At 34.6% G+C, this 115,343-nt stretch carries 115 protein-coding genes and 5 pseudogenes (2 of these 120 running past the window's edge); 24 read left to right on the forward strand and 96 right to left on the reverse strand.

Translation table 11 applies throughout. The features are described from left to right. Both PQF83_RS21455 and PQF83_RS21460 read left to right on the forward strand, forming a co-directional pair. Nucleotides 1-766: the 3' portion of an ATP-binding protein gene (locus PQF83_RS21455; RefSeq protein WP_000892977.1), read on the forward strand. The gene continues 128 nt to the left of window position 1, outside the view; 766 of the gene's 894 nt are visible here — the last part of the coding sequence; its start codon lies beyond the left edge, outside the window; its stop codon occupies nt 764-766. A gap of 3 nt (nt 767-769) precedes the next feature. Further along, the gene (locus tag PQF83_RS21460) at nt 770-2,653 is read left to right on the forward strand and encodes a vWA domain-containing protein (protein ID WP_001248871.1); all 1,884 of its coding nucleotides are present in this window, start codon (nt 770-772) and stop codon (nt 2,651-2,653) included. Nucleotides 2,654-2,691: 38 nt separating this feature from the next. Here PQF83_RS21460 and PQF83_RS21465 read toward each other — a convergent pair whose 3' ends face one another. The 4 genes from PQF83_RS21465 to PQF83_RS21480 all read right to left on the reverse strand — a co-directional run bounded on the left by PQF83_RS21465 (nt 2,692) and on the right by PQF83_RS21480 (nt 5,956). Further along, nucleotides 2,692-3,114: an NUDIX hydrolase gene (locus PQF83_RS21465; protein WP_001189954.1), complete on the reverse strand. Its 423-nt coding sequence runs from the start codon at nt 3,112-3,114 to the stop codon at nt 2,692-2,694. Further along, nucleotides 3,101-3,643: an orotate phosphoribosyltransferase gene (gene pyrE / locus PQF83_RS21470; RefSeq protein WP_000417029.1), complete on the reverse strand. Its 543-nt coding sequence runs from the start codon at nt 3,641-3,643 to the stop codon at nt 3,101-3,103. Before pyrE ends, PQF83_RS21465 begins: the two co-directional genes overlap by 14 nt. Before the next feature lie 112 nt (nt 3,644-3,755). Beyond that, complete coding sequence (locus PQF83_RS21475; protein WP_000723139.1) at nt 3,756-4,721, reverse strand: L-threonine 3-dehydrogenase; 966 nt, start codon at nt 4,719-4,721, stop codon at nt 3,756-3,758. A 44-nt stretch (nt 4,722-4,765) separates the two neighbouring features. Further along, nucleotides 4,766-5,956, reverse strand: coding sequence for a glycine C-acetyltransferase (locus PQF83_RS21480; RefSeq protein ID WP_000095906.1), 1,191 nt, complete (start codon nt 5,954-5,956; stop codon nt 4,766-4,768). A gap of 212 nt (nt 5,957-6,168) precedes the next feature. Between PQF83_RS21480 and PQF83_RS21485 the strand changes: the two genes are divergently transcribed. Beyond that, complete coding sequence (locus tag PQF83_RS21485; protein ID WP_000885943.1) at nt 6,169-6,900, forward strand: class I SAM-dependent DNA methyltransferase; 732 nt, start codon at nt 6,169-6,171, stop codon at nt 6,898-6,900. 32 nt (nt 6,901-6,932) lie between these two features. Here the strand turns inward: PQF83_RS21485 and PQF83_RS21490 are convergent, their stop codons facing one another. From PQF83_RS21490 to PQF83_RS21500, 3 genes are read right to left on the reverse strand one after another with little or no spacing between them, the layout of a single operon-like run. Beyond that, nucleotides 6,933-7,754 (reverse strand): ABC transporter ATP-binding protein, encoded by an 822-nt coding sequence (locus tag PQF83_RS21490; RefSeq protein ID WP_001167951.1) that lies wholly within the window; start codon nt 7,752-7,754, stop codon nt 6,933-6,935. A gap of 12 nt (nt 7,755-7,766) precedes the next feature. Continuing rightward, nucleotides 7,767-8,825, reverse strand: coding sequence for a FecCD family ABC transporter permease (locus PQF83_RS21495; RefSeq protein ID WP_000760066.1), 1,059 nt, complete (start codon nt 8,823-8,825; stop codon nt 7,767-7,769). Beyond that, nucleotides 8,822-9,826 carry a FecCD family ABC transporter permease gene (locus PQF83_RS21500; protein ID WP_000925236.1) on the reverse strand — a complete coding sequence of 335 codons (1,005 nt, stop codon included), beginning with the start codon at nt 9,824-9,826 and terminating at the stop codon, nt 8,822-8,824. The genes PQF83_RS21495 and PQF83_RS21500 overlap by 4 nt, the downstream gene beginning before the upstream one ends. Before the next feature lie 172 nt (nt 9,827-9,998). Between PQF83_RS21500 and PQF83_RS21505 the strand changes: the two genes are divergently transcribed. Together PQF83_RS21505 and PQF83_RS21510 are read left to right on the forward strand one after the other, a co-directional pair. Beyond that, nucleotides 9,999-10,964 carry an ABC transporter substrate-binding protein gene (locus PQF83_RS21505; RefSeq protein WP_001010263.1) on the forward strand — a complete coding sequence of 322 codons (966 nt, stop codon included), beginning with the start codon at nt 9,999-10,001 and terminating at the stop codon, nt 10,962-10,964. 381 nt (nt 10,965-11,345) lie between these two features. Next, on the forward strand, nt 11,346-12,731 hold the full coding sequence (locus tag PQF83_RS21510) for a peptide MFS transporter (protein WP_000338322.1): 1,386 nt from the start codon (nt 11,346-11,348) through the stop codon (nt 12,729-12,731). 41 nt (nt 12,732-12,772) lie between these two features. Here the strand turns inward: PQF83_RS21510 and PQF83_RS21515 are convergent, their stop codons facing one another. Both PQF83_RS21515 and PQF83_RS21520 read right to left on the reverse strand, forming a co-directional pair. Beyond that, nucleotides 12,773-12,952, reverse strand: coding sequence for an acid-soluble spore protein H (locus PQF83_RS21515; protein ID WP_000382683.1), 180 nt, complete (start codon nt 12,950-12,952; stop codon nt 12,773-12,775). A gap of 189 nt (nt 12,953-13,141) precedes the next feature. Then, nucleotides 13,142-13,429: an ArsR/SmtB family transcription factor gene (locus PQF83_RS21520; RefSeq protein ID WP_000081427.1), complete on the reverse strand. Its 288-nt coding sequence runs from the start codon at nt 13,427-13,429 to the stop codon at nt 13,142-13,144. Nucleotides 13,430-14,274: 845 nt separating this feature from the next. Here PQF83_RS21520 and PQF83_RS21525 point away from each other — a divergent pair. Beyond that, nucleotides 14,275-15,894 carry an L-lactate permease gene (locus tag PQF83_RS21525; RefSeq protein ID WP_000109110.1) on the forward strand — a complete coding sequence of 540 codons (1,620 nt, stop codon included), beginning with the start codon at nt 14,275-14,277 and terminating at the stop codon, nt 15,892-15,894. A 38-nt stretch (nt 15,895-15,932) separates the two neighbouring features. Here the strand turns inward: PQF83_RS21525 and aspA are convergent, their stop codons facing one another. The 3 genes from aspA to gloA2 form a co-directional block, all read right to left on the reverse strand. Continuing rightward, nucleotides 15,933-17,366, reverse strand: coding sequence for an aspartate ammonia-lyase (aspA, locus tag PQF83_RS21530; protein WP_000562151.1), 1,434 nt, complete (start codon nt 17,364-17,366; stop codon nt 15,933-15,935). 162 nt (nt 17,367-17,528) lie between these two features. Beyond that, nucleotides 17,529-18,827, reverse strand: a complete 1,299-nt coding sequence (locus tag PQF83_RS21535) for a hemolysin family protein (RefSeq protein WP_000353305.1) — start codon at nt 18,825-18,827, stop codon at nt 17,529-17,531. 107 nt (nt 18,828-18,934) lie between these two features. Next, complete coding sequence (gene gloA2 / locus PQF83_RS21540) at nt 18,935-19,321, reverse strand: SMU1112c/YaeR family gloxylase I-like metalloprotein (RefSeq protein WP_001017666.1); 387 nt, start codon at nt 19,319-19,321, stop codon at nt 18,935-18,937. Between the two features lie 91 nt (nt 19,322-19,412). On the opposite strand from gloA2, the gene PQF83_RS21545 reads away from it, so the two are divergent. From PQF83_RS21545 to PQF83_RS21555, 3 genes are all read left to right on the forward strand, one after another. After that, nucleotides 19,413-20,591 carry a NupC/NupG family nucleoside CNT transporter gene (locus tag PQF83_RS21545; RefSeq protein ID WP_000668836.1) on the forward strand — a complete coding sequence of 393 codons (1,179 nt, stop codon included), beginning with the start codon at nt 19,413-19,415 and terminating at the stop codon, nt 20,589-20,591. Between the two features lie 190 nt (nt 20,592-20,781). Beyond that, nucleotides 20,782-21,795 carry an LCP family protein gene (locus tag PQF83_RS21550; protein ID WP_000834033.1) on the forward strand — a complete coding sequence of 338 codons (1,014 nt, stop codon included), beginning with the start codon at nt 20,782-20,784 and terminating at the stop codon, nt 21,793-21,795. A 234-nt stretch (nt 21,796-22,029) separates the two neighbouring features. Then, nucleotides 22,030-23,292, forward strand: a complete 1,263-nt coding sequence (locus PQF83_RS21555; protein ID WP_272792340.1) for a VanW family protein — start codon at nt 22,030-22,032, stop codon at nt 23,290-23,292. 30 nt (nt 23,293-23,322) lie between these two features. Here the strand turns inward: PQF83_RS21555 and PQF83_RS21560 are convergent, their stop codons facing one another. Further along, complete coding sequence (locus tag PQF83_RS21560; RefSeq protein WP_000288788.1) at nt 23,323-23,595, reverse strand: hypothetical protein; 273 nt, start codon at nt 23,593-23,595, stop codon at nt 23,323-23,325. 15 nt (nt 23,596-23,610) lie between these two features. Then, nucleotides 23,611-24,129 (reverse strand): RNase A-like domain-containing lipoprotein, encoded by a 519-nt coding sequence (locus tag PQF83_RS21565; protein WP_000822717.1) that lies wholly within the window; start codon nt 24,127-24,129, stop codon nt 23,611-23,613. A 397-nt stretch (nt 24,130-24,526) separates the two neighbouring features. On the opposite strand from PQF83_RS21565, the gene PQF83_RS21570 reads away from it, so the two are divergent. After that, nucleotides 24,527-25,075 carry a TVP38/TMEM64 family protein gene (locus PQF83_RS21570; protein ID WP_000852211.1) on the forward strand — a complete coding sequence of 183 codons (549 nt, stop codon included), beginning with the start codon at nt 24,527-24,529 and terminating at the stop codon, nt 25,073-25,075. Between the two features lie 63 nt (nt 25,076-25,138). On the opposite strand, the gene PQF83_RS21575 is transcribed toward PQF83_RS21570, so the two are convergent. The 3 genes from PQF83_RS21575 to PQF83_RS21585 all read right to left on the reverse strand — a co-directional run bounded on the left by PQF83_RS21575 (nt 25,139) and on the right by PQF83_RS21585 (nt 28,410). Continuing rightward, complete coding sequence (locus PQF83_RS21575) at nt 25,139-26,839, reverse strand: M4 family metallopeptidase (RefSeq protein WP_000730398.1); 1,701 nt, start codon at nt 26,837-26,839, stop codon at nt 25,139-25,141. A 168-nt stretch (nt 26,840-27,007) separates the two neighbouring features. Continuing rightward, entirely contained in the window at nt 27,008-27,139 is a 132-nt protein-coding gene (gene nprX, locus PQF83_RS21580) for a quorum-signaling peptide NprX (protein ID WP_000738909.1), read from the reverse strand. A 2-nt stretch (nt 27,140-27,141) separates the two neighbouring features. Further along, nucleotides 27,142-28,410 carry a helix-turn-helix transcriptional regulator gene (locus tag PQF83_RS21585; RefSeq protein ID WP_001187929.1) on the reverse strand — a complete coding sequence of 423 codons (1,269 nt, stop codon included), beginning with the start codon at nt 28,408-28,410 and terminating at the stop codon, nt 27,142-27,144. 200 nt (nt 28,411-28,610) lie between these two features. On the opposite strand from PQF83_RS21585, the gene PQF83_RS21590 reads away from it, so the two are divergent. Next, the gene (locus PQF83_RS21590; protein ID WP_000222900.1) at nt 28,611-30,074 is read left to right on the forward strand and encodes a nicotinate phosphoribosyltransferase; all 1,464 of its coding nucleotides are present in this window, start codon (nt 28,611-28,613) and stop codon (nt 30,072-30,074) included. Between the two features lie 346 nt (nt 30,075-30,420). On the opposite strand, the gene PQF83_RS21595 is transcribed toward PQF83_RS21590, so the two are convergent. The 7 genes from PQF83_RS21595 to fdhF all read right to left on the reverse strand — a co-directional run bounded on the left by PQF83_RS21595 (nt 30,421) and on the right by fdhF (nt 41,934). Beyond that, nucleotides 30,421-32,787 carry a heavy metal translocating P-type ATPase gene (locus PQF83_RS21595; protein ID WP_000796551.1) on the reverse strand — a complete coding sequence of 789 codons (2,367 nt, stop codon included), beginning with the start codon at nt 32,785-32,787 and terminating at the stop codon, nt 30,421-30,423. A gap of 23 nt (nt 32,788-32,810) precedes the next feature. After that, nucleotides 32,811-33,188 (reverse strand): ArsR/SmtB family transcription factor, encoded by a 378-nt coding sequence (locus PQF83_RS21600; RefSeq protein WP_000918377.1) that lies wholly within the window; start codon nt 33,186-33,188, stop codon nt 32,811-32,813. Nucleotides 33,189-33,454: 266 nt separating this feature from the next. Next, nucleotides 33,455-34,870: an amino acid permease gene (locus PQF83_RS21605; RefSeq protein ID WP_001284877.1), complete on the reverse strand. Its 1,416-nt coding sequence runs from the start codon at nt 34,868-34,870 to the stop codon at nt 33,455-33,457. 103 nt (nt 34,871-34,973) lie between these two features. Beyond that, nucleotides 34,974-36,107 carry an alanine dehydrogenase gene (gene ald, locus PQF83_RS21610; protein WP_001219742.1) on the reverse strand — a complete coding sequence of 378 codons (1,134 nt, stop codon included), beginning with the start codon at nt 36,105-36,107 and terminating at the stop codon, nt 34,974-34,976. A 369-nt stretch (nt 36,108-36,476) separates the two neighbouring features. Further along, nucleotides 36,477-38,348 (reverse strand): glycerophosphoryl diester phosphodiesterase membrane domain-containing protein, encoded by a 1,872-nt coding sequence (locus PQF83_RS21615; RefSeq protein WP_001164743.1) that lies wholly within the window; start codon nt 38,346-38,348, stop codon nt 36,477-36,479. Between the two features lie 154 nt (nt 38,349-38,502). Further along, nucleotides 38,503-38,985: a DUF1641 domain-containing protein gene (locus tag PQF83_RS21620; protein ID WP_001040528.1), complete on the reverse strand. Its 483-nt coding sequence runs from the start codon at nt 38,983-38,985 to the stop codon at nt 38,503-38,505. 12 nt (nt 38,986-38,997) lie between these two features. Beyond that, on the reverse strand, nt 38,998-41,934 hold the full coding sequence (gene fdhF / locus PQF83_RS21625) for a formate dehydrogenase subunit alpha (protein ID WP_000840655.1): 2,937 nt from the start codon (nt 41,932-41,934) through the stop codon (nt 38,998-39,000). Nucleotides 41,935-42,234: 300 nt separating this feature from the next. On the opposite strand from fdhF, the gene fdhD reads away from it, so the two are divergent. Together fdhD and PQF83_RS21635 are read left to right on the forward strand one after the other, a co-directional pair. After that, complete coding sequence (fdhD, locus tag PQF83_RS21630) at nt 42,235-43,041, forward strand: formate dehydrogenase accessory sulfurtransferase FdhD (RefSeq protein ID WP_000529216.1); 807 nt, start codon at nt 42,235-42,237, stop codon at nt 43,039-43,041. A 225-nt stretch (nt 43,042-43,266) separates the two neighbouring features. Further along, a complete protein-coding gene (locus PQF83_RS21635) occupies nt 43,267-43,773 on the forward strand; it encodes a GNAT family N-acetyltransferase (protein WP_000405875.1) in 507 nt (168 codons plus the stop codon). Between the two features lie 357 nt (nt 43,774-44,130). Here the strand turns inward: PQF83_RS21635 and PQF83_RS21640 are convergent, their stop codons facing one another. Continuing rightward, the gene (locus tag PQF83_RS21640; RefSeq protein WP_001068393.1) at nt 44,131-44,253 is read right to left on the reverse strand and encodes a hypothetical protein; all 123 of its coding nucleotides are present in this window, start codon (nt 44,251-44,253) and stop codon (nt 44,131-44,133) included. 329 nt (nt 44,254-44,582) lie between these two features. On the opposite strand from PQF83_RS21640, the gene PQF83_RS21645 reads away from it, so the two are divergent. The 3 genes from PQF83_RS21645 to PQF83_RS21655 all read left to right on the forward strand — a co-directional run bounded on the left by PQF83_RS21645 (nt 44,583) and on the right by PQF83_RS21655 (nt 47,442). Next, nucleotides 44,583-45,254: a response regulator transcription factor gene (locus tag PQF83_RS21645; protein ID WP_000238954.1), complete on the forward strand. Its 672-nt coding sequence runs from the start codon at nt 44,583-44,585 to the stop codon at nt 45,252-45,254. A 65-nt stretch (nt 45,255-45,319) separates the two neighbouring features. Further along, on the forward strand, nt 45,320-46,783 hold the full coding sequence (locus PQF83_RS21650) for a sensor histidine kinase (RefSeq protein WP_000041002.1): 1,464 nt from the start codon (nt 45,320-45,322) through the stop codon (nt 46,781-46,783). A 146-nt stretch (nt 46,784-46,929) separates the two neighbouring features. After that, the gene (locus PQF83_RS21655) at nt 46,930-47,442 is read left to right on the forward strand and encodes a GNAT family N-acetyltransferase (RefSeq protein WP_000351212.1); all 513 of its coding nucleotides are present in this window, start codon (nt 46,930-46,932) and stop codon (nt 47,440-47,442) included. A gap of 34 nt (nt 47,443-47,476) precedes the next feature. Here the strand turns inward: PQF83_RS21655 and pdxR are convergent, their stop codons facing one another. Continuing rightward, nucleotides 47,477-48,877, reverse strand: coding sequence for a MocR-like pyridoxine biosynthesis transcription factor PdxR (pdxR, locus tag PQF83_RS21660; RefSeq protein ID WP_000891903.1), 1,401 nt, complete (start codon nt 48,875-48,877; stop codon nt 47,477-47,479). A 120-nt stretch (nt 48,878-48,997) separates the two neighbouring features. Here pdxR and PQF83_RS21665 point away from each other — a divergent pair, with 120 nt between their 5' ends. After that, the gene (locus PQF83_RS21665; RefSeq protein ID WP_001066056.1) at nt 48,998-49,924 is read left to right on the forward strand and encodes a DMT family transporter; all 927 of its coding nucleotides are present in this window, start codon (nt 48,998-49,000) and stop codon (nt 49,922-49,924) included. A gap of 115 nt (nt 49,925-50,039) precedes the next feature. Further along, entirely contained in the window at nt 50,040-50,573 is a 534-nt protein-coding gene (locus tag PQF83_RS21670; RefSeq protein ID WP_000719663.1) for a DUF4871 domain-containing protein, read from the forward strand. Between the two features lie 44 nt (nt 50,574-50,617). Here PQF83_RS21670 and PQF83_RS21675 read toward each other — a convergent pair whose 3' ends face one another. The 14 genes and pseudogenes from PQF83_RS21675 to PQF83_RS21740 all read right to left on the reverse strand — a co-directional run bounded on the left by PQF83_RS21675 (nt 50,618) and on the right by PQF83_RS21740 (nt 63,620). After that, nucleotides 50,618-51,352: a C39 family peptidase gene (locus PQF83_RS21675; protein ID WP_002163756.1), complete on the reverse strand. Its 735-nt coding sequence runs from the start codon at nt 51,350-51,352 to the stop codon at nt 50,618-50,620. 13 nt (nt 51,353-51,365) lie between these two features. After that, entirely contained in the window at nt 51,366-52,187 is an 822-nt protein-coding gene (locus PQF83_RS21680; RefSeq protein ID WP_000728570.1) for a hypothetical protein, read from the reverse strand. 209 nt (nt 52,188-52,396) lie between these two features. Continuing rightward, nucleotides 52,397-53,647 carry a sensor histidine kinase gene (locus PQF83_RS21685; RefSeq protein ID WP_001992492.1) on the reverse strand — a complete coding sequence of 417 codons (1,251 nt, stop codon included), beginning with the start codon at nt 53,645-53,647 and terminating at the stop codon, nt 52,397-52,399. Further along, nucleotides 53,644-54,315 (reverse strand): response regulator transcription factor, encoded by a 672-nt coding sequence (locus tag PQF83_RS21690; protein WP_001238613.1) that lies wholly within the window; start codon nt 54,313-54,315, stop codon nt 53,644-53,646. Before PQF83_RS21690 ends, PQF83_RS21685 begins: the two co-directional genes overlap by 4 nt. 212 nt (nt 54,316-54,527) lie before the next feature. Further along, nucleotides 54,528-55,232 (reverse strand): metallophosphoesterase family protein, encoded by a 705-nt coding sequence (locus PQF83_RS21695; protein WP_000821992.1) that lies wholly within the window; start codon nt 55,230-55,232, stop codon nt 54,528-54,530. Nucleotides 55,233-55,632: 400 nt separating this feature from the next. After that, nucleotides 55,633-57,009 (reverse strand): ABC transporter substrate-binding protein, encoded by a 1,377-nt coding sequence (locus PQF83_RS21700; RefSeq protein ID WP_000060603.1) that lies wholly within the window; start codon nt 57,007-57,009, stop codon nt 55,633-55,635. A 21-nt stretch (nt 57,010-57,030) separates the two neighbouring features. After that, a complete protein-coding gene (locus tag PQF83_RS21705; RefSeq protein WP_000635931.1) occupies nt 57,031-57,852 on the reverse strand; it encodes a carbohydrate ABC transporter permease in 822 nt (273 codons plus the stop codon). Further along, nucleotides 57,849-58,781, reverse strand: a complete 933-nt coding sequence (locus PQF83_RS21710; RefSeq protein WP_000573563.1) for a carbohydrate ABC transporter permease — start codon at nt 58,779-58,781, stop codon at nt 57,849-57,851. The genes PQF83_RS21705 and PQF83_RS21710 overlap by 4 nt, the downstream gene beginning before the upstream one ends. Then, nucleotides 58,781-59,878 carry an ABC transporter ATP-binding protein gene (locus PQF83_RS21715; RefSeq protein ID WP_000571386.1) on the reverse strand — a complete coding sequence of 366 codons (1,098 nt, stop codon included), beginning with the start codon at nt 59,876-59,878 and terminating at the stop codon, nt 58,781-58,783. The genes PQF83_RS21710 and PQF83_RS21715 overlap by 1 nt, the downstream gene beginning before the upstream one ends. After that, nucleotides 59,875-60,441, reverse strand: coding sequence for a glycerol-3-phosphate responsive antiterminator (locus tag PQF83_RS21720; protein WP_000472009.1), 567 nt, complete (start codon nt 60,439-60,441; stop codon nt 59,875-59,877). Before PQF83_RS21720 ends, PQF83_RS21715 begins: the two co-directional genes overlap by 4 nt. A 307-nt stretch (nt 60,442-60,748) precedes the next feature. Next, a pseudogene (locus PQF83_RS21725) lies at nt 60,749-61,421 on the reverse strand (GNAT family N-acetyltransferase). A gap of 147 nt (nt 61,422-61,568) precedes the next feature. Next, nucleotides 61,569-62,441, reverse strand: a complete 873-nt coding sequence (locus PQF83_RS21730) for an ankyrin repeat domain-containing protein (RefSeq protein WP_002163759.1) — start codon at nt 62,439-62,441, stop codon at nt 61,569-61,571. Nucleotides 62,442-62,730: 289 nt separating this feature from the next. Next, nucleotides 62,731-63,234 carry a nitrous oxide reductase accessory protein NosL gene (locus tag PQF83_RS21735; RefSeq protein ID WP_001259405.1) on the reverse strand — a complete coding sequence of 168 codons (504 nt, stop codon included), beginning with the start codon at nt 63,232-63,234 and terminating at the stop codon, nt 62,731-62,733. 131 nt (nt 63,235-63,365) lie between these two features. Beyond that, nucleotides 63,366-63,620, reverse strand: a complete 255-nt coding sequence (locus tag PQF83_RS21740) for a hypothetical protein (RefSeq protein WP_000857644.1) — start codon at nt 63,618-63,620, stop codon at nt 63,366-63,368. A gap of 252 nt (nt 63,621-63,872) precedes the next feature. Here PQF83_RS21740 and PQF83_RS21745 point away from each other — a divergent pair, with 252 nt between their 5' ends. Then, complete coding sequence (locus PQF83_RS21745; protein WP_000880454.1) at nt 63,873-65,177, forward strand: CitMHS family transporter; 1,305 nt, start codon at nt 63,873-63,875, stop codon at nt 65,175-65,177. 43 nt (nt 65,178-65,220) lie between these two features. On the opposite strand, the gene PQF83_RS21750 is transcribed toward PQF83_RS21745, so the two are convergent. The 7 genes and pseudogenes from PQF83_RS21750 to colA all read right to left on the reverse strand — a co-directional run bounded on the left by PQF83_RS21750 (nt 65,221) and on the right by colA (nt 75,166). Continuing rightward, nucleotides 65,221-65,913 carry a response regulator gene (locus PQF83_RS21750; RefSeq protein WP_000503450.1) on the reverse strand — a complete coding sequence of 231 codons (693 nt, stop codon included), beginning with the start codon at nt 65,911-65,913 and terminating at the stop codon, nt 65,221-65,223. After that, nucleotides 65,913-67,523 carry an ATP-binding protein gene (locus PQF83_RS21755; protein ID WP_073536204.1) on the reverse strand — a complete coding sequence of 537 codons (1,611 nt, stop codon included), beginning with the start codon at nt 67,521-67,523 and terminating at the stop codon, nt 65,913-65,915. The genes PQF83_RS21750 and PQF83_RS21755 overlap by 1 nt, the downstream gene beginning before the upstream one ends. A gap of 150 nt (nt 67,524-67,673) precedes the next feature. Next, complete coding sequence (locus PQF83_RS28610) at nt 67,674-68,621, reverse strand: methyl-accepting chemotaxis protein (RefSeq protein WP_370529990.1); 948 nt, start codon at nt 68,619-68,621, stop codon at nt 67,674-67,676. Beyond that, nucleotides 68,616-69,650, reverse strand: a pseudogene (locus PQF83_RS28615) (HAMP domain-containing protein); the annotation flags it as partial. The pseudogene PQF83_RS28615 and the gene PQF83_RS28610, both read right to left, overlap by 6 nt. A 236-nt stretch (nt 69,651-69,886) precedes the next feature. Beyond that, nucleotides 69,887-71,461, reverse strand: a complete 1,575-nt coding sequence (locus tag PQF83_RS21765) for a flotillin family protein (protein ID WP_000155027.1) — start codon at nt 71,459-71,461, stop codon at nt 69,887-69,889. A gap of 12 nt (nt 71,462-71,473) precedes the next feature. Beyond that, a complete protein-coding gene (locus tag PQF83_RS21770) occupies nt 71,474-72,022 on the reverse strand; it encodes an NfeD family protein (RefSeq protein WP_000242441.1) in 549 nt (182 codons plus the stop codon). A gap of 246 nt (nt 72,023-72,268) precedes the next feature. After that, the gene (gene colA, locus PQF83_RS21775; RefSeq protein WP_001036371.1) at nt 72,269-75,166 is read right to left on the reverse strand and encodes a collagenase ColA; all 2,898 of its coding nucleotides are present in this window, start codon (nt 75,164-75,166) and stop codon (nt 72,269-72,271) included. A gap of 268 nt (nt 75,167-75,434) precedes the next feature. Between colA and opuD the strand changes: the two genes are divergently transcribed. After that, on the forward strand, nt 75,435-76,985 hold the full coding sequence (opuD, locus tag PQF83_RS21780) for a glycine betaine transporter OpuD (protein WP_000591586.1): 1,551 nt from the start codon (nt 75,435-75,437) through the stop codon (nt 76,983-76,985). Nucleotides 76,986-77,089: 104 nt separating this feature from the next. Here the strand turns inward: opuD and PQF83_RS21785 are convergent. The 3 genes and pseudogenes from PQF83_RS21785 to PQF83_RS21795 form a co-directional block, all read right to left on the reverse strand. Next, nucleotides 77,090-77,260, reverse strand: a pseudogene (locus tag PQF83_RS21785) (GNAT family N-acetyltransferase); the annotation flags it as partial. A gap of 121 nt (nt 77,261-77,381) precedes the next feature. Next, nucleotides 77,382-80,405, reverse strand: a complete 3,024-nt coding sequence (locus PQF83_RS21790; protein WP_272792341.1) for an NEAT domain-containing protein — start codon at nt 80,403-80,405, stop codon at nt 77,382-77,384. A 109-nt stretch (nt 80,406-80,514) separates the two neighbouring features. After that, a pseudogene (locus tag PQF83_RS21795) lies at nt 80,515-80,670 on the reverse strand (sporulation protein YhbH); the annotation flags it as partial. Between the two features lie 112 nt (nt 80,671-80,782). Here PQF83_RS21795 and PQF83_RS21800 point away from each other — a divergent pair. The 3 genes and pseudogenes from PQF83_RS21800 to PQF83_RS21810 all read left to right on the forward strand — a co-directional run. Further along, a pseudogene (locus PQF83_RS21800) lies at nt 80,783-80,986 on the forward strand (winged helix-turn-helix transcriptional regulator); the annotation flags it as partial. A gap of 324 nt (nt 80,987-81,310) precedes the next feature. Further along, nucleotides 81,311-81,796, forward strand: coding sequence for an excalibur calcium-binding domain-containing protein (locus PQF83_RS21805; protein ID WP_000734520.1), 486 nt, complete (start codon nt 81,311-81,313; stop codon nt 81,794-81,796). Nucleotides 81,797-81,851: 55 nt separating this feature from the next. Continuing rightward, on the forward strand, nt 81,852-82,553 hold the full coding sequence (locus PQF83_RS21810; RefSeq protein ID WP_000717793.1) for a class D sortase: 702 nt from the start codon (nt 81,852-81,854) through the stop codon (nt 82,551-82,553). Nucleotides 82,554-82,872: 319 nt separating this feature from the next. Here the strand turns inward: PQF83_RS21810 and PQF83_RS21815 are convergent, their stop codons facing one another. The 35 genes from PQF83_RS21815 to PQF83_RS21985 all read right to left on the reverse strand — a co-directional run bounded on the left by PQF83_RS21815 (nt 82,873) and on the right by PQF83_RS21985 (nt 109,486). Next, nucleotides 82,873-83,658, reverse strand: coding sequence for an N-acetylmuramoyl-L-alanine amidase C-terminal domain-containing protein (locus PQF83_RS21815; RefSeq protein WP_000501726.1), 786 nt, complete (start codon nt 83,656-83,658; stop codon nt 82,873-82,875). A gap of 16 nt (nt 83,659-83,674) precedes the next feature. Further along, nucleotides 83,675-83,905: a phage holin gene (locus tag PQF83_RS21820; protein ID WP_000787571.1), complete on the reverse strand. Its 231-nt coding sequence runs from the start codon at nt 83,903-83,905 to the stop codon at nt 83,675-83,677. A 42-nt stretch (nt 83,906-83,947) separates the two neighbouring features. Then, nucleotides 83,948-84,187 (reverse strand): hemolysin XhlA family protein, encoded by a 240-nt coding sequence (locus PQF83_RS21825; protein WP_001115041.1) that lies wholly within the window; start codon nt 84,185-84,187, stop codon nt 83,948-83,950. 15 nt (nt 84,188-84,202) lie between these two features. After that, entirely contained in the window at nt 84,203-85,162 is a 960-nt protein-coding gene (locus PQF83_RS21830) for a tyrosine-type recombinase/integrase (protein ID WP_000822830.1), read from the reverse strand. A gap of 94 nt (nt 85,163-85,256) precedes the next feature. Next, entirely contained in the window at nt 85,257-87,134 is a 1,878-nt protein-coding gene (locus tag PQF83_RS21835; RefSeq protein ID WP_096001575.1) for a DUF2817 domain-containing protein, read from the reverse strand. A gap of 62 nt (nt 87,135-87,196) precedes the next feature. Further along, the gene (locus PQF83_RS21840; RefSeq protein WP_048520065.1) at nt 87,197-89,629 is read right to left on the reverse strand and encodes a phage tail spike protein; all 2,433 of its coding nucleotides are present in this window, start codon (nt 89,627-89,629) and stop codon (nt 87,197-87,199) included. Continuing rightward, on the reverse strand, nt 89,626-90,309 hold the full coding sequence (locus PQF83_RS21845; RefSeq protein WP_048520066.1) for a phage tail domain-containing protein: 684 nt from the start codon (nt 90,307-90,309) through the stop codon (nt 89,626-89,628). The genes PQF83_RS21840 and PQF83_RS21845 overlap by 4 nt, the downstream gene beginning before the upstream one ends. A 1-nt stretch (nt 90,310) precedes the next feature. Further along, nucleotides 90,311-94,282, reverse strand: coding sequence for a hypothetical protein (locus tag PQF83_RS21850; protein WP_096001576.1), 3,972 nt, complete (start codon nt 94,280-94,282; stop codon nt 90,311-90,313). A 182-nt stretch (nt 94,283-94,464) separates the two neighbouring features. Continuing rightward, entirely contained in the window at nt 94,465-94,917 is a 453-nt protein-coding gene (locus PQF83_RS21855) for a hypothetical protein (protein ID WP_000867938.1), read from the reverse strand. Between the two features lie 35 nt (nt 94,918-94,952). Beyond that, nucleotides 94,953-95,528 carry a hypothetical protein gene (locus PQF83_RS21860; RefSeq protein WP_048520067.1) on the reverse strand — a complete coding sequence of 192 codons (576 nt, stop codon included), beginning with the start codon at nt 95,526-95,528 and terminating at the stop codon, nt 94,953-94,955. 5 nt (nt 95,529-95,533) lie between these two features. Continuing rightward, a complete protein-coding gene (locus PQF83_RS21865; protein ID WP_073541472.1) occupies nt 95,534-95,956 on the reverse strand; it encodes a hypothetical protein in 423 nt (140 codons plus the stop codon). After that, nucleotides 95,946-96,332, reverse strand: coding sequence for a hypothetical protein (locus PQF83_RS21870; RefSeq protein WP_073541471.1), 387 nt, complete (start codon nt 96,330-96,332; stop codon nt 95,946-95,948). The genes PQF83_RS21865 and PQF83_RS21870 overlap by 11 nt, the downstream gene beginning before the upstream one ends. Continuing rightward, nucleotides 96,322-96,669 (reverse strand): hypothetical protein, encoded by a 348-nt coding sequence (locus PQF83_RS21875; RefSeq protein ID WP_000844456.1) that lies wholly within the window; start codon nt 96,667-96,669, stop codon nt 96,322-96,324. Before PQF83_RS21875 ends, PQF83_RS21870 begins: the two co-directional genes overlap by 11 nt. Beyond that, nucleotides 96,653-96,958, reverse strand: coding sequence for a head-tail connector protein (locus tag PQF83_RS21880; protein WP_073541470.1), 306 nt, complete (start codon nt 96,956-96,958; stop codon nt 96,653-96,655). The genes PQF83_RS21875 and PQF83_RS21880 overlap by 17 nt, the downstream gene beginning before the upstream one ends. A 1-nt stretch (nt 96,959) precedes the next feature. Further along, on the reverse strand, nt 96,960-97,091 hold the full coding sequence (locus PQF83_RS21885; protein ID WP_257147397.1) for a hypothetical protein: 132 nt from the start codon (nt 97,089-97,091) through the stop codon (nt 96,960-96,962). Nucleotides 97,092-97,119: 28 nt separating this feature from the next. Then, nucleotides 97,120-98,253 (reverse strand): phage major capsid protein, encoded by a 1,134-nt coding sequence (locus PQF83_RS21890; protein ID WP_073541469.1) that lies wholly within the window; start codon nt 98,251-98,253, stop codon nt 97,120-97,122. A 38-nt stretch (nt 98,254-98,291) separates the two neighbouring features. Continuing rightward, nucleotides 98,292-99,020 carry a head maturation protease, ClpP-related gene (locus PQF83_RS21895; protein WP_048520069.1) on the reverse strand — a complete coding sequence of 243 codons (729 nt, stop codon included), beginning with the start codon at nt 99,018-99,020 and terminating at the stop codon, nt 98,292-98,294. Beyond that, on the reverse strand, nt 98,992-100,179 hold the full coding sequence (locus tag PQF83_RS21900) for a phage portal protein (protein WP_048520070.1): 1,188 nt from the start codon (nt 100,177-100,179) through the stop codon (nt 98,992-98,994). The genes PQF83_RS21895 and PQF83_RS21900 overlap by 29 nt, the downstream gene beginning before the upstream one ends. 16 nt (nt 100,180-100,195) lie before the next feature. Further along, nucleotides 100,196-101,866, reverse strand: a complete 1,671-nt coding sequence (locus tag PQF83_RS21905; RefSeq protein ID WP_048520071.1) for a terminase TerL endonuclease subunit — start codon at nt 101,864-101,866, stop codon at nt 100,196-100,198. Then, nucleotides 101,850-102,170, reverse strand: a complete 321-nt coding sequence (locus PQF83_RS21910; RefSeq protein WP_048520072.1) for a P27 family phage terminase small subunit — start codon at nt 102,168-102,170, stop codon at nt 101,850-101,852. The genes PQF83_RS21905 and PQF83_RS21910 overlap by 17 nt, the downstream gene beginning before the upstream one ends. 107 nt (nt 102,171-102,277) lie before the next feature. Beyond that, entirely contained in the window at nt 102,278-102,577 is a 300-nt protein-coding gene (locus PQF83_RS21915; RefSeq protein WP_272792342.1) for a hypothetical protein, read from the reverse strand. A gap of 3 nt (nt 102,578-102,580) precedes the next feature. Continuing rightward, the gene (locus tag PQF83_RS21920) at nt 102,581-102,892 is read right to left on the reverse strand and encodes an HNH endonuclease (protein WP_000447507.1); all 312 of its coding nucleotides are present in this window, start codon (nt 102,890-102,892) and stop codon (nt 102,581-102,583) included. 3 nt (nt 102,893-102,895) lie between these two features. After that, nucleotides 102,896-103,099, reverse strand: coding sequence for a hypothetical protein (locus PQF83_RS21925; protein ID WP_001177578.1), 204 nt, complete (start codon nt 103,097-103,099; stop codon nt 102,896-102,898). After that, complete coding sequence (locus PQF83_RS21930) at nt 103,090-103,269, reverse strand: hypothetical protein (protein WP_000448701.1); 180 nt, start codon at nt 103,267-103,269, stop codon at nt 103,090-103,092. Before PQF83_RS21930 ends, PQF83_RS21925 begins: the two co-directional genes overlap by 10 nt. A gap of 613 nt (nt 103,270-103,882) precedes the next feature. Further along, the gene (locus tag PQF83_RS21935; RefSeq protein ID WP_001028530.1) at nt 103,883-104,425 is read right to left on the reverse strand and encodes a tyrosine-type recombinase/integrase; all 543 of its coding nucleotides are present in this window, start codon (nt 104,423-104,425) and stop codon (nt 103,883-103,885) included. Beyond that, entirely contained in the window at nt 104,422-104,892 is a 471-nt protein-coding gene (locus PQF83_RS21940) for an ArpU family phage packaging/lysis transcriptional regulator (RefSeq protein WP_001041414.1), read from the reverse strand. Before PQF83_RS21940 ends, PQF83_RS21935 begins: the two co-directional genes overlap by 4 nt. Before the next feature lie 18 nt (nt 104,893-104,910). Next, nucleotides 104,911-105,057, reverse strand: coding sequence for a hypothetical protein (locus PQF83_RS21945; protein WP_000723865.1), 147 nt, complete (start codon nt 105,055-105,057; stop codon nt 104,911-104,913). A 243-nt stretch (nt 105,058-105,300) separates the two neighbouring features. Further along, nucleotides 105,301-105,675, reverse strand: a complete 375-nt coding sequence (locus tag PQF83_RS21950; RefSeq protein WP_000658754.1) for a YopX family protein — start codon at nt 105,673-105,675, stop codon at nt 105,301-105,303. 245 nt (nt 105,676-105,920) lie between these two features. Continuing rightward, the gene (locus PQF83_RS21955; protein WP_000417046.1) at nt 105,921-106,145 is read right to left on the reverse strand and encodes a hypothetical protein; all 225 of its coding nucleotides are present in this window, start codon (nt 106,143-106,145) and stop codon (nt 105,921-105,923) included. A 36-nt stretch (nt 106,146-106,181) separates the two neighbouring features. Continuing rightward, nucleotides 106,182-106,769 carry a ribbon-helix-helix domain-containing protein gene (locus tag PQF83_RS21960; protein WP_272792343.1) on the reverse strand — a complete coding sequence of 196 codons (588 nt, stop codon included), beginning with the start codon at nt 106,767-106,769 and terminating at the stop codon, nt 106,182-106,184. Between the two features lie 992 nt (nt 106,770-107,761). After that, nucleotides 107,762-108,013: a hypothetical protein gene (locus tag PQF83_RS21965; protein ID WP_061129009.1), complete on the reverse strand. Its 252-nt coding sequence runs from the start codon at nt 108,011-108,013 to the stop codon at nt 107,762-107,764. 45 nt (nt 108,014-108,058) lie between these two features. Further along, entirely contained in the window at nt 108,059-108,265 is a 207-nt protein-coding gene (locus tag PQF83_RS21970; RefSeq protein ID WP_061129010.1) for a hypothetical protein, read from the reverse strand. A 61-nt stretch (nt 108,266-108,326) separates the two neighbouring features. After that, nucleotides 108,327-108,725 carry a hypothetical protein gene (locus PQF83_RS21975; RefSeq protein WP_000824917.1) on the reverse strand — a complete coding sequence of 133 codons (399 nt, stop codon included), beginning with the start codon at nt 108,723-108,725 and terminating at the stop codon, nt 108,327-108,329. Nucleotides 108,726-108,753: 28 nt separating this feature from the next. Continuing rightward, a complete protein-coding gene (locus tag PQF83_RS21980; protein ID WP_001099201.1) occupies nt 108,754-109,062 on the reverse strand; it encodes a hypothetical protein in 309 nt (102 codons plus the stop codon). Nucleotides 109,063-109,231: 169 nt separating this feature from the next. Then, complete coding sequence (locus PQF83_RS21985) at nt 109,232-109,486, reverse strand: hypothetical protein (protein WP_000963458.1); 255 nt, start codon at nt 109,484-109,486, stop codon at nt 109,232-109,234. Between the two features lie 118 nt (nt 109,487-109,604). Between PQF83_RS21985 and PQF83_RS21990 the strand changes: the two genes are divergently transcribed. Then, nucleotides 109,605-110,129: a hypothetical protein gene (locus PQF83_RS21990; RefSeq protein WP_000703029.1), complete on the forward strand. Its 525-nt coding sequence runs from the start codon at nt 109,605-109,607 to the stop codon at nt 110,127-110,129. Between the two features lies 1 nt (nt 110,130). Here the strand turns inward: PQF83_RS21990 and PQF83_RS21995 are convergent, their stop codons facing one another. The 11 genes from PQF83_RS21995 to PQF83_RS22045 all read right to left on the reverse strand — a co-directional run. Next, the gene (locus tag PQF83_RS21995) at nt 110,131-110,319 is read right to left on the reverse strand and encodes a hypothetical protein (RefSeq protein ID WP_000391590.1); all 189 of its coding nucleotides are present in this window, start codon (nt 110,317-110,319) and stop codon (nt 110,131-110,133) included. A gap of 41 nt (nt 110,320-110,360) precedes the next feature. Next, nucleotides 110,361-110,552, reverse strand: a complete 192-nt coding sequence (locus tag PQF83_RS22000) for a DUF3954 domain-containing protein (protein WP_000974685.1) — start codon at nt 110,550-110,552, stop codon at nt 110,361-110,363. Between the two features lie 73 nt (nt 110,553-110,625). Further along, entirely contained in the window at nt 110,626-110,988 is a 363-nt protein-coding gene (locus tag PQF83_RS22005) for a hypothetical protein (RefSeq protein ID WP_001126008.1), read from the reverse strand. Continuing rightward, nucleotides 110,963-111,151: a hypothetical protein gene (locus PQF83_RS22010; RefSeq protein WP_000926793.1), complete on the reverse strand. Its 189-nt coding sequence runs from the start codon at nt 111,149-111,151 to the stop codon at nt 110,963-110,965. The genes PQF83_RS22005 and PQF83_RS22010 overlap by 26 nt, the downstream gene beginning before the upstream one ends. A 2-nt stretch (nt 111,152-111,153) precedes the next feature. Next, nucleotides 111,154-112,476, reverse strand: coding sequence for a replicative DNA helicase (gene dnaB / locus PQF83_RS22015; RefSeq protein WP_000063899.1), 1,323 nt, complete (start codon nt 112,474-112,476; stop codon nt 111,154-111,156). Beyond that, the gene (locus PQF83_RS22020) at nt 112,473-113,411 is read right to left on the reverse strand and encodes a DnaD domain-containing protein (protein ID WP_000312162.1); all 939 of its coding nucleotides are present in this window, start codon (nt 113,409-113,411) and stop codon (nt 112,473-112,475) included. Before PQF83_RS22020 ends, dnaB begins: the two co-directional genes overlap by 4 nt. A 283-nt stretch (nt 113,412-113,694) precedes the next feature. Beyond that, complete coding sequence (locus PQF83_RS22025; protein WP_000857128.1) at nt 113,695-113,979, reverse strand: hypothetical protein; 285 nt, start codon at nt 113,977-113,979, stop codon at nt 113,695-113,697. 181 nt (nt 113,980-114,160) lie between these two features. Continuing rightward, nucleotides 114,161-114,382, reverse strand: a complete 222-nt coding sequence (locus tag PQF83_RS22030) for a hypothetical protein (RefSeq protein ID WP_000215307.1) — start codon at nt 114,380-114,382, stop codon at nt 114,161-114,163. Between the two features lie 12 nt (nt 114,383-114,394). Next, the gene (locus PQF83_RS22035) at nt 114,395-114,982 is read right to left on the reverse strand and encodes a hypothetical protein (protein WP_000537287.1); all 588 of its coding nucleotides are present in this window, start codon (nt 114,980-114,982) and stop codon (nt 114,395-114,397) included. A 41-nt stretch (nt 114,983-115,023) separates the two neighbouring features. Further along, entirely contained in the window at nt 115,024-115,233 is a 210-nt protein-coding gene (locus PQF83_RS22040; protein ID WP_000111277.1) for a hypothetical protein, read from the reverse strand. A gap of 44 nt (nt 115,234-115,277) precedes the next feature. Then, nucleotides 115,278-115,343, reverse strand: the final stretch of a protein-coding gene (locus PQF83_RS22045) for a helix-turn-helix transcriptional regulator (RefSeq protein ID WP_001071960.1). Its footprint extends 120 nt past the window's final position; 66 of the gene's 186 nt are visible here — the last part of the coding sequence; the start codon falls outside the window, past its right edge; the stop codon is at nt 115,278-115,280.

The raw sequence follows: 115,343 nt of genomic DNA on the forward strand, positions 1-115,343 counted from the left end.
TAGCATTATCGAAGATGCCATTACAGCACTTCTTCTTGGCAAAAATATTCTATTAAAAGGGCCGACTGGTAGTGGTAAAACAGTACTAGCTGAAACTCTTTCTTCTTTATTCCAAAAACCAATGCATAGCATTAACTGTTCTGTCGATTTAGATGTAGAAGGTATTTTAGGATACAACACACTACAAACGAAAGATGGCGCATCTGAAGTTACATTCGTTAACGGTCCTCTTATGAAAGCAATGAAGAACGGCCATTTCCTATATATTGATGAAATCAATATGGCAAAACCTGAAACGTTACCACTTCTTCACGGTGCATTAGATTACCGTAAAATGATTACAAATCCATTTACACAAGAAGTTGTATACGGTGATGATGAGTATCGTGTAATCGCAGCAATTAATGAAGGCTACGTTGGAACAAGTGAACTAAACGAAGCGTTAAAAAACCGTTTTGTTATTATTGAAGTTCCCTACATCCAAGGTGATACATTAAAAGAACTATTATTAGCAGAATCAAAACTAAAAGACACTGCAACAATTGAAAAGTTTGTTGCATTTGCAAGCGATCTTATGCCTTTAGCTCGTGATGGCCGCGTAAGTGAAGAAGCAGCAAGTATTCGTGGCATTATCGATGCATGTGATTTAGGTGTATATATTCCCGTTATGCGTGCAATTGAACGTAGTATTATCGCAAAATTAAACGATGAAACAGAACAAATGACTGTCCGTGAATTAGCAGAAAGTTATTTCTTTGAGGGATAATTCATGAGACAAATTTTTAGTGACAAAAAAATTGATGCGTCGCTGTTTCTACAAATGGAAAACTTAATGTATGCCCTTCTCAAAGAAGATGATGCCTACCTTGAGTATGGCTATAAAGCATACTACGACGAAATTGAAAAAAAGGTTGTCATTAGTCACTTTTGGGATGATCGAAAAGAAGAGGATACAGTAATCGGATTAAAAAGCGAAGTGTTTTTAAAAGCACTTGGTAATAAACATTACTCGGACATGACTTTAATTCGTTCTTATGCAATTGAATTGCAAGAATCACCCTTAAAAAAGTTTTTAACACAATTATTTGTTCTATTAGAAGATTTACGTGTTGAGGAAATCGTAAAAAACTTACGCCCTGGCACAAAGCATGTTTTTAAAAGAAGAAAAGAAATGTATCGCAATTACTTTAGCTCACAAAATGAAATCAATCGTGTTCGTAACTATCACGGTGATCGTCTATTTTGTCTATGCTATCTTTCATTAACGAGCGATAAATATGAAATGTTTAATAATGAATATTTCGAGCAAATTGAAGCTATTTTGCATGAAACATTCCAAGCTCGTAATACGGAAGATATTATGTATATCGTTGAGAAAATTCGCTATCGCTTAGAGGAGCTTCTTGAAAGTGATATGCTGAACAACTATTTCGGGCATGCACCGCTTTATTTATCTGTCATTGCAGATGAAAAAAACTGTCGCGTCGAAGATTTAGCAAACGATGATACACAGCTCATAGATGACGATGAAAATAAAAACAAAATGGATGAAAGCTTCTCAACATGGCACCGTGAAAATAAAAACAATGAAAACGAGAACTTTTTACGCTTTGAATTAGAAAGCGGAACAAAAACAAATATGATGGGTGACACTGCTCGCGAATCAGAAGATGGCGACCAAGCACTTGGCTCTGTACAAGGTACTTCTCAAAAAAGTACACAATCTAACTTTGATGGTGCTGACACAAAAGAAGCAAGAGCTTCTCACGCTTCTAGTCAAAATGATGGTGCATATGGTAAATATAACACTGGCGCTTCTCATACATTTAAAGAAGCACGTAAACCAAATCCTGATGAGAAAAAGGATTACCAAGCTATCAAATCAGTCGTTAATAAAGATGTAAAAGAATTAAAGAAAATTATCGAAAAAACGATTGAAAATAAAACGAATGCAAATAGTGATAAATATTACGGAAGACTTCGTAAGAAATTCCTTCGTATTTATACTGAAAAGCAGCCTCGCATGTTTTATAAAAAAGGGCAAGAATCACAAGAGCTCGACGTTGCATTCCAACTATTAGTAGACTGCTCTGGTTCTATGTATAACAAAATGGAAGAAACGAAAAAGAGTGTGGTCCTATTCCATGAAGCGTTAAAATCTTTAAAAATCCCGCACGCTATTAGCGGATTTTGGGAAGATGCTTCTAGTGCTAAACCTGAAGATAAGCCGAACGTTATCCATGAAGTTGTAACGTATAAAAACTCAACGTTACCAAACGTTGGTCCAGAAATTATGCAGCTTCGCGAAGAAGAAGATAACCGCGATGGATATATCATTCGTATCGTTTCTGAAAAGCTTGCAAAAAGACCAGAAAAACATAAATTCTTACTTGTCTTCACAGACGGTGAACCTTCTGCGCTAGACTACCAACAAGACGGTATTTTAGATACGCATGAAGCTGTCAAACTTGCTCGTAAAAGTGGTATGGAAGTAATCGGAATTTTCATCGAAGAAGGCGAAGCGAAAGAAGCAACTTATCAATTAATGAAGAACATTTATAACCATCACTTCTTAGTTGCAAATCACGCTGAAGATTTACGTCTGAAGATTAAACCACTATTGAAAAAGTTATTACTGAAGACGATTGAATAGAAAAACAGGAGCTTTGCGCTCCTGTTTTTTCTATTCAATCACTTTGTTTCTGGTTGAAACTTATATGGAATGGCTACTTCTAATAATGAATCGAATCCTCCATCGTAGAATGGGAATCGTTCATTTGCAATTGCTCTGTCCACCCACTCCATTGCGGAAATTTCTCCTTCATCTGCTGCAACAAGTTCACCTTTTACTACATGCGCTCGAAATGTAAATAATAGCGCATGATTCCCTGGCTCTTCAAAGAATTTTTCATTAATCGCAACAAGTCCACCTGCCACAGCAGTTAAACCTGTCTCTTCTTTTACTTCCCTTACTAAAGCTTCCTCTAACGTTTCACCCTTTTCAACAGCCCCACCCGGCAATGACCAAACATTTTGTTCTACATTATGTACCATTAATATTTTATCTGTTTCTTCGTCATGTATTAGTGCGTATACGACATCAACCCTTTGCATGTTCCTTTTCTCCTTCAATTAACTCATCCATTGTAAATAAAGAATGTAGCTGTAAGCCATCTTCTAATAAGTTTTCTCTTCCCTCTTTTGTTCGTTCAATTACGCCTAAAACATGATGTACCTTCGCACCTAGTTCTCTTAAATCTTTCGTGCTTAATAATATTTGACCACCTGTCGTAATAACATCTTCAACAACACAAACATTTTTCTCAGTAATATTAACGCCTTCTGCTAACTTACATGTACCGTACTTCTTCGCTTCTTTTCTTACAAATACAACTGGTATACCCGTTTGTAAAGATAATGCTGTTGCTACTGGAATTCCTCCCATCTCTAAGCCTGCGAGCACTTCTGTCTCAGGAGGAATGAGCTCTTTCAATTGCTTAGCAATTTCTACTAACAATGCTGGATTAGATTCAAATAAGTACTTATCAAAGTATTGATTTGATACTTGTCCTGATCGAAGCTTAAACGTTCCCGTTAAACGTGACGTATTATAAATTTCTTTTGCTAACTCCCATTTCTCCATTTCCTGTCTCCCCTTTACACACAAATTAACTCATTCTATCACACTTGTAATTATTTGTATATTCCTAAAATACAAACAAAAAGAGTCGATTCCTAAGAATCGACCCTTCCTATTAATTCATTACTAACTCAGCTGTGAGCTTTTTTTTTAACTTAGCCAACATGTCCGTTGTCATTTTGTCTAAATCGTATTCTGCTTTAAAGCCCCACTCTTTCATTGCTGCTGTTGCATCAATAGAGTTTGGCCAACTATCAGCGATTGTTTGACGAGCTGGATCTACAGCGTAGTCCATTGTAAACGTCGGAATGTGTTTACGAATTGATGCTGCGATTTGCTCTGGCTCAAAGCTCATTGCTGTAATATTAAATGCATTTCTATGCACTAACTTACTTGGATCAGCTTCCATTAATGAAATGATCGCTTGTAAAGCATCTGGCATGTACATCATATCCATGTATGTTCCTTCTGCAATGTATGAGGTGTATGTGCCTTTTTTAATCGCCTCATAATAAATTTCAACTGCATAATCAGTTGTTCCGCCTCCTGGAGGAGCTACGTAAGAAATTAAACCTGGGAAACGGACACCGCGCGTATCAACGCCAAATTTTTGATGATAATAATCACATAATAATTCCCCTGCTACTTTGTTTACCCCATACATCGTAGTAGGACGTTGAATTGTATCTTGTGGTGTATTATCTTTCGGTGTTGATGGACCGAATGCACCGATAGAACTTGGCGTGAAAAACTTACAGTTTAATTCACGAGCTGCTTCTAATGCATTTACAAGTCCGCCCATATTTAAATTCCATGCAAATAACGGATTTTTTTCTGCTGTTGCTGAAAGTAAAGCTGCTAAATGAATAATTGTATCTACTTCATTGCGCTTTGCGATATCATGTAGTTTTTGTCCATCTGTTACATCTAACGTTTCAAATGGACCAGACGTTACTACTTCACTATCTGTTTCACGAATATCTGTTGCAATAACATTTGATGCGCCGTATACATCACGAAGTTTCATTACTAGTTCAGAACCAATTTGCCCTAAAGAACCGGTTACTAGAATTTTTTTCATTTTCCCCACTCCTCATTTGCAAGCTATTCAAAAGATGTCGTTACTTAAATGATGCCCATTTCTTTCCCTACTTTTTCATACTTACGAATTGCTTCATCTAACATTTCTTTCGTATGAGCTGCTGTTGGCATATTACGAACACGTCCTGTTCCTTTAGCTACAGTTGGGAACACGATAGATTTTGCATATACGCCTTCTTCATTTAGACGTTTACTAAATTCTTGTGTTAATACTTCGTCACCAATAATACAAGGTGTAATTGGCGTTTCACTTTCTCCGATGTTAAAGCCAAGTTCTTTTAACCCTTGTTTTAAATAGCGACCATTTTCCCATAAACGATCGTGCAACTCTGTGCTTTCCATTAAGATTTCAATTGATCTCATGCAAGCTGCAGCATCAGCTGGTGTTAATGCTGTAGAGAATAAGAATGGACGTGAACGAACTTTTAACCAGTCAATTAAGTTTTGTTTCCCTGCTACATATCCACCAATTACCCCAATTGCTTTTGATAATGTACCAATTTGGAAATCAACTTTATCAGACAGACCAAAGTGCTTTACAGTTCCTGCCCCTTTACCAAGTACACCTGAACCGTGTGCATCATCTACGTATGTCATTAAATCTAATTCTTCCGCAATCTCAACAATTTCTGGTAGTTTTGCAACATCTCCATCCATTGAAAAGACACCGTCTGTAATTACCATTAATTTATTGTAAAGTCCTGATTCTTTCGCTGCGATTGCTTTTTGGCGTAAATCTTCCATATCAGAATGTTTATAAACAATAATTTTTGCTTTTGATAGACGACTACCATCAATAATAGAAGCATGGTTTAACTCGTCTGAAAGAATCGCATCATTTTTATCCATAACAGCTGAAATCGCTGCCATATTACAATTAAATCCTGATTGATAAGCAATTGCTGCTTCTGTATGTTTAAACTTTGCAATTGTTTCTTCTAATTTAATATGCAAATCTAAAGTACCGTTAATTGTACGAACCGCTCCTGCTCCAACGCCGTACTTATGAATTGCACCAATTGCAGCTTCTTGCAAACGGCTATCTGTTGCTAATCCAAGATAGTTGTTTGAAGATAAGTTAATATATTCTTTTCCGCCAATTGTAATGATCGGTCCATTTGAACTTTCGAGCGGATCAATTACGTTATAAAGCCCCTTTGATTTTAAATCCTCTAAATTTTCTTCTAAAAATTTCGCAAGTGTTTTACTAGACATCGTGAAGCCTCCCATCGTTCATGTAAGCGAATTATTGTCTTAATAGTTCTAATAATCCCTCTACTAGCTTAACACGTTTTCAGAATTTATTATAGAAAAATAGTTTAAAGTAACCGCTTACAATTCTAGATTATATATGATTCATTACAAGAAATCTATCATTTACTTTTCATATTTGGTAGAATAAAAAAATATGCAAGGGGGCTTCAATCATGGCATTTACTGAATCTGATGTATATAATAACGAAGCGTTTTTTGAACAATATATGAAACGAAGATACCGAGAAAATAGCCCAAATGAATCACTTGAAAAACCAGCCTTCTTTCAACTCATTGGTGATGTGAAAGGAAAGAAAATTCTCGATTTAGGCTGTGGGGACGCAAAATTTGGCAAGGAATTATTAGAAAAAGACTGCCACTCTTACACCGGTATTGAAGGCTCCGAACTTATGTATGAAAAAGCTAAAAAACAACTAGAAAACAAAAATGGCGCCGTTCATTTTTTAAACCTCAAAGACTACACATACCCTCCTTCTACTTTTGATTTAGTAACATCTAGACTCGCCTTACATTATATCGAACATCTTACTATCATTTTTCAAAATGTGTACGAAACTTTAAAGACAAATGGAACCTTTTCTTTTAGCGTTCAACACCCTATTATTACCTCTTCATTTGAAAGCTTGCAAACGAGCGGAAAAAGAACGAGTTGGCTTGTCGATGATTACTTTAAACTAGGCAAACGGGTTGAACCTTGGATTGATCAAGAAGTTATTAAATATCATCGTACAACGGAAGAATATTTTACACTATTACAACAAGCTGGATTTACAATTACAAATTTAAAAGAAGCTACACCAGATCAAACTTATTTTCAAAGCGCGGAAGAATATGAACGTCGTTTACGTATTCCCCTCTTTCTCTTATTCTCTTGCCGAAAATAAAAAAGACGATGATTTCCTCATCGTCTTTTTCTTTATCTCATTGCATGAGCAACTTCTTTACGTACACGTCTTCCTTTTCCATGCGGGATACAAAGTGGCGTCCCAAATAACGGATCCGTACTAATTTGACATTCCATTCGGAATACATCACGTACTAGCTTCTCATCTACTACTTCTTCTGGCTTACCTTGTGCATATATTTGTTTATCTTGAATGGCTACAATATTGTCTGCATAACGGCAGGCCAAATTTAAATCGTGTAGTACCATAACAATTGTTCTTTGTTCTGTTTCATTTAATTCGAATAATAAATCTAGCACTTCAATTTGGTGAGTCATATCTAAATAGGTAGTAGGCTCATCCAATAAAATAATATCTGTATCTTGCGCAAGCGTCATTGCAATCCAAGCACGTTGTCGTTGTCCACCTGAAAGAGCATGCACATCACGCTCAGCAAATTCTGTCATACCTGTTGCTGCAAGTGCTTTCTGTACCATTTCCTCATCTTTTTCTGACCATTGCTTCAGCCATGTTTGATACGGATAACGTCCTTGCTTTACAAGTTGCAATACTGTAAGCCCTTCTGGCGCTTGCGGTCCTTGCGGTAAAATTGCCATTTGACGAGCGATTTGCTTCGTTTGCATATTTTGAATGGCTTGACTATCTAACAAAATGTCACCAGCTGTTGGTTTTAATAATCTAGCTAGTGAACGTAATAAGGTCGATTTCCCGCAACCGTTAGAACCGATAAAGATGGTAATTTCACCTTTTGGAATTTCTAAATTCAACTCATCAATAATAATTGTTTCACCGTAAGACAACGTCAAACGTTTCGTCTCCAATGCTTTTTGCATATTCATCTTCCTTTATGAATTCCGACTTTTATAAAGTAAATAAATAAAATAAGGTGCACCAATTGCTGATGTAAATACCCCTGCTGGAATTTCAAGTGGGGTGAAAACTGTACGCCCAATTAAATCTGCAGCAAGTACTAAAATCGCACCGACAATAGCCGCAACCGGGAGTAATGCACCGTATAAAGAACCAACTAGTCTTCGTGAAATATGAGGTGCCATTAAACCGACAAATCCAATTCCTCCAGCAAAGGCAACTGCTCCACCAATTAAAGCTGTACTAAGTAATAACATAAATATGCGTGACTTCGTTAAAGGAACACCAAGTCCTACCGCAATATCATCCCCTAGCTCTTGCGCATTTAAATGTCTAGCAGCTATAAATGATATTACCGTTAAAATAAGAACCCACGGCGCAAGTACCATGACGTTTTGCCATGAAGACCCGTAAACAGTGCCTGTAATCCATACATTCGCTTGACTCGCTTGGTAAATTGGCGCTAACAACATAAACAAAGTCGTTGCCGCTTTCGTTAATGCCCAAAAACCAACACCAATTAAAACAAGACTAATCGGTGATAATCCGTCATTTCTCCATGCAAATAAATATACAAAAAGTGCTACAATCGTTGCCCCAATAAAAGCTGCTAACGGCATATAATGAATGCTTACAGTTAGCGCATTATTTTTATCACTAAATATAGCTAAAAATAATACAACTGCAACACTTGCACCACCTGTAATCCCGATGATATCCGGAGAAGCAAGTGGATTTCGAACGAGCCCTTGTAAAATACATCCTGCTACAGCAAGTGCGATTCCTACAAGGATAGCAATTAAAATACGCGGCATACGAAACTTATTTACAACCATATTGGACATCGCATCGCCATTTCCAGTGATTGCTTGCCATACATCATAAGGAGCAATTTTCATGTCTCCCATACCTGCACTCGCAAAAAATAATCCTATTAAAACAACTAGTAAACTGAATAAGACGAGACAAGCTCGTTTATACATTAAAAACGAGAGCCCGCCTTTTCCTATACGAAACGGAATATACTTCTTCATTTGCTAAGCCCTCTCTTACGTGCAATATAAATAAAGAACGGCGCACCAATAAATGCTGTCATAACCCCTACTGGTACTTCTTGTGGCATAATGACATATCTTGCTGCGATATCAGCTAAGATCAATAGTATTGCACCTAATAAGCCGCTATACGGTACTCTCCACCTATGATCTACTCCAACAAGAAATCTGGCAAAATGCGGGGTAACAATACCAATAAACCCAATAGGACCTGCGACCGCAACTGAACCACCGGATAACAGGACAATAATAAGTAGTACGAATGATTTCATTAAAATCGTTCTTTGACCAAGTCCTTTTGCAACGTCTTCCCCCATCATCAATGTATTTACTTTCCCTGCCATCATAATAGATGCAATCCAGCCTATTAATAAATACGGGAATACTGATTGTAAAATTTCTAACTTTCTTCCTTGCACAGATCCGGCAAGCCAAAATAATACTTCTTCAAGCGCCTTTTCATTTAACACAAGTAATCCTTGTGTTAATGATGAAAATAACGCACTAATTGCGACCCCTGCTAATGTTAATTTAAGAGGCGTTGTCCCCTCTTTTCCTAAAGAACTAGAAGCAAATACAAGTACAGCTGCAATTGCTGCCCCTAAGAAGGCAATCCACGTGAAAGCTGATAATGATGTCACGGAAAAAATAACAATTGCTACAACGATGAAGAAAGCAGCACCTGAATTTAATCCAATAAAATCTGGAGAAGCAAGTGGATTCTTCGTTAAAGTTTGCATAAGACAACCTGCAATGGCTAAACTAGCACCAACACTTGCTGCAATTAATGCCCTTGGTAGACGCACATTTTGAATAATAATATGTTCATTGGAACCATTAAAATGGAAAAAAGCATCTAACGCTAATTTCCAACTCGTATTTGTATATCCAAAAATGATACTTCCCCAAATACAAGTAATGACTGCAATGATCCCAACAAATAATCCAACCCATTTTGCTCGATTTGTTTTTAATAACATGCAGCGTTTCCCCTTCAATGTATAATGATACGTTGTAAGTGTATTTCAACTTAATTCTCATTGTCAACGGAAATGAGAATTATTTTCAACCGTATGTATTGACAATCTAAAGATAAAGGCTTAATATCATGCTTGCTATTGAAAAAAATTCTCACTATGTAGGGGGTACATAATGAATTTCATGCGAAAGAAATCGTTTACAGTATTTGTATTTTTATTAGCCTTTTCACTACTTTTAAGTGCTTGTGGAAAATCAAATACGAAAGAAGAATCAAAAGAAGATACGAAAAAAGAAATGATTCCTGTGGAACATGCAATGGGTAAAACAGAAGTTCCTGCTAATCCAAAACGTGTAGTCATTTTAACAAATGAAGGTACTGAAGCTTTACTTGAATTAGGTGTTAAACCAGTTGGGGCTGTAAAATCTTGGACTGGTGATCCATGGTATCCACATATTAAAGATAAAATGAAAGATGTAAAAGTTGTTGGTGATGAAGGACAAGTGAACGTAGAAACAATCGCTTCTTTAAAACCAGACTTAATTATCGGTAACAAAATGCGTCACGAAAAAGTGTACGAGCAACTAAAAGCAATTGCACCTACTGTGTTCTCTGAAACATTACGCGGTGAATGGAAAGATAACTTCAAGTTTTATGCGAAAGCATTAAATAAAGAAAAAGAAGGCCAAAAGGTTTTAGCTGATTACGATAAACGTATGAAAGATTTAAAAGCCAAACTAGGTGATAAAGTAAATCAAGAAATCTCTATGGTTCGCTTCATGCCTGGTGATGTTCGTATTTATCATGGTGATACATTCTCTGGTGTTATTTTAAAAGAACTTGGATTTAAACGTCCTGGCGATCAAAATAAAGATGACTTCGCAGAGCGTAACGTATCTAAAGAACGTATTTCTGCAATGGATGGCGATGTATTGTTCTACTTCACATTCGATAAAGGAAATGAGAAAAAAGGCTCTGAATTAGAAAAAGAATATATCAATGATCCACTATTTAAAAATTTAAATGCAGTGAAAAATAATAAAGCATACAAAGTTGACGATGTGATTTGGAATACTGCTGGCGGTGTAATGGCTGCTAACCTACTATTAGATGATATCGAAAAACGCTTTGTTAAATAGTATTTCCCTAACCAGCTCCCCTTCTATGGAGCTGGTTATTTTTCAATTCACTTAAATGTCACATTATTTCATTTTGTATTTTTATTCCCAATATGTTATATTATAAAAGTAAATAGAATATATTTTCTCTATATCAGAATAAATATTTTAATCTAAATTTTCTGATTAATCACTATTTTATTTTCTTTTAGAATTCAATTATTACATTTGAAAACGCTTATCATCTTGTTTTCAGGGCAAAATACAGTAACGGTCGAAGTAAAATAGAACTTTTTTAGAAATTTTCTTTCTATTTCCATATAATTCTATTGACTTCTAAATATTTTGTAAATTAAAATGATTACATAAATATCCGTTATACAGGATTAGGGGGAAACAAAAATGGATGCAGCTTTAAAATTAGACAAAGCTGGAGAGCAACAATCACCAAAAAAACATCCACCAGGATTGTACTTGTTGTTCTTAACAGAAATGTGGGAAAGATTTAGTTATTATGGAATGCGTGGCCTTTTAGTTCTTTACTTAACGACTGCTGCGGTTAGTGGCGGGTTAGGATTTGATAAGGCGTTTGCAGTGCAATTATATGGTACTTTTACAGCGGCAGTATATTTCATGCCAATTATAGGTGGATGGCTAACGGATCATTATATTACAAGACGTCATGCCATTACTCTCGGCGGAATTATTATGGCAATCGGCAACTTTGTACTATTCTCAATGAATACAAAAACAGGACTATTTCTAGGATTAATACTATTAGTTATTGGTAATGGGTTCTTCAAACCAAATATTTCTACACTGTTAGGTGAATTGTATAGTGAAAATGATTCACGTCGTGACAGTGCATTTACTATCTTCTATATGGGTATTAACGTAGGTGCTTTCTTCGCTCCACTTATTTGTGGATTTTTAGCAGAAGATTTCTTTAAAACAAGCGTTGATGGCGTTATGGTTATGGGATATAAATACGGATTCTTAGCAGCTTGTATCGGTATGATTATTGGACAAATTGTTTTCAACTTATTAGCTCCTCGCTATCTTGGTACAGCAGGAACAACAGTTGTTGGTAAAAAAACAAAAAATCAACCTGCAGTCGAAAAGAAACCTTTAACAAAACAAGAAAAAAACCGCACTTGGGCAATTGTAATTTTAACTTGTTTCGTAGTATTCTTCTGGGCAGGCTTTGAACAAGCTGGTAGTTCTTTAACACTTTATACAGATAAATTTGTTGATCGTACAATTTTTGGATGGGAAATCCCAACATCTTGGTTCCAATCCGTTAATCCAGCGTTCATCGTACTACTTGCACCATTCGTATCTATGCTATGGTTAAAACTTTCTAAATCAAAGCGTGGCGATTTAAAAATACCAACAAAAATGGCATTTGGTATGATTTTACTAGGTATAGGTTACCTTGTTTTAACATTAGCGGTTCTAAAAACTGGAAGTAGTGAAGCTGATATAACTGTTAAAGCAAACTTATTATTCATCGTTATCACTTATATGTTCCATACAATTGGAGAACTATTCTTATCACCAATCGGTCTATCAATGGTAAGTGCAATTGCACCTGTTAAATTAGCATCATTACTAATGGGTGTATGGTTAGCTGGTTCAGGTATGGCTAACTGGTTAGCTGGTAAACTTGCTTCCTTTACACAATCATTAGGATACCTTGAAGTATTTGCAAGTATTGGCATTATCGTTATCGTCTTAGGACTTGTACTCCTTCTCTTCTCTAAAAAAGTTGCGAGTATGATGGAATAATACAAAAACAGACGCTTCTAAAATCAGAAGCGTCTTTTCTATTACTTCTCCTCTAAAGCCGTCACGTTCACGTGGACGCTTTCTCCAGGATTAGATACATCATACACTTGAGCAACCCCACTCTGCTCGTCACAGCTCTCAATCCATACTGGTACACCTTCATATGTAACGTCGATTCTACTTGAAGAAGATAAAATTTGTTTCACACGTTTTACATCCATTCTACTATCCCTCCTTTGACTTATTACACTCCTTTCTATCTTTTCTTTTCCTTTTAGAATATATTCCATATAGCAACATTTTAATGGTTAGCCTTTTTTCCTTACATATTAACATTCTTTCTCATATCACCTTCTAACAAATAAAAAAAGACGTAGGTCCCACACGTCTTTTTCCATAATATTCAAATTTTAAGAAAATAATGTTTTTACAACTTCACTTACTTTATCATTATGAATTTGATAATACACTTCTAATCCTCGTCTTTCAAAGCGTACTACTTTATTTTGTTTTAATTTTGTTAAATGTTGCGAAACTGTTGATTGTGGAATTTCTAGCACTTCCTGTAATTGTGTTACATTACATGTTCCACGTTGCATTAGTTCCATTACTAGACGTAGACGTAACGGATGCGCTAACGCTCTTAACATTTGTACATCTTCTTCTGAAATATGACATTCGAATTGATTTTGGCTCATAAAGTTCCCCTCATTTTCGTTTTTATTTTCTTTTTATTTATTTATATATCTGTTCTTATATTTCCTGTTACGACATAACTTTATCAACCTATAAAGCTGAAAATTTTTTCCACCTTAACCAACAAAGAACTCAGGAAAAATTCCTTGCTGATTTTGAATATTATACTATATGATATAACGAAAAAGCAAAAGTAAGGACTATGAATACTTTGCTTACAAACGTTGTTTTATCAAGCTTTTTGTTATATTTTCACCTCATTGCAACGTACAGTAATTATATTGTAAAATACCGTCTATAATTGATAACCTATCGTAACGTTTTGGGGTTATATTTAACCTCTTTGTTATGCTAAAAGGAATTTTCAGTAAAAAGAGATATCATAACATTAAATTTTAACTTATTGCTTTTTAAATAGTATTCAATAGCTTAAACTGTGATGAAATCCTTCCTATTAAATGTATTTATTTCCCCTTTCTTACTTGATTGAATGAGGCAAGCTGTACCAACCTAACAAATATTACATACTTCAACATACTTCAACATACTTTCTCATATTCGATAAAAAGACGTTCTCTACTAGAGAACTGTAGGATCAATAATATATAAACAACTGAAAGAAAAGAATATGCAAATAATTTATCTCACCCCCTCAAATAGATTTGGGTGGGCTTTTTGTCTACTTTATGAACAAAGCATTTCTTTTAACACTATTATGGAATAATTATACTTTTTTACGTTGACAATAGTGTTGAAGGAGAATATACTAAGCATGTAAGTTGATTGTGAATAGTTTCACAAATAATGTGAATTTCTTCACATAAAATAGATAGGAGTTGTCATTATTATGAGTACTTGGACACAAATTTATGACCCATTAAACAATATTTGGTTATCTGCTCTAATCGCAGCACTTCCAATTTTTTGCTTCATCATTTGTTTAATGGGACTGAAAATGAAAAGTTATATCGCTGGTCTTTACAGTGTGATTGTCGCTATTATTCTTGCTATATTCGTTTATAAAATGCCAGCAACAGTAGCTGTAGCATCTGCCGGATTCGGTATTTTATCTGGATTTTATCCAATTTGTACTATTGTTATCGCAGCAATTTTCCTTTACAAATTAACTGTTAAAACAGAGCAATTCAACATCATTCGTGATAGCATTTCAAGCATTACAAATGATCAACGCTTACAAGTATTATTAATCGCTTATTCTTTCGGTGCTTTCTTAGAAGGCGCAGCTGGTCTAGGGGTTCCAGTTGCTATTACAGCTGCACTACTTGTAGGTATGGGCTTTAACCCATTAAAAGCAGCAGGTATTTGTTTAGTAGCAAACATCGCTGGTGGTGCTATGGGTGCTATGGGTATCCCAGTTACAGTACCAGCACAATTAACTGAACTTGATGCATTAACTATCGGTCGTCAAACTGTTCTTATTCTACCATTCATTAGTATTGTATTACCTTTCTTACTTGTTTCAATGGTCGATGGAATTAAAGGTATTAAAGAAACTTGGCAAGGTATTCTTGTAAGTGGTATTTCTTTCGCAATTACTCAGTTCGTTGTAACTTACTTCTTAGGTGCAGAACTTACTAATATTTTCGCAGCCGTTGTAAGTATGATCTCTCTTGCATTATTCTTACGTGTTTGGCAGCCAAAATCTTCTACTAAAGAAGAAAAACAAGAAGAAAAAGAATCTCATACATTCAATCAAATTTTATATGCTTGGTCTCCATTCGTATTCTTAACTGCATTCGTAACAATCTTTAATTTAAAACCAATTAAAGCGTTATTTGCTCCGGATGGTGCACTAGCAAACTTAGTATTTAACATTCAATTCCCTGGTCTTCATAATGCTGTTATGAAAACTACACCAATTACAAAAGCGGATACACCTTTCGCAGCTGTTTTCAAATTTGATGTATTCTCATCTACAACTACTGCAATTGTATTAGCAATTATCGTTTCACTTATCGTGTACCGCGTTAAAGGTAAAATGGTTAAAGAATTAATGGTTGAAACAATGAAAGAGCTAAAAGCTCCAGTATATACAATCTGTAGCGTTATCGCGTTAGCTTACGTAGAAAACTACTCTGGTATGTCATCTACACTTGGACTTGCATTCTCTTCTACTGGTAATGCATTCCCAATTCTTTCTCCAATCTTAGGATGGATCGGCGTATTCATTACAGGATCAGTAGTATCAAGTGGTTCATTATTCGCACCGCTTCAAGCAGTAACTGCAGATCAATTAAACATCGTTCCTTCTACTCTTGTTGCCTTAAACGTAGTAGGTGGTACAATGGCAAAAATGGTTTCACCTCAATCTGTAGCAGTTGCTTGTGCAGCAGTTGGACTAGTTGGTAAAGAATCTGCCTTATTTAAAACAGCAATGAAATACAGTCTAATCTTCTTAGCTATCATTAGCTTACTTCAATTAAACGCTGTATTTAATATCTTTTAAAATAAAACACCGATCCAAATGGATCGGTGTTTTTTACATTACATCTTCTTATTCTTTAGTAAAGAAGCTCCAGCAATTTCAGGATGCGTCATTTCGAATGGATCTAAAATAATATCCAATTCTTCTTCTGTCAGTACACCATGTTCTAAACATAACTCCCGAACAGATTTTCCTGTTTCAATTGCTTCACGTGCAATACGTGATGCTGCTTCATAACCAATATGAGGGTTAACTGCTGTAATAATTCCAACACTTTTCTCAACATATTGTTTCAGCAGTTCTTCATTTGCTGTAATTCCTTTAATACAATATTCACGGAATACACGGAATCCGTTATTCATAATACTAATAGATTGAATTAAATTAAATACAAGCACAGGCTCCATTACGTTGAGCTCCAGTTGTCCTGCTTCTGACGCTAAGCAAATTGTATGATCATTACCAATTACTTGGAAAGCGACTTGATTAATTACTTCTGCCATAACAGGATTTACTTTACCTGGCATAATAGATGAACCTGGCTGACGAGCTGGTAATTGAATTTCCGCCAATCCAACACGTGGACCAGATGCCATAATACGAAGGTCGTTCGCAATTTTAGACATATTCATCATACATACTTTTAACGCTGCAGATACTTCTGTGTATGCATCTGTATTTTGTGTTGCATCAACTAAATGCTCTGCACCAACAAGTGGGAATCCGCTAAATGTTCGTAAGTGTTTAACCACTTGTTCAATGTAGGTAGGGTTTGCATTTAATCCCGTACCAACAGCTGTCGCCCCCATATTCACTTCATATAAATGTTGGCGAGATTGTTTAATTCTTTTTATATCACGCGCAAGCACTCTGCTATACGCTTCAAATTCTTGTCCAAGACGAATCGGAACAGCATCTTGTAAATGCGTACGTCCCATTTTAATGACGTGATCGAACTCGTTTGCTTTTGCACGGAAAGCAGCATGAAGTTCTTCCATTGTAATAAGAAGTTCTTCTAACATCATAAGAGTTGCAATATGAATTCCCGTTGGGAACGCATCATTCGTTGACTGAGCCATGTTTACATGCGTATTTGGGCTAATTTTTGCATACTCGCCTTTTTCATATCCCATACGTTCTAACGCTCGATTAGCAATTACTTCGTTTGTATTCATATTAATAGAAGTTCCAGCACCGCCCTGAATTGGATCTACGATAAATTGATCATGGAATTTCCCATCAACAATTTCTTGCGCTGCCTCCGCAATTTCATGTCCAATGTCTTTCGCCAAGTAACCAGTATCGATATTTGCAAGTGCCGCCGCTTTTTTCACAATTGCCATTGCCGTAATGAGTGACGGATGGATGCGATATCCTGTAATCGGGAAGTTTTCTACCGCACGTAATGTTTGTACACCGTAATAAGCTCTACTTGGTACTTCCTTTTCACCTAAAAAATCTTTTTCTATACGTATATCCTTCGTTGCTATCATTTTCATCACCTATACTTTTCATTCTAAATCCCTATTTAAAAAATTCGCCCTCTAAAAATACGAGTATCATTCAGAAGAATTTTTCAGTGTCCACCTTCACTATATAGTACCTTTTTTGAAAGCGCAAACATTTAATTTTCTATATATACCTTTTATAGAAAATCATTCTTCTCCCTTCTTTATTTCCACTCGTTTAATTTGATGCATATCTTTTTCCAGAACTTTAAAAGAAAAGCCGTGTTTTTCAATAATATCTCCTTCAGCAACGATTTGCTTTTGTACCATAATCCATCCACCAATTGTATCTACATCATCAGCGATTAAGTGTATGCCAAATAAATCATTTACTTCACTAATAAGCACTTTCCCCTCTACAATTTTACACCCTTCACTTATATGCTCTATAGGCGGGTGTTCATCTTCATCGTATTCATCTCGAATTTCCCCAACAATTTCTTCTAAAATATCTTCTAATGTAACAATCCCAGCTGTACCACCATATTCATCATACAACACAGCTAATGGAATGTGTTTTCTTTGCATTTGTAATAGTAAATCATGAATTGGAATATTTTCTAGCACTTCAATGACCGGCCTTGTATATGGCATAATCGAGCACTCCTCGTCCCGATTACCATCCATATAACGAATAAATAAATCCTTTACATTAACCATTCCAATGATTTCATCTTTATCTTCACCAAATACAGGATACCTCGTATATTTTTCTTGTGCGATTATTTTAATATGTGTTTCAAATGGTTCGTCCTCATATAAACCTACAACTTCCGTACGAGGCACCATAATTTCCTTTGCCACTCTATTATCAAATTCAAAAATATTATTTACATATTTAAATTCCCTTTGATTAATCTCTCCGCTCTCATAACTCTCAGATAAGATTAATCGTAATTCTTCTTCCGAATGAGCAACTTCATGTTCAGAAGCCGGATGTAATCCGAATAACCCTGTTACAAGCCTTGCTGAACCATTTAAAGCCCAAATAAACGGATACATTACTCGGTAAAAATAAATAAGTGGTTTCGATAATAATAAGCTAACTTGCTCTGCTCTTTGTATGGCGAACGTCTTAGGAGCAAGTTCACCAATAACAACATGTAAAAACGTAATAACTGCAAAAGCAATAATAAATGAAACGGTACTTGCAATTGCAGAAGATAGGTGTAGTTTTAAAAACAACGGCTCTAGTAAATGTTTTATAGTCGGCTCGCCTAACCACCCAAGCCCTAAAGCGGTAATGGTAATACCTAACTGACATGCTGATAAATATTCATCTAAATTTGAAGTTACTTTTTTTGCTGCCAATGCTCCTCGTCGTTTCTCACTAACGAGTTGGTCAATACGACTGCTACGCACCTTAATAATTGCAAACTCAACAGCTACAAAAAAACCTGTTAATGCAATAAGAATGACTACCATCAGTAATTTTAAAATATCCACATATATCCTTTAGCTTTCTTAGCTAAAGTGACACCTCCTTTAAAAAAGAAGTTTCACTTTAGTTTCTTCATTTACTCAAAAGCAACCCTATATAAAATTCACCAATTTCAAACCTCATACAATTCTAAAGGTAAACCATCCGGATCTTGGAAAAAAACAAATTTTTTCCCGGTTATCTCATCAATACGTATCGCCTCAGTTTCAACACCACATTGACTTAAATGTTGCACGGCTTCTTCTATATTTGTAACAGCAAATGCTAAATGCCTAAGTCCAGACGCTTCTGGAAAACTCGGGCGCTCAGGCGGACTTGGGAATGAAAATAATTCAATTTGATACTCTCCCCCTACACATAAATCTAACTTATAAGAATCTCGTTCCTTTCTATATACCTCATTTACCTCTTCAAAACCTAATATCCTAGTATAAAAATCTTTTGACACATCATAATTTGAACAAATAATTGCAACGTGGTGTACTCTACATATATTCATACTCTCTCTATTCCTTTCTTTACCAAAGATGCATATTCTCCCTTGAAATGAAAAACATATATAGCAGAATATCTCTTTTAGGGGGCTTACTATGAAATTTATTACCTTTTTCTTAGGACTTATCGTCGTCTTCTTCCTTGCTTATATCGCTAGTAACAATAAGAAGCATATTAAATTTAAACCTATTTTCATCATGCTTCTTATACAGTTAATTTTAACCTATTTATTATTGAATACAGAAATCGGTCTCATACTTATTCGGTTCATCTCCAGTTTGTTTACAAAGCTACTCGAGTATGCTGCTGATGGTATAAACTTCGTATTTGGCGGCCTTGCCAATAAAGGTGAAATGCCCTTTTTCCTTACTGTCTTATTACCAATTGTCTTCATTTCCGTCTTGATCGGTATACTGCAACATTTCAAAATACTACCATTTTTCATTCGTTGGATCGGTTACTTCCTCAGTAAAATAAATGGTCTTGGGAAATTAGAATCTTACAATGCTATCGCATCTGCCATTGTCGGCCAATCAGAAGTTTTTATTACGGTCAAAAAACAATTAGCTCAAATTCCAAAACACCGTCTTTATACACTTTGCGCATCTGCTATGTCAACTGTATCTATGTCTATCGTAGGTGCCTATATGACAATGATCGAACCTAAATATGTAGTAACCGCACTCGTTCTCAATTTATTTAGCGGTTTTATTATCGTACTGATTATTAACCCCTACGACGTGAAAGATGATGAAGATATTTTAGAAATAAAAGGCGAAAAGCAAAGCTTTTTTGAAATGCTTGGAGAATACATTCTAGATGGCTTTCGAGTAGCTATCGTTGTCGGTGCTATGCTTATCGGATTCGTCGCATTAATGAGCTGCATTAATGATCTATTCCTCATTATATTCGGCATTACTTTCCAGCAATTAATCGGCTACGTCTTTGCACCAATTGCATTTCTTATTGGTGTACCAAGTTCTGAAATTGTCGCGGCTGGTAGCATTATGGCAACGAAGCTTGTAACGAATGAATTTGTAGCAATGATGGATCTTAGTAAAATTTCTAATAGCCTTTCTCCTCGTACAGTTGGTATTATTTCTGTCTTCCTCGTCTCTTTTGCCAACTTTTCTTCTATCGGCATTATTTCAGGTGCGGTAAAAGGATTAAACGAAGAACAAGGAAACGTCGTTGCCAGATTTGGCCTTAAATTACTATACGGAGCGACTCTCGTTAGCATTTTATCTGCAATTATCGTAAGCATTATGTTGTAATTAGGTAAAATTTTATCATTTTCTTATCCCTATCTTTTGTATACAATAACGAATAGATGTCTTTATAAATAATCAAGACATCTATTTTTTATACATGTACAATCGCTTTTATTTAGCGTACAATATTTTTTATGTGTTTAAATGCGCTTCTAGATGTATATACTTTGATAGTTTTAAAGGAGAAAAAATGATGAAATCCGATATGCACAAAGATACTCGAGCCAAAAAGGGACGCTCAAAGAAAAAACGTCTACTTTGGTTCCTTCTTATTCCATTACTGATTATAGCACTTGGAGCAGGAGGCTACTCCTTCCATATATACAGTAAAGCAAAATCAATTCTAAGTAATGCCTATTCTGAACTTGGTCGCGGAGACAAATCCAGCAAACGTGAAAAAGCCGTTAAACCTATGACTGACAACATTTCCGTACTTATTATGGGTGTTGATGAAAGTGATATTAGGGACAAAAATTATGGGAAAGCAACTCGTACAGATGCACTATTACTTGCAACCATTAATAAAAACGATAAATCTGTTAAGCTTGTCAGTATTCCACGTGATTCACGTGTCTATATTAAATCACGTGATAAATACGATAAAATTACACATGCGCACGTATTCGGTGGTGTAGACAGCACGATTGATACAGTTGAGAAATTTTTAGATGTTCCAGTTGATTACTATGTAAAATTCAACTTTAAATCCTTTATCAAAATTGTTGATTCCCTTGGTGGCATTACTGTAGATGTTCCAGTGGAGTTCACAGAACAAAATAGTAAAGATGAAGCAGATGCAGTTCACCTTAAAAAGGGACGTCAACATTTAAATGGAGAAGAAGCACTGGCACTAGCAAGAACTCGTCATATCGATAGTGATTATATGCGCGGTCAACGACAACAGCTTGTTTTAGAAGCTATTGCTGAAAAGGCATTATCTCTGAATTCCATTAATAAAATCGGTGGTTTATTAGACGCTGTTGATAAAGACTTAAAAACAAATTTAACTTTTGATGATATGATGACAATTGCGAAAAATTCAATGGGTTCAAACTTAAAAATGGACAAATTGCAAGTAGAAGGTACTGATAAATATATAGGTGGTATTTATTATTACGTTCCAAACGAAAAAAGCGTCGATAATATTTCGACAACACTACAAGAACATCTCGGTGTTACGAATAAAAATGAACATAAAAAATTATAATAAAAAGGCTGCTAGAACTTTCTAGACAGCCTTTTTATTATAATTTTCAACATATTTCTCGTACACATTGTGACAAAAAGAGACAATTATTACAACAGTGTAACATATTTTATAAAAACATTACACACAAAGTGAAAATAATAGTATACTAGTACGTACATAATGTTATTTTCATCATTTTTATACAAAAAATGTAATACATATATTTATACAAAAATTTCTGGGGGGAAATAAATGAAGCTAAGTAAAATACTGATCGGTTCTGCAATTGCTGGAGGCATATTACTTTGTGTTGGCGGTGTTGGCGGATATCAATATGTATCCAAACTAAATAATCAATTAGATACTACTGCATTACCCAATACTACATTTGAAGGTATTTCTCTCGATGGAAAAAATAAAAAAGATATTCAAGCTATTATTAATCAAAAAATCACTGAATTAGATCAAAAATCACTTACGTACATATTCCAAAACGATAAACAAACTTACACATGGAAAGATTTAGGGATAAATTATAAAGAAAAAGATATTATCGACAAAATCTTTAAAGAACAAGAAGGCAACGCAATAAATCGTTACAAAATGCGGAAACAAGCTGAGAACGGCGAATTAAAACGTGACTATAAATTAACACCTCAATTAAATACAACTGCTTATGAAAGCTTTATGAAGGATAAATATAATGAAACATTAAAAAATCCTGTTAATGCAGAATTAAGTATTGAAGGCACTACAGTAAATATTAGCCAGAGCCAAAATGGAGAAAAAATCGATAAAGAAAAGTTAACTGATTTAACGCGGCAAGCCATTACTTCTGGCACATCTGATGTTACATTACCCGTTACACTATTAAAGCCTGAACGTTCTACAGAAGATATACAGAAAATGGGGATTAAAGAAGTAATTGCTGAATATTCAACTCCAATGGCTGGCCGTAATGGGAATCAATCCTTTAACGTAAATAAGTCAGCTAATACTTTAAGTGGAGTGATTGTCGCACCTGATGAAACATTTAGTTTTAATGGCCGCGTTGGCGTAACGGATGCTGCTCATGGTTATAAATCCGCAGCTGTATATTCACAAGGGAAAGTTATACAAAGTGCAGGCGGAGGCGTTTGCCAAGTGAGTAGTACTTTATATAGCGCAGCTTTAAGAGCAGATTTAGGAATTGTTTCTCGAAGCAACCATTCTATGCCCGTAAATTATTTACCACTTGGGCAAGATGCAGCAGTAGCAGATTATAGTCCAGATTTAAAATTTAAAAATAATACAGGCAATCATATTTATATTCAAGCATTTTCAAATGGAGGTAGTATTACTACACGTATTTTCGGCACAAATACTGGTAAAAATGTTGAAGTTTCTTCTCAAGTAATTAGTAGGACTAATGATAAAATAACAGCAGTTACATATAAAAAAGTTACACAAAACGGTGAAGTAATATCTAATGGACAAATTTCAAAAAGCGTATATAAAAGCACTCCAAAACAATAAGACACTATCAAACAAAAAGGCGTGATCTACTCACGCCTTTTTCTTTTGCAATAATAATAAAAAGGTTGCAAGATGGTCTTTCGTTTCTTCTAACGACCACATACGATTTCCTTGCTTCGCAGCTAGTACGCACGCCTCTTCCCAAGCATCCTTTTTCTTCATATATAATAATTCATCGCGTAATTTCAAAACAATTTCTTCGTCTTCTTGCTCTATAAACTCTTCCATCACGCCTACTATTTCATCTTCATGGATACTTAACGTACAATACGATTTGAAAAAATATTGTAATGTCGTATACATATTTACTCCCCCTTCTTATTTATCAGATGGATAAGAAGTAATGATCTTATATCCTAAATCCCCTGACTTATCTCTCGCTAAAACCGTAACAGTTTTGACTAACTTGTCTTTTACATTCATATTTTTCTTTATTACCGTTTTTCCAACCGGGAATGAATGTGTTGTATTTAATACGAGACGAGCCTCTTTAGAATTTTTTAACCAATCTTGAATTTCCTTATCATGCTGCTTCAAACTATCTTTTACAGCTTTCGTTGCCGTTTCCTTGTCATAGTATGTACTTGCTGCTGATACTTTATCTGTCTTCAAGCGATTCTTCAAATCTTCTTCTGATTTGCCTACATGTCTTTCAATCGTATGACCATTTTTAGGTGGTCCTTCCATTTCGTCTAAAATATTATCACTAATTTTTTCTACTGATGCCGATTGATTCCCTGTTTGTTTCTCTGTTTTTTGTTCTTTTCCTGCACATCCACTTAAGATCAGCATGAGTGCCAATAAACTACTCACGAAAAGACTACTTATTCGTTTCATCATATCACCTCTTTCATGATTATTATCGTAACTTCACTAAAAGTCAATTTCACATCGAAAAAACATACACATTTTTCAAATTCCTCATCTATTTTGCCAAATTACCACCCGCTTTTCATAAAACCGCTATTTTCGCCCTTACATAAATATACCCCTATGTTTTTATGATTATTTCCCGAGTTAAACCTCCCCCTAAAATCATCTATTAACCTTTTAAATAAAGGTTTTATTTGTATTTTTTAAAAAAGTAAAATATACCCCTTACTTCATATACCTAATACCCATATAAGGTATAATAATGGTGTTTTTTAACGTTTTTCTACATTATGTAAATTTGTACTTGCCTACACAATGGAAATATGGTGTAATGCAAAAAAAAGATAAAGGATTTTAAACAATGGCTGAAACAATTCAAAACTTCTTAACAGACTATTATTCAATCGCAATTCCACTTAGTATCTTAATCAACATAGTCATTAGCCTTTTAGGTGTTATCCCTAGTATTTTTTTGACCGCTATTAACATACAGCTCTTTGGTGTAACAAACGGAACCCTTATTTCGATCGCAGGTGAGGCATTAGGGGCTATTATCTCGTTTTATATTTATCGTATAGGCCTTCAGAAATTCACTCACAGCAAAGTAAATAAGTATCCAAAGGTAGAACGCCTACTTTATGTAGAAGGTAGAGAGGCCTTTCTACTCGTCCTATCGTTCCGCCTCATTCCTTTCATTCCGTCTAGTATCGTGACTTTATTTGCAGCTCTAGGCAAAATGTCATTACTATCCTTCAGTATTGCCAGTACAATAGGTAAAATACCGGCATTATTAATCGAGGTATATTCTGCTTATCATGTCATGAACGGAACAAATGAAGCGAAGTGGATTGTAACAATCGCGGGCGCTATTGGATTGTTTTATTTGTGGAAAAAATGGAGAAAAAAATAAAGAAGGAGCCTATGCTCCTTCTTTATTTTTGAGGTATTTTATTAATAGCTATCCTTTAGATCGTTAGTTAATACCAACAGCACTAAATGATTGCTTAACTGCATTTACTTCAGCAGAGTTCGCACCATATAAATCAGCTGCAGCTTGTACTGCACCAGCACGCGCTTGACTAAATGTAGTAGATTGCGTGAAATATTGTGTGTTTGCACGGTAATAAATTGCACCTAGCTTATCTTTACCAATACCAGTTACAGTTACACCGTAATGCGTACCGCCATTTGCTAATAAATAAGCTTGTTTGTTAATAATACCACTGTTCGTATGAACCCCACCGTTATCACTAGTACCAGTGTAACGCTTAGAATAATGATCTGGATCACCATATTTCGTTGGATCACTCATAGAGCGAAGCGCATCTCCTGCTTTACCAGGCGTATAAATATCTTCACCAATTTCCCAATCTGGGTTACGGTTATCATAGAATTCTACTAAAGTACCAAAAACATCTGAAATAGCTTCATTTAATGCCCCTGATTCATTTTGATAGATTAAATCTGAGCTATACTCTGTAACAGCATGCGTTAATTCATGGCCAATTACATCAATTCCACCAGATAATGAAGTGAATGTTACACCATCACCATCTCCGTATACCATTTGAGAGCCATTCCAGAACGCATTATTATATCTACTTCCATAATGAACTGTTGATTTTAATGGCGCTCCTGCATCATTAATAGAGTTTCTATTAAAAGTAGCTTTATAGTAATCATATGTTTTACCCGCATAGTAATGAGCATCTACCGCTGCTGCATCATACGCTGCATTGAAAACATTATCTGCATCTACCCATAATGTTCCTGGCAATGTAGTACGATTTTTCGCATCATATGTGAAAATCGTTGCTCCGCGCGTATTATCTTGTAAGTAGTAAGATGAGCCAGATAACGTTGTATTAAGCGACTTCGTATCTCCTAATACACCTTTACCAGTACCCACTGCATTTGTTCCTGTTACAGGCTTTACAGCTGGTTTCGCTTCCTGTTTAGGTGCCTCTTGCTTAACTGGTGATTTATCTTCATTTGCTACATGATCAAGTTTATTATATTTATTTAACACTTTACCGCTGTCTGCTTCAATGAAATAGTAGTAGTTTCCTGGACTCGGGTCTAAGAAGTTTAAATTTACAACGTATGCATATGTTGTTTCTTCACCGTTTTGATATACATATAAGTCCGCTTTTGGTTCTACCTCATATTTAGGTGTAATCCCTAAATCTTTTTGCGCAATTTCAATTGCTTTTGCGCCTTCGATCTTATTTTTATTTTTCAATTTTTCTTTTTTGTCTAAATCAGGCGCAACTGTTCCAGACAATACTTTTAAAGAACCATCTTTACTTACGTGAGCTACTTGCGTAGACCCCCATACAGGTACTCCTTCATATACTTGTTGCAAACGTAATACTGTTGAATCAGTTACAGCATCTTTCTTCACTTGTTTCACTTTGAAAGAATCTTGCGCACTCTTTTCCCCTAACTTGTAATCACCTTTTGCTGCGTTTAAGTAATCAAACACAACAGATTCTGCTTTCTTACCAGTTGCCCCAGTTAGATCCCCAGAAACAAACTCCGGTGACTGTACTGTCTCATTGTACTTCTTCGTAGAGAGCACATTTTTAGAATCTGCAAATGCAGAGCCTGTCCCTCCGAACGTTGTAACTGCCATTCCTGTCGCTAACACTAATGCTAAACTTTTCTTTTTCATGAACCTTCCCCCTAATAAATTATTTTTTGAAAAAGAGTAGTTTCATATTAGCATTATGTTTCCACTATTAATATACTGAAAATTCAATTAATTTTTTTCTCAAGTTTTGTAGAATTTTGAGGAACAAATATTGAAAAAACCCCTTTCCGGTTGGAAAGGGGTTTTTAATTATGAATTAATTTGTTGAACTGTTTTAGCTTCTTGACCAACAATATCAGGTTTACTGCTATACTGATGTATTCCTCCAACAACTGTAAGAGTCACTATAAATGCTAATGCTCCAAATACCATCTTTTTCATTTTTATTCCTCCTTATCATTCATTAAATCAATAACTAACCTATAATATCGATTACTTTCTTCAAATCTCGATAAACTGGAAAAATGTTCTGCTAGTTCAATGTATACTTTCTTTAATTCTATTTTATTTCCCGCAGATTTATACAATGGGATAGCCTCATTTTCCAAAAATGCTTTATAATCTTTCGCTTCTTCAAAATATTTATATCTAAGCATTAAAAGCAAGTATAATTTTGCATTAAATCTCTCTTCTTGTTTTGCTGCATCAATTCCCTTATCAATTAATGCCTTTGCCTCCTCTAACTCTTCTAATTTAATGCATACTACTGCCATTTCATATATTGTATCTAAATAATTTAAATCTATTTGTTTTTGAAGTTGTAGACTATCTAAATAATATTTTTTTGCTTGCTGATATTTGCCTTTTTTATAATAGATGCTTCCCATATTACTTAAAGTAATAGCTAAAAGTACATCCTTATCAGCAAAAGATGCGGACTCTCTCAAAATACTCTCATACATTTTTAAAGCTTCTTCATACTGACCTTTTTCTGTATAACTTACCGCAATAAGTATTTGGCAGTTAATTATGTTTCTAAACTTATATTCACTACGAAAGCCTTCTAATGCTATATTTACAAAATGGATTGCAAGATGATGAATATCTAAATGAGTATATACAAGCGCTATATTATAATATAGGCCTGTTTCATGATAACCTTGTTCCTTGGCCATTACTTCTGTTTTTAATAAGTAATCTAGCCCCTCCTTCCATCTATATTGCAAACAGCACAATAACCCTCTACTATACATATATAATAACTTCTGAAATGGAGAATACTTTTTATATACCTTCTTCAATCTATCTAATTCTTCTTCAAGTGTAGCAATATCCCTTTTCATAATTAAATAACGCGTATAAAGCAGTTTATAATAATTTATAATTTCAAAATCCAAAACATGCTTCATTTCACCTTGTAATTCTTCATATATGCGTTCTACTTGTGGCTTGTCCAAATGAACTAATGCATTTAACCATTCATCCAGCTTCCCCTTCACATCTTCTTCTACATCTCTCAAATCCGTCACGGCAATTTCTAATCTTGCGCAGAGCAATTGTAGAATCTCTTCTGATGCTTCGATTTTTCCATTTTCGATTTTACTTAAGTATGAGACAGAACAAATGCCCTGACATAATTCTTCTTGTGTCATTTTTTGCTGTAGCCGTTTGTAAAAGACTTGTTTGCCTATTTTTTCTAATGTTTGTTGCATTGTCCTCCTCCATTCTCATTTACCCCCATTACTTTAATAATACATAAAATCTTGAGAAATATAAATTGATAAATGTTAATTTTCTAAAAAATATGCAATATTTCATTTTTTTCCCTCTTGACTATACTTTCATATCTATTCTTTGCTACGATCCGTGAAAAATTGGTATACTATAACCAAATTATGGAGGTGTTTTCGCGATGACTTATTATAAAGACGATAGCTATGCCTTACATACAGATTTATATCAAATTAATATGGCTTATACATATTGGAAAGATGGTATTCATAACCGCCGCTCGGTGTTTGATTTATACTTTCGAAAACTTCCATTCGAGAACGGTTATGCTGTTTTTGCTGGCCTTGAAAAAATTGTAGAGTACATAGAAAACTTCAGCTTTACCGAAAGCGATATCGCTTATTTAGCAGAATTACAATTTGAAGAAGAATTTCTTCAGTATTTACAAAATATGAAATTCACCGGGACGATTCGAAGTATGCAAGAAGGTGAAGTTGTCTTTAATAACGAGCCTTTATTACGTGTCGATGCACCGCTCGGGGAAGCACAAATTATTGAAACCGCCCTGTTAAACATTGTGAATTACCAAACATTAATTGCAACGAAAGCAGCTCGTATGAAGCACGCTGCAAATAACGATGAACTTTTAGAGTTCGGAACAAGACGTGCCCACGAGTTCGATGCAGCCCTTTGGGGTACACGTGCTGCCTTTATCGGTGGTTTCTCATCTACGAGTAACGTACGGGCTGGAAAACGCTTTGGGATACCTGTAGCCGGCACACATGCGCACTCTTTTGTTCAAGCTTATCGCGATGAATATGTTGCTTTTAAGAAATACGCTGAAACTCATAAAAAGTGTGTCTTTCTCGTTGATACATATGACACATTAAAATCTGGTGTTCCAAATGCAATTCGCGTGGCAAAAGAGTTCGGGGATCGCATCGATTTTTATGGCATTCGCCTCGATAGTGGTGATATGGCTTATTTATCTAAAAAGGCAAGAAAACTACTAGATGAAGCCGGGTTTACAAATACAAAAATTATTGCTTCTAGCGATTTAGATGAATACACCATTATGCATTTAAAATCTCAAGGAGCAAAAATTGATGTATGGGGCGTTGGAACAAAATTGATTACGTCCTTTGAGCAACCAGCTTTAGGAGCTGTTTATAAACTCGTTGCGATTGAAGATACTGATGGAAAGTTAAATGATACAATTAAAATTTCATCTAACCCTGAAAAAATTACTACTCCAGGACTGAAACGAATTTATCGCATTATCAACCGAGTTAATGATCATGCAGAAGGCGATTATATTGCATTAGATTGTGAAGAACCAGGAAAAGAAGAACGCTTAAAAATGTTTCACCCTGTTCACACGTATATAAGTAAATTTGTAACAAACTTTGAAGCGCGCGAACTGCATAAAGACATTTTCGTTAACGGTGAAAGAACATATGAACTACCTGACATATTGGATATTCAAAAATACAATGAACAGAGTCTCGCGTTATTTTGGGAAGAGTATATGCGAACTTTAAATCCTGAAGAGTACCCTGTCGATTTAAGTCAAGAATGCTGGGATCATAAAATGAATTACATTCAAACTGTTCGAGAACAAGTTGAAAAAAATATACAAAAATAAAACAGAGAAGCTGCTCCTTCTCTGTTTTCTTCAATGCTATATATCTTTGTAAAAAATATATTAAAATAACAAGACAAATATTTTTTATTTGTAAATTTTAATATTACGTTATTTATTTCAAAAATAATATTTGTTATTATTTTATTGAGTCAATTTCAACAGAATAACCTAAAAAAGAGGACGCAGGTTGCGTCCTCTTTTTTATCCCGCATTAACGGGCAGTAAGACCCCCAAAATTCAGCAAAAGCAAGGGCGTTAGATGGGGGATAAACTGTCCGTAAAAGCCCGATTGGTGAAGGCTAATAATTAGCGGGGGATGAAGCCCCCCACTGATTAAGGTTTCACTTTATAAATCTTTCACTCGTAGTACACGCATTGCATTTAACACTGCCAGTAGTGTCACACCAACATCTGAGAAAACCGCTTCCCACATTGTTGCAATACCGAAAGCACCAAGTAGTAAAACTAATCCTTTTACCCCTAATGCAAAGATAATATTTTGCCATACAATGCGTCTTGTACGTTTTGCAATGTTTACAGCTGTTGCAATTTTTGAAGGCTCATCAGTCATAATAACGATATCTGCTGCTTCAATTGCTGCATCTGATCCTAAACCACCCATTGCAATACCAACATCGGCTCTTGCTAATACCGGTGTATCATTAATACCATCACCAACGAAAGCAACTTTTTCTTTTCCATGCTTCGCTGCATCAATTTTTTCAATCTCTTCTACTTTTTGTTGCGGTAATAGTTCTGCGTGAACTTCATCTAAACCTAACTCTTTACCAACAGCTTCACCAACTGGTTTTGCATCACCAGTTAACATGACTGTTTTCTTAATACCTAGTTCTTTTAATTTTTGAATTGCTTGTTTTGAATCTTCTTTTACTTCATCAGAGATAACGATATAACCTGCATATTTTCCATCTACAGCAACGTGAACTAATGTACCTACTGTTTCTGGTTGCTTAAATGTAATGTTCTCTTTTCTCATTAATTTAGCATTACCTGCAAAAATTTCTTTTCCTTGTACTTTTACGACTGTACCGTGACCAGAAATTTCGTTATAATCATCGATTATTTTTTCATCAACTGATTTTCCATATGCATTTCGAATCGATTGTGCAATTGGATGGTTAGAATACACTTCAGCAAATGCTGCATACTCTAATAATTCTTCATTTGTAATACCTTCGCTCGGTTCCATTTTTGTAACTTTGAAGACACCTTTTGTTAATGTGCCTGTTTTATCAAAAACAATATATTTCACATCATTTAAAGCTTCTAAATAGTTACTCCCTTTTACTAACACACCACTTTTAGATGCACCACCGATACCTCCAAAGAATCCAAGAGGAATAGATACAACTAACGCACACGGACAAGAAATTACTAAGAACACTAAAGCTCGATAAATCCAATCCGAGAATGTAGCTCCTTCTAAAATAAGTGGTGGAATAAACGCCATGATCGCTGCTGTAATTACTACAACTGGAGTGTAGTAACGCGCGAACTTCGTAATAAAGTTTTCTGTTGGCGCTTTTTTACTGCTTGCATTTTGAACTAAATCTAAAATTTTTGATACAGTTGATTCACCAAATTCTTTTGTAACTTCAATTGTTAATACACCATTTTGGTTCACAAAACCACTTAATACATCATTTCCAATTTCAACTTCACGTGGTACAGATTCACCAGTCAATGCTGAAGTATCTACCATTGATGTTCCTTCAACTACTTTTCCGTCTAACGGTACTTTCTCACCAGGTTTCACGATAATATAATCGCCGATTTGTACATCTTCTGGTGATACTTGTTTCGTTTCATTTCCAATCTTTACATTCGCGTAATCAGGACGAATATCCATTAATGAAGTAATTGATTTTCGAGAACGGTTTACCGCAATACTTTGGAATAGTTCTCCTACTTGATAGAATAACATTACTGCAACCGCTTCTGGGTATTGTTGAATTGCGAAAGCTCCTAGTGTTGCAATTGCCATTAAGAAGTTCTCATCAAACACTTGGCCACGAGTTATGTTTCTTACTGCTCTCCAAACGATATCTCCACCAATTAATACATACGCAAGGACGAATAACGGAATTGTGATCATTTGTGGTAAGCCAGCTAATGCAGCAATTGCTGTCAAAATTCCTCCAACCACTAATCGTCCTACCATTTTTTTCACATTTGCTTCTCCATGATCGTGACTATGTCCATGGTCATGACCACCCTTTTCTTCACGAACAACTTTCACATCTGGTTCTAACTTTTGAACGACATTTGTTATATTGGCTACAGTCGTTTCTAATTCTCTTTTATTCGCTACTTCAATTCGTAATTTCTTTGATACGAAATCAACAGTTGCTGCTGAAACCGTCGGCATTTCCTTAACTTTATTTTCAATCTTCATCGCACAATTTGCGCAATCTAAACCTTCTAATATAAACACTTCTTTTGCCATTTTTGTGTTTTTTTCTTCTTGCACTTTAATGTGCGGTTCTAATTTTGTAACGAGTTGTTTTGCTTCTGTAACAACTTCGCTTTCTTTATTTTGCGCTGTTTCTAAAACCATTGTTTTTGTCGCGAAATTTACAAAGCAAGAATTTACTCCTTCTATATTCCCAACGCCTTTTTCAATTTTCATTGCACAGTTTGCACAATCTAAACCTTCTAACATCAGTTTCTTTTTCACTAATGCTTCAGCCATCGTTCTCCCTCCTCGCGTTCTATTTATTCTTCCTCGTTTACGTGTTCAAACGCTTGCTCGAAGATATGAATTACGTGTTGGTCAGCTAACGAATAATAAACGACCTTTCCTTCTTTACGATTCTTTACAAGTTTCGCTTGCTTTAACACACGAAGCTGATGTGAAATAGATGATTGTGTCATTCCTAATAAATACGCTAAATCACAAACACACATTTCAGCTTCAAATAACGCATGTAATATTCTTGTACGTGTACGATCGCCTAATACTTTAAATAATTCTGCTACTTTACTTAAACTTTCATCCGTTGGAATTGTTTGTTTTACTTGATCAACAACTTCTTCATGAATTATCGTTTGAGAACATGTCTCTTGTGGTGTTTCTACTTTATTTCCAGCCATTATAGCTCACCTCTTTATTTGAACATATGAACAATCATTCATATATCTTATACCTTTATTATATGAGCGTCTATTCATATGTGTCAATGAAATCTCATACATTTTTTTGAACATTTCGTTCACATTTTAAAAAGATCTACACATATTTTCCGCATCCATTACATTCTCATACAAAAAAGAATATACACTTTACACAAAAGAAAAAGCCTTGCGCGTTCCCTAGACGCACAAGGCTTACTATACTTATATCCCTTTTAACTAAGCTTTTAATTAGCTTGTTCTAAATTATCCTGCGAACTTCCATCGTCTTTTAAATGACTATGTTTTTTCGAATAAACAAAGTATACAACTACTCCAATTGCTAACCAAATACCGAAGTAGATCCATGTTGTTAATGGTAGGTTAAACATTAAGAATAGACAACATGCGATTGAAATAAGCGGTAGCGTTGGTACAAGTGGTACCATAAAGCCACGTTTTAAGTTCGGATGTGTTTTACGAAGAATAATAACTGACACACCTACCATCGCAAATGTTAACAACGCTCCAATATTCGCTAAATTCGACAATTCTTTTAAATCGATAAATCCAGCAATTAAAGCACTACCAATACCCGTTAACCAAGTTGAGAATACTGGTGCTTCTGTTTTCTTATTAATTTTCGCAAATGATTTTGGTAATAAACCGTCACGGCTCATCGCGAAGAATACACGTGTCGTTGCATAAATGTAAGCAAAGATTACAGCCATAATACCAATTACAGCTCCAACTGCGATTACACCCGCTACTTTATCTTGTCCTACAACTTCTAATACATATGCCATAGCTTCTGGTACATCTAATTCTTTATAAGAAACCATACCTGTCATAACGAGACATACTACAACATAAATAATTGTACAAATAACTAATGAAGCAATAATACCAATCGGTAAATCACGTTGTGGATTTTTTACTTCTTCAGCAGAAGTTGCTAATGCATCAAATCCTAAGAAAGCAAAGAATACTGCTGCTCCGCCGGCAAAGATTCCGCTAATACCGTATGGTGCAAATGGTGTCCAGTTTTCTGGTTGTACGTAAAACGCACCAACTGCAATGAATAAAATAACAATACCAATTTTAATTAATACCATTATGTTATTCACACGCTTACTTTCTTTCGTACCTCTTGATAGTAACCAAGTTAAAACTAATGTAATGACTACTGCTGGTAAATTCACGATCCCACCTTGTGATGGAATCTTTAACAACTCTGTTGGAATTTCTAATCCGAATCCACTCACTAAGTTATTAAAATAACCTGTCCATCCACCAGCTACTGCGGCAGTTGTTACGACATATACAGATAGTAATGTCCATCCCATTAGATGGGCAATAAACTCACCAATTGTCGCATATGAATATGTGTACACACTACCTGAAACCGGAAGTGTAGATGCAACTTCTGCATAACACAACGCTGCAAATCCACAAACAATCGCTGCAATCATGAATGAAAAGATAACTGCTGGACCAGCATCTCTTGCTGCTACTAATCCTGTTAATACTAGTACTCCTGTACCAATTATCGCACCAATCCCTAGCATTGTTAGGTCAAATGCCCCTAGCGTTTTCGTTAAAGTTTTACTTTTACTTTCCCCTAACAATTGCGTAACGGATTTCTTTTTAAATAGGTTGGCCACGATGTATGCCCCCTTTTGCCAAGAAGAGCTAAGAGATATTCACTCTTAGCTCTTATCATGTTGGTTTATATATTGTTCGATTTTGTTTTGTATAATGCTTGTATTAGCAAGATACTGTTTCTGCTTCTAATAATTCTTTAGCACCTTTGTACTCTACACCGTGAGCTTCTGCAACTGCTTCGAATGTTACATAGCCATCTAATGTGTTAATACCTTTTAGTAATGCAGAGTTGCCTAAGCAAGCTTCTTTGTAGCCTTTGTTAGCAATTTGTACTGCGTATGGTACTGTTACGTTTGTTAATGCAAGAGTTGATGTACGTGGAACCGCACCTGGCATGTTTGCAACTGCATAATGAACAACGCCGTGTTTTTCGTAAGTTGGGTTATCATGAGTTGTAATACGGTCAGTTGTTTCGAAAATACCACCTTGGTCAATCGCGATATCTACAACAACAGAACCTGGTTCCATTGATTTAATCATTTCTTCTGTTACAAGTTTTGGCGCTTTTGCACCTGGGATTAATACTGCACCGATTACAAGATCAGACTCTTTTACAGCTTCTGCAATATTGTACGGATTAGACATTAAAGTTTTTACTTGGTTTCCGAAAATGTCATCTAATTGACGAAGACGTTCTGCACTTAAGTCGATGATTGTTACATCCGCACCTAGTCCAACTGCAATTTTAGCAGCATTTGTACCAGCTTGTCCACCACCGATGATTGTTACTTTACCACGTTTAACCCCTGGAACACCTGCAAGTAAAATTCCTTTACCGCCTTTGTTCTTCTCAAGGAATTGTGCACCAATTTGTGCAGCCATACGACCAGCTACTTCACTCATAGGTGCAAGTAATGGTAGAGAACGGTTTTCTAATTGTACTGTTTCATATGCAATAGAAACAACTTTCTTTTCGATTAATGCTTTTGTTAATTCTGGTTCTGGAGCTAAGTGTAAGTATGTGAATAAAATTAAACCTTCGCTGAAGTGTTTGTATTCGCTTTCAATTGGTTCCTTAACTTTCATAACCATTTCCATGTTCCAAGCTTCTTCAGCTGTATCAACAATTTTCGCTCCCGCTTCAACATACTGAGCATCTGTGAAACCAGATCCTAAACCTGCACCCTTTTGAATGAATACTTCGTGATTGTTACGAATTAAATGTACAACACCTGCTGGTGTCATTGCCACACGGTTTTCGTTGTTTTTAATTTCTGCTGGTACCCCAATACGCATAATGAAATGCCCCCTTATAATTAACAGAAAAAAGAAAGTCTTTTTTCTTTTTGTAATAATTAATAACTTATGTCCTTATTCTAGCATAACTTAAAAGTTATGAAAACGCTAACATACCATATTTTTAAAGTTTATATATTTAGAATAGTGTAAATATATAAAACATTGATTCTATTAGCCTCGTTGTTCCATCTCATTATCTATCACTCTATTTTTATTATACTCCTTTAAAATAAGCAGCAATCATTTATTATTCGACAATAATGTAACAATGTAAGAAATACCAATGATGCCGTATACATATACAGTTATAAGTTTAAACAATACTTTAGGGATATATTCTTTCCCTAAAAAAACAGCTGCTAGCATTTAACTAGCAGCTGGATAACTTATAAATAACTTGGAAAATAAATCATCTGTTGTTTCCGTAATTTTATCAAACAGATCACTTTCTTCCTCTTCTTGCTCTTTTAACATCTTAATTGTTTCACGTGCCGATTCAGGATAATCGGTAATGATACCATCTACGTTCAATTTATAATATCCCTTTAAACTTTCCATATCATTTACCGTCCATACGTAAATTGGTTTATTTAACTTCCTTGCTTCTTTTACTAATTTCTTATTTAACATGTATTCTTCCGCTACATAAAAATCAGCCTTTACATTCTTTAAGTGAGCTCTACTTGCATATAATATATATCCTACTTTTATATTTGGATTTGCACGCTTAAACTCTTTTATAAGCGGATAATGTAACGTTTGAATAACACATTGCTTCTCAAATTCATTATCTTTAATCGTTTTTAATACTTTGTTTACAAAGTCTTTTTCGCCCCCATGAAGCTTCACTTCAATATTGAGTTTGATTTTACCCTTTGCCAACTTAATGATTTCATCCAGCGTACTGATTTGTCCTGAAAAACCATCTTGACTAAGGGTAAGCTGCCTTAACTCTTCCATCGTTAAATCCGAAACATGAACGTTAGCATTGGCAAGACGTTTCAACTTCAAATCATGTATAACTGCTAGTTCACCGTCTTTTGTTTGTAATACATCTATTTCAGCGTAGTCTGCTTTCGCATCAATAGCTCCCTGCACAGCTTCTTTCGTATTTTCTACACCTTTTGAAATATAACCGCGATGAGCCATAATAATCGGTTCTTTATATGTGTTTGTAATAAAGGTCACAATGAAAGCAACAACCATTCCCGCCGTAATAATTCCTACAATATATACACCAATAAATTTCCAACGATGTTTTTGGAAGAAACATTTATCTGCCTTCGTCTTTGAATAATCTAATCCTTCTTCTAATAAAACATCTTCGACTGGAACCTTTTGTAAATACAATCTTGTTAACGCCATAATATAGAACGGCGTCATAATAAAGCTAAATAGATACAATGTACTTGTTAGGAAAACTGAAATAGTTGACTCTGCTAGTAGTGCAAATGTCCCTTCTGGGTTTGTAAATTCATATACCCCCCACAGACAAAGTAAATAAACTCCTACACATAAAAGAAAAACAATTCCTACAGATATGAAAAAACCTACTAAAAAGAACAAAACTTTAAAGAAGCTTTCTTTTACTAAGTTTGCGCTTTTGCGTGCTGCCGTACGGAACGGCTTCTCCTCTAAAACGATAATAGGTAAAACAAAAATCCAACGAAGGTTCAAATAGGCAACTACAGCAAAGAAAGTATAATATCCAACTTGCCCCATTGTTGTCTTAAATAGTTCACCTGTAATAAAATTAGGAATTTGAATTTCAGGAATCAATGCAGATTTATATCCCATACTTAATAGTGGTAATAGTACAACTGCATACAAAACAAAGCCAGGTAAGCAATATGTAAACAGAGAAGGTAAATACGTTACTGTTTTATATAAAATCGGACGTAATCTCACCTTTTGCCTTTTATGAGCGAAGTACGAAATGATAATAAGTACTGCAAACTCTGTAAAAATCAGGAACAATGCCAATATAGATAAAATTACGATCGCCAAAATCCCGTATGGGGTTTTCAAAAATGCTAATAACTCATCATTTGTTGCGTTTGCATACCCACCAAAGTACAACAACTTATTGAAAATAATACCGAAAAGTGGGATAAACACAATCGCTGCTAACAATTTATAAGCAAGTTGGAATGTTAACACATTCCAAAAGGCAAATCTAACAGTTTGAAAGGAATGTCTCATTACTCCTGGTATAGATAGTCTTTTACGGTGTTGCATATATTCCTCCACATTCTAAAACGATATTTGAGATGGATTCCACATTTCCATTTCTAACCCATCCCTTTAATAATAATATATTCCGCTTAACATGAACACTCTTATACATACAATGAAAAAAGTGATGGCTACTTCCCATCACTTTTCACTTACTCTATTTTTTCTCTAACCCTTGTCCAAATGCTTTCAAGAAGCTAAATCCGAATGTGATGGCTCTATTGATATCTGGATCTTTTAACACTTTAAAGAAGTCCATCACTTTTGTTTTTTTACCACTCTTTAATTCATCTGTTGCAAATTGCAATCCAGTGACTAAACTCGATGTGATTTGCTTTGTTACTTCTGGGTCAACTGAGGACAGTGCTTCCCCCGCCCCCATCATGTTGTTAAGTGCATTTTTAACTGGTTCACGATTTAATTGCTCCACAGCGATTTTTGAAACATCTTCCTTAGCAGCAAGTAAACTAATCGCCGCATCTAATATTCCAGCCTTCTGTAACTGCGCTAACAGCTGCATCGTTTCTTCTACTGCTTCACGATTATTAGATAGCTCATTTAGAAGTTCATCTGCTACTTGCTGTTTCTGTTCTTCCTCTGTTACAACTTTCTTTTTAATTAAAGTAATCTCTTTCGCCACTATCTCCGCCCCCTAGTCCACGAGTGATACGTATTGTTTTCTTTGCCATTTTTGCTCGATTTCAACACCATTTTGCGGATTACGCTTTTTATCTCGCGGGTTTGAAGATGGTAACGGACGATTTCCTTTTTCACGTAATACACGCATTTTCACCATCGTTTGTTTGTACGCCGGTGTACACGTATAAAGGTCTGTTGCCGTCCCAGTTAAAATATTGATCGCTTCTTCATTTATCGTTGCATGCATCGGTAAGTATAGCTCTTTCCCCGTTACACGCTCAGTAATAAGCGCTTGTACTTTAATTTTGCCAAATGGTGATGCTAATTCTACAAGACCACCATCTTTCACATTGCGCTCTATAGCAAGCTCAGGTGAAATTTCAACGAACACTTCAGATACTTTAGATAAAATACCAGCCGACTTATTCGTCATATTCCCTTCATGGAAATGTTCTAGCATACGTCCATTATTTAAAAGTAAATCATACTCATCTGGCGCTACAACTGGTGGTATCCATTCATCTAATGATAAACGAGCTAGTTTATCTGGGAAGTTAAATCCGTCTACATATAATAGCGGTGTATCACTACCATCATGACTACCCCAACATAAACTATTCCATCCTTCTAGACGATCGTACGTTGCTTGAGAGTATAACGGTGCAAGCGATGCGATTTCGTCCATAATTTCACTTGGACTTTCGTAATTCCAATCCCCGCCGAGTGCACGAGCAACTTTTTGTAAAATCCACCAATCTGGTTTTGAATCACCTAGTGGTTTTAATACTTCATATAATCTTTGAATACGTCGCTCTGTATTCGTAAACGTTCCTTCTTTTTCTAAGCTTGGTGCCGCTGGTAAAATAACATCAGCAAAACGAGCTGTTTTTGATAAGAACATATCTTGAACAACGAGGAAGTCTAAATTCGCTAAAATATGTTGCACATGGTTCGCATTGGAATCGACTAAAGCCATTTCTTCCCCCATGACATACATACCACGTAGTTTTCCTTCTTCTGCCGCAAGTAACATTGCGATATTATTTAATCCTGGTGCTTTCGGAATCGTTGTGCCGTATGCTTTTTCAAACTTAGCACGAAGCGTATCATCCGATACTGCTTGATAACCTGGAAGCCAGTTTGGTAATGTCGCCATATCACAAGCACCTTGTACATTATTATGACCTCGTAATGGATATGCGCCTGCACCAGGACGACGATAGTTCCCCGTAACAAGCAGTAAATTGGAAATGGCAGCAGATGTTGTACTTCCTCCTGTATTTTGCGTTACACCCATTCCCCAAAGTATACAAGTTCCATCTGCTTCATATACCATACGAGCCATTTCTTTCAGGTTTTCTTTCGAAATTCCCGTAATTTCTTCTGTATAATCAAGCGTATACTTTTCTAACATTGTGCTATATTCATCAAAGTTCTTCACATTTTCAGCTATGAACTTTTTATCATGCCAATCTTGATCAATAATATATTTCGTAATACCAGCAAGCCATACGTAATCTGTACCTTGACGCGGATGAATAAATAAATCCGCACGCTCTGCCATTTCATGTTTACGAAGATCTGCTACAATCAGTTTTTGCTCGTGTAATTTATGAGCACGTTTTACACGCGTCGCGAGTACAGGATGTCCTTCTGTTGGATTCGCACCAACGATAATGACAAGGCCTGCTTCAGCTATATCTTTCACTGTTCCAGCATCGCCGCCCATACCGACGGTTTTAAATAAACCATCTGTTGCTGGAGATTGGCAATAACGCGAGCAGTTATCTACATTATTTGTTCCATATATTTGACGAGCTAGTTTTTGCATAAGATAATTTTCTTCATTCGTTACTTTCGAAGAAGAAATAAATCCAAATGCATCGCTGCCGTATTCTGATTTAATATGTTGCATGTTAGAAGCAACAACTTCTAACGCTTCTTCCCATGAAGCTTCAACAAACATATCTCCTTGGCGAATTAATGGCTTCGTAATTCGATCTTCACTATTTACAAAGTCCCATCCAAATTTACCTTTTACACATGTGGAAATGCCATTAACCGGTGCATCAGAAACAGGTTGCACTTTTAATATATGGCGATCTTTCGTCCATACTTCGAATGAACAACCGACACCACAAAATGTACAAACTGTTTTTGTTTTATTCACTTTCGTCTTACGCATCGCAGCCTCTACTTCTGAAACCGCTAAAATACTACTATATCCAGGCTCTACATCCTTTACAAAATCAATCATCGGATCTAACACATCTGGTTTTAACCCTGTCATGAATCCAGCTTCACCTAACATTGATTTTTCCATTAACGCATTACATGGACATACTGTTACACACTGCCCACAACTTACACAAGATGAGTCATTTATACTTACACCATGATCCCATATAACACGCGGACGATCTAAGCTCCAGTCTATCGATATCGTTTCATTAACCTGTAGGTTTTGACATACTTCTACACACTGTCCACAAGCAATACATTGATTTGGATCATACCGATAAAACGGATGTGACATATCCACTTCACAAGCACTTACTTTCGGCTCATACGGATATTTCTGTTCTTCAATTCCCATCATATGTACTGTATTATGAACCTTACAATTACCGTTATTGTTATCACATACGGTACAATACAATAAATGATTCTCTAATATTCGATCCATCGCCTCAGTCTGCGCCTCTTTCGCACGCTGTGACTGTCTTTCAATATGCATACCATTCTCTATTTGCGTTGAACAAGCACGCATTAACTTCCCATCTACTTCTACAATACACGTATCACAAGTTTGAATTGGATCTACTTCTGGTACATGACAAATTTGAGGATGTTCCAAATTACTCTCGTTAAATAATTGTAGTATCGTCTTTTCACCTGATGCTGAAAATTCTTTACCATCTACGGTTACACGGACTGTCTGTTCTGCCATAGTTTCCCCTCTCCTTACAACCAACTGTACAACACACTTATGAATCCGTTTTCACAAATGAATTACTGTACATATTTTTGAAACGCCCTGCCTAAATACTTTTCTTATGAAGTCGATTCTAGATGTTTATAAGGTATCACTACGAAAGCTTGAAAATTTCACTATTCTACATTTCTATTATATCGTATATATACAATAATAACCAAAATAATCTGATACCTTCCTTCTAATAGATGTTTTTATTTTTTCAATGTTTTATGATGAATGTGGGAGAAAATACATATAAAAGGGGAATTTCATATGGGACCTACGCAAGAGAGTTATACAATTGTACGCTATCACTCTGGTACATTTTCAAAACAAACTGATGAGATTGTTACAGAATCTCCTATTACTATTAAATTGAATGGTGAAGAATATGTAACAGTCGTATGTACACCAAATTATATTGAAGATATGGTAATTGGTTTTTTAATTTCTGAGGGGATTATTTCTTCCTATAAAGATATTGAAGAACTATGGGTTCAAAAAGATAATGGAATTGTCCATGTAACATCATCAAAAATAAATCCGCTCTATCAAAATTTATATAATAAACGATACATCACTTCCTGCTGCGGAAAAGGTAGACAAGGTTTTATTTTCGCTAACGATGCAGCAAAAGCAAAAGATTTACATGATATACATGTAAAAATTACTCCTGAAGAATGCTTTTACTTAATGAATACTTTACAACAATCTTCTACTACCTTTCGCCAAACCGGCGGTGTTCACAATACCGCGCTATGTGATCGAAACAATATCCTCCTATCAAGAATGGATATTGGAAGACATAATGCATTAGATAAAATATATGGACATTGTTTACGCAACAATATATCTGTTAAAGGAAAAATCATTGCATTTAGCGGGCGTATTTCATCCGAAATTTTACTCAAAGTTTCAAAAATCGGATGTGAAATTGTTCTATCTAAATCCGCTCCAACAAAACTAGCATTGCAACTCGCTCACGATTTAGGCATTACAGTCGTAGGATTTATTAGAAATGACTCTTGTAATATTTACACGCATCCACATCGAATTGATGGTTATCAATCGAATAACTAAAATAACTCCTCAATCGAGGAGTTATTTTAGTTATAAAAATGTAATATATTAAACACTTGAATAGTTAATAAAGTTAATATATAATTTCATTACATATTAAAAAACAAAACATTGTAGCATATATCTTTTCATTCTTTTACAAATTAAAAGAGACTGCTCACAAAACACATACACAATCTTATAAAAGGTTCACTTTATTTGAAATCGACCAAGGAGGTTACAACGATGGAAATTCGCTTATTAACGACAGAGGACGCAGAAATATATTTAAAAGTTTGTATGGAAGGTTTAACGAAGAACCCGGAAGCTTTTAGCTCTTCTTATGAAGATGTTCTTAAACATGAGGATCCTGTAGCTGCTATGGCAAAACGATTAAGCAATCCGGATAAGTATACTCTAGGTGTCTTCAAAGATAACGATTTAATCGGCATTGCTACTTTAGAAACAAAGCCTTTCATTAAACAAGAACATAAAGCAAAAATCGGTTCCGTTTTTGTTTCCCCTAAAGCACGTGGCCTTGGAGCAGGACGAGCTCTTATTAAAGCAATTATTGAAAATGCTGATAAATTACATGTAGAACAACTTATGCTCGATGTTGTAGTTGGTAACGATGCAGCAAAAAAATTATATGAGTCATTAGGTTTCCAAACTTACGGCGTACAAGAGCGTTCATTAAAACATAACGGTCAATATTGGGACGAAGAACATATGGTTCTATTCTTAAATGATTAATACTTCAATCTAGTTTTCCAAAAGCATCTTTTTATTAAGAAAGATGCTTTTTTCATTACAACAATGTAATCTTCATGTCACCTTTATCGATCGTACCAAACCTTTCCATTCATTATACTAAAAATATAAAGTGAAACTTTACTCAGTGGGGAACTACATCCCACGCTGATCGCATGTACTTGATATGTAGAGGAGAATGTGACATGAAACAAAACAAACGAGCTATGCTTTTAATATTTACTACAGCAATTGTAACTTCTGGATTAGCAATTTTACCTTGGTTTATTATATAAAAATACTCCCCCTAACAACGAAAAAAGCTTATTGCTTCTTAAGAAGCAATAAGCTTTTTTTATATTATAAAATCCCCCAAATTTTATTTACACAACTTATAATAATAACCATAGATACGGCAACGCACATGACAACCGTATTACGATCTTGCTTTTCTTTTTTTGAAATTTCTTCTTTTGGATTCATGTGTATGATCTCCTTTTAAAAAAAGTGTGAGATAGGAAATTTTTCTTATCCGATGCGAGGTGAATACGAAAACCCTCTCTATCTCACATACACAATAGAATGGAATTGTCATTTTATAAATAAAATGACATGACGTTATGTCGCAACATAGGGTATTTTGTGTCGCTACGTTTTCTATTATAAAAAATAGTTGTGCAAAACTAGTGCATTTTTTATGTCAATTACTCTGAGCGAGAAATCACTCTTCCACTCAATCACATAAAAAGAGTTTTTTATCATTTTCATGTAAACTATACAAGTAGAATGAACAGTTTGGGGTGCACAAGATTATGGTGAAAATTTTATTAGTAGACGATGAAGAACGTATGTTACGATTATTAGATCTGTTCTTAAGTCCTCGTGGCTATTTTTGTATGAAAGCTACCTCTGGCCTTGAAGCACTAAAGTTAATAGAACAAAAAGACTTCGATATTGTTTTGTTAGATGTAATGATGCCAAATATGGATGGATGGGATACTTGCTATCAAATCCGTCAAATTTCCAACGTTCCAATCATTATGCTAACAGCTCGTAATCAAAATTACGATATGGTAAAAGGCCTTACGATCGGCGCAGATGACTATATTACAAAACCATTTGATGAGCATGTATTAGTTGCACGAATTGAGGCTATATTACGCCGTACAAAGAAAGATGGATTTGTTAGCTTCAATGGTATTGAGTGGGATAAAACGAAACATACTGTCACAGTGTATGATGAAAAAATCTCACTGACTCCTATCGAATTTTCGTTACTTGGACTATTTTTACAAAATACAAACCGTGCTTATAGCCGAGATGATTTAATCGAAAAAATTTGGGGTTATGAAACAGACATTGAATATAGAACAATCGATTCACATATTCGCAATATCCGTGATAAATTACGTAAAAAAGGATTTCCAGTTGAAAATTACTTAGAAACTGTTTATAAGGTCGGATATAAATGGAAAAGTGAATAATTACTTCGGTCAGTGGAAACTAGTATACCACTGACCCTTTATTATGAATAAGGTATGGTGAGAAAATGAGTAAACTTTCACTTAAAATCGGGACATACTTTTTAATATTAGCTTTATGCATTGAAACAATTGCTTTCGTATCTTTTTACAAAAGTATTTCTAAAATGCGCATTGAAGAGGAAACACTCGCTCTTTTAGAAAAAGGTAATCGCTATAGTAACAAAATTACACAACGCGCAAAGTGGAGTACATTTGCTAAAGAAAAGAAACACGGCGAACGCGCTGAATACAATAAAAATCCTAAGCGTCCTATATACCCAGAATTCGATATCGCTGATGAGGCTGAACACTTAGTTGAATCAGAATCAATTGCTAACTCTGATATAGCTATCATTATAACGGACAATAATGGAAAAATTATTTCCACTTCAGAACCTGTAACAAAAGCAATGCAAAAACAGCTTACATGTAAAACAGAACCTATTCCAGCAAACGGATTGGTTGTCGAAAAGAACTGGAAAAAATCAAAATTCATCACAACTGTAAGCTCACTTAATACAGCAGAGTTTCAAGGAAAGTTATATATGTTACTAAAAACATCTTTCTTAGAAAATATGTTACTTAAACTCATGAACCAATTTCTTATCATTAGTGTTTTGACTGTTATTTTAACGACTATTTCTGTCTTTGTTTTTTCTCGTGTTATTACAGAACCGCTTATAAAAATGAAGAGGGCAACAGAAAAAATGTCAAAATTAAATAAGCCAATTCAATTAGGTATTAAACGGAATGATGAACTTGGAAGCTTAGCAAAAACGATTGAAGATTTGTCCAGTGAACTAACTTATATGAAAAAAGAACGCAATGAATTTCTTGCTAGTGTCGCCCATGAACTATTAACTCCATTGACCTATATGAAAGGTTATGCGAAAGTAGCAAAGAGAGACACTTTAACGAAAGAAGAGCGAGAAGAATACTTGCAAATCATCGAGGATGAAACAGATAGTGTAACTGACCTCGTCCAAGATTTATTTATGCTTGTACAATTAGAACAACACCAGTTTGTTATAAAAAAACAAAAAGTACTTCTTAGACCATTTTTAGAACGAATGGTTGAAAAAACAAAAACAACATTAACAAATAAACAAATGCAACTTCATGTATATTGCAAAGATGATTTAGAAGTTTGCATAGACGAAAGACGTATGGAACAAGTTATGTTAAATTTATTACACAATGCTTATCAACACTCACTAGAAAACACTACTATTACGATACGCGTACTCGCTGAAACAAATTCTTTTACAATAAGTGTACAAGATGAAGGTGAAGGTATTCCTGAAGAAGATATTCCGCATATTTTCGATCGTTTTTATCGTGTTGATAAATCTAGAACGAGAGCTACTGGGGGAAAAGGTATCGGGCTAGCTGTTGCTAAAGAAATTGTGGAATTGCATAACGGTGCCATTCTAGTAACAAGCAAATTAGGGGTAGGAACTACCTTTATAATTGAGCTACCTTTTGAATAATATGTGTGTGAAAACACCAGTAATAGTAAAAACTACTGGTGTTATTTTGTTCATAAAATCAGCTTATATAAGCTAAGCTTTTGAAATTATTCTTATTTCAATATAAAATAAAGATACATTTGTCAAAGATTTGGAGGGTGATATAATTGGATATCCATGTATTAACAAAAGACGAAGCGGAAATTTACTTAGAACTTCGTGTAGAAGGATTAAAGCAAAACCCTGAGGCTTTCAGCTCTTCTTATGAAGATATTATTAATAAAGAGTGTGCGATTGAATATAAAGCACAAAAATTAGCACAAGATGAAAACTATACGCTAGGCGCATTCAAAGATGGAAAATTAATCGGGGTTGCAACGCTGGAAACGAAACCATATGTAAAACAAGAACATAAAGCTAAAATCGGTTCTGTATATGTATCTCCAAAAGCACGCGGACTTGGAGCAGGGAAAGCACTTATTAAAGAATGTCTTGAGCTTGCTAAATCTTTAGAGGTGGAACAAGTTATGCTTGATGTTGTTGTTGGCAACGATGGAGCAAAAAAACTTTATGAATCATTAGGATTTAAAACATTCGGTGTACAAGAACGTTCATTAAAATATAACGGACAATATTGGGACGAAGAGCATATGGTCTTATTCTTAGACGAAAATAAATAATAAAAAACATCCTCTCATGTATGAGGATGTTTTTTTACTTTTTTCTAAACCACGCTGTATTTAATAGTTGAATCGCTTGCGCAATTTCTTCTTCTGATAAGATCGCAAACCCAAGTAAAACGACATTTTCAGGTGCAGTACCGTCTTTATAGTACGTAGAAACAGGATATATTTTAATACTATATTTTGCAGCTTCTTGAATGAGTTCTTCTTCTCGCATTCCATTATGTACTTTTAATAAAATGTGTAATCCCGAATCTTCTCCTATCACTTCAACATGATTAGAGAAATACTTCTCTATTTCAAAAACAAGTCGATCCCTCTTTTTCCGGTAGACGACACGCATTTTATGAATATGTTTTTCCCAATAACCTTCATGTAAAAACTTTCTAATCACTTCTTGATCCATTCTTGAAACACTTTGTGTATAAAATAAATATTCTTTTTGATACTTTTTAATTAAATTCTTCGGTAATACTATATAGCTCATCCGTAATGAGGGCAACAAAGCTTTTGATAACGTCCCCATATAAATAACTTTCCCATCTGTATCTAACCCTTGTAGTGCCGGAATTGGCTTTCCTGAATAACGAAATTCACTATCGTAATCATCTTCAATAATATACCTATCTTCTTCTTTCTTTGCCCATTGTAAAAGCTGCGTCCTTCTCGTAATAGGCATAATCATTCCATATGGAAACTGATGAGAAGGAGTTACAAATACAACATTTGCAGTGCTATTTTCTAAATCTGCCATACAAATGCCGTCCCTATCTAAAGACAACATTTGAACCTTCTTTTCTCCCTGTTCAAAAACGACCATTTTCCTATGGTACCCTGGATTTTCAACAGCGTAATTACTTCCCTTCAACAATTGAAAAAGTAACTTCACTAATATTTGTGTTCCCGCACCTAATACAATTTGACTAGCTGAACAACGTACACCTCTAGATTCATACAAATAGTTCGCAATTTCCTCTCGTAAGCTTAATTCTCCTTGAGGGTGTCCAAGAAAAAGTAAATCATTATTACGCGGCTGCCATACATCATTTATAAGCTTGCGGTACATAGTGAACGGAAAAGTTTTTGTATCAACCCCTGTTTGTGTGAAATCAAATGTATAGTTCTCCTCCCGAAACGATACTTCTTCTACTTTCGCTTCGCTTCCTTCTACATCCATCATTTGTTCAAATTTACATACAAAATAACCTTTTCTTGATATCGACTCAATATAACCTTCTGCAAGTAATTGCTCGTAAGCCGCTTCTATTGTATTCTTACTCACTTGTAAATAGCTCGCCAGCTTTCTCTTTGCGGGTAATTTTGTAAAAGCGGAAATCGTTCCATCCTTAATCTCTTTTTTTATATACTCATACAATTGCACGTACAATGCCTTTTTACTATTCATATTTAAATTAGGCGTTAATTCTAACATAATATCTGACCCCTTAATAAAACTAAAATCTGATACTTTTTACAGTACCAGAAGTTATATATAATTCCTTTTATCATGTCACACATAAAAAATCAAATACTCGAGAGGAGATGCATGATTATGAACAATAGTAGACGGATTGGACTCATTATGATTATTACAGGAGCTACCTTATGGGGATTATCTGGTCCGATGATTCAGTGGCTATTTCAACATACTAACGTATCATCAATTGATTTTTTAACAATTCGCTTGTTGCTTGCGGGATTATTTATTTTATCTTTTTTACTTATAAAGAAACAAAACATATTTCAAATTTGGAAACACTCTAGACATTCTATACAACTTATTATTTTCTCTATTCTCGGCATGCTCGGTGCGCAATATGCCTTTATCGAAACAGTTCATATTAGTAATGCGGTCACAGCGACATTATTTCAATTTCTAGGTCCTGTTTTTATTACCATTTATGTCGCATTTGGACAAAGAAAATTCCCTGCTTCTATGCAACTACTCGCAATTATTACTGCACTAACGGGAACGTACTTTATTATTACAAACGGTTCAATTGAAAATATTGTTTTATCGAAAGAAGCCATTATTTTTGGCCTATTAACAGCAATTGGATTTGCATTTTATACCCTCCATCCAGCTTCTCTTATTAAAGAATGCGGAACAACCATAGTAATTGGCTGGGGGATGCTAATCGGCGGCATCGCTCTGCTTATTTTTAATCGCTCGTTTGGATGGAGTCAACTTTCACAAACCTTTACACCAAAAACTTTTTCTATGCTTATCCTTATCATTATAAGTGGCACTCTTTCTTTCCTTCTTTATATCGGTAGTCTGAAATATTTAGCAGCAACAGAAACGAGCATTTTATCTAGCATTGAACCACTTGTAGCAGCTATCGTTTCAATCGCTTGGCTAAATGAATCATTTGGAGCGTATCAATTACTAGGCGGCGTATGTATCGTTCTTTCTGTTATTTTCTTAACGATGCCTCAAAAAGAACGAGAACCAACCTTTTCAACTGAACAAATATAAAAAATGTCAAAAGAGGTCGTACAAAACTTACGACCTCTTTTTATACTTTAAAGGAATTGTCCCTCTTTCTGGCAAATACAATTACACTAACAGTAAAAATTAGGAGTGTGACACCATGAAAAAAATTGGAACTATGCTACTTTTCTCCTTTCTCATCACTGGATGCTCGCAATTGCAGCCTGATTCAGAAGCACCTAAAAAAGAAGCTATCGCCACGTCATCCACCCAAGTTAATGCACCTTCCTTCTTTCATCTTAGCGTTTTAAAAGATGTAAATTGGGAAGAAACACCCTCCTTCATACAAGAAAAAACACCTTTAAAAGGTATCGAAGAAAAAATCGCACTGGCTGATAGCCCTATTATCGCAAATGAAAAAAATGAAATGATGTGGTACTTTTTAGATCCTGAAATGCCAACTGGAAAACTATCTATTATTGCACTAAAACAAGGATCAGTAACCCCAACACCCGTACTCTTTCAACAAGAAACTTCTAAACCAACTTGGACTACTTCAAATACAATTGATTCTACTACAACCGAACTCCCACTCACTATGTCACTACCTTCATCTGGATTATGGGTATTAAATATATACGTGAATGAAAAATATTATGATCAGTTTGTAATCAATGCAACAGAAAATAAATAAAAGGAAGGAGGCTGTTTCAGCCTCCTTCCTTTTATTTACCCATCTTATATGTAACTAATCGCCTGACTACCCATTTGCACCCATGCCTTTTCAAAACTTTCTCTCGGTACTTTTACATCTAAGCTATCACTTAGAGGATCTCGAATATATACAAACTCCTTATCATATCCAATAAGTACTACACAATGTTCATTATACGTAATAGAAACATCTCCACTATTTGTTTCCCATGTAGTAAATTCATCTTTATCTAATGGCGCAAATGTTGCATTCGTAATCATGACTACCGGTTGTCCTGATTTTACACTCTTATAAAGCTCTTCTATACTCTTCCCTGTTAAGTCCACAGCTTTGTTAGGTAAATACTTTTTCGCTAATTGAAAAAGTGGTCCATGATATACACCATATCCTGATTCAGAAAAGGTATAAATATTTCCTACAAATCCTTCATTCGGATTCCCACGTACACCATCGTTCATAAAATCAACTTTCTTTATTTCGTTTGCTAATTTCATCTTATCCACTGTAATACCTGCGTATTGTAACATCATCGCTAAGCTCGTCACTTCACAGCCTCTATCTAACTCTGGTAACTGCTGAATGAAAGGTACATTTGATAAAATGACCTTTTCATCACGATTAAACTCTACTTGTTTTCCACTTTTCATATTGAAGAATGTTAATTTCTCCACATACTTTGTAATTCCATTTGTATAGATCCCCCATACTGCTATAACGAGTAAAGCCATACCTATATACCACTTAAACTTCCGTATCACTTTCACGCCCTTTTTAGTTCGTTAAATAAGAATAAAACGCGTCCGCATCCGTTCGAATCACTGGTACAAAATTTAGTTCTTTTCCTTTTTCAGGCTGATCCTTTTTTATTTTTTCTGCTAATTCTTGAACGTTCCTATTCGTTTTATCCATATTAAGCTCATCTGCCATTTGTAACACTTTTTGTTCATTAATTTCGCTTAATACTTGATATATATCTTTCCCATACAAATCGATATGATATTCTTTTGCTTCTTCCTGTACTTTTTGTTCGTATACTTCTTGCGCTAACACTTCTATCTCTTTTCCTTTTGGTGAAATACCTAACTTGCCTGCTTCCTCTCTTACTTTCGTTCCATAGATTTCTTCTGCAATGTCCTCTATTTCTTTTCCATTTGTCGAAATACCTAATTTATCCGCTTCATCGTTAATTTTAATCGTATTAATTTGAGTAATCAAATTTACAATTGATGTATTTTCTATTGATATGCCTAGCTTTAACGCTTCTTGCTTCACTTTTGTTTCATAGATTTCTTCTGAAAGAGTTCCAACATCTTTTCCTTCAATCGAAATTCCTAACTGTTCTGCTTCTCTTCCTACTTCCGTCTCATGGATTTCTTTTTCTAGCGTAATTTGTTCTTTCCCTGCCGTTTCAATCCCTAAATTCTCCGCCTTTTCTTCTGTATGCACAGCATGTATCTTTCCATTGTTTAATTGTTCTTTGCTGCGCTGTGTGTAATCTGTCTTTCCTTTTGATGTTTCAGAAGGAGAGGCACCCCCTAATATACTTAAACTCATTACTCCAATAGTGAATACCATCATCATTTTCTTTTTCAAAATTAATTCCTCCCTCTTACACTTTCTTTTCCATCATTCCCTATTCATAATCGAAATAACATTATGATCGATATAATCTACTCAAATACCTTTTTATAATCGCTTCTTTTTATAGGGCGAACTTTTCTGTATATAATACATGTTAAAAATAGTTTCTTAACTTTCCCTTAAAAAAAGACGACCTTGTAAAAACAAGATCGTCTTCTCACTTATATTCTTTGGTGTTTAGGGAAAATCACTTCAAAACAAGTGCCCTCTTCCCATTTGCTCTCTACTGATATTTTTCCGTAATGTTTTTCTACAATCCAATTTGCGATTGAAAGACCTAATCCAGCTCCTTCTGACGTACTTCTTGCTTTATCCCCTTGATAAAAACGATCAAATAATTTCGGAATATCTTCTTCTTTCACTCCTATCCCGTCATCTTTCACTTGTATACGAATTGAACTACTCGTTTGCGTGCAATTGATTTGAATATGACCGCCTTCGTTCGTATACTTCATCGCATTATCTAACAGTATGACCATCATTTGATGAATCCGCTCTCTATCACCCATAAAAGATACGCCACGTTCTACTTTTAATATCATTTCTTTTTCTTGATAAGAAGCAATCTCCTTATATGGAGCTACTATTTCTTCTAACAATTTATCGAGTTCAAACGTTTTCTTATCCATCTCAATTTGATTAGAATCAGAGCGTGCTAGCAATAATAAATTACTAACGAGTTTTGATAACCGCCTACATTCTTTTGAAATTGTAGAAATATCCATCGCTTTTTCTTCTATCGTAGCGGATGGTGACTGGAATAAAACATCTGTTTTTGATTGAATAACTGCAAGCGGTGTCCTTAGTTCATGTGACGCATCAGAAACGAATTGCTGCTGTTTTTCCCATGAATTTTGAATAGGTACGAGTGCCCTGCCAGCTAAGAAAAAGCCGATTCCTATTGCACATAAACTTCCTACGCTACAACCTATTACAAGAATTAAAAATAAAGTATGTAACATTTCTTTTTCAGCTGTTATATCCCTTGCAATTTGAACTATTTTTGCATCTTTTTGAAATGAAAATATTCTAAAATATTGTCCTTGTACTTCTATATCTTGCAAAGTTCCTAATTTCTTTGGAGAAAACTTCTCCAAATTGTCTTCAAAAATAAAACGACGTTTGCCGTTTTCAATATCTATCTCCACCGTGTTTCCAAGCCAAGTTAACTCCATTATCCTTGGATCCCCAATTGGAGGATATCCTCTAATTTTTTTAGGTAGTTTTTTATCATCTGCATTCTTTCTATGTTGAACGGCTTTTTCTATCGATTCATTTACTCCACTATAAATACGCTTATATGTGTAAGAATAAATGATACTACCTAATACGCCTATCAAAATGATAAATACTAATGAATTCAATATAGTCAATCGAATACGCGTCTTCTGAAACATACTTCCCTTTTTCATTGTTCTTTTAATATATATCCAATACCTCGAACGGTTTGAATATCTTTCTGATAACCGAATGGCTCTAATTTTTTACGTAAATGATGTACATACACTTCTACAATTGCCACTGTCGTATCTGAATCAAATCCCCAAACACGATCAAAAATTTGTTCCCTCATTAAAATCTTTCCGCTATTTTGAACAAGGTACTCTAGAAGCTCATATTGTTTTAATGTTAGCTTCATACTTTGTCCATCTACTTGAACATCTTTATCTTTTCCGAACAGTTCAATCCCTTTATATCGAATAGTCTGCTTTGTTGTTAAACTACCACTTCTGCGTAGTAAAGCACGAATTCTCGCTTTTAATTCAGGGGCCTGAAATGGCTTAACGATATAGTCATCTCCACCAAAGTCCAATCCCTTCACCCGATCTTCTAAAGAATCTCTCGCTGTTAAAAACAGGACTGGTGTTTCAATCTTTTCATCACGTATTCTTTGAATTACTTCAAAACCATCCATCTCTGGCATCATCACATCAAGCAAAATTGCATCATATATATTTTGTAACGCTAGAAATAATCCCTCTTCTCCATTCAATGCTGTATCTACTTCAAATTCATCACACAAAATTTGTACGATAGACTCTAATAACGAAGCATTATCTTCTACTACGAGTAAGCGCATATTCTCACCTTCCACCATATCGTTCGATTCTATTTATAATCACATTCCTGCTTTTCCTAACAAAAGAATATCATTATATTCTGTAACTTCATTTTTAATTCGTTCTTTCTACACTTTTTCTTGATACAGAATTTTAAAGATTAATTATAAAGACTCTTTCTTAAATTTAGCTTAATAAAAAATTGAAAGAAATAAGATTTCCCTTATCTCTTTCAATTTTTTACTACATATACCTTTTTACTTGGCAATTCCAAACAATTTAGCTGACCACCATACACAGCCCCACCATCAATTCCAATAATTCGATTACTACCAAAATACACGCCACAATTCTCACTACCGTGAAGCGTTTTTGTTTCCGTATGGCCAAATACAACAACCTTTTCGCCACTATATCCATTATGAAACTCATTACGGATCCACATTAACGTATATGGTTCACATTCAGAAACTCGTTTCATAGGCTCAACACCAGCATGTACAAATATGTACTCTTCTGTTTCAATGTAATGATCTAATTCTTGAATAAACTTTACATGATCTTCTAAAACATGCGATTGTAAAATTGGTTTTTGGAAGTCTTCCTCATTAACTACAATATCTTCTTCTACAAATCCATAGCTATATAATGTCTTATCTCCACCATTCCTTTTTACCCAATGGTTCCATGAACGTTCCTCATCAGTCGTTAACGCCTTAATCATCATATCTTCATGATTTCCCTTTAGAACGAGGGCTCCATCTTCTTTTAACTCTTTTACCCTTTCAATTACTGCACGTGCATTTGGACCACGATCTACATAATCCCCTAATAAAATTAGTTGATCCTTTTTTGCATCGTATTGAGCTTCTTCTAATAACTGTTCGAACTTTTTTATTTCGCCATGAATATCACTAATAACAAGAATTCTTTTCATATTATCACCCCTCTTTCTAATTATAATTCAAAACGACAGAAACTTCAGAATTGTATTTTAAAACCGTATTTATTACAGATACAACGATTATCCTTACAACAATGTAAGTCTCTTGTCATTCAATTCGATAGTTGCAATTGCTATATTTCCTTATACTAAAAGTAAGAAATGAAACAAAAAACAAGGAGAGATGAGAAATGAAAAAAGTGATGGAAGTTTTAGTAGCAGTGGCAGAGGTTTTCGTAAATGGCAAACAAGTTGCAATGGAGTTAAACAAATAATGAAAAGGACAAGATTCATTCTAGACCCTTTACTCATATAAAAGAGATAAGACTTCTTCATTTTTTTGATCCCTTATCTCCTAAAGAAAGCCGTATCCTTTTTCGGATACGGCTTTCTCTTATTTTTGACTCGTACGAGCTGAAATGCTAATTGCTCTATCTGTCGCTTTGGCAGCTTCATCTAACGCTTCTTTACTATTCTTTCCGTCATACATTGCTTCTAATGCTTTTACAACTGCATCTCGTGATTCTGGGAATACACTAATTAAAGCACCTTGTGTTGCTGGAGATTGTTTCGTCGCTTGCAATTGATCTACTGTTACTTTTAACTGTGGATATTTTTCATATTGCTCTTTTACTAATGGTTCATTATATGCATCTGGATTAATAGAGAAATAACCTGTTGCAGTATGCCATTTTGCTTGTACGTCTGACTTCGTTAAATATTTCATAAAGTCCCAAGCACCTTGTTGTGTTTCTTCTGAAACCATATTCGTCATCCATAATGATGCTCCTCCAATAACAACACCATTTTGTTTCGAATCCTCTGGATATGGAATATATGACACGCCTATATTAAACTTAGATGCATCAATTAAGTCGCGAACACCAGCTGAAGAATCTAAATACATAGCAACTTGTCCAGACTGGAACGCGGCACGAATATCATCCCAACTTGCTCCATACTTTCCTAGTGCACCAGCTTTATTTAACTCATCTAGCATCCCAAATACTTTCTGTCCTTCTTTACCGTTAAATACAGCTTTCTTTGCAGCATCTTTACGACCATTTTCATTATCTACATATAAAGCGCCTTGTGTCGCTAACAATTCCTCAAAGAACCAACCATAATTCAGCATTGAAAATCCATATTGTTTTACATTTCCGCCTTCTTTAATCGTTAACTTTTTCGCTGCTTCTTGCAATTCCGCATATGTTTTTGGAGCTTTCTCTGGATCTAAGCCCGCCTTTGCGAAAGCATCTTTATTATAAATTAATACTGGTGTAGATGAATTAAATGGCATAGAATACATTTTTCCATCAACTGAATAATAATTTGTAATTGCTTTTTCCAACTTTGAAGTATCGTACTTATCTTTTTTTATCCAACTATCAATTGGCGTAATCTTTTTACTATCAATCATATATTTTGTTGTAATTTCACTCGACTGAACAAGAGCTGGCGCTTCTTTCGTAGCAGACATCGTTTTAAATTTCGTTAAAGACTCTTCATATGTCCCTTGGAACTCTGGCTTTATCTCGTATTTATTTTGTGACTTATTATAGTCCGCAACAAGCCCATCTAATACCCCTTGTGTTTTTCCACCCATCGCGTGCCAAAAACGAATTACAGTTTTATCACCATTTTTTTCAACTGGTGCTACTTTCGCCTGTGCTTCAGGTTTTCCTTCTGTTTTACTATTTGAACAAGCAGCACTAGATAATGCCATTGTTGCTACCATTAATAGAGCAGCACCTTTTTTAACTAGACTCATTTTAATCTCACCTTCTCTTAGTTATTTAATTGCACCTTTTGTTAATCCTTGTTGTAATTGCTTTTGTCCTAAAAATAATAGAATCAATGTTGGTATAACGATAACCGTAACGCCAGCCATTACGCTTCCCCAATCAGTTGCAACTTCTTGAGATTGAAGCTGCTTCACACCAATTTGAACTGTTCTTACCTTTTCATCAGTGGTCACTAAAAGTGGCCATAAGTACATATTCCATGTTGTTAAAAAACTATATACGCCAAGCGTAATAAAACTCGTTTTACAATACGGAATTACAACGCTGAACAAAAATCTTACATTTCCAATCCCTTCAATAAAAGCAGCTTCTTTCAGTTCATTCGGAAGTGTCATAAAATGTTGGCGTAACAAGAAAATACCGAAAGCTGTTGCAAAAAACGGCACTGTCATCCCAGCGAAACTATTGATCCAGCCAAAGTTTTGAATCGTTAAAAAGTTAGGTACCATCGTCGCTTCCCACGGAATAAGCATCGTTGAAATAAACAGGAAAAAAATAAGATTTCTTCCCTTAAACTGAAGAAAGACAAAAGCATACGCCGCTAAGCTTGACACGATAAGTTGTCCAATCATAACAACTGTCGATACAACTAAGCTGTTATATAAATATGTAAAAAGTGGTACTTTTTGAAAAATATTAATGAAATTATCAAAAGTAAATTGAGTTGGAAATATCCTTCTCATTTGAATATCGTCTGGTGTCATAAAGCTTATTAAAAACGCATACAGCACAGGAAAAAATACCATTACTGCACTAATTATGAGCAGCATGTATAGCAGGAAATTTTGTTTCCACTGTTTAACGATCATTTATAATGCACCTTTCTCTCAGCAAACTTAAATTGAAGTAATGTAGCAATGAAAATGAAAACAAATAGTACCATAGCTTGTGCACTTGCTGTCCCAAATTGATGATTCACAAATGCCTCTTTATAAATCGAATATACAATTAAATTTGTTGCATCATTTGGTCCACCGTGCGTTAAAATATCAATCTGTCCAAAGCTTTGGAACGCACTAATTAACGTTACTGTCACGATAAAGAATAAAGTTGGTGATAGCATCGGTAATGTAACACGACGAAGCTTATATAAATAGCTAGCACCATCTATAGATGCACTCTCATATAAAGACGTATCAATATTTTGTAAACCACCTAATATAACTAAAAATGCAAATCCTGTATTCACCCAAACCGTTGTAACTGATACAGAGAATAGTGCCCAGTCCGGACTCGTTAACCATGCAATTGCAGGAAGATTCATAGAAGCTAATATATTATTGAATAACCCGACACTTGGATGAAATAAAAATAACCAAATTACTGCACTAGCAGCTACTGATATTCCCATTGTCGAAGAAAACAGAACTCGAAATAACCCAATACCTCTTACCTTTCCGTTTGCAATCAATGCAAGAAATAAAGCGAGTATAATACTCGTAGGCACTGTATATACAACAAATAATAAAGTTGACTTTATGCTTTTGTAGAAAGCAGGATCAGAAAATAAGTATTGATAATTTTCTAAGCCAACGAAAAGATTAGCTTCTCCGTGTATATCTGTTAAATAAAAGCTATAGTAAATCGTCCTAAATAATGGATAAAAAAGAAAAATCGAGAACAATAAAATAGATGGCGCTAAAAATAATAATCCTATTCTTAAATCTTTCGTTCTACTCCATAAATTCTTCTTTTTTGCCACCTTTGCTTGGGCTGGTAACTTGCCTACTTCAATCATTATTTCGCCACCACTTTCAACTCTTCTTCAGCTACCACTTTTAATCGTTCATTCGTATTTTGATGAAAGAAGCATAACTTATCTTGTGAGAATAATAATTTTACTTTGTCACCTTTGTTCAGGATTAGCTGTCCAATGACTTTTGCACTCCAAGTTGTTCCATTTATTGCGAAGTTTAATATAGATTCGTTGCCTAATACTTCTACAGATTGTAGCGTAACTTCTTGTCCTTCCTCAGACAGGGCAATATGCTCAGGACGCATGCCTATGCGAATTATTCCTTCTGGTAATTGCTTTAACTGTCCAATAGATAACGGAATTTGCAATTGCCCTATATGTAATACACCTTTTTCTTTGTTTACTTCTCCATCATTTATATTCATCGAAGGAGACCCTATAAAACTTGCAACAAATTCATTTGCTGGTTCGTTATAGATGTCAAGCGGTGTTCCAACTTGCTGTATGCTTCCTTTATTTAAAACCATGATGCGATCTCCCATAGTCATCGCCTCTATTTGATCATGAGTAACGTAAATCATTGTAATTCCTAAACGCTGCTGAATTTCTCTAATTTCAATTCTCATTTGCGCACGTAATTTCGCGTCTAAATTCGAAAGTGGTTCATCCATTAAACAAATCGGTGCTTGGCTCACAATCGCTCTAGCAAGCGCAACACGCTGTCTTTGTCCACCTGATAATTGACCTGGTTTCATTTTCACATACTCTTTCAGCCCTACCATTTCAATAGCTTCCATTAATCTCTTTTGCCGCTCTTCTTTTTGTACTTTCCTTACCTTAAGTCCAAATAAAATATTTTCTTCTACAGATAAGTGTGGGTATAGTGCATAATTTTGAAATACCATTGATAGATTACGATCTTTCGGCTCTAAATCATTTGCAACACGTTCATTAATAATTAAATCCCCCGAAGAAATTTCTTCTAGGCCAGCGATCATTCGTAATAATGTGCTTTTCCCACATCCTGAAGGCCCAACTAAAACAAAAAACTCACCCTTTTTAATGTGAACCGATACCCCCTTAACCGCTGTCTCTTCTGCATTTTTATATACCTTTGAAACATTTTTCAATTCAATCACAAAGTTGCACTCCTTTTTTCTTCTTGTATCCATACTTCATAATGACTCGTTGAAATTGCACTTGCGCCTGCACGAATAGCAATTTCCGCATCTTCTCGTGTTTGAATCAGTCCGCCTGCAATGATAGGAAATTCTATTTCCTCTGCTAACTGCTTAATAATGGAAGGCATAATACCAGGCATAATCTCTACTGCATTCGGTTTAGTCGTTTTACAATTTTCAATTGATTTTGTAAGAGATAAAGTATCGACAATAAAAATACGTTGGATCGTTTTTAATCCAATTTTATTGGCATTTCGAATTGTCGATCCTTTTGTTGAAATAATACCTTGTGCTCCGATAACGTCTTGAATATACAAAAGTGCTTCCTCTGTATTCGTATTTAAACCTTGTATAAAATCACAATGAAGAAAGACATCATGTCCATGTTTCTGTAATTCATATACACGCTCTGGTAACTCCAGCATTGAACCCGTCATAAGAAAAACTGTTTTCGGTAATTTTTTGTATGTGTTGTATCCTTTCCAATCCTTTATCATCGCAATATAAGGTTCTTTAAACATTCATTCCACCTAGCTTTTCTGTTTTTATCCAAACTAAAAACACCTACTTACATAGAACACCTTTCTCCTTATTTGAACTCTAGGGAATAGAGCACACCTAAGAAAGTGGCACGTTATATGTAAGCGGGTGTTCTCAAATGTTCTCTACCCTAGTTATTTTGTTACCTTTACTATAGTATGCATTTATTAAGTCAGTTTTGATAGATTGTTAATTAGCTGTTAATCGAATGTTAATATTCACCATATTTTCTTAACATTAATCTAGATATACGAATAACCCCAAACAGCAAACAACTATCTTTAAAATTCAAGTAATATGCAAATTCATTCCATAGTTAATCAATTTTAGTTTTCTCGCAACTTCTTGTGAGGCATAATTATCCCAAGAAGTACTATAAAGTGAAATGCGGTTTTCTTCTTGTATTGATATCGCCCAGGCTGTAACAAAATCAGTACCATACCCATTCTCCGCTAAAGTTTCCACACTCGCCTCAGCAGCTACAGGTGTACTCCTAGCACTGCAACATATAGAAACTACCTTTTCATTTTTTACAATTGCAAAGTAAGGTTGCCTCCACTCCATCTGTTCTATTAGATTAGGAAAATTTTCTCGCAAAAGCTCTTTATTCTTCTCTGTTATCTGTATTGTTCTAGTTGGCTTATGTAAATTATTAGAGAACATGAAAGCAGGGCCCATCCAAATATTTTTTACTGTTCTTTCTTCATTTAATACATGGATAATCTTTGCTATCTCTATATGATTTGAAGGTTCTCGAATTAATTTCTCAATCTTACCTACCGTTTCATCATCCAGATCACAATGATATCTCGTTATACTCCCTTCACGAGTTCTGCCAAGAAAACAGCGTGGTGCTTTCGGATTTCCTTGTTCATTTACATATTTCATTTTTTCCTACTTGATTATGAACAAATAAAACCTCTACCTGAATTGCTATTAAATCAAGTTCTGAGAGCCTCATTTATATTCTCCTTAGTTACTCCATATACCATTCATAATCTATTTTTCATGCCCAAAACAAAAATCCCATTTACATACACATTACTGAATCCATCATACTCAATGACTTCTTCATTCTGTCTATCTAAATGGGATTATTTCATACTTGTTATTCTACCGGTTGCGGTTGTGGCTGTACTACTTCATTCGCTCCAGCTACCCTCAACATATTTGCAATATCTTTAAAACCTCTTTTTTCAGCATATTGCAGTGGCGTAATATTTTCCTTATTGGCCATATTTACATCTGCCCCGTGGTCAATAAGCATTTGAATTACTTTCTTGTGATTTTCACTACCATTTCCTAATACAATTGCTTCTACTAAAGCTGTTCCACCACGAGCATTTTTATAATTGACATCAATATCTGTATGCTCTAACAATTCTTTTACGACCTCTACATGGCCACGCTCAGATGCAGAAATAAGTGCTGTTCCACCTGACTTAGTCGTTTCTTTCGTATTAACTCCTGCATTAATTAATACTTTTACAATATCCGTATATCCTTCTCTACTCGCATAAAGAAGTGGATTACTTTGTTTCTCATCTTTAATTTCAATATTAGCACCTGCACCAATTAATGCTTTCACTGTCTCTACATGATTTTGGTACGTTGCTGCAAGGACAGGTGTTTCTCCGTTGTCACCTTCTACATTTATATTCGCTCCATCTTGAATCAACTTCATAGCTGTTTCTGTGTCTCCAAGAGTGGCAGAAAGTAGCAACTGTTTGTCCATTAAATTTATACTTTTTTCTTCTTTAGATTCTTCCTGTTCTTTATGCTTCTCTTGTTTCTTTTCGTTTTTCACATGAACCGGTTTCGATTCTGGCTCTTCTTGCTTATCGCAAGCCACTACCGTCATTAAAAGTCCTAATAACATACATAATAAAATTTTTTGTTTTCTCACAACTACAGCTCCTATGAAAGATAATGTTTTCTTAACCATTCCTCCATCACATACAATAACTCTTCTTGAGTACATTTATCCATAAGCACTTTATATTCCTTCTTTAATTGGATTATCTTAAACTTATATGATGTTTCTCAACCTATTGGAATGATACGCCTGATGGCCTCATCATTAGCATTATGAAGCAATTAGTTTAGCACGTTTTCACCGCATTTGTATACATTTCTAAAAAGTACATACATGGTTGCTTTAGGTCACTACATTCCATTGTAACCGTTCTTCTAAAAATTTTACACCTTTTCTATATTTGCACCTGAATAATACTAGAAAAAGACAACTATGCAGTTGTCTTTTTCTAGTATTAATGATGCCCACCGTGATTTCCCTTTTTCGTGTTCCCCATCATTTCTTTATTCATTTCCCATTTATGCTCTGCTAGCTCTTTATACGAGAGAACTTTCCCCTTATAGTTAGATACAAAGCTCTTTGCATCTTTTTTGTTTTTAAATGAAATGACATTATAAGCCATTGGTGTTGTAATTGTTTTATCATATACATAAGTAGCGTCTTCTAACGAAACCCAATCTTTCGAATCATAATCTCGAACAAATTTTTCTTTCGTCTTTTCACCTGGATTAATCTCCATCCATTTATACATACAACCGATATCATCAAACTTTAATGCTTTTCCATTTTCTAAAATGATTTCTGTTGCAAATTGATTATCCATTACCCCAATTTGGCAAATATCACACTTATCATGCTTCTCATCAATTGCCACAGCCTCTGCTTGTTTCTTACCACATCCTACAATTGTAAAGACAAAGAATAAGCATATAGCAAGCATCACATACTTTGTTCTCATTGTATTTCCTCCCTAACCGTATCTTCTACAAGGAGCATATCAAAAACTTGTGTGCGATTTGTGAAAAAATGATGTGTCTTTTGTAATATATGGAACAAAAAAGATGTGTAGTCCTCTCTACACACCTCTCATCATTCACAACCTGTAATTACTAAATCATCTTCTATTTTAATTAATAATGTATCTGTATGAATTTGCTGCCCAACAACTACATTTACTAATCTTATATTTCCACTGATGCCGACTGCAACCTTTTCAAGTTCACCGTTATTTTTTCGGATCATCATTAATTTTTCCCACTCATATACGTAAGAAGATTCATTAACAAAAATCTCTTCTACTTTTCCTTCATAAGAACTACAAATCTCTTCCATTCTTGTTTTCATATAAAATCTACTCCCTATTTCACACTTCAATATTGTCATCTTATTCTACCATTCTTATGGAGAGCAGCTTACTTTTTAAAAATTCAAATTAACTCCCGTGAACAAAATGACCAAAATAAAAATTATGCTTCTAATGATGTTATTTTTCAAATTATTTACCATTCAAATAGATGCTTTTATGATAAACAAAAAACCTTTTTCTGAATTTTTATTTTATTTTGAAAGCGCAATCATTTTTGAGGGGGAGATTACATGTTAGCACTACTTGGATTTGCAATGGTATTTGTCTTTATGTTTTTAATTATGACAAAACGTATGTCAGCACTAGTAGCATTAATATTAATTCCAATTACGTTCGCATTAATTGGAGGATTTTATGCAAACATGGGACCTATGATGTTAGAGGGCATTCAAAAACTAGCACCTACTGGTATTATGCTTATGTTTGCTATTTTATATTTTGGAATTATGATTGATAGCGGTTTATTTGATCCTGTCATTAGTAGGATTTTGAAATTTGTAAAAGGAGATCCTTTAAAAATTGTTGTTGGTACAGCGATTCTTACAATTATCGTTTCATTAGATGGGGATGGAACGACAACGTATATGATTACTGTTTCCGCAATGTACCCACTATATAAACGCCTTGGAATGAATCCACTTATATTAGCTGGGGTTGTTATGTTAGGTGCAGGCGTGACAAATCTTACACCGTGGGGTGGACCGACAGCTCGTGTTATGAGTGCACTTGGACTAGACGCATCAGAGCTCTTTACACCACTTATACCAGGAATGATTGCTGGTGCACTTTGGGTAGTTTTCGTTGCTTACTATCTTGGAAAAAAAGAAAGAAAACGTTTAGGAATTATGGATATACAATATTTAAAACAAATGCAAACAACAGATGAGCAAGCTGCAACAGTAGAAGCTGCTGTTCATAAGCGCCCTAAACTTCTATGGATTAACTTTTTATTAACTGCTACCTTACTTGTCTGTCTTATACTAGAAGTTATGCCATTACCTGTTTTATTTACAATCGCTTTCGCTATTGCTGTTATGATTAACTATCCGAACTTAGAGCAACAGAAAGAGCGTATTGCTTCTCACGCAGGAAACGTATTAGCAGTTGTTTCTCTCGTATTTGCCGCTGGGATTTTCACTGGAATTTTATCAGGAACAAAAATGGTAGATGCAATGGCTAAAAGTGTAGTAACTCTTATACCAGATGCTCTTGGCCCACAATTACCAATTATTACAGCACTTCTTAGTATGCCATTCACATTCTTCATGTCCAATGATGCATTTTACTTCGGTGTACTACCTATTTTAACGAAAGCTGCTGCTACCTATGGAATTAGTGCAGCTGAAATGGGACGCGCTTCCTTACTCGGGCAACCTGTTCACTTATTAAGCCCTCTTGTTGCATCCACTTATTTATTAGTTGGGATGGCAAAGGTTGATTTTGGTGAACATCAACGTTTTACTTTATTGTGGGCAGTTGGAACGACAATGGTCATGTTGATTACTGGAATTTTAATTGGGGTTATTCCAATATAAAATAAAAAAACAGTAGCGGACATATATCCTCTACTGTTTTTTATTATGAAGGAATAAGAAAATATCTTCTTTCTGGTCTCCCAACACTCCCATATATAAGCTCCGCATGAACTTTCTTTCCTGATATTAAATATTCTAAATAACGCCTCGCTGTCGATCTGCTTACTCCGACCATTGAGCTTAGCACTTCCGCAGTAATACCTTCTTCATTCACTGTTAACATATGCTTTTTTATTTTTGCTAAAGTTAAGGGGTCTATACCTTTCGGGGCATATTCTATTTCATTTCCCTTTACGCCTCTTTGAGACCATAGATGTTCTATTTGTTCGATAGATAATTGGTTATTTTTCTTTAACTGCACAAGCTTTTTTTGGTAATTTTCCAAACTTGCTTTAAATCGATCAAACATAAGTGGCTTTACGATATAATCTGTTACTCCACCTCGCAGGGCGTGCCTCACTACATCTGTTTCCGATGCAGCTGTAATCATAATAATATCTGTATCATGTAAATTATGTCTAATATATGTGACAAGTTCCGTTCCTTGCATATCAGGTAAGTACACGTCTAATAAAACGAGCTGTGGCTTCACAAGATCTAGCCATTCTTTCGCTTGTTCCCCAGTCGTCGCTGTTCCAATTACTTTAAATCCCTCAATCTTTTCAGTAAAACGACGATGAATGTCTGCAATTCGAATATCATCTTCTACAATCAATACTTCAATCTCCTCACCCATTACAATTCGCCTCTCTCTTTTGGTAATGCAATAATAAACAATGCACCACCTAAATCCCCTTTTTCGATTGCGATACTTCCATTTAAATCTTCTACTAACTCTTTCACCTTTGCTAATCCATATCCTCGCTTCTCGCCTTCTTTCGTCGAGAAGCCTTTATAGAATATGCTAGTAATGACCTCATCATGAATCCCTTGTCCTGAGTCTTCCACTTCAATGACTATTTCTTCTCCGATATCAGTTACAAACATTCTTACTTTCTTATCATGTTCTTCATTTCTTTCAATCGCTTCAAATGCATTCGTAATTAAATTTCCTAAAATAGAAACGACATAATTACTCTCAATATGCGGGCTTAATTTGTCTAAGCTACTCTCTCTATCTAGCATAAAATCAATCTTCAACTCTCTTGCTCTATTATAGAATCCAATTAAAATCCCACCTAACCATGGATTTTGAATTCGTTTCATAATAAATTGAACAAAATCTTGATATACCGCTGTTTCCTTATGAATAAGCTCCAAAGCATCTTCATATAATTCTAGCTGGATAAGACCTGAAAGCGTATACAACAAATTGTTATATTCATGCGTTTGCGCTCGTAATGCCTCTGTATATTGCTTCGTCTGAGATAATTCTGCTGTTAACTGATCCATTTCAGATTTCAAACGTAAGCTCGATACAACGCCAGTTACTTTATTCTTTACTTTAATGGGTAGACGGTTCGCAATAACAGCCTGCCCTTTTATATTTAATTGGCGGTCAAACTGTTCTTCACCAGTTTGAAGTACATCTAATATCGTTGAATTAGGAATTATATCTAAAATAAATTCTCCAATAATATTTCGTTGTTCATCTAGCGAAAGAATATCATAGGCTGCTTGATTAACTAAACTAATTATGCCATGTTGATCAATGACAATAATCCCCTCACGTACAGATTGAATCACTGTACTATGCTCTTCATATAAAGATGAAATTTCTTCTGGCTCCATCCCAAACATCATTCTTTTTATACTGCCAGCTAAATATATAGAGCCTATTACTCCAATTAATAGACCTATTATTGTAATCCAAAACACACGCTTTCCATACACTTCTACCGCTCCATGAATATCATCCATTGAAAATCCAACAGATACCACACCAATGATTTCATTTTCCTGATTATGGATTGGAACTTTTCCGCGTAATGAAGGGCCTAATGATCCAGTTGCTTTCGAAACGTAAGATTTCCCTTCTAATAAAACTCCTTTGTTATCTCCACCAACCATTGCTTCTCCTATTTTATCTTTCCTAGGATGTGCATAACGAATCCCTTCTTTATTTCCAACTACAATAAAATCAGCATCTGTATCAATTCGAATTTTTTCCGCAATCGGTTGAATAATAGAAGCTGGATTTTCTGTTTGAAAAGCTTCCTTGATTTCTGGTATAGCAGCAACTGTTTTCGCAACATGCAAAGCTCTTTTGCCAATTTGCTCTTCTACCGTTTCAGATAATATGTAATAAAATAAATAACTCGTTAGCATAAGTACAACAAGAATAAGTGTACTAATAGTTAATGTGATTCTCGGTTGGAGTTTTAATTTTTTAAATTTCAAAACCATTCCCCTAACATGATTAAAGATAGAATTTAAAGAATATACAGTCTCTTTAATTATACTTAATCATAACACGGTTACTCTATATTTCTTTCTTTTTCTCTTCATAAAAAAGAAACGAAGTAAAATTATTACCTCGTTTCTTAACAATCATTATTACACTTTAAACTTACCAATCATCTCCTGTAATTCTTCTGCCATTTGTGATAAATGAACTGCTGCTGCATTGATTTCATCTACTGAAGCTAATTGTTCTTCTGAAGAACCAGCAATATTTTGAACGCTTGCTGCATTTTCTTCAATCGTAGCTGCAATTTCATTAATTGATGCACTAACTTGTTTTGCATCTACTGTCATTTGCTTCGCTACTTCTACCATGTTATCAATTTGTACAACTGTATCATCCGTAGATTTCAGTATTTCAGCAAAGCTTTGCTTCGTTTCATTTGCAACTACAAGCCCTGATTGTACTTCTGTCCCAACTAGCTTCATAGAACTTACCGTTTCCTTGATATCAAATTGGATTTCTTTCACTAGTTTTCCAATTTCCGTAGAAGACTGTCCTGATTGCTCAGCTAATTTTCGTACTTCATCTGCTACAATTGCAAATCCTCTTCCTTGCTCTCCAGCTCTTGCAGCCTCAATTGCCGCATTTAACGCTAATAAATTGGTCTGCTCTGCAATATGTTGAATCACCTCAAGAATTGCTCCAATTTGTTTTGATTTATCATCTAACAAAACAATAACTTTGTCTGATTGTGAAACAGACTCATGGATTAATTGCATTTGATTCACAGTTTGTTCAACTAACTTCCCACCATCTTCAGCCTTTTTCTTCGTATACATCGATGCTGTGGATACTAATGAAGAACTGTCTGCAACACGCTGAATTCCTTCTGTAACTTCTTCCAATAAAGTTGCGCCTTCTTCAACTTCTTTCGTTTGTATTTCAGCCCCGCTCGACACTTGCTCTATTGCTTGTGTAATTTGTTCCGTCGCTTCACTTGTCTGCTTCATACTAGCTGTTAATTCTTCTGAAGATGCCGCCACGTGACTTGCTGAAGTATTTATATTAGAAATGACATGATGTAATGATGCCGCCATCTCATTAAAACTTTCTCCTAGCTGTCCAATTTCATCTTTAGAATGAACTGTAATTGTTTCTGTTAAATCGCCTTCACTAATCTTTTTCGATGATATGACAAGTTGTTTTAACGGACTAATAATAGAAGCAATTATGAAGTAAATTAAAATCCCACCAATTATTAATGAAATACCAATAACAGTTAGCGTTTTATAGAAAATAGGATTAGCTGCTTCAATAATTTCTTTTGAAGGCATAATTCCTGCTATTTTCCATCCCGTCTGCTTATTTGTTATAAAGGTAATATTGCGATCATCACCATCGAGTTTGAATTTAAATTCACCTGTTTCCTGTTTGTACAATTCCTTCTCAAGTTTTTCTTCTATTTTGTCACCTGGTTTCATCGTCGGATGTGCTATTACATGTTTAGATTGGTCGAAGATTGCTACATATCCTTTTTTGCCGATATTGACCATTTTTGAAGTATTTACAATATCATTAATAATTAAATCAATACCGAGAACACCGCTCTTATCCTCATTTTGTTTTGCTATTGTAATAACAATATTCCCTGTTGTACTTGACTTATATGGGGCTGTGATAACCACTTCTCCGCTTTTTTTCGCTGCTTCTTTATACCAATCTCTTTCGGTAGGATTATACCCATCTGGCATTTGAATAGACGGTGATTGAATAAATTGTCCCGTACTAGCCCCCGTATAAATTGCTTCTATTTCTGGATGTAATTTATTATATTCTTCTAATTTATTTTGCACATTTTGAAGCTGATCAGTTCCGTAACTTACTCCGTTAAATAACTTTGTAAAATATACTGCGTCTACCTTTTTACTGTCTATCTCTTTATTAATAACATTATTTAAAATCTTTACGTTATCTTCCGCTGATTGTAAAATTGTTTCATTAAAATTTGTCTTTGCTTGCTGATAAGACGTCCAACCAATTACAATACTTGGAAGAATTAAAACAATAACAAATGACACAAGTAACTTTGCTTTTAAACTACTTCTTCTTAATTTCCCTTGAAACATATCTCTACCCCTCCATACCGTTTTAAATGTAATTGTTTTACATTTAATTTCTTTATATAAATTATACGATTAAAACGTATCAACTCTTTATCTCTTTTTCTATTAAAGAATTAATACATACCTTTTTCATTCTATATAAATTAAATAATTAAAACAATATATTAAAATGTAAATTATTCGAACAATTCACAGAAGAACCTCTAGTATCTCACTTACTAGAGGTTCCACCCACTATACTATTCTTTATCTTTTTCTACTTCTTTTTTCTCATCTTCTACTACTGATACAACCGGTTTATCGTTTGATAATTGTTGTACTGCTCCTTTTCCAGCAAATCCTTCTAATAACTCTTTTAAATCAATGCCAGAAGAAGCTTTTAATGTTTCTTGCATCGTTGCCATTAAATCAGTCGCATAACCTGCAACTTTTCCGGCGCCGCTATTTTTACCACCGCCGCCTGTATCGACAACTGTAATTTTATCAATGTTACTAAGTGGGCTTGCAACTTCCTTCGCATAACTTGGAAGCATTTTAAGTACCATATCCATAATTGCCGCTTGGCCATATAACTCAAATGCCTCTGCAATTTTTTGTTTCGCTTCTGCTTCTGCTAAACCTTTTAACCTAATAACATCGGCTTCCGCCGTACCTTGTGCTTTTTGTACTTCCGCTTTCGCTTGACCTTGCGCTTTTTCGATTTCCGCCTTCGCTAAACCTTCCACACGTACTTCTTCCGCACGTGCTCTCGCTTCAGCTTCAATCTTATATTGATCCGCATCTGCCTTTTTCATTTGTTTTACTTTTTCTGCTTCCGCTGATTGCTCAACAGCATAGCGATCTGCATCTGCTTTTTTCTTTACTTCTGCATCGTATTGCTTTTCACGACGCGCAATCTCTTTTTCTTCTAATTCAATTTGTTTCTCACGCTCAATGATTTTAACGCGCATTTGCTCTTCTGTAACACCTTGTTGCGCTTTCGCTTGTTGTAATTCGTAAGAAAGATCCGCATCTGCACGAGCTTGTTCTTGCTCTCTCTTATAAGATTGTACTTTTAATTCTTTATGTTTTTCAGCTTCAGCGATTTGGGCATCACGTTGGTATTCAGCTTCTTTCGCTTCTTTCTCAGCACGAGCTTTTTCAATACGAGCTTCCTTTTCACGCTCTGCATTTGCAATTGTTGCATCACGCTTAACCGTCGCAATTTGTGGCTGACCAAGTGCATCTAAGTAACCGTTCTTATCCATGATTTCTTTAATTGTAAAGGAAACGATGCGAAGACCCATTTTCTTTAAATCTGTAGAAGCTACTTCATGCACTTTTTGAGCAAATTGCTCTCTATTACTATACGCATCTTCTACTGTCATAGAAGATAAAATCGCACGTAAATGACCTTCTAAAACTTCTTTCGCTTCTACTTTTAACTCTTCTGTTTCTTTTCCTAAATATTGCTCAGCTGCTGTCGATACTTCTTCAATTGTAGAACCTACTTTAATAATAGAAACACCATTTACTGTAACTGGAACACCTTGCTTCGTATACGTATCGCGTGTGCCCACTTCTAACTTGTAGTTTAGTAAGCTTAAAGGTTCTGCTCTTTGCATGATTGGCACTACGAATGTACCGCCACCGCGAATAATCTTAATCTTCTTTCCATCATCAGTGGTCACTACATTTTTCCCACCACCAAGCCAGTTCCCTGTAACAATTAACGCTTCATCTGGTCCAACTGTTCGATACTTCGTAATGAATACTAAAATGAGTAGAATTAAAATTGCGAGTAAAACTCCACCAATAATTAATGGAATCGTCATGTGAATTCCCCCTTATAATTTTGGTTTTTTTAAAGAATAAGCGATGTTTTGTACAAGCAAAACACCATCTTGGACTCCCTCAATAATAACTTCAGTTCCTTGTGAAATATCTTTTTTCCCAATTGTTTTAGCTGGAATTGCATTACTTCCAAATTGAGAGGATATTAATACTTCACCAAATCCTTCTGTAGGAATTGTCGTAATGACTTCTCCCTTGCAACCAATGAATTCATCCATACGTTGCACAGTATTTTGTTCTGCTTCTGCAATCGGTTTTAAAATTAATATTTTCATTATGAATACACCAATAAAGGATATAGCAAATGCAGCCACGAAAATAAGAATACTATTAAAGGAAAATAAATATTCTCCTATATAACTAAGTCCACATAACATAGCGAAAAAACTAAGTAATAAAGTAACAACGGATACAGATCCGCCTCCAAAACTAAATATGGATTCAAATATATCCCCAAAAAAGATATAAATCACAGTGAGTATAGTAGCAATAATAAATCCGTATAAATAAATTGTCTCAAGTGGATAACCAAACAAAACCATTTCTTATCCCCCTCTCTTAAACAATCCCTTTTTTGTTATGTGTATGCCCCACCTCTTTCAAAGATTATTGTTCTTAATTTTCAGTTATTTACTCTTTAAAGAAAAGCCTGCAGTACAGGCCTCTAAAAAAGAACAGGAGAAGCCTATTGTGACAGGCTCCTCCTAGAAAATAACCGATATATTATATATCTATATAATATACTATTTTCCACAAAAAGTAAAGTTAAACATACATTGGAAAAGCACTTATTTTACTGATAATTCGTATGTTCCATCGCCATTATCATATTTATATACATACAAGTAATATTTACCTGGTTTTGCATTAAAGTTTGCCTCTATATGATTGCCATTTGCTTGACCGTAAGCAGCATAATTTTGCATATCTGATTCATGGTGAAGTACCCATGTCATCCCGATTCCATACTCATTTAAAACGGAAATATCAATATTTTTCGCTGATGCTACACTAAATGTATAAACATCAGTGTGATCCCCGCCGATAAGGCTACCTTTTATCGTAGTGTTTAGTCCAATACGATTTGCTTCCTCCGGGCGATTATTTGGTTCTGATTCTGTTAAACTTCCATCTTTAACCGTAACCGTTGTTTCGCTTCTACTCTCTTTCCCTTTATCATCTTTTACTATTAACGCTACTTTATATGAACCTTCTCTTTCATATACATGTACTGGATTTACTTCTGCACTTGTGCTTCCGTCTCCAAAGTCCCATAAATAAGAAACGATTTTTCCATCTTCATCTTTTGAGCCGTCGCTTTTAAATTGAATACCTTCTTTTACAAGTCCATTATAAGGGCCATTTATATTAACTGTTGGAGCTTTATTTTCTCCGTCATCTTTTGCGATACCGTGGAAGACTACATCATATTCAAATTCATTTGAGCTATTTACACGATAATTGACGAAATATGCTGTAACAGTTTTGTAGCCACTCCATTCTTTTTGCGCAAGTTGTTCCAAAACTTCATTTACTTTCTTACTCATTGCGTTCCAATCTTCTGACTCACCTTTTGTTACACTACCTGTATACGTACCTTCTAATGTAAATGTATTAAAGAATTGGGAGCTATGTTTTGTCATTTTTGCATCTTTCATCGGCAACGTTTCAGTCATTTCTTTCTCTACTGCTGTTAATGATTTTGGGGCATGTTCAGCTAAATAATCATCTGCTACTGCCGGTACATTATATTTATCTTGATTATCGATTAGCTGCTGCATATACTCTTGATACTCTTTATTTAACTTAGGATCTTTACTTAGATTTTCACGATATGCATCATAATTTTTCACGTCATTCGCACGAATCAAATCTTGAATTTTATCAAATGTTTCAAACTGATGCGTATATAAGTAAGACTGCAATGCGAACGAGTAATTATAGAAATCCCAAGAACCGTATTTAGCAAATAATGTACGCTCTGCTGTATAACGACTTGCAGGATCAGATGATAATCCACTAATGATGCTCTTTCTCGGTACTACATTATTTGTTCGAGTAGACCCTGCGAAAAACTCTGCATTTCCTTCTTGGAACCAAGTTAACCTTTCATTTTGATACATATCTCCTCTTCCGAATAAACCTGGCACTTCATATCTCCCTTGCAGATAATGGGTAAACTCATGGCGGAATAATTCTTCTAAACTATAAATACTTTGTTCTGGCGTGCGTTCATATGTAAAGAATGTTCCTGTTTCTTCAATATAAATTCCACCGTTGTTCGTTTCATATCCATACAGTTGTCTATTTAATTGGTACTCTTCTGGACTGTTATAAATTACGATCGTTAATATATCATCTGCATTGCCCGGCTCTAACGCTTTATCATTCCCAATTACACGATGATACTGCGCTTTTACTTCCTTTGCAGCCCAGTATAGTCTCTTAATTTTTTCTTCCGATACTTTATCTCCTGTTTTAAATACGATAGATCCATCATCAAATGTATACGTTTTTGGTAAGTACTGCTCTTTTCCTTCTTTACGTATTTTCTCTAAATCTACTGTATTCCCGCTATAATCTTTTCCGTTATAATTTGTTGTAATTTGTTCTACTGCGACAAAATACGGCTCACTTAAACGTGGATACATATGCATTGCCTGTGTCACAACTTCTAATCCTTTATTTGGATTGCTATGAAACTTCCCTAAACGACTAGCAAAGTAAATTCCATTATTAACGAGCCACTTATTTTCTGGTGTTACTTCATTTAGAAGAGCAATACGATTTATTTCATTAATAAACCCATCTACTTTTCCATACCACATCGTTTCATTCGCTTCTTTACGAGCCTCAATTAAGTAAGACTGTATATCATAGTCAATCCCTTGCATAATATCGTATACAGCTTGTCCTTTCATACGATCGTCTACATACGTATGAAGATTATCATTATATTGTTTTAAAATATTAGCTGCGTATTGAACCGTTTCAACATCACTTGAAGCGTTACTAATCAATTTTCCGTATGCAGATACGACTGTATCTTGTTCAGCTGTACCAAGCTTAAAGTTTGGATTTTTTGCGATAGATTTTAAAGCAGGTAAACATTTGTCCTGGAAACTTCTTACATTTAATTCACTTAATTCGTTATTATAAAATGCCAGATAAAAAGCTGAACGTAGCACTTCCGTAAACGTTTGAATTCCTTTTGAATCATCTTTCGTAAATGTACTACCCCGATGAGCTAATTCATCTATAACGACTTGCATTTTCCCTTTATCTTTATAAAAAGCTTTTGCATCTTCATTAAACTGGAATAAGTCTGTAATTTGGTGCCACTTAATACTACCTAACGTTTCGACTAATTCTTGATCATTCATTTTGTTTAAATCAGCCATTGAATAGCTTTCTTTAACTTGCTTTACTGCCGCTTTGTTCGGAATAGATGCTGGTCGTTGTGAAAAGTCTCCTACTTTTAACCGTTCTTGAAACGATAATGTTTCCTCCGCTTTAGAAACGTGTCCAATCTCATCTACTGGCTTTTCAATTCCTACTGGTTTCGAATGCAATACATTATATGGCACCTTTTCTTCTGCTGATGCATGAGTTTGAATTGCCCCCAGCGATAGAGCCATTGTACTAATGCTAAGCATCACTTTATTGATCTTTGATTTCTTGTTCATATCCTTGCCCCCTATTTTAATATTCCATCCAAGAATTTAACATAAAATCTAGATACAACAATATAAAATGCAATATTTCATATTATTTCTCCTTACATTTTGTACATATCGTGAACAATCTCCCTACTATCTAGCCGCCAATAGTTATGAATCTTTAGCGATTAAACAGTCCTTTTACACACATTAAAAATCGAATTTTTTGACAATTAACCCTTTAATTGTTATGATTAATATAATTGTTAACTTTATTAAACAAGGGTGGGATTCTATGATAAAAAAAGAGAACAGTGTATTTTATATCTCCATCTTGCTAACAACATTATTCATCATATGGGGAATTACCCCGGCAAGTTGGATACAAGGCTATGATTTACAAAGCGTTACATCTTCTTTAAACTCATTTATCCTCAATAAATTTGGATGGTTTTACTCTCTACTTATGACTGCAATGATTATTTTAGCTGCTTATTTAGCATTTTCTAAGTACGGTTCTATTCGTCTTGGTAAAGATGGAGAAAAACCAAAGTATAGTTATCCATCTTGGCTATCCATGTTATTTGGGGCAGGAATGGGAATTGGACTCCTCTTTTATGGAATCGCTGAACCGATTTCACACTTTACAGATCCACTAACAGGAAAAGCAGGTACAGAGGAAAGCGCCAAGCTCGCTATGCAATATTCATTTTTCCACTGGGGTCTCTTTCCATGGTCACTATACGCAATGGTTGCTTTAACAATTGCATATTTCACATTCCGCAAACAAAAAGGTAGCACAATTGGGGCTACAGTTACTCCATTATTTAATCGATCGAAAAATTCTCCTATCGGAAAAACAGTCGATATTTTAGCTGTTTTAGCCACAGTATTTGGTATTGTGCCCTCTGTTGGGATTGGTGCTCAACAAATTGCTGGAGGATTAAGCTATTTATTCCCTTCTATTCATAACACTTTACTTACACAGCTCGTACTTATCGCTATCTTCGCTGTTTTATATTTAACAAGTGCACAAACAGGCTTAGATCGTGGGATTAAATATTTGAGTAACTTAAATTTCTCTCTTGCAGGTATATTACTCGTCTCCTTCTTACTTTTAGGACCAACTGTATTTATTATGAAATATTTCACATCTACACTCGGTTCTTATATTGGAGCTTTACCTAGTATGGGATTAAATTTAGGAGCATTTAATGAAAAATCTTCTTCTTGGATAGAAAACTGGACTATTTTCTATTGGGGATGGTGGATCTCTTGGTCTCCATTCGTCGGTACATTCATCGCCCGTATTTCTAAAGGACGCACAATAAAAGAATTTATTTTTGGAGTTGTATTAGTCCCAACTCTCATCTGCACATTTTGGTTTGCAGTATTTGGCGGTACCGCTATCCATATGGAAATGTTCCAATCGCTTGGTATAGCTGATGAAATCGCAAAAAATGGTACAGAGATTGGATTATTTGCTGTTATTTCACATCTACCGTTCTCTACATTTTTAACAATTATCGGGTTAATTTTAGTAGCCACATTTTTCGTTACTTCTGCTGACTCGGCAACATTTGTCGTTTCTATGCAAACAAGTAACGGAAGCTTATCACCAAAAAATAGTTTAAAACTTATATGGGGATTAACAATCGCGATTATTGCAGCTATTTTATTACAAGCTGGAGGATTAAATGCACTGCAAATTGCAGCGATCATCGCAGCACTACCATTTTCTATCGTAGTCGTCCTTATGGTTACTTCACTCTTTAAAGAGCTACGAAAAGAAGATGTTAATTTGCAAACGAAAGAAGTTCCGAAAAAAATAAAAAAGGTTATGTAGCGATTGGCACCTCAAATTATTTCTAAATCCATGATAAATGAGGAAAAAAGTAAATTAAAAAACCCCATTCGTATGAAATATAATTTTCATACGAATGGGGTTTTTTACTCTATTATATAGTGTTGTAAACATGCCTTCTCCTCAAAACCTACTTTCTTGTACAACTTCATCGCACGATCATAATTCGTATTCAAACATAGTTCTATCTCTCTCATCCCTTGGAAGGAGAAAATATATTGAATTGAAGCTTGTAATAACCGCTCTCCGACACCTTTTCCATTTATCTCCTTCTAAAAAAGACATCATCATAAGCATATTTCAAAATGAAATCGCCATGATAATGTCTTCTTAAAAATTCATATAATCATATTACGTTATAATAAAATAAAACGTTTTTTATTTCTTAAATAATCTCTTTCTAAATACAAACATACTCAATGCTGAAAGAACTAACGCTATGCCTGAAAGTAATATTGATGTATTCTCTTGTCCACCTGTTGCTCCTAATGATTTCTTACTTTCTTCTTGCTTATTAACAACTGGTTTATTTTCTTTCACAACTTGATTATTCACATTTTGTTCTTGGACTACTGTGGATTGATTTACTGCGTCTTTTGAACCTTCAATTTCTTTTCCTGTTCCTTTTATCTCAGCTTTCGCCCCTTCAACTCCTGTTGTTGGCTCGTCCACTTCTTCTTTTACCTCTTCAACTTCTTTTATTGGCTCTTTTACTTCCTCTTGCTCTTCTTCAACTTCTTTTATCGTTTCTTTCACTTCTTCTTTTGTTTCTTCAACTTCTTTTTCCGGCTCTTTTACTTCCTCCTGCTCTTCTTCAACTTCTTTTATCGTTTCTTTCACTTCTTCTTTTGTTTCTTCAACTTCTTTTTCCGGCTCTTTTACTTCCTCCTGCTCTTCTTCAACTTCTTTTATCGTTTCTTTCACTTCTTCTTTTGTTTCTTCAACTTCTTTTTCCAGCTCTTTTACTTCCTCCTGCTCTTCTTCAACTTCTTTTATCGTTTCTTTCACTTCTTCTTTTGTTTCTTCAACTTCTTTTTCCGGCTCTTTTACTTCTTCTTTCGGTATTAATTTTTCTACTATATTCTGCATGACGATGCCACTATATAATATGCCCGTCTCATAATGATCTGCATCCAAGTCAAATTCATATATTTTTTCTCCTAGAGTACTCCAAATGATTCCCTCATCAGTAAGCATTCCACCTGCACTCTTTAACGTAATCTTTTCAATTCGTTCCCCTTCTAAATCATATACAGGTATTTTCACTTCTTTATTTATTTCTGCATCATCCAAAATGACCTTTTGCCTTCTAACATCAATTGTTCCCCACTGGCCTAATTGTATTAACGGCCTTACATCACGAATCTCATTTTCAGCTAATTTTAAACTAAGTAAGTCTAACATTGATCCAAGAACTGACACATCTTTAATACGATTATCTGTAAGATTTAACCATTGTAAATTTTTTAATGAAGATAATGGAGTAGTATCTTCAATTTGATTATGAGATACATTCAAATTATTCAATTGTTTCATGTTTAAGATGAACTCAATATTTTTCAGACCTACTCCTTCCAAAGTGAGTTTTTCTAAGTTCATCATGTATTCTAAGCCTGTTATATCTTTTATCTCTTTTCCTTTTTCTTTAAGGATCTCTAATTTTTTAATCTGTAATAAATCTTCTTTTGTGATAGGAGCGTTTAAATTCTCTCTACCTAAATTCTCTTTATTAATATGTTGTTGTAAAGTTTTATCGAGAATTACATTTTCCTTTTGTTCATTATCCTCTTTTATTTCATCTAACCTTTCAACAACATTTTGAATTACTGTTCCATTAAACTTAATACGATTTTCTTCTGGCTTTATATCTAATATAAATTCATATGTTTTTTCACCGGTAGTACTCCATTTAACAGAACCATTATTAACTATTCCATCTCCATTCTTTAATTGAATAGTATCGAGTGGCTCGCCTTGTAAATTATAGATAGGTATTTTAACTTCCTTATCTTTTTCTACATCATCTAAAAAGATTTTTTGTCTTTGAACGTCAATGTACATTCTTTTTCCTAACTCTTGAACCGGTCTAACATCACGAATTTCATTTAACGCTAGCTTTAAATCATATAAACCTGTTAATTGACTAAGTGGTGTTATATCTGAAATATAGTTTTCTTCTAAATTAAGTGATTGTACAGTAGACATTCTTGATAAAGGTTCGATGTTTTCTAATTCATTTTTAGAAAGGTCTAACTCTACTAATTTTTTCATTGGTGTAATATGTTCAATATTAGTAAGTCCATTGTTACTTAAAGATAAACTCTTCACATTCTTCAGTTGCTCAATCCCAGCAAGATTAGCATTACTAATTTGATTATTTGCTACAGTCAAAGTCCTTAAAGATTTCGCTGTAAATAATGGTTTAATATCTTTTATATAATTACTATTTAAATCTAGCAATTTAATCTTCTTCATTTGACTTAGTGGGCTTAAATCTGAAATTTTATTATTTCTCAAGCTTAAACTCTCAATATGTTCTAACTCAGCCAAAGGTCCAATATCTTCAAGTTCGCCATAGGTTATACTTAATGATTTCAATTGCCTCAAATTCGAGATAAATTTTATATTTTCTAACTTAACTTCTTCCAACGTTAAGTTTTCTAAGTTCTTCATATATTCTAGACTGCTTACGTCTTTTATTCCTTTACTTTTAGCTTCAACGACTATTAAAGATTTAACTTTTAATAAATCTTCCTTAGTTATTGGGGTATCTAAATTTTCTCTATTCAAGTTATATTTATTAATATGCTTTTGTAATTGCTTATCTAATATTACATTTCCATTTTCATCTTGTTGATCCACTTTATCCTCTTTATTTTCCTTTTGTGCTTCTGGAACATTATTTTCTAAATTCAATGTATTTACTTCAAACTGTACTTGATACTTATTGTCATAAGCCATTGTCGGAATATAAATATGCATTTGCATATTATACCTTTTTCCTAATTCCCCTACTTCAAACTGAATCACTTTCGTTCCATTTTTCTTTTTATCTTCTGATATTACTTTCACATCATGAAACACACCAGGAGTATGTATATCCTCTGTTTTCAAGTATTGAAAGAAATCACTATCACTTAACGTTGCTGTTACAATTTTCTTTCCGTTCTCAACTGTTAATTTCGGATTTTTTATATAAACAGCTGCCATAGACTCTTCATTTGTTTTATCTTTATACGCTTTAATAACAGCGTCATATGTACCATCTTCTAAACCTTGTCCCGTTTTATTCGCCTCAATTGCTACTGCCGCTAAAGCAGGTGTTGAATAAACAGCAAACGGAAGTGATAACGTCGCCGCTATAATCATTGCATTTATATGTTTTCTTTTATTTCTTTTCAACTTGACATCTCCTCCAAAATATATAAGTTAAAATGTAATCATTTCTCGAATAAATGATAATGATTTTCATTATCAATGTCAACTAAAAAAATAACCCCTCAAAAAGGGGTTATGCCATTTTCTCTCCTGATTCTTCTCTAAAAAAGCTCTTCATCGCATGGAATACATCTGCTTTTTGCTTTAAAATATAATATCTGAAGTTTTCATCTTTAATATTTTTATAGGCTGACATAAGTGTACTGTGGCGATTGTACTGGTTTAACTCTCTACCATATACACTTTTTTCACGCACTAACAGAACGTATGTTTGATTCAAAAGTCATACTTTGTTATTATATAGTTAAATATTTCCTATATAGAAGGAGCCATTACATTACATGCTATTAACAACAAGACAATCTCAGATTTTAAACTTCCTACAGAAACGAATACAAGAATACGGTTATCCACCATCTATCAGAGAAATTGGTGAAGGAATAGGAATATCTTCCCCCTCTACAATCCATAGTCACTTATTAAAACTTGAAGAAAAAGGATTTATTCAAAGGGATAACTCCAAGCCAAGAGCAATAAGGATTTTAAAAAATAACTATTAAAAAAGGAGGATACTATTGTGATAACTAGTCAAACAGCAAATGAAAAAGACTAATTAATTAGAAGTATTTTAAAAACACAAAAGGAAATAGCCTCCTTATTATTAGATCATCCAAACCAGAGAAAAATATCTCATCTAATACACGAATGGCATTCTCATAGAAACTTCCTTATAAATAATGCTGCTATAACTAATTTCTCATTAAACGATTGAAAAGGAAAATATAATCAAATTATTATTGTATTTTCATCTTTAAGAATGTAAAATTTTTAAATGTAAACATATACCATTTAAGGGGATGAAAGCACTCATGAAAAAACTATTAGCATCAGCTACAGCATTCACACTATTAACAGTCGGGTATAGTTCCGCTGCATTTGCAGCCAAAAGTCCTAATGACACAAAAAACTGTGGACATTTTAAAAATCAACAAGAGGCTCAAGCTTTTTGGAATCAAAACGGATATGGTGTTGGAAACGATCCACATCGTTTAGACAATGATAAAGATGGCATTCCATGTGAAGATTATACGTATCAAACAAGTACAAGTACTACAACAGACAATAAAGGAACTAACCCCCAAGAACAAACTAAGCAGGAAAATACACAACAAAATAACCAAGTAACCAATAATAAACAACAAACTGAACAAACAGCTGTAAAGGCTGAAACAAAAAAACAAGGCGAAAAATTACCTAATACAGCATCTAACGGTGTTACAATGATGCTTGCAAGTGCTGCTTTAGTATTAGTTGGTTCAATCATTGTATTCCGTCGTAAAAAAACGAATGCTTAAACTAATACTTAAAACGGCAGGAATATCCTGTCGTTTTTAATATGGAGTGATAATCTTGAAAAAAATTGATTGGTTGGGGGTTATACTAATTACTATAGGGTCTTTGGCCTTTGTTTATTACTTTATAGATTGGTATGATGCGAGAAAAACAGTTGAATCCTTAACAAGCACTGAAATTCAACAATATCAAAATATACATCCTGTCACTAATGAGAAAAAAGATGCCAAAAACGAATCAAACAAAGAACAATCCCAACATACTCTACCACATCAAGAATCTAATTCTACAAACACTAGTGAACCATTACCGGAATCACAAAAACTGATTCCAGCTTCTCAAGTTCAACATCAAATGGGAGAACAAATTGCTTACATGGTTATACCGAAAATCAAACAAAAATATCAAGTTTATTGGGGCGCTGATGCTAAAACTTTAAAAAAAGGGGTAGGAATGTTTATTAGTAATATTACCACTACTCCTTCTGGTAATGGACATACTGTTTTAAGCGGACATCGTGACACAGTATTTACTAAATTGGCGGATTTACAAGAAAATGACTATATTTTAGTTGAATATGATAAAAGAATATACATATATCAAATTCAAAAACACTGGATTACAGGTGCAGATGATCGTACTGTGATTATCGAAAAAAATACACCAACGTTAACATTAACTACCTGTTATCCATTTAACTATATTGGGGATGCCCCTAATAGGTACATAATTGAAGCTTCTTTAGTTTCTATACAATAAATTGGTAAGATTTACTTAGTTTGAGGGGGACGATAATATGAAAATTGTTCAATCTATATTTAGGGGATTCCGTTTATTAAGCAAAATAGTTAATCCTATATTAAAGGCATTATCTAAAAGTAAATTTTAAATCTCATAAAAAAAATCCCCTTCTGCATATAGGTGCAAAAGGGGATTTTTTCAAATTAATCTATTCGTTCTACAGATACTGGTTCATAGATAAATAAGAAACGGTACCTTTACACTAACATCTATAAAGATGAAAATCAATATATAAGTACCTACCTATAGAATCAGATAGTATTTTTTATTCATAAAACTATTCTTTTGTATAGTAGTATTTAAGACCTTTCGCATCTAACCATGCAGTTGCTCTATCTAGCTCATTCCCTTGACGGTAATCTGTTTCAAAACGAACTAACCCTTGTTTGTCTCCATAAGAAACAATATTAGATTTATATCCAAGAGCATCCATCATTCCTAACATCTCAGGTACTAACGCTGTACCAAATTCATACGTAACAACTTTACTAAATTTATTCACGATAATCTCCACTCCTCCATCATTTGGGTTTGCTTGAATTGATTTGCCAACAATAACCTCAGCTACCGCTTTAGCTGCCTTATCAAAGTTAGCACGGTATTTTTGCATATCTGTTTCATTATCGATAAAGCAAATTTCAGGGAGTAATCCAGTCTTAGTTTTATTAATCCATCCTAAATCCGTAGAAAATTTAATCCCTCGATCTCTCAATCCAAATGCATCAGCCATTGCCTTTGAAATCTTTGCCGCCAATTCTCTATTTCCGTATGAAGGATGTAACCACACTTCACAACCTGTACCGCCTGGAGTGGCATTTAAATGAAACTGTAAATCTACATCACTATCCACTACACGTAAATGGTTATTGGCTGCATTATTCCAAACATCGTATTTTGTCGTTCCTACTTCGTCAGAACAATTCACATACTTCCATCCAGCTGCTTGTACATATTTAGCAACTGCGTCAAGAAACCTTCTATCCTCCACATGTTCTTTCCCATAAGCGCTATTTGCACCTTGTACGATACTATTGTGACCACCTGATCCTGCGAAACAACCCATTATTCAACATCTCCTTTTAGTGTAAGTTATTTTTTTGTAATACATCTTTTTGTTGTAATCCTTTATTGCTTAAATAGTTATTCTTCCATGCCATATATAGAGTGAAAGCTCCTGTAATTACTGCCACTAAATCATTTGTAATTTTGTCATCAATCGTTTGGTACCCAATAAGATTCAAAACACTGTTAATCACAGCGATTACTAATACGACATAACGACTAATTGAAGCTGCATCAAAGTTTTTCATAACCTCACCTCCTTTCAATAAAAAAAGTGACCGTATATACGATCACTTCCCTGCGAATTTAAAAAGAGCCATTATCCCACCCGTGATAATAGCTCCAACTACTGTAGTACCAATCCAAAATACAAATTTATCTAATCGATCAATCCTTAAATGAGCGCTTTTCGCTGACTGCTGCGCTTCAATTGCAACATCCTTAACGTTGCCAAGCGTATCTAACTTTGTTTCCACCCTTGTTAATCCAACTAATAATTCCTTAAAGTCATCATGTTTTTGTTCTGGCATTTATTAAGCCTCCTTTTAAGCTGCAAAGCAACTTGGATCCATTCCGAAAATATCTGCAATATCTTCCTCACTCCTATCTTTTAAATAGGATTGTGTTGTCGAAATATCCGAATGATTTGCAAGTGATTTTAATTTTTCGAGTGGTACACCTTGAACTTTTAAATTATCTAATCTGCTATGACGAAAACAGTGAGGATTCATTTTATATTCCTTACCTTCTTTTTCGTATAACATCTTAGAAAATATCTTGCACCAGTAATTAAATACGCTCTTATTTAAAAGTTTTCGTTCACCATTCTTATAAACTCGTACGAACAAATCCGGAATAACATCTTTACCGCGCTGTTCTATATATAAACGAATACATTTCTGTACTCGGGGATTATAATACAATCTGAATTTCTTACCTCGCTTACCACGTACTACATTCGTAAAATAACGTTCTGTTAGTTCTTCTTTTTGAACTTGGTAAACTTCATTCTTCCTTGCTGCACTGTAGTAAGAAAGCGCTAAATAGGTTGCTAGCATATATTTCTCTTGTTCAAGTAGTTCATCGATTAACCACTCAATTTGTTCTTCAGTTATAAAAGTGATTTCTCTGACTGGATTCTTAGGTAATCCTCTAACCCGTGAACCTACATTAAATTCATAATCATAGTCGTCATCATCTGCACAAAACTCTAACGCGGACCTTAATGCACTCATCAGTCCATTTACACGTGCATTAGACATTCCCAACTCTTGAAAAATAATAGATAAGTTTCGAATATCCTTACGTGTTAATTCAATTAGATTTTTATTTTCGAAGTGTTGATGTAATAGAAACAAAATAATTCGTAAATCCCAATGATATTGCTGTAAAGTGCTTGCCGCTTTCCCTTGTGCTTTCTTTTCGATTAGAAAATCTTTGACTAGGTTTTTGTTTTCTTGGCTAACATACTTTTCATAAATTTCTTGGTCTACTATTCGTTTCACACTGATCATCTCCTCAAAATAAAAAGAGAAGCGAAGTCGCTCCTCCTGATCTATGAATTGAATTTTTACTCAAAGCCGTATTTTATTAAGAATATTAAGCGTAAGTGAATCCTTCCATTGCACCAGGACTAAATAAATTCAAATCACTACCAACTTGATAGAGTATACTCATATTAAATCGCTTAATGTTACAAGTACCAGAGCCTTGATTCATCCCTACAATTTTAAGGGTAACAGGTAAACCAGATTTTACAGGTATACGTAAATCGAGTGGGATTATAGGATTAACTGTACCTGTAGTATAAGCATTATTAAATGAACTTAACTGTGTAATGAATCCAGGTTGTTCCATTACTAGTCTTGATACAAATATATCCGCTGAGTTGCTTTGTTTCGCTAACAAATACCCATTGACTGTAACATGACCGGTAAATGGTGGGATAAAGGTAACTACACTTTCAGCTATATCTGTTAAAACATTATTTGTTAATACTACTGTACCATCTAAGTAAGTTTTATTAATATTTTTGACAGAAAATCCAGGTAATGAATTATCAATAGCATAATAAGTAGAAGCTACTAATACAGTATTAAATACAAATTCCAACCACTTATTGTTATCTACATCACCCCCGATATTTCCGAACCTACCAATTACAGCTTCAATATTCGTACTCGGAATGTTCATGACTTTACTTGCGTAGTTATTGGAACTTGAATCGTTATATCCAACGGTATTGACAATGACTGGATTCGTCATATCCTTTGTTAAATAATTCAGCATCAATCCCAATTCTTTTACCATTCGATCGTCAGGGTATACTAAATAGTCCCATTGATTTGAGTATTCTTGATTGTGTATATCAATAAAAGCTGAAATTTTACCTTTATAGTCGTCGAAAACCTTTTTGACATATTGACTTTCCTTTTCTGAAAAAGGCGCGGTACCTTTATAATCATAATCCCAAGGTTGTCCCGTCTTATTACTTGCCCAATTCCAATTAAAATTACGGTTTAAATCCACTCCATTAGAATTCTGCCGTTTTTTAGGATTCTGATACATTCCCCAAGGATTTACGATCGGTATTGTTAAAATACGAACTTTTTCTTTAATGTTTTTAAGTTGTGGAGGTAATTGTGCTTCTGACCCAGTTAGAATTTTAAGTAATTGTACAATTGCATAAGGACCAAAATCCTCCCATCCATGAATTGCCCCAATTATATATACGGTTTGTTGAAAACCTCTTGGCTCATATTTATAAAATTTAACATCATATTGACCTGATTGATCTTTTCCTAATGATTGTGATGAGAGATACGGATGACTTATTGTATCTAACATTTGATAAATCTTATCTGGTGTTAAATCTCTAAAATTAATTGTATTATTCAGTTTAGTACTAAAGTAGTAACTGTTATTTTCACTGACATCTTTAGACAAAATCCCAATTTGATTTGCATTCTCCTCTGATTTTTTTAAAGCCTGTTCTGCTGTTTCTTTTGAATCGATTATAGCCGGAATATCTTGTTTCCCTAATTCCAATAACTGATCAAACATTTGAAACTCATTTGTAGATTCAATTGAATCGTTTGAAGCGAGTGAAGAACGTACTTTAAAACTAAAACCATAGGTACTTGTACGTTTTTTCATTCCATTATCTACTCGTCCAATAGAAATTTCACCTTCAACATCTCCAGCTTTCACAAGGGTTTGTGTCGTCAATAATACTTTGACTTTCCCTTTTGATTTATCTAACAGCTCAATTTCTTTATCTTGAAATACGACTGTTTTATCTGGTTTTTTAAAATATACAATAATTTCATCTGTATCTTTTAAAGGTAATTCTTTTCCGTCTTCAGTAATATTGAAGATAAGTTCTGAAATATTTAAATTGTTTTGAGAAAATTCTATATTAGAATGATTAATAGATTTTTGTGTATCTACAGTAATTTCATAAGATTGATTGTTCATTGATTACACTCCTTTTTATCAAAATAAAAAAGCCTGCTTGTGCATGCTTTTGATTAAATCGTTCATAAAATTTTTCGTTCTAGTGCTACTAACCTTGCTTCGCGATCTTTATCTTTAGATTCAAGTTCATCAATTTTTTCTTTTAATGCAATGATTTCAGCATCCTTTGCAATTTTTTCTTCTTGAAACGCTCTAATTTGAAGAGATAAAGAAGAATATATTTCAGCTGCATTTCTTTCTTTTGTAACGAAACACTCAGGAGTATTTTCATCATCTGCAATCCAACCATATCGAATTGGAATATCATTTGTAGTAAATATAGTCGAATCGTCTTCTTGACGATTCATCCGCATTTCATACAGCTGTTCCATATCCGTTTTCAAGTTGTATTGTTGAATATTTAACGCCATAATTTTTTCTAAAGCGCTGAACTGCACATCTCGAATATTTGTTTTATACTTACGTTGCGATGATGTTTCGAAATTACTTGCCACTACAGGGGAATAAGAAGTACCAGAACCGGATTTAACTTCTAATTTACCAGCATAACCAGGCACTGATCCATTTCTAAGTAATACTGTTTGAAATCGTAAATCCGTTTCTCCATTGTTATCCACTACATCAAGCATATTTTTATCGTTTAAGCTGAAAACAATAGCGGTTCGACTGTCTATCAATACACTTTTATTTCCGCCTTTTAATCCGATACCATCAGTAGCTTCTACCCAATACGATCCACCATTTGCGTAATTATTTATACCTTTACCCGAGTTAACGGTTACAGACCCATTCATGCCACCCTTTAGGATTAAATCGCCTGATCTTCTAAACATAACTGAGCTTACGAAATACGGGTCTCCGTTAGAATCTTTACCGTTTATTATTCCTAAGAATCCTTGCGTTGGTTGTTGACTAAGAACAACAGAGCCATCTTGAAAACTTGAATCCCCACCTAATACAATCGTTGGCTGTAGTTGATTGACGGAATTCGTATAGTACCCAAGGTATAGCCGTGTTAAATTCGACTCCATCAAGCGTATAAATTGTTTATCTATAGAAACATAGTTAGAGCTGTTATCAGTACGTAAAGTTGTTCCTGTTATTAAACCACCACGTATTAAATTACCACTAAGTGTTCCCGTAGTAATAAAATCCGCAACAATTCGTCCATCATTTGTAATAGCTGTTCCATAGGGTCCGTTTATTCCCCTAGAAGAATACCCCAATCCATTGATATTCCATTGCCAAACCTTTTTAGCAGTCATTTCATCCTTGGTATCCATAATTAAAATACGATCAGGATAAACACGAACATGCCCACCAAACCCAGAGTTAATAAGGTTTGTTGCGTTTTCCTTTGCGGCTTCTAATATAGAGCTGGGCATTTCTAAAATTTCATTTTGAATTTGGTCTAATTTGCCAACGACATTTGTAAAAGACTCTTTAAAATTACCTAAAGTTATTTCTATATATTCTTTTTTAATTGGATCATACTTATAAGAAATAGCTTTCGCTTGAATATCAAGGTTATCTTCTTTATGTTTAACAGTGACGGTATCACCTAAATATACCTGCTGTAAAACAGCATAATCTTTATACTCCTCTGTTTGAGAAAGTTCTTGAAATTCAACTTTATATGTAGCTTTTGGAAGATCAACCTTTTGAATCGTGTACATGTCCTCGGCGGCTTGACGTAATAATCTATACGCTTCCTCTAAAGGAACAGCATCTTTATCATCTGCATATTCACCAATTGCTGCTTTAATATGTTTAAATTCCATCACTCTTATTTTAGGGTGAGGGTATTTAATAATATTTGGACTATCTACATATTTTTCTGGAAGAAGTAGACCATCAAATCCTTGAGGCATAATTTTAGTGATAGGACTTTTCCAATCAACACTCCCTTCATAGCCAAGTAAATTTTTCTTATGTTCAATCACAACACCACGATTCATGCCGCGATTTCTCAACATTTTCACATCAAAGTTATCTCTCTTTAACTCACCGCCCCAACGGTTTATAAATGAATTATCTTGATCATTATCTAAAAGAGCTTCGACTGGGTTTTTCCTTACAATACGCGCACTTGCTGTTGTTGTAATATCAGAGTAAAAAACAAAAGGATGTTTGTATTGACATCCTGTAGATAAACGGCTCATTGCTCCGTTTCCATTTGTTGATTGTATAAATATATCTTCGATCAGATTTTCTGTTAAATCATAAAAAATATGATAACATTGCACCGTTAATTCACCCATATTTGGTCGTGGATTAACTACACGAAATAATTGTTCGCCATCTGGTGTAGGGACTTTAATGATGCTCATACCATCAATCTCTAGCCCATGTGGCGCAAATAAAGGATAACTAAATGTAAATGCAAATAAACCGTTGAGTTCTTCCACAACAGTTGCGTTATAAATATGTTTATCTAAAATACCAATTCCGTTATGAGTAAAACTAGTCTCATTTGCTTTGTATAGCGTAATCATAAATATCTCCACCGTGGTTTTATTTGTATATATTCAACGTTTTCTGACCACTGTATGTTATTAGGTCCTACTTTTAGTATTGGAAATTCCCCTTCCATCACATTATTTAATGATACGGTATCTAAATATGCTTCTAATATCTCAGAATCTACTACTACAGAACCTATAACATTCTTTATTCTAAAAGAAATATCATTAATTGTTACTCTTAAATTTCCAACACCAACAATCCATAGTTTTGGTTCTGATTCGAACGTTCCAGGATTATAAATAACACCAGGCTTATCTAGTTTGAAACTTATATCTTCAGTGTATTCAAAAGGGTCAAGAGTAAATTCAACTTGAAACTCTCCATACTCTTCAATCTCATTTGCGATATCACCAATTTCTACAGATTTAATTTTTCGATACACATTATCGTCAGTGAAATATAGTGTTTTACCATTCATGAGCCATGCCTTGATACGTCGGATTAAAGGTTTTATATTTTCTTCTTCCAGTAAATTAAACTTAATTTTTAAAGGGACGTCCTCGAACGCCCCTTTTTTTGTTAACGAACCATGTCTACCTGGTACTTCTATATATTCTATTTTTTGTTTTGCTGTTGGAATAGCGGGACGATCTACCATGCATATTTTATAGTCACTCGCTAATTCCTTATCAATTCCCATATCTAGCAAATCAATTCCTCCCTATTCCAATATTTAAGTTACGTCCTTTTTGCGTAAACCAATCATCGGCTTTTTCAAACATGCGGTCAATATCTTTATCATTTCGTACAGTATTATAAAAATTAACTTCAATTGGTTGCTGATTAGTACCACCAGAAGTTGCTGCGGAAATATTAGGTACACTTGCTAAAAGTGCTTCTCCTAATGCGTTTGGTACATCATAAGTCACCATTTGCGCCAATTGAGAAGCTACATTTTGTATTGTGGCTACTGCATTTTTGGTTACTAAATCTAGCTGTCCACCAATTCCACCCATTCTTTCAGAAGAACTTAATGGTGTTACAGATACTTTATTTCCCTTTTTACTAAATAACTCGGGACCAGCCTCACCAGCAATAAATTGTCCATCACCTAAAACATGTCCACCCTTTGCAAGCATTGGAACATATGGAATCATAGGAGCGTTTACTCCCGGGATTCGATTTAATAATTGTGCTGGGGTATTAAATGCATAAATGAACTTATTTATCATATAGATAATCCCGTTTATAGCTGCTTTTATGCCGCTTTTAAGCCCACTCCATACACCAAGTACAGCCGATTGCATACCATAAAAGGCTCTGGTAACAGCGTTAGTAACCCAATACACTGGTGTCATAATTACATCTGTCAATCCATACCATACAGAAGATGCTGTTGATTTAATGTCATTCCATATACTAGCAAGCGCCCCTTTAAGCCAGGACCACACGTTACTACTTGTGTTACTAACCTTATTCCATACACCTGAAATAACATCTTTAATACTATTAAAAATAGAAGACGCCACAGAAACTATTGAATTCCATACGCTATAAAGGAATTTTTTAACGTTATTCCATATCGCGCTTGTTGTAGAACTGATTTTGTTCCATGTACTTATAATCCAATCTTTTATTGAATTGAAAATTGGTACTACAAAAGAAACTAGCCCATTCCAACATGATTGTAAGAAGTTTCTCACTGCATTCCATACATTTTTTGTTGTTGAGCTGATTGTATTCCACACCGCAATGATCCAAGACTTAATTTTTTCAAAAATAGGCACAACAAATGCTACAAGACCATTCCAACAGGAAACTAAGAAATTCTTAATCGCTTCCCATACAAGGTTTGTAGTAGATTTAATCTTATTCCAGCATTCAGAAATGAAATTCTTGATACTTTCAAATATCGGAGTAGCAAAGTATAAAATCGCTGTCCAAATCGCTTGTAAGTATTGAGTAATGAAATTCCATACAGATTGAATAACTGTTGAAATGCCATTCCAGATCATAGAAAAGAAATCAGCAATTCCTTGTAGTACAGGCGTTATAAAAGCAACTAGTCCATTCCATATACTAATGAAAAACTCACTAATCGCTGTCCAAACTTCAGAAGTTGTTTGTTTAATACTGTTCCAAGCTACTGATAATGTCTCAACTACACCATTCCAAACTCCAGTTAAGTATTCGACAATTGAATTCCATATTTCTGTAGTATTTCCGACCATTGAATTCCATATTTCTGTTAATAAATCCTTTATTCCATTCCATAGTTCTATTAAATATTCTTTAATTGAATTCCATATGGATGATGTGGATTCACTAATACTATTCCATGTATCACTCGCCCATTGTGCTATACCTGTCCATATTCCTACTAAGAAATCTCCAATTGCATTCCAAGCGTCAATGGTCCATTTCGTGATAGAATCCCAATTTTTATATATAACTACACCTAAAACAACCACAGCGGCTACAATCAAAGCGATTGCTGCTATCCACCCCATCATTGCGGCTCCTATCCCCGATATGACGACAACTATTGGCGCTAACGCCATAAACGCTCCTGAAATCACTCCTATAGCTATTGCTATAGCTCCCAAGGTAGCCGCTAATTTTGGATTGTTAGAAATCCAATCCGCGATTTTAGCAACAACATCAGCTATAACTCCAAGAACAGGTTTAAGAGCCATTTGTAAATCTTGCATTGCTTTTTGGAATTTAACTGCTGGGTTTGCATCCATTTTCTTAATGGAATCATTCAATTGGTCCTGTTGCTTTCCGAAATCAATAGTTTTATCTTTCGCACCTAGCAAAGTATTAATGATATTTTGCCCTTGATCTTCATACATTGTTCCGAAAAATTTAACACCTAATTCATTCCGTTTGGTTTCATCATCAACCTCTGATAAAGCCTGTGCAATTTCAGTCATTGCTACTGAACCTGCTTTACCACCGTTCGCTACAGCTACTCCCCATTTTTGGACTTGTTCTGCTGAAATTTTTGTACCTTCAAGAGCTTCTGTCATAGCTTTATCGACACCTTGACCGAATTCAGCCGCTTTAATACGACCTTCTTTTAATCCGTCCAAGAGATTATCGATATTCCACGTTCCGGTTTCGACCCCAGCTGCCATAATTGCTTGTACTTCTTCAGCACTGTATCCTGCTCTTGTAAGCTGCCCGCCGTATTCAGCAATGATATCTAATTGTTCTGGTGGGAAACCCATATTAAGCAAGGCATTTGTTAATCCAAGAGCGCCTTCCTGTGTAAGACCTAATTCGCTACCTACTTCATTTACCTCTTGAATTAATTCCGTGAAATCAATACCTGCATATGATTGAGAAATAACAGCTGCGCTTTTTACAAAAGAAGCATTTGCTTCATCACTAACATCTTTATTTAATGCCCATTGTCTCCTTACGCCTTCAAGAGCTTCTTCAGCATCTAATCCATATGCTGAAATTCCTCTTACAGCTTCCTCCACAGATTTTTTAGAGGATTCTGGGACATTGAAACTTATGTCAATTTTGGTTTGCAACTTTGACATATCCATCGCTTTTTCAATTGCGGCTGCTATGCCTCCACCAGCTGCCATACCACCAATAACATTTTCAAGCCCTACTTTTAGCCCTTCAAACTTCTTCTCTGTTCTTCCAGCTTCTTGCTGCAAGCTTCTTAATTCATTTTGCACTTGTTGAATTGAATTACCATCATCTACAGATCGGAGAGCCCTTTGTAATTTCTCTATATCCGTTTCTGCTCCTAATGCTTCCCGTCCAATACGTTTAATAGCCTCATCTAATTGAGAAGATGAGGCTGTTCCTTGCTTAATCGCTGACGTTAAATGACCACCTAATGCATTTGCAAAATGATCTACACTAGTTCCAGTTGCTTCAAAAAGAGTTTCTAATTGCTTGGTTGAACTTGCTACTCTTTTTGCTTCATCTTCTTGTTCTTTCAGACTTCGATTTGTGGTTTCAATTTGGTTTTTCAGTTGTTGCTCTGCTGTATTTAACTGTAATAACTTCGTTTCTAGTTTATTAACTTCAGCGGAATTTTCACCATACTGTGATTTAGCTGCCGCTAACTGTTGTTCACAGCTTTTCGTTTGTTGTGCGGCGTTTTGTTGCGCTTGACTTAGGTACTGAAGCTTTGCACCTAACTTTTCTGATTCTGTAGCGTTATTGCCTAATGATGCGCGTTGCAAATCATACTCTGCACGTAATTTCGCTGATTTATTTACAAGCTCTGTTTCTTCTGTTCCTAGTTTATTTATGGCTTGTGCTGTACTACTGTTTTGTTGCTCCAATCTTTGTAAAGCTGATTCGGTTTCTTTGATCTGATTCGAAAATTTTTGTTCAGCAATTTGAGCGTTTCCTAGCTGACGAGATAATTTTTCAACTTCAGTAGAATTTTCACCATACATTTCTTTAGCTTTACTTAATTGCTGTTCTGTAGCTGCAACCTTTTGTGCAGCTAATTGCTGTTGTTGTTGTAAGTATCCTAACTTAGCATTTAATTTTTCGGTTTCTGTCCCACTTAATTTAAGTTGTTCTTGTTGCAATGTGAACTCTTGGCGTAACTTAGAACTTTCATTCTTCATTTCGCCCATTGCTTTATTAAATTCTTGATTAAAAACCTTAAACGTTATTCTTGACTCTGGTCCATTCGCCATATTTTCACCTGCCTTTTCTTAGCGTGGATTAGCTTTCCAACTATCAAAGGCAAGCTTCCCTTCTGCTATTCGCTCCACCGATGCGACGGGAAAATGCCAAAAAACTTCTGGATCAATCCCATAAATTAAAACGTAGAGAACATATTTGTCCTCTACGCATTCAATGTTTATTTTCGGTGGCTTTATTTCTTTTTTCCTGTGGACTTTGTACTAGCCGCTAATCCTTTAGCAAAATTATTTGTATTTCCATTTGTTATATTTGAAATTAACTTAGTATACAGCTTCATTGTTTCTTCAAAAGAATAATGGAATCTTTCAATGAATTCTTCAAAGTCATATGGGAACTGTTTATTCGCCCCTAAACAGCCTAAATAAATGACCTTTTGTATCTCAATTTCATTAAAATTCTGCAATGCATCACTATCGATTTCATTAGGATTCATAGTTGCTAAATCCTTCATTTTAAATAAGCTTTGCATCATTGATTGTTCAATTAAACCTAAACTTTGCCCTCGCTGCATTGCGGCGTTCGTAATAAAGCAAGGAACTGTTTGATGATTTTTTTCAATTACCTTAAAGTACCCATCTACATTTACAACTTCTATTTCTTTTAATTTTACGATTTGGACTTTCATAGGTTACTTGTCCCCTTTCATCTTGATAGATATTTTTACAGTTTCACAAGATCTGGTGTGAATTGTGTATGCCACTTCTCTTTTACTTGCGCATCGTCTACTTCATCAACTAACGCTTCATAATAGAAGTCGTCATTACTATCTTTAAGTGCCGTAAATTCTAATTCTGTTTCTGCTAATTCATCTGCACCGTTTTCTACTTTAAATTTAAATCCAGTTGTAGATGTACAATTAGAAAAGGCAACCATCTTTTTCACATCAGAAAACTCATCAATTACATCAGCAGTTAAAACAAATGCCTTTCCTTTAGATTTTGTTCCATATGACCAGACACCAGCTTTTAATCCATCTGCTTTAATTCCGAAAACCTTTCTAATTACATCCACACGTAAATGACCAGAAAGAGTCATATTCATTTTGGTAGGTTTAGACATCTTTTTAACTTCTACACCTTCGCATTTCTTTACTTTCTCAAGCATTTCTGTTTCACCCTCGATTGTGCCAACACAACCGAACTTTGTACCTGGTTGTTGAATGCCCCCCTCAATAAATTGAATACCTACATTTGTAAATGACATAGAATCAAATTCTTCAATAACTGTTTTTGCCATTATGATTAACCTCCTAATGTTTGATTGATAACCTTATCTAATTCTGTATTTAAGCGTTCTGATATCTTCGGCGTAGCTGTATGCAAACCACGCTCTAATATTTTTCGCGGTGTGTTTTTCTTTGAATTTCCTATCCCTAAATCGGGATACTTTAAATAATTGAATCTAGGTGTTGGACGAATCATAAAACCTAAATTTAATTTGCTATTCGCTAAAGCTTTTTGATCTTTGGCATGTTTTTTATTTCTCACTCGCCCCTTCCACGTAGAAACTGGAATTTTAGGCTGAATGGACTCGACTGCAAGATTCACACCGTCAGTATGCAAAACCTTATTAAGTGTTTGCTCCGATTTACTTGGTATTTGTTTCATTTTTCTTTCTAAGGCTTCAATATCACCAAACTCAACACTCCATGAATTAGCAGCCATATTTAACAAGTCTCGTTACATAAATTTCAATTTCATCAATGTATTCGTCGGTTTCTCCTTTTTGAATAGATGTTTTATCAGAACGTTGAAAAGAATGTCCTGTAGCCTCAAGTGTTGCAATAATATCTAGCATTCTTTCATCTAAGTCATCTCGATTTTCAGAGTAATAACGAATTAAAACATGTTGCTTAAGTGTTAATTTATTTTCTGTTTTTTCAAAGCCGCCTGTCTCAAATATGAAGTAGTGATAACCTTCTTCTTCATCTTCACTTACTTGATCTTGATAAATCTCCACATTGAATGCTTCATTTAATTTTTCAATTAACAAGCTATTCATTTTCTTGAGTCGCTTTTTTGATTGTTCGTTACTCAGCACTATGTCCACCTACTTCCTGTAAATAGAAATATAAATACTGTTTGTCTGAATCAACTTTTATAACATCGTATTCCAATTGATCTATAACTACTTTTAATTTGTTTTTATTAACAGAACGAAAAGAAGGCGGGAATAAAGTCTTTACCTTCTTATCTAGCTTTGCATTTAATGATCCGCAAGATTGATAGTCACTGTCCCGTGCCGACAATTCTCTAAAAGCTAATTTTCCTTCTTCAGCAAAAACACCTTTGATCCGTTTTGCATTTTCACTACGCTTTGTTTCTGTGCGTCCATATCTCAAAAAACCATCATTAAACGTTTCATTGTATGACTTCACCTTTTGCCCTCTCTTTCAAGGCAGATTCTAGAATTAAACGCTGCAATTCTCCTCGGAAATTCTTTTCAAAATCCTCCAAGGCGTTGTTATACTCATATCTGCATCGTTCAATAAGTAATTGTTTAACTTGATCTTCTTCTCCAAAAGAAAAAGACGTACCACAAAGTTTTTGTAAATACGCCTTTCCACGTTCAATTGTTTTTATTAATTGTTTATCTTCATCATCCCAAGTGATCCTTAAACGGCTTTTCACATCTTCAAGTAATGTTTCATTTAATGTTTTTTCCATTTTAACCACCACTTGTTACTGCTTCTTCTATAATTTTTCGAATATCATCTTTCAAAGTCGCCGAAGAAATATCTATGTTATGTTGATTTGCATATGCAACTAATTCCGGTTTTAACATATTGTTAAAATCCATTTCCTCCACTCTTAATGTGGAGGGTTGCTTAGGGTGTAGGTGTTTCACTACCAGCATTTAAAGCGCTAATATCAAATACTAAGAATGATTCATTATCTTTCGGACGACCATTCGCATATTGTTTAGACAAATAAACCGTTTCATCTTCTAAGAATTTATATTCTGTAGATGTTTCAATTTTTTGAGTTGAACCAACACCCATAAAGTAATCTCGCGCAATTCCTGCAACCATTTTTCCTTTTGGAACAGCTAAAGATTGAAGAACTGTTGCTGGAATTGGTAATACACCAGATACATATGCGCCATTTTGTGTTAAGAACGTTGTTGCTGGAAAGATTTTTTCCCAATAATCAAGTGGATTCACAATCATTAGTGCATTACTTACTGCACGACGACCATCTTTTGTAAGTGGCGCCATTACTTCTTTACCTAATGATTTTGGTGATAGGCTAGTAAGTGCAATTGCCTTTTTATCTGGATAAACACCCGCAGTAACTGCTCCATTAAGATCTTTCATCATTCCAATCGGTTGATCTTTACCAGTACCATTTACAATTGCTTCTTCTAATGCAATAGCCATTGATTCAGTTAAAATTTCGCGAACATAGCGATCAAGCCAAATCGGGCCCAAGTCTAACATTGCGTTACAAACTGGAACATATGCACTTAATTTATATAAATTCGTTGTAATAACTTCAAATCCATCATCCAATAATTCTTTAATTTCTTCACAAAGTTTTCCCCACCAAGCAGACTGTACATTTCCCTTTTTGACAATCCAGTCTGTAACGCCAGTAGTATTTACAAATTCAATGTAGTTCAATAGCGCGTGGTTTGTACGTAAATATTCAAATACACGTTCGAATACAGTTGCTGGAACTAACGTTTCTACACCTGCAAAACCTTTATTAGCAATAACAGTGTTGTAATATGTTTGTTCATCTTTTGTTAAAACTTGTAGCCCTCTACTTACCATTACTTGTTGATCTGTTAAATCTTCGTTTACAGCTTGTCGCGCTTCATTGATAATGTTTTCTTGAATAGAGTTTGCAAAATCAATCATAGCGGTCGCTGCTTGTTCCTCATCACCACTATTCATTGCATTTAATAACTTCTCTCTCATTTCATTTTGTTTTTGAGTTTCACGATCTAAATTTTTCATTTTTAAATTCCTCCTATTTTTATACAAAATAAAAAACACTACCGTTTTGGAGTGTTTAAAGCTGTTAGTAATGTAAATAATGCATTTTTGCTATTATGAGTAGTTTCTTTTGGTTCTTCTTGTTTTTTGACGGATGACTTATATTTGTTTAATATCTTTGCCTTTGGTTCTAACTCATCACCTTCATCATCTTCTGGGATTTCTATTTCATCTGAAATTTCATCACAGAAACCAAACGTTTTACATTCTTCAGCGGTTAACCAAGTCTCTTCTGCTAGCAGTGTTTCAAGTTCACTTTTCTCTCCTACAAAACGAGTTGTATAACTTTCTGTTACTGCCGTATCAATTTTTTCTAATTGATTAGCTACTTTTCTTAAATCCTCTGAATTACCTGCTGCATATGTCCATGCCTTGTGAATCATCATCATCGTATTTTTCGGCATAATAATTTTATCTGCTGCCATTGCGATAACAGAACCACCTGATGCCGCTAAACCATCAATATAAACATTAACCTTCGCTTTATGATTTTTAAGAAGATTATGAATTGCAATAGATTCGAATACATCACCACCTGGTGAATTGATATGAATATTAATCGTACCGGTAGAAATGTTGTCCAATTTATATTTCACGTCATCAGCCGTAATATCAGCAAACCAACCTGAACCAATAGAACCATATAAAAACAGGTCGGTTTCATCATTTTCTACTTTATTAAATACTTCAAAACGTTTATTAATTTTTGGAATTTGGATTGTTGTCACCTTTTACACCTCCTTTCATCGCTTCTGCGCTTTCAACTGATTCATAGTTCTTAGTAACATAACGCATTTCTGCCCATTCCTCATCTATAGGTTCACGCCCTAACATTCGTAAAATATCATTAATTGAATTTACACCAATTCGGAAAAATACATCACAAGCATTTGCAAGCTCTGTAATGTCCACATGTTTAATTCGACTTGTATCAACTTTCAAATATGTTCGCCCTAAGTACTCTTCTTTTGTATAAAACTTCCGATTTATTTCATCTGTAATTAATTCTATAAGTGGATTGATACAAAACATAAGGAAATTATCCGTTTGTTTAGATACATCAACCACATCACCTTTTAACATTCCTTTTGGTACATGAAAAGCCATAGAAACAAAATCAATAATGTCATCTACCAATGATTTAATATCTCGACTATCTAATTTATTTCCCTTTGAAGTATTGCTGAAATTATCTAATTCGTATCCATCTTGTAATTGGAAAACGGCACCTGCATTATCCGCTTCGAAAAATGTTTTAAACTGGTCATTAAACATTGCATCAATTTGTTCTTGCATCTCATCAGTTTGTGGTCTTAAAAAATCGCCTTTCACTACAACTCGCATAGCATTAGAGCGCTTATAAATGTTCGTTGCAGAAGTAATTAACTTTCCCCAGCTTCCATATAAACCATCTATTACATTCATGATATTTTCATCATTTAATTGAAAGTAAAAAACTTCACTCTCTTTAAATACCTTCTGGGTAAAAGTGAAATCATTTATTGTAACGTTTGTATACCAATTTTCTCTTAATGCAAATTCTTCTTTATTGAAGCTATCGGCTACATAAAGTTGATCGTTATGCATTATTACTAAACACTCGTTATCATAAATCAAATGTGAAACTAAGCTATGCATAAATTGAGATGCGTTTTGATTTTGATTTGGCTGTACATTAAATAAATAATGGTTTTCATTTCGGACTTCTTTTCCTTTTTCAAAAGTTTGGAACTCACAACGTACAAGCGTGTTCGCAATTAGATCTACACAAGTATTTACAGCTAATTTTTTAAAATAAAAATCAAGAGAAGACTCATACAAATAACTTTTTAGTACTTCCCTGTTTCTCTTTCCAAACCAACCGCCTATCCAATCTATTAATCCCATTCCTTCACCTACCTTTCTAATAAGTTCTTACTTTGAACGTTCCCGGAGTGAGTTGTTTATGTTCACTTAATTCCGAATCAAAATTTAAGGCATGCAAAAAGGCGAAAAACCCATCTGTTTTCCGCTTTTCTTTATCAATCTTTTTATATTCAATATTTCCATTCATTTTTTCTTCTTTGTATACATTACCAACATACCAACGCATAAGAGGATCATCGCCAAAAACAATTGTTTGCTTAATAAACATCTCCTCTACAAGCGGGGCTAACATGCTATGTGTGGCTGGTCCACGACGTACAATTTCAACTTCAAATCCTGCTGTAGTTAATGCTTCTTTTAAAATTGTAGAACGATACAAGTCCATGCTAACTTTCTTAATACGATATGTCTTATTCATCATGACAAACCAATTTAATACATGTTCTGCACTTATTGATTTATCATATACAACCGTTAACAGACCTTTTTCAATAGCTATTTTAATTATGTCTTGATTAATGTCTTGTAATTTAGGAGCTGTATGATGCATGAATGTATGTTGCATCCAATAACGTTTCCCGTCTTTTTTAAATAAAATCCCTACTGAACAAAAGTCGCGTATTTGCGCAAAGTCAACAGCTCCTATACATTCTATTCCTTGGATATCGTCAGGGAATGGCTGCTCTGTAGCTAACCTTTCCTCATAGGTAGCAACTTCTTTCCTTGTATCCTCGACAGGTAAATTCATTCTTTTTGTCATGAACTCAATTCGCAATGCACTATTGCGTTTCATATCGTGATATTCTTTACGCATTTTATGCTGTAAATTTTCATTATATCGATATGAAGGATTTGCCTTTTCCCACATTGACTCATCATGAACTTCTTGTTCCTCATCCAGTTTGCATATAAAAGGAAATAGTGTAGAGTCCGGTAATTCTTTATTCAAAACCATTTGTGCTTCTTCTTTCATATCATCCAGCACTCCACCACGAACATTTCCATCTGTCGTAATATAGAAAATCCTTGGGTCTTTCTTTTTACCTAGGCCGGATGTAAAGACTTTTATATTCGAATAGTCCTCATACTCATGTAACTCATCAAATATAACAGTTCCACTTCGCTTACCATCTTTCGTACGAGCATTTGACGTATTAAATTCAAACTTAGACTTTGTTTTTATATGTTTAATGAGTATTTTTGATTTGTAAAAAACTTTTTTTAACTTTCTTGCAAATTTAGGAGTTTCTAAAATATTTAACACATCTTCGAATGATGTTTTCGCCTGATCTTCTGAAGTCGCCACAATGTCTATATCATAATTTTTAATTCCATGATGACCACTTAACATATAAAAGCAATCATAACTGATATACCCGTTTTTACCTGCCCCACGACCAAGTAATAACAAATACCTGTCAAACATAAGACGACCATCTGCATAACGCACACCGTAAATAAACGCATTACAGAACCTCTGCCAAGCAAAAAGAGAAAAAGGAAAGTAAGGGGCTGGCTTCTCTACTGATTTTTCAATAGCCTCTGCATCAATCACCACACCTGGTTTGTCTAACTTCCAACGAAGAAACTTCATAAGTAGCTTTTGTTCTTTGCAACTTTGAATTTCTCCATTCTCAACCATGCGCATATACTCATCGATGTATGGATGATATTGATATGTAGTTGGAAATCTAGATGTCATCGTCATCAGTACCTTCATCATATATTGGTTCTTTCAAGCCAAGCACTTTCAATAATTCCGTCATGCGCTTGTTTGTCTCACGAAATTCTTTTGTAGCTGGATTAGCCTTGACTCCCTTTTGACTCTCACTGTTTTGCCATTCAATCATAGGTCCATTCTTTTTCATTTCTCTTGCTAACTTATTTTTCGCATCAAACAATGTCATGTAATCATCAACAAGATCAACGTAGTGCATACCATGCAAACCGCTATTTTCCAATTGTTGTAATAAATCTTGCTTTATCTGTGCTTTTTTTGATAGTTTTCGCACAAGTACCCCCCCTCTTACTTTTTAATTCGCAAAAATGTTTTAACCGCTCTCCCCCTCCCGTTGAAAGCTCCCCCGAAAGAAAGTCGATTTTATTTTAAGGGGGGTACTTATTTAATTCGTATATATCTTTCAACAAAATAAATAGTATAATTTATTTCTTCTTCTGAAATTGGCAAGAACATTTGAACTCTATCTATATCTAAAAGTTGTTTCACTTTATCAATCGTTAAGTTATTACATTTATTACGATTGATAATGTCTCTGATTTGAGTGTACCTATAATAAATAAAACGAGCACCAGCATTAAAGATGTCTCGCTCTACGCTTGTTCTATCCTCAGGTTCTAACGTTGCTACTCTTTCAAGATACTCAGTGTCGTACTCACGACCGTTATCGTTTATTATCATGTTTTACCATCTCTCTTCATTAACAAACGCTGGTAGCTTGTCCTGTGCCCTTAAACGGTCATGTACTTCGTTATGACATGTATTACATAGAGACATAAGATTATCAAATGTTAAAGCAAGCTCTGGATATTCTTTCACTTCCTTGATGTGATGAACACAATCAGCCTTACGATACTTCCCTTTATCTCTACACATACAACATTCAAAGTTATCTCTCTTTAATGCCTTGAGCCTTAGTTCACGCCATTCCCTAGACTTATAGAACTTCATAAGCTTGTTATCTCTTATTAACTGAATAAGCTCATGTGTTTCCATATCTCACACCTCACTCATTAACTTGCCTATTAAACTTGTTATCGCTTCTTTCTTTTCTTTCGGCTTCGTTCTTTTGTTTAACCTATTTAATTCTTTAACTACTGGTCGCAATGATTCTAATTCCACGTAATCTTTAAGATTCTCTTCACCAATAGCATTAAGGATTGTACCGATAGCAATCGCATTTTCAAGTTTAGTTAATTGCATTGCTCATTATCCTTTTCAATTAAATGTTCAAGACCTTCTAATGCTTCTTCACCATTCACATATATCGTTACATTTTTCAAAATAGAAATCACATCATCTAATGATTGGATTTTATTCGGATCAATCTTATATTGCTTTACAGGTTTAAGTACTAATGTTTTAGTTTCCACCCTTCATCCTCCTCAAAAATAAAAAGCACCCGAATGGATGCTTTTCTCTCAATAATTCATTTGTATTTTAATTGTGGTACGTGAAGTTTTATTCTTTTTCCAATCACCTAATGTTGTTGCCTTCATCTGCGCCAACCTTATTAAGTAACTGGAAGAAGAGCAAAAGCCCTTCTTCGCTTGAATGACATAAATTGCAATTGAATGTGAAATCAAGAAACAACTATCCATCCAATCTGCAACCATCGCCACCGGTCATGACGATCCATTTTCATTATCAGGAATTTTGTGAGAAATGTTTTCCGCCACTTCTCACAATACAAATATATCATGTTAAAAACCAAAACGTGTCCGTAAATAGTTCGCAAATAGTTCACGAATAGTTCGCGTTTTTTATTTCTGTATTTTTGCACATCGTTTTTCAGCTTCTTTTTGCATAGTTTTGAATAAATATGTTCTTTAATCCTTGAGAATGAATTAGCTATAAACTAGAGTGTGTTAAATTCACCTGTACGCATTTACCTCATATGTATCAAGCCTTCATGTATTATTACAGAAATGAATTTGACACGTTCAGTTTGTAGCTAATTCAAAAATTGATAAAAAAAGAAAGAAATTAGATTTTAAATTTCCTTTGATAATCATTTAATGTATCTTGTTCAATTCCGATATATCTCAATGTTTCTTTTTGCTCTGTATGATTTAGCATTTGCTGTAAAACCGCTACATCTCTAAACTGTTGATAATGATGATATCCGTACGTTTTACGTAAAGAATGTGTCCCAATACGTTCTAATCCAAACTCTTGCGCCGCTTGATTTAGTATCACATAAGCCATTGCCCTTGTAATTGGCTTATTTTTCCCGTTCCGACTTTTGATCAAATACTCGGTTTTCGGCTTTCCTTTTGTATAATCGCGAATTGCCTTCTTTAATTCTGATGGCATCTTAATATCTTTTATTTTCCTCGTCTTCTTTTCACGTATAACAATATTCCATCCCTCTACATCACGAACACGCAAGCGCAATATATCTGATATCCTAAAGCCTGTATTAATACCAAGAAGAAACAGAATGTAGTTTCTCTCATTCTGCTTCTTATAGAATTCCTTTATCTCTTGGATAATCTCTTTATTTCGAATCGGCTGTACAATGTTCATGCTGTTTCTACCTCTCCGTTTTGTGTACTTTGCTTAAACACTTCTTTTCGTAAACTAAAGGCCAAACGTAATAGAGCTTTCCCTTTCACTTTGTAATATGTAGTTCTACCTAATTTAACTTCATCCATTATGTCTGGATCGTACCCTTTATACTCTTCCATATAATACATATATATAATTTTTCTTTCTCTCTTTGGTAATCTATTAACTGCCCTATGAATCCATTTCATGAACCTTTCTCTAGCTTCTTCAAATTGAATTCTCTCAATAGCAATATTTTCTGTAGAGCTATTAAATTCATTCGTTACACATGGAGGAACAATTGAATACGATGGTGTTACTTTAGGAAGTAAATCACTCGGTAACATCGCTAAATATCGTCTGTACTCTTCAAATACTTCTTCTACTGAATCCTTTGTCTTTTCCTCATCAATAACAGGCATTTGAAATTCTAATTGTTTATTCACATTAATTCCTCCAATTTTTTATTTTTGTCTAAAAGCACCGCCATGACCACGCTCATATCTTGGTCTACGAATGCCCATTAATTCCTCTATATCTCGAACACTTAATTTTTCTTTCTTACGCTGCCTATTCTGTTCCTTTTGCTGCTGATTACGAATCTTTTTCATTCCCATCACCTCTAAGCAAAATAAAAAAAGCGGACACCAAACTACAGAGCAATATCACTAATGCTCTTTGTAGTTCAGTGTCCGCTGGTTCTTCCAGTAGGACTAAATGTTTAATTGCTATTATTATATCATTTTCTTGCATTTTTTTAACTTTTCAAAGGATTTTACTTAATAATTTCTAAATCTTCTTTTTCTCCACTTGTGGCGAAAAATTATCATTTTATCGCCAAAGGATTATTTTGTTTAGTTTTTGATCAGTTCAGGATTTTCATAGATATTCCCTACAACCTCTACATCGTCGTAATAATTACCATCTTTATCTTTCACCCCATGCAATCTCCACATCTCTCCATGTTGAAACGCTGGATATAAAATGAAACAAGGCGAACCATCTTGTCTCCAACGAACCTCGAATGTACCGTATGAACCAGTAGACCAAGCTTTTACAATGTCACCCTCATAGATATCAGTGCCGTTTTTATCTTTTAATCCTGTGTATTGAGTTACTTCGTATTCTGGATTATCAATAAATTCACCGATGTGGTAGTCTCTGATAAGGTCTCCTTCGTGAAAATGCTTATATACTTTATCCCATGCACGAAACTTAATTTCTTTCATTTCCCTCTTCCTCCCCTGAATAAAACTCAATATTCCGTCAATACTGTAGATGGAGGAATTTTTATATACCCATTAATTCCTCCCTTTCTTTAAGGGTTGGACAGTTAGTTTTCGCTAACTGTCCTTTATTCATTTGAATAATTAGCACAACTTTGTGCATACTATCTATAAGCTGCTTTCTTAACAGTGTTGGCAGCCCGGAATCTTTTGTCAAAAGGAGCAGTTAGCTTTTGCTAGCTGCTCTTTTATTTCGTATTATTCCAGCCTTGTTCTGTTAATTCCCACCCTTGATTACGCAATTCTAAAGCATCTGACTCTCTTCTTTGTGAAGCTCTTTTAATTGCTCTCTGTAAGCATTGAATTTCTTTTTGTTTGTATTCCAATTGGCGTTCAAACAATTCAATGTTTTTATCTTCATTTGTCACATATCTTTTATAAGCTTCAATTCTTTCTTCAGGCCACTTTTCCATATCCATTCCCCTTTTCAACAAAATGAAATTTTTATATTAATCTCTATCATTCAATAAACCTTTTTGAATTAACTCTCGAAGAACTTTAGATTGATTAAGGTTACCTTTTTCACATAACTCTTCAATTTCTCTCCACACTTCAGAAGGTAATGTTACTGATACTTTTTTCGTAATTCCAAACCCTTTACGACCAGCACCTTCTCGTTTACCACCACGTTTACTTTGAATTTGGTTACTCTTATCTTTTTCTAATGCGTTACCTTCATTTTTTTGATTCGAGTTACCATTTTCATTCTCTCTATTAGTTTGATTAAGGTTACTACCTTTATATTGATTTAAGTGACCTTTTTCATATTTATCTTTCAAATCTTGAAGTTTATTTATTAATTCTTCATATCCTTGAATCTCGTTTAAATAGTGTTTTTTTTCCATATGCTTATGCATATCATTATATGGATTCCCAAGAAAAAGATTTTTTATATAAGAAGACTCCAGTATCAAATCTCCAAATAATACCTCAGCTCCGTTTTCATTACTCCATTTAACTAAATCACCAATTTTTTCTAGATGATTAATAAATAATGATTTTAATTCTTCCTTTGTCATTTTTTCTAAATTGTTCATAACGACCTCTCCTTTGAATGAAGTTACTTTATTCAATTTTATTCCGCATCGAAATTATTATCAATTGATTTTGGTAACTTTATTCAAAAAGATTTCGACAAAATAGCGTTTTTGTTGAAAATGATGCCCTCATTTTTTTGGACACATTTACCAGTGTTTTTACAAAAAAATTCATGATATGGTTATTTAGTTGAGTACGTCATTACTTGACAATTACCCTTAGGAACCCCGCGGACAAACGGGGTTTCTTTTATTTAAATAACGATTTTTTCTTACTCCTCAACCAGCTAAAACTATGTTAAAATTAATCCATAATTTGTAAGGAGGTATATAAAATGCTCTCACTATATACATGTGTATCTTGTGATCAACCTCTCATACAACACGATGAACATTCGTTTATTCATTACTGTATTAATCCAAATTGCGAAGAAGCAAAACTGCACTTATCTCTGTTGGAAGAGATGGGGTTGTGAACCCTATCTCTTTTTCTATTCAAATACCGATTTTGTCTAAATCCATTCACTACTCTCATACTTTGACATACAATAATAGTGCCTTTCTAAATAATGTGAGTTCGTCACTGTCGTTATAATGAGGTATAAGGAGCGCTCTCGATTAGCGCTCTTTTTATTTAAATAAAGATTTTATTTAATTCCCATTCATCTTTTAGATTTCTTTGAATACATTAATATCATAAGAAATTCAATATGGTGCTCTGGTCCAGTTACCTTGAATTTCTTGCAGACCTTGAGAGAAGAATCCGTTTATAGCAAACGGGTTCTTTTATTTTTGGTCATACAATAAGAATTTTGTTTTAATACTCTACGCAATCCTCACACCAATACAAAATTTTGTTTTTATAACTCCAATCATTTATGCCTCGGATCTGGTTTATATTTAATTTCTTGTCACATAAGTAACAAGTTTTAACTTTTGTTTTTCTCCATCTTTGTTTCTTCATCGCCGCTCCTCTTTTCTTATTCGAATAACTATTTTGTTTTATTTCGCATATTTTTAAACGGCTCTATTAATAGCCAATAAATAAATTTACAAGCATTATATATAATGGAAATTGCAACTAGACTTAAAATAATAACCATATAAGCTAGTCCACCCCATCCCTCATGAATCGAATCCAAAATGAATAATGGCGAGACAAAAGTCAAACCTATTACACATAAAATCACGAAGGCAATTATCATCAAACATAGTTCTTTTAGTCTCTCTTTGAATAAGCTCAAATTTCAATCACCTCGCTTTCTATTCAAATAACACTTTTGTTATGTTTAATAGACTTTATCTTCTGGATAATACTTGTTATAAACCATCTTCAATCCTTTTCTGTATATATTCCTATAATTACTTCCTGCATCTTCTGCACTAATCATGAAATCCGTCAACATTTGAGCGAATAAGCACTTGTCTTTTTCACTCAATACAATAGTAATTTCATTAGGGATTTCAGACGGCTTTACTACAAACTTCTCACGCACATGAACACCTACTTTTCTATAAAAGTCAAAATCTATTACAATAAGGATTTTGTTCAGTTGTTTATTTAGTATGCGTACCTTCTACGCCTCTTTTTTCCCTACCCACAGTTCGTTTTCTAAGCCACAGTAACGCCTCTTCTAGCTTAGTGATTGCCATTGAGTTCTCTCTACAACGGAAATCTGTTTGGTTGAAATGTTCAAGGCGACAAATAACCATAGCGATAAGATCCTCATTCATTACACCGTTAATACCAGCTTCTTGGATTGGTCCTTCTTGAAAATTAACCTCTCCAACCTTTAAAGGTAATGGATTATCGTTCTCGACGTTATTAGGATTGTACATAACGATTCCAGTGTTAGCATAAACTTCAAAGTGATGTGGAGCATTGTTTGTAAACTCCTCTTCGTGAAATACCTCAGTGTACTTTCTCGTTAGCAAATCATGTTCTAGTCTTTTCATTTTTCATTCTCCTTTTCTATTCGAATAACTATTTTGTTTGGTTTTTTGACTGTTCAAATGCTTTTTTCTCACAATCTACACATGCTACAATGTCGCCACCTTCATCAAATTGATATATAGACTTTTCTTCAATATCCTTATTTAAAAAGCAAATATCACAATTAAATTGCTGTTTCTTATCCACTAATTCGTCATTGATTTTCTTAGTTAGTTTTACCGTTCCAATATCCTCGTAAGGCTGAGCAATATATCCTTTATCATGTAGAGCTTTAACTACTTCTTGCATATCCTTCCAAGCTTCTGTACCTTGACCGAATTTAATAGTAACTGTATTCATTTTTCATTCCCCTTTACGAATATTCTTTTCCACATTACACATACTATCTACAAGTCAACTTCCCATGACTACACTCTTTTAAAACGGAGCTTGTTCCTCCGGACTGTTTTGGATCGCGGCAGGTAACTTAGTCAATTACCTGCCATTTTCTATTCAAATAACGCTTTGGTTAAAATTTTTGATTCTGCCATTCAGTAATACAAGCTGGTTCAATTTCTTCAAATTCTTGTGTTTCTACATCAAGATCAATGACAGAATAGCTAGGTACTACTAAAAATTCTTTTCCGCAAACGTTACAAGTAGGATCATCAAGTGCATAAACTCCTTTAATTGTGTCAGGATTTTGCAAATCAAAATCAGCATTTTCAAAAACTACAAGACCATTACATCCTTTAACGTTACATTTATGTGCTTCAATAGCCATTTCTCATTCCCCATTTCTTAATAAAATTCAAATTTGGTCTTACTTCACATCAGTACACTTGTGACTAGCTTCTCTACTAAATCCTGGTATAATTCCCCATAGAGAGGAGGTGATACTTATGAAGATTTCAGATTGGATACAAATATCTGGAATAATCGTTTCAACACTTGTCGCTATTACATCCATTTTTATAGCATTAAAATCATTAAAGTTAACTCGAAAATCTATCGAAGAGGCAAATCGACCTTATGTCACATGTTTTGTATCTGCAATTGATACAGGTTTTCAAGCGAAATACTTTATTATTAAAAATTTCGGCAAATCAGGTGCACGAATTATTAATATTGAGTTTAATAAGAGTTTGCCAGATCTTGGGCGTAATGGCACGATTGACTCAATCACTAATAGCCTCATAGCACCAAACCAAAAATTTATGACTGCCGTACCGTCCGAAATGGATGATATAGTTAATGTAAAAATTACATACGAGGACTTTAATAACAATTTATTTGAAGAATCCCATACTATTAATTTCGGATATTCTCAAGATTTAGTTTATACAACTGTTAAGCATTCTCACCTTAACGACACCGCTAATACCATGCAGAATGTTGCTCAATCTATAATCAAACATTTCATCTAAGTTATCTTGAATAACTTACATACTTTTTGTGAAGTTCAATTTCAAACTCAAGACGTTCTATTTCTATTTGAGAAATGTCTTGAGTTTCTCTAAGGCACCTTTGAATTTCTTCTTTTATAGATTCATCGTCACCTATAGGTATCGATATTTTTATATGTGTCTTTATTTTTTCAGTTTGTTTTTCTTCCATTTCTATAGCCCCTCATTTCTCACAAGATTTTTAATCGTATATTAAATTAACTGAGTTTTTCTTTCGTCCATGCGAATTACTTTTCCGTCTTTATAAGTAAATGATTGTTCACCAAATCCACCTTGAGGTGGTTGGATTAATTGAACTTGACCATTTTTAACGATGTAAATACCATTCGTTTTTAAATCTATTTCAGCTGTCATTTCCGCAATATTTTCTTTGATAATTGCCACCGAAACCACTCCCAAATGTGTTATAATTACTTTGTCGAGTAAGTTGAGAGTGATCTCAGCTTTTTTTATTTGTCTATAAATATTGCAAAACATTTTCTGGAACAAATGATTGTTCCGATGATAGATGGAGCCGAATTGGAATCGGCTCTTTTTCATCTCTTGCCCGCTTACAAATTTCTTCAGCTTCTTCCCATACAAATTGTTTATCCTCCGCTCGTTTATAACGCCAAATTCCAATCGCATACTCTTCAAATAACTCATAGCGTTCATCGGGTGCTGTCGTCGGTTTTAATTCCTCAATTGCTTTAGCTTGACGTGGTATTTGCACAACTACATCTGCATACCGTAGTTTTGAGTTCACGCGATGAATATGCGCTTTCTTAGGATCAAATGATACGACTGATTCCACATCAAAGATTGTTAGTTGCTTGGGCACCATTGCTTCTCTCCAATACTTGCAAGCTTGCGATTAATATTCCCTCTAGCTGTGTTAATGTTAGTTGATCTAATGTCTGGCCATTAATTTCTGATAATCCAAGGTCTAATAATTTACGAATAATTGCTAACTTTCTTCGCTCTACTTCCTGACGTAATAGCATTATTAAGCCTCCTGTTGTCTATCAAACTTTCGTTCTAAGCCTACAAACTTACTAAATTCTTTAATGAATGCTAATTCCACAACACCTACTGGACCATTTCTCTGTTTTGCTAAAATGATTTCTGTAATGTTTTTATTTTCGGTTTCACGGTCATAGTAATCTTCACGATATAAGAACGCGATTAAGTCCGCATCTTGCTCAATTTGTCCATTTTCACGTAAGTCTGAGAGTAAGGGCCTTTTATCCTGCCTGCTCTCAACAGCACGACTTAACTGCGATAATGCAACCACGCATACGTTTAGCTCTCGGGCCATAAGTTTTAACTTGCGGCTAATTTCTCCAATTTCTTGCATGCGATTTCCTTTATGCTTGGGATCACCTACAATAAGCTGTAAATAATCAATTGCGATTAAAACTTTTTTATCAGGGTGCTTACGCTTTAGCTTCCTAGTTTTAGCGTAAATCTCTTGCATCGTGACATTTGCTTTATCGTAAATTTCTAATGGCAAGTCATTTATCAATCCCATCGCCTGACTAATCTTCTCCCAATCCTTTAAATTGCAAAGCTTTTTAGGATTCTTCAATTTCGTAGCATCTACATTTCCAGTACTTGAGATCATTCGCTTAATTAATTGCTTTTCTCCCATCTCTAGCGAAAATACCCCTGTTGCTGTATGGGCACTGGCTGCATGAAAAGCGACGTTTAATACAAATGCTGTTTTCCCCATTGAAGGTCGAGCGCCAACAATGATTAAATCACCTTCTTGTAATCCAGCCGTCATTCTATTTAAATCATCGTAACCAGTTGGTATACCAGTTAAATCACCTACATCAACTTGCATTTCCTTATACAGATCCACAAGTGTTTCTTTTAAATTAAATTCATCTGAATAACCTGTTTCTTCAATGGCGCTTAGTTCATCAATCGAAGTACTAATTGCGCTCATATCTTTATCTTGCTGAAGACGGTTATATAAGTTACCAGCAACCTCTTGAGCATGTCTCATCTTCCAAGCTTCAATCACCAGCCCTTCGTGATATGAAAAGTTTTTAGTTGTGGTTACAACTTCTGTTAGATTTACAAAGAATTCAATCCCGCCAATTTGATGCATAAATCCTTCATCGAATTTTCCAATGAGAGCAACAAGATCTATCGGAGCCTCAGCATCCTCTAGCTCTCTCATCGCTTTAAAAATCACTTGATGTGTTGGTAAAGAAAACTGTTTTGCTTTTAGCTGGCAATCTTTAATTAAATCGCCTTCTTGAATAATGCTACCTAAAACACTTTGTTCAGCTTCTACGTTACGAATCATATCGTTACTCATTGAATCAACCATCCATTCTGTTGATTAAGTGCTGCAAGTTCTTCATCCGTTGGAATGTTTTGTTCCCATGATTCTTGCTGTTGTATCACGTTTTTAGTAGATTCCGATAAGCCTTTTTGTTGGTAAGGTACTTGTGACGACTGTTGTGCTTTTGCATATCGTTGAGCACGAAATTCTTTATCAGCGGTTTCAACGTCTGCTACTGTTTTTAAGCCTTTAAGATGCCAATCTCTTAAAATCGTATTTACGTAATTCATATTTCTAGTGTTTTTCTCTAAAGCAATTTCCATAGCTTTTACAACAAGCTCTGCATTTAAATCATCTATCCATCCGTGAATACCATCTGCGATATAAGGTGTAATGAATCCAAAGTTCTGCTCGTAAAAAGTAATTGGATTAACCGCAACAACTTCTTCCGCGCTTGTGCGTTCTTCTTGTTGTTGTTCTTCTTTTTCTTCTTCTTTTTCTTCTTCTTGTCCACCTGTCGTTGACGTATCGTCGGACGTATCGTTAGCATGAAGAAATTCTTCAAAAATAGCACGAATTTTATCGTTTTTAACTTTTGCTGCTACTAAAGCTACTAGGCTAGTATCTCCTACTCCATCTAGTTCTTTACGAATACAATCTTCTACTGGCTTCCCACCTCTATTGAGGTTGTATTTCCCCCAATTAATAATGGCTAGCTCTCGTGTTTCTGGATTATACTTAACTAATTTGTGATGCTTTTCAAATCGATCTAATAGCGCATTAACACTTTCCATTGAGTAACCTAAATCAAAAGCCATTTGCTTTTTCGTAATTTGGTAAACTCCTATTTGTGTAGTACGTGGATTAGTTAAAAGATACAGATTAAACAACTTATCTTCTGGAGTCATTTCCTCAATAACTTTTGCATCCTGCCAAAAAGAAACTTGTACTTGTCTATAAACCGCCATATTATTCATCCTCCCGTTTACATATCGCGAATCCGTCCTCTACACGTAATAAGCGATAATTCTTATATCCTGTTTTGAGATATTGCTTTACTAAGTAGATAAGGTGCTGCTCTGATGTCGATTGCTGAAGAAGTTTAGGATTCAGCAACACTCTATGTAATGATTTGTCTAAAAGCATGCAACACACTCCATTGTTATACAGCTTCTCATTTGGTATAATTATCCTAACTAAAATTATTAAAGCCATTTATTGATCTATCACTCTGCAAAGTGATAGATTTTTTTATTTCTTTCGAGTAACTAATGAAGCATTGATTCCTCTCGCTCGAAAATCCGTTATGATTACACGGTAACTTTTCGATGCCTCATAATCTTGTTTTGCTTCACGAAGCTCCATAAAGTCTTTTGAACAACGAATTAATTCTTCATCCCATCGATCCGCTTCTTCTTTTGTTTGAGCGTTAAATACGTTATGAACACAAGTCACCATACAATCATGTAACTCATTCGCAAACTCAAGATCCTTTGGAAGAACCAATTCAGCTAAACGATTATATTGAGTTTTCATAGGTCTCACCTCTTTCTATTACTCATTGATGCTGTACGCATCGTTACAACCAGAAAGGCTTATTGTAAGGGGATGGGAGGAACAATCCCTTTCTGGTCATAACGACAAGCACAGTGCTTGTCCAAATGATTTATATAATGTTATAATTGCTTTATCATATTTTTGTTAAGGCTACTGTTTCCTAGGCGGTAGCTTTTTCTTTTACCCATTTATGCTTTAAAACAAATGAAGCTTCTATAATTTTGATTCGAATTCCAATTAGTTTCTTCTCTCTTTTTAATTCCTCTAAGTTTTCATCCTCCGCGAATGTTTCCGCTAATTTAATTTCACCTGCTAGCTTTGCATCAAGACGTACTAACTTTTTATACTCTTCCAAACTAGGGTTTATATAATCCACTGTCACTGTTATTCCTCCTTACATTACTTTTGATAACTTCAATAAACTCTCAACCGAATGAACAACCACATTATCTGAAATGGCTTTTCTTAACCAATTACCTCTTACTTCCTCAAGCAATCCTGGATGTACACCCTCTAATGCTTGAATGACACATTGAGTCGCTTGTATCATGTCATATACCTCTTTAGCATGCTGCACGTATTCTTTTTTCTTTGAATCATTCATTTGCCAAGATCTTGTTGTGACTTGCAATTTCATAATCTCTTTTGCTGCTTTAATGCCGTCCTCAGCTTGCTTGATATAATTCATAATCTGTAAGTTCACATCACTCGTCAAACGTGGATCTGTAGGCGGTAATCCAACACCGTATATATGTTTAATCGCCTGCTTGTTTAATGGCGCCCTCGTTGCATCACACCAATCCATCGCTAGTTCAAATGGAACTTGTGAAGTACCAGCCTCAATATTTTTCAAGCGTTCATATGTAATTCCAAGATACGATGCAAGTCCTTTCTTCGTTGTTAACGTTTCATCTTCACAACTTTCTCTAGCTCCTTGTAATAACGCGCCTATTGATGAATTACTATATATACTTGTTCCCATATTCGTTCGCCTCCATATTAAGTTGTTAAGGTATTAAAATATTAATTAGCGGATACTTCCATATTGATTTTATGAATGACTTCATTGAGTCGCATAAGAACTGGATTTTTATTTTCTTGTTCTTTTTGAAACCAATGTTTTCGTTCTTCTGACGACATATTAACTAAGTTTGAATGAATTACTATTGTTACGTTTCCGGACTTAATTGTCTTGGTGTCTTTAACAGAAGATGCTTGTTTGATTACTGACATGTTTCCACCTACTTTTCTGCGTTATTACCGTTCGTTTTTCGCACTTACGTTTTAAAAATTTTTTCTACAGAACTCCCTAATACTTCTGATATTTTTAAAGCAACATCTAA

Source organism: Bacillus sp. FF-1, assembly GCF_028548245.1.
GTDB classification, from domain to species: Bacteria; Bacillota; Bacilli; order Bacillales; family Bacillaceae_G; genus Bacillus_A; species Bacillus_A paranthracis.

Bases quoted from the DNA above. Each gene is read 5' to 3' on its own strand.
- PQF83_RS21840 (WP_048520065.1), bottom strand. From the start codon at position 89,629: ATGATTACGCTATACAAAGCAAATGAGACTAGTTTTACTCATAACGGA.
- PQF83_RS21915 (WP_272792342.1), bottom strand. From the start codon at position 102,577: ATGATAATAAACGATAACGGTCGTGAGTACGACACTGAGTATCTTGAA.
- colA (WP_001036371.1), bottom strand. From the start codon at position 75,166: ATGAACAAGAAATCAAAGATCAATAAAGTGATGCTTAGCATTAGTACA.
- PQF83_RS21545 (WP_000668836.1), top strand. From the start codon at position 19,413: ATGAAATTTATTACCTTTTTCTTAGGACTTATCGTCGTCTTCTTCCTT.
- fdhD (WP_000529216.1), top strand. From the start codon at position 42,235: ATGGGACCTACGCAAGAGAGTTATACAATTGTACGCTATCACTCTGGT.
- PQF83_RS21690 (WP_001238613.1), bottom strand. From the start codon at position 54,315: ATGCGCTTACTCGTAGTAGAAGATAATGCTTCGTTATTAGAGTCTATC.
- PQF83_RS21890 (WP_073541469.1), bottom strand. From the start codon at position 98,253: ATGAAAAATTTAGATCGTGAAACTCAAAAACAAAATGAAATGAGAGAG.
- PQF83_RS21635 (WP_000405875.1), top strand. From the start codon at position 43,267: ATGGAAATTCGCTTATTAACGACAGAGGACGCAGAAATATATTTAAAA.
- PQF83_RS21480 (WP_000095906.1), bottom strand. From the start codon at position 5,956: ATGTCTAGTAAAACACTTGCGAAATTTTTAGAAGAAAATTTAGAGGAT.
- nprX (WP_000738909.1), bottom strand. From the start codon at position 27,139: ATGAAAAAGATGGTATTTGGAGCATTAGCATTTATAGTGACTCTTACA.
- PQF83_RS21720 (WP_000472009.1), bottom strand. From the start codon at position 60,441: ATGTTTAAAGAACCTTATATTGCGATGATAAAGGATTGGAAAGGATAC.
- dnaB (WP_000063899.1), bottom strand. From the start codon at position 112,476: ATGAGTAACGATATGATTCGTAACGTAGAAGCTGAACAAAGTGTTTTA.
- PQF83_RS21960 (WP_272792343.1), bottom strand. From the start codon at position 106,769: ATGAACAATTTAGAAAAAATGACAAAGGAAGAATTAAAATCATTATTT.
- PQF83_RS21550 (WP_000834033.1), top strand. From the start codon at position 20,782: ATGAAATCCGATATGCACAAAGATACTCGAGCCAAAAAGGGACGCTCA.
- PQF83_RS21815 (WP_000501726.1), bottom strand. From the start codon at position 83,658: ATGGGTTGTTTCGCAGGATCAGGTGGTCACAATAGTATCGTACAAGGT.
- PQF83_RS21705 (WP_000635931.1), bottom strand. From the start codon at position 57,852: ATGATCGTTAAACAGTGGAAACAAAATTTCCTGCTATACATGCTGCTC.
- PQF83_RS21885 (WP_257147397.1), bottom strand. From the start codon at position 97,091: ATGGATTTTAACAATATGTTAAAACCGGAATTAGTTGCATATGCAAAT.
- PQF83_RS21495 (WP_000760066.1), bottom strand. From the start codon at position 8,825: ATGAAGAAGTATATTCCGTTTCGTATAGGAAAAGGCGGGCTCTCGTTT.
- PQF83_RS21755 (WP_073536204.1), bottom strand. From the start codon at position 67,523: ATGGTTTTGAAATTTAAAAAATTAAAACTCCAACCGAGAATCACATTA.
- aspA (WP_000562151.1), bottom strand. From the start codon at position 17,366: ATGATAGCAACGAAGGATATACGTATAGAAAAAGATTTTTTAGGTGAA.
- PQF83_RS21525 (WP_000109110.1), top strand. From the start codon at position 14,275: ATGAGTACTTGGACACAAATTTATGACCCATTAAACAATATTTGGTTA.
- ald (WP_001219742.1), bottom strand. From the start codon at position 36,107: ATGCGTATTGGGGTACCAGCAGAAATTAAAAACAACGAAAACCGTGTG.
- PQF83_RS21595 (WP_000796551.1), bottom strand. From the start codon at position 32,787: ATGGCTGAAGCATTAGTGAAAAAGAAACTGATGTTAGAAGGTTTAGAT.
- PQF83_RS21505 (WP_001010263.1), top strand. From the start codon at position 9,999: ATGAATTTCATGCGAAAGAAATCGTTTACAGTATTTGTATTTTTATTA.
- PQF83_RS22025 (WP_000857128.1), bottom strand. From the start codon at position 113,979: ATGAAAACTCAATATAATCGTTTAGCTGAATTGGTTCTTCCAAAGGAT.
- PQF83_RS21555 (WP_272792340.1), top strand. From the start codon at position 22,030: ATGAAGCTAAGTAAAATACTGATCGGTTCTGCAATTGCTGGAGGCATA.
- PQF83_RS22010 (WP_000926793.1), bottom strand. From the start codon at position 111,151: ATGCTATTACGTCAGGAAGTAGAGCGAAGAAAGTTAGCAATTATTCGT.
- PQF83_RS21855 (WP_000867938.1), bottom strand. From the start codon at position 94,917: ATGAAAGTCCAAATCGTAAAATTAAAAGAAATAGAAGTTGTAAATGTA.
- PQF83_RS21900 (WP_048520070.1), bottom strand. From the start codon at position 100,179: ATGGGATTAATAGATTGGATAGGCGGTTGGTTTGGAAAGAGAAACAGG.
- PQF83_RS21520 (WP_000081427.1), bottom strand. From the start codon at position 13,429: ATGAGCCAAAATCAATTCGAATGTCATATTTCAGAAGAAGATGTACAA.
- pyrE (WP_000417029.1), bottom strand. From the start codon at position 3,643: ATGGAGAAATGGGAGTTAGCAAAAGAAATTTATAATACGTCACGTTTA.
- PQF83_RS21730 (WP_002163759.1), bottom strand. From the start codon at position 62,441: ATGTACTCAAGAAGAGTTATTGTATGTGATGGAGGAATGGTTAAGAAA.
- gloA2 (WP_001017666.1), bottom strand. From the start codon at position 19,321: ATGAATATATGTAGAGTACACCACGTTGCAATTATTTGTTCAAATTAT.
- PQF83_RS21805 (WP_000734520.1), top strand. From the start codon at position 81,311: ATGAAAAAACTATTAGCATCAGCTACAGCATTCACACTATTAACAGTC.
- PQF83_RS22040 (WP_000111277.1), bottom strand. From the start codon at position 115,233: ATGTCAGTAATCAAACAAGCATCTTCTGTTAAAGACACCAAGACAATT.
- PQF83_RS21750 (WP_000503450.1), bottom strand. From the start codon at position 65,913: ATGGGTGAGGAGATTGAAGTATTGATTGTAGAAGATGATATTCGAATT.
- PQF83_RS21670 (WP_000719663.1), top strand. From the start codon at position 50,040: ATGAAAAAAATTGGAACTATGCTACTTTTCTCCTTTCTCATCACTGGA.
- PQF83_RS21835 (WP_096001575.1), bottom strand. From the start codon at position 87,134: ATGAACAATCAATCTTATGAAATTACTGTAGATACACAAAAATCTATT.
- PQF83_RS21565 (WP_000822717.1), bottom strand. From the start codon at position 24,129: ATGAAACGAATAAGTAGTCTTTTCGTGAGTAGTTTATTGGCACTCATG.
- PQF83_RS21485 (WP_000885943.1), top strand. From the start codon at position 6,169: ATGGCATTTACTGAATCTGATGTATATAATAACGAAGCGTTTTTTGAA.
- PQF83_RS21570 (WP_000852211.1), top strand. From the start codon at position 24,527: ATGGCTGAAACAATTCAAAACTTCTTAACAGACTATTATTCAATCGCA.
- PQF83_RS21515 (WP_000382683.1), bottom strand. From the start codon at position 12,952: ATGGATGTAAAACGTGTGAAACAAATTTTATCTTCTTCAAGTAGAATC.
- PQF83_RS21490 (WP_001167951.1), bottom strand. From the start codon at position 7,754: ATGCAAAAAGCATTGGAGACGAAACGTTTGACGTTGTCTTACGGTGAA.
- PQF83_RS21820 (WP_000787571.1), bottom strand. From the start codon at position 83,905: ATGAAAAACTTTGATGCAGCTTCAATTAGTCGTTATGTCGTATTAGTA.
- PQF83_RS21975 (WP_000824917.1), bottom strand. From the start codon at position 108,725: ATGAAAAGACTAGAACATGATTTGCTAACGAGAAAGTACACTGAGGTA.
- PQF83_RS22035 (WP_000537287.1), bottom strand. From the start codon at position 114,982: ATGGGAACAAGTATATATAGTAATTCATCAATAGGCGCGTTATTACAA.
- PQF83_RS21945 (WP_000723865.1), bottom strand. From the start codon at position 105,057: ATGAAAAAGATTCGTAATCAGCAGCAAAAGGAACAGAATAGGCAGCGT.
- PQF83_RS21500 (WP_000925236.1), bottom strand. From the start codon at position 9,826: ATGTTATTAAAAACAAATCGAGCAAAATGGGTTGGATTATTTGTTGGG.
- PQF83_RS21615 (WP_001164743.1), bottom strand. From the start codon at position 38,348: ATGCAACACCGTAAAAGACTATCTATACCAGGAGTAATGAGACATTCC.
- PQF83_RS21510 (WP_000338322.1), top strand. From the start codon at position 11,346: ATGGATGCAGCTTTAAAATTAGACAAAGCTGGAGAGCAACAATCACCA.
- PQF83_RS21650 (WP_000041002.1), top strand. From the start codon at position 45,320: ATGAGTAAACTTTCACTTAAAATCGGGACATACTTTTTAATATTAGCT.
- PQF83_RS21560 (WP_000288788.1), bottom strand. From the start codon at position 23,595: ATGTATACGACATTACAATATTTTTTCAAATCGTATTGTACGTTAAGT.
- PQF83_RS21645 (WP_000238954.1), top strand. From the start codon at position 44,583: ATGGTGAAAATTTTATTAGTAGACGATGAAGAACGTATGTTACGATTA.
- PQF83_RS21990 (WP_000703029.1), top strand. From the start codon at position 109,605: ATGAAGATTTCAGATTGGATACAAATATCTGGAATAATCGTTTCAACA.
- PQF83_RS21590 (WP_000222900.1), top strand. From the start codon at position 28,611: ATGACTTATTATAAAGACGATAGCTATGCCTTACATACAGATTTATAT.
- PQF83_RS21460 (WP_001248871.1), top strand. From the start codon at position 770: ATGAGACAAATTTTTAGTGACAAAAAAATTGATGCGTCGCTGTTTCTA.
- fdhF (WP_000840655.1), bottom strand. From the start codon at position 41,934: ATGGCAGAACAGACAGTCCGTGTAACCGTAGATGGTAAAGAATTTTCA.
- PQF83_RS21925 (WP_001177578.1), bottom strand. From the start codon at position 103,099: ATGCAATTAACTAAACTTGAAAATGCGATTGCTATCGGTACAATCCTT.
- PQF83_RS21700 (WP_000060603.1), bottom strand. From the start codon at position 57,009: ATGAGTCTAGTTAAAAAAGGTGCTGCTCTATTAATGGTAGCAACAATG.
- PQF83_RS21865 (WP_073541472.1), bottom strand. From the start codon at position 95,956: ATGGCTGCTAATTCATGGAGTGTTGAGTTTGGTGATATTGAAGCCTTA.
- PQF83_RS21475 (WP_000723139.1), bottom strand. From the start codon at position 4,721: ATGAAAAAAATTCTAGTAACCGGTTCTTTAGGGCAAATTGGTTCTGAA.
- PQF83_RS21600 (WP_000918377.1), bottom strand. From the start codon at position 33,188: ATGGCTGGAAATAAAGTAGAAACACCACAAGAGACATGTTCTCAAACG.
- PQF83_RS21685 (WP_001992492.1), bottom strand. From the start codon at position 53,647: ATGAAAAAGGGAAGTATGTTTCAGAAGACGCGTATTCGATTGACTATA.
- PQF83_RS21765 (WP_000155027.1), bottom strand. From the start codon at position 71,461: ATGACGATTCCATTAATTATTGGTGGAGTTTTACTCGCAATTTTAATT.
- PQF83_RS21935 (WP_001028530.1), bottom strand. From the start codon at position 104,425: ATGAACATTGTACAGCCGATTCGAAATAAAGAGATTATCCAAGAGATA.
- PQF83_RS21850 (WP_096001576.1), bottom strand. From the start codon at position 94,282: ATGGCGAATGGACCAGAGTCAAGAATAACGTTTAAGGTTTTTAATCAA.
- PQF83_RS21825 (WP_001115041.1), bottom strand. From the start codon at position 84,187: ATGCCAGAACAAAAACATGATGACTTTAAGGAATTATTAGTTGGATTA.
- PQF83_RS21640 (WP_001068393.1), bottom strand. From the start codon at position 44,253: ATGAATCCAAAAGAAGAAATTTCAAAAAAAGAAAAGCAAGATCGTAAT.
- PQF83_RS21745 (WP_000880454.1), top strand. From the start codon at position 63,873: ATGTTAGCACTACTTGGATTTGCAATGGTATTTGTCTTTATGTTTTTA.
- PQF83_RS21770 (WP_000242441.1), bottom strand. From the start codon at position 72,022: ATGGTTTTGTTTGGTTATCCACTTGAGACAATTTATTTATACGGATTT.
- PQF83_RS21950 (WP_000658754.1), bottom strand. From the start codon at position 105,675: ATGAAAGAAATTAAGTTTCGTGCATGGGATAAAGTATATAAGCATTTT.
- PQF83_RS21955 (WP_000417046.1), bottom strand. From the start codon at position 106,145: ATGGAAAAGTGGCCTGAAGAAAGAATTGAAGCTTATAAAAGATATGTG.
- PQF83_RS21575 (WP_000730398.1), bottom strand. From the start codon at position 26,839: ATGAAAAAGAAAAGTTTAGCATTAGTGTTAGCGACAGGAATGGCAGTT.
- PQF83_RS21860 (WP_048520067.1), bottom strand. From the start codon at position 95,528: ATGGCAAAAACAGTTATTGAAGAATTTGATTCTATGTCATTTACAAAT.
- PQF83_RS21740 (WP_000857644.1), bottom strand. From the start codon at position 63,620: ATGAAAACAAGAATGGAAGAGATTTGTAGTTCTTATGAAGGAAAAGTA.
- PQF83_RS21585 (WP_001187929.1), bottom strand. From the start codon at position 28,410: ATGCAACAAACATTAGAAAAAATAGGCAAACAAGTCTTTTACAAACGG.
- PQF83_RS21980 (WP_001099201.1), bottom strand. From the start codon at position 109,062: ATGAATACAGTTACTATTAAATTCGGTCAAGGTACAGAAGCTTGGAAG.
- opuD (WP_000591586.1), top strand. From the start codon at position 75,435: ATGATAAAAAAAGAGAACAGTGTATTTTATATCTCCATCTTGCTAACA.
- PQF83_RS21880 (WP_073541470.1), bottom strand. From the start codon at position 96,958: ATGGAAAAAACATTAAATGAAACATTACTTGAAGATGTGAAAAGCCGT.
- PQF83_RS22020 (WP_000312162.1), bottom strand. From the start codon at position 113,411: ATGGCGGTTTATAGACAAGTACAAGTTTCTTTTTGGCAGGATGCAAAA.
- PQF83_RS21735 (WP_001259405.1), bottom strand. From the start codon at position 63,234: ATGAGAACAAAGTATGTGATGCTTGCTATATGCTTATTCTTTGTCTTT.
- PQF83_RS21465 (WP_001189954.1), bottom strand. From the start codon at position 3,114: ATGCAAAGGGTTGATGTCGTATACGCACTAATACATGACGAAGAAACA.
- PQF83_RS21995 (WP_000391590.1), bottom strand. From the start codon at position 110,319: ATGGAAGAAAAACAAACTGAAAAAATAAAGACACATATAAAAATATCG.
- PQF83_RS21710 (WP_000573563.1), bottom strand. From the start codon at position 58,781: ATGATTGAAGTAGGCAAGTTACCAGCCCAAGCAAAGGTGGCAAAAAAG.
- pdxR (WP_000891903.1), bottom strand. From the start codon at position 48,877: ATGTTAGAATTAACGCCTAATTTAAATATGAATAGTAAAAAGGCATTG.
- PQF83_RS28610 (WP_370529990.1), bottom strand. From the start codon at position 68,621: ATGGCGGCATCATTACATCATGTCATTTCTAATATAAATACTTCAGCA.
- PQF83_RS21985 (WP_000963458.1), bottom strand. From the start codon at position 109,486: ATGGCTATTGAAGCACATAAATGTAACGTTAAAGGATGTAATGGTCTT.
- PQF83_RS21665 (WP_001066056.1), top strand. From the start codon at position 48,998: ATGAACAATAGTAGACGGATTGGACTCATTATGATTATTACAGGAGCT.
- PQF83_RS21905 (WP_048520071.1), bottom strand. From the start codon at position 101,866: ATGACGATGACATCTAGATTTCCAACTACATATCAATATCATCCATAC.
- PQF83_RS21920 (WP_000447507.1), bottom strand. From the start codon at position 102,892: ATGGAAACACATGAGCTTATTCAGTTAATAAGAGATAACAAGCTTATG.
- PQF83_RS21695 (WP_000821992.1), bottom strand. From the start codon at position 55,232: ATGAAAAGAATTCTTGTTATTAGTGATATTCATGGCGAAATAAAAAAG.